This window comes from Arthrobacter sp. SDR-2R, from assembly GCF_057747955.1.
Window position 1 is genome coordinate 1807883 of record NZ_CM173231.1, and the last position, 114911, is coordinate 1922793.

General features: G+C 66.3%; 100 protein-coding genes and 1 tRNA gene (2 of these 101 running past the window's edge). 64 read left to right on the forward strand and 37 right to left on the reverse strand.

What is annotated here, in order from left to right:
* The 3 genes from AC3ANU_RS08490 to coaA form a co-directional block, all read right to left on the reverse strand.
* A protein-coding gene (locus AC3ANU_RS08490; protein WP_488315831.1) for a hypothetical protein crosses the window boundary here: on the reverse strand, nt 1-613 show its 5' portion. 467 nt of this gene lie to the left of the window's left edge; the window shows 613 of its 1080 coding nt (coding positions 1-613); the start codon lies at nt 611-613; its stop codon lies off the left edge, out of view.
* Between the two features lie 173 nt (nt 614-786).
* Nucleotides 787-1650 carry a M15 family metallopeptidase gene (locus tag AC3ANU_RS08495; RefSeq protein WP_488315832.1) on the reverse strand — a complete coding sequence of 288 codons (864 nt, stop codon included), beginning with the start codon at nt 1648-1650 and terminating at the stop codon, nt 787-789.
* Between the two features lie 5 nt (nt 1651-1655).
* Nucleotides 1656-2651, reverse strand: a complete 996-nt coding sequence (gene coaA / locus AC3ANU_RS08500) for a type I pantothenate kinase (protein ID WP_186447803.1) — start codon at nt 2649-2651, stop codon at nt 1656-1658.
* 117 nt (nt 2652-2768) lie between these two features.
* Between coaA and glmS the strand changes: the two genes are divergently transcribed.
* The 8 genes from glmS (at nt 2769) to AC3ANU_RS08540 (ending at nt 15574) form a co-directional block, all read left to right on the forward strand.
* Entirely contained in the window at nt 2769-4661 is a 1893-nt protein-coding gene (gene glmS / locus AC3ANU_RS08505; RefSeq protein ID WP_134163725.1) for a glutamine--fructose-6-phosphate transaminase (isomerizing), read from the forward strand.
* A 187-nt stretch (nt 4662-4848) separates the two neighbouring features.
* Complete coding sequence (locus AC3ANU_RS08510; protein WP_013601780.1) at nt 4849-5196, forward strand: holo-ACP synthase; 348 nt, start codon at nt 4849-4851, stop codon at nt 5194-5196.
* Nucleotides 5197-5212: 16 nt separating this feature from the next.
* A complete protein-coding gene (locus tag AC3ANU_RS08515) occupies nt 5213-6796 on the forward strand; it encodes an NAD(P)H-hydrate epimerase (RefSeq protein WP_488315833.1) in 1584 nt (527 codons plus the stop codon).
* 68 nt (nt 6797-6864) lie between these two features.
* Nucleotides 6865-9177 (forward strand): glycogen debranching protein GlgX, encoded by a 2313-nt coding sequence (gene glgX, locus AC3ANU_RS08520; RefSeq protein WP_018769184.1) that lies wholly within the window; start codon nt 6865-6867, stop codon nt 9175-9177.
* On the forward strand, nt 9174-11501 hold the full coding sequence (gene treY / locus AC3ANU_RS08525; RefSeq protein WP_488315834.1) for a malto-oligosyltrehalose synthase: 2328 nt from the start codon (nt 9174-9176) through the stop codon (nt 11499-11501). Before glgX ends, treY begins: the two co-directional genes overlap by 4 nt.
* Nucleotides 11498-13267, forward strand: coding sequence for a malto-oligosyltrehalose trehalohydrolase (gene treZ / locus AC3ANU_RS08530; protein ID WP_488315835.1), 1770 nt, complete (start codon nt 11498-11500; stop codon nt 13265-13267). Before treY ends, treZ begins: the two co-directional genes overlap by 4 nt.
* A 21-nt stretch (nt 13268-13288) precedes the next feature.
* Nucleotides 13289-14329 carry an L-glyceraldehyde 3-phosphate reductase gene (mgrA, locus tag AC3ANU_RS08535; protein WP_018769187.1) on the forward strand — a complete coding sequence of 347 codons (1041 nt, stop codon included), beginning with the start codon at nt 13289-13291 and terminating at the stop codon, nt 14327-14329.
* A gap of 159 nt (nt 14330-14488) precedes the next feature.
* Nucleotides 14489-15574 (forward strand): inositol-3-phosphate synthase, encoded by a 1086-nt coding sequence (locus AC3ANU_RS08540; RefSeq protein WP_134163729.1) that lies wholly within the window; start codon nt 14489-14491, stop codon nt 15572-15574.
* Nucleotides 15575-15797: 223 nt separating this feature from the next.
* Here AC3ANU_RS08540 and AC3ANU_RS08545 read toward each other — a convergent pair whose 3' ends face one another.
* From AC3ANU_RS08545 to AC3ANU_RS08560, 4 genes are all read right to left on the reverse strand, one after another.
* On the reverse strand, nt 15798-16400 hold the full coding sequence (locus AC3ANU_RS08545; RefSeq protein WP_223992229.1) for an endonuclease domain-containing protein: 603 nt from the start codon (nt 16398-16400) through the stop codon (nt 15798-15800).
* Between the two features lie 559 nt (nt 16401-16959).
* On the reverse strand, nt 16960-18636 hold the full coding sequence (locus AC3ANU_RS08550) for a formate--tetrahydrofolate ligase (RefSeq protein ID WP_488315836.1): 1677 nt from the start codon (nt 18634-18636) through the stop codon (nt 16960-16962).
* A 156-nt stretch (nt 18637-18792) separates the two neighbouring features.
* Entirely contained in the window at nt 18793-20058 is a 1266-nt protein-coding gene (gene mshA, locus AC3ANU_RS08555; RefSeq protein ID WP_018769191.1) for a D-inositol-3-phosphate glycosyltransferase, read from the reverse strand.
* A gap of 76 nt (nt 20059-20134) precedes the next feature.
* Nucleotides 20135-21562 carry a family 4 glycosyl hydrolase gene (locus tag AC3ANU_RS08560; protein ID WP_018769192.1) on the reverse strand — a complete coding sequence of 476 codons (1428 nt, stop codon included), beginning with the start codon at nt 21560-21562 and terminating at the stop codon, nt 20135-20137.
* Nucleotides 21563-21653: 91 nt separating this feature from the next.
* Here AC3ANU_RS08560 and AC3ANU_RS08565 point away from each other — a divergent pair, with 91 nt between their 5' ends.
* The 6 genes from AC3ANU_RS08565 to tsaD are packed head-to-tail and all read left to right on the forward strand — an operon-like array spanning nt 21654 to nt 26949.
* Nucleotides 21654-22745: a PfkB family carbohydrate kinase gene (locus AC3ANU_RS08565; protein WP_026265754.1), complete on the forward strand. Its 1092-nt coding sequence runs from the start codon at nt 21654-21656 to the stop codon at nt 22743-22745.
* Nucleotides 22746-22801: 56 nt separating this feature from the next.
* Entirely contained in the window at nt 22802-24055 is a 1254-nt protein-coding gene (alr, locus tag AC3ANU_RS08570) for an alanine racemase (protein ID WP_488315837.1), read from the forward strand.
* Complete coding sequence (tsaE, locus tag AC3ANU_RS08575) at nt 24052-24681, forward strand: tRNA (adenosine(37)-N6)-threonylcarbamoyltransferase complex ATPase subunit type 1 TsaE (protein WP_488315838.1); 630 nt, start codon at nt 24052-24054, stop codon at nt 24679-24681. The genes alr and tsaE overlap by 4 nt, the downstream gene beginning before the upstream one ends.
* Nucleotides 24675-25346, forward strand: a complete 672-nt coding sequence (gene tsaB / locus AC3ANU_RS08580; protein ID WP_018769196.1) for a tRNA (adenosine(37)-N6)-threonylcarbamoyltransferase complex dimerization subunit type 1 TsaB — start codon at nt 24675-24677, stop codon at nt 25344-25346. The genes tsaE and tsaB overlap by 7 nt, the downstream gene beginning before the upstream one ends.
* Nucleotides 25347-25366: 20 nt before the next feature.
* A complete protein-coding gene (gene rimI / locus AC3ANU_RS08585) occupies nt 25367-25861 on the forward strand; it encodes a ribosomal protein S18-alanine N-acetyltransferase (protein WP_056394254.1) in 495 nt (164 codons plus the stop codon).
* Nucleotides 25858-26949 (forward strand): tRNA (adenosine(37)-N6)-threonylcarbamoyltransferase complex transferase subunit TsaD, encoded by a 1092-nt coding sequence (tsaD, locus tag AC3ANU_RS08590; protein WP_488315839.1) that lies wholly within the window; start codon nt 25858-25860, stop codon nt 26947-26949. The genes rimI and tsaD overlap by 4 nt, the downstream gene beginning before the upstream one ends.
* A 118-nt stretch (nt 26950-27067) precedes the next feature.
* Here tsaD and AC3ANU_RS08595 read toward each other — a convergent pair whose 3' ends face one another.
* Nucleotides 27068-28219 carry a glutamate--cysteine ligase gene (locus AC3ANU_RS08595; RefSeq protein WP_056394198.1) on the reverse strand — a complete coding sequence of 384 codons (1152 nt, stop codon included), beginning with the start codon at nt 28217-28219 and terminating at the stop codon, nt 27068-27070.
* Nucleotides 28220-28605: 386 nt separating this feature from the next.
* Between AC3ANU_RS08595 and AC3ANU_RS08600 the strand changes: the two genes are divergently transcribed.
* Both AC3ANU_RS08600 and AC3ANU_RS08605 read left to right on the forward strand, forming a co-directional pair.
* Nucleotides 28606-30054 carry a glycoside hydrolase family 3 protein gene (locus AC3ANU_RS08600; RefSeq protein WP_488315957.1) on the forward strand — a complete coding sequence of 483 codons (1449 nt, stop codon included), beginning with the start codon at nt 28606-28608 and terminating at the stop codon, nt 30052-30054.
* 90 nt (nt 30055-30144) lie between these two features.
* Nucleotides 30145-30942 (forward strand): shikimate 5-dehydrogenase, encoded by a 798-nt coding sequence (locus tag AC3ANU_RS08605; RefSeq protein WP_134163895.1) that lies wholly within the window; start codon nt 30145-30147, stop codon nt 30940-30942.
* Nucleotides 30943-30946: 4 nt separating this feature from the next.
* Here AC3ANU_RS08605 and AC3ANU_RS08610 read toward each other — a convergent pair whose 3' ends face one another.
* Nucleotides 30947-32176, reverse strand: coding sequence for a THUMP-like domain-containing protein (locus tag AC3ANU_RS08610; protein WP_488315840.1), 1230 nt, complete (start codon nt 32174-32176; stop codon nt 30947-30949).
* A 52-nt stretch (nt 32177-32228) separates the two neighbouring features.
* Between AC3ANU_RS08610 and AC3ANU_RS08615 the strand changes: the two genes are divergently transcribed.
* From AC3ANU_RS08615 to groL, 3 genes are all read left to right on the forward strand, one after another.
* Nucleotides 32229-32609 (forward strand): DLW-39 family protein, encoded by a 381-nt coding sequence (locus AC3ANU_RS08615; RefSeq protein WP_026265756.1) that lies wholly within the window; start codon nt 32229-32231, stop codon nt 32607-32609.
* A 252-nt stretch (nt 32610-32861) separates the two neighbouring features.
* On the forward strand, nt 32862-33155 hold the full coding sequence (gene groES, locus AC3ANU_RS08620) for a co-chaperone GroES (protein ID WP_018769205.1): 294 nt from the start codon (nt 32862-32864) through the stop codon (nt 33153-33155).
* A 79-nt stretch (nt 33156-33234) separates the two neighbouring features.
* Nucleotides 33235-34845, forward strand: coding sequence for a chaperonin GroEL (groL, locus tag AC3ANU_RS08625; RefSeq protein WP_018769206.1), 1611 nt, complete (start codon nt 33235-33237; stop codon nt 34843-34845).
* 68 nt (nt 34846-34913) lie between these two features.
* Here the strand turns inward: groL and AC3ANU_RS08630 are convergent, their stop codons facing one another.
* A complete protein-coding gene (locus AC3ANU_RS08630; RefSeq protein WP_018769207.1) occupies nt 34914-35516 on the reverse strand; it encodes a dihydrofolate reductase family protein in 603 nt (200 codons plus the stop codon).
* Between the two features lie 56 nt (nt 35517-35572).
* On the opposite strand from AC3ANU_RS08630, the gene AC3ANU_RS08635 reads away from it, so the two are divergent.
* Complete coding sequence (locus tag AC3ANU_RS08635; RefSeq protein WP_488315841.1) at nt 35573-37096, forward strand: ATP-dependent DNA ligase; 1524 nt, start codon at nt 35573-35575, stop codon at nt 37094-37096.
* 23 nt (nt 37097-37119) lie between these two features.
* Here AC3ANU_RS08635 and AC3ANU_RS08640 read toward each other — a convergent pair whose 3' ends face one another.
* Entirely contained in the window at nt 37120-38088 is a 969-nt protein-coding gene (locus AC3ANU_RS08640) for a DUF389 domain-containing protein (protein ID WP_488315842.1), read from the reverse strand.
* A gap of 243 nt (nt 38089-38331) precedes the next feature.
* Between AC3ANU_RS08640 and AC3ANU_RS08645 the strand changes: the two genes are divergently transcribed.
* Together AC3ANU_RS08645 and guaB are read left to right on the forward strand one after the other, a co-directional pair.
* On the forward strand, nt 38332-40308 hold the full coding sequence (locus tag AC3ANU_RS08645; RefSeq protein WP_488315958.1) for an acyltransferase family protein: 1977 nt from the start codon (nt 38332-38334) through the stop codon (nt 40306-40308).
* Nucleotides 40309-40535: 227 nt separating this feature from the next.
* Complete coding sequence (gene guaB / locus AC3ANU_RS08650) at nt 40536-42047, forward strand: IMP dehydrogenase (protein WP_018769211.1); 1512 nt, start codon at nt 40536-40538, stop codon at nt 42045-42047.
* A gap of 64 nt (nt 42048-42111) precedes the next feature.
* Here the strand turns inward: guaB and AC3ANU_RS08655 are convergent, their stop codons facing one another.
* The 4 genes from AC3ANU_RS08655 to AC3ANU_RS08670 form a co-directional block, all read right to left on the reverse strand.
* On the reverse strand, nt 42112-43047 hold the full coding sequence (locus AC3ANU_RS08655; RefSeq protein WP_488315843.1) for a carbohydrate kinase family protein: 936 nt from the start codon (nt 43045-43047) through the stop codon (nt 42112-42114).
* A 101-nt stretch (nt 43048-43148) separates the two neighbouring features.
* Entirely contained in the window at nt 43149-43943 is a 795-nt protein-coding gene (locus AC3ANU_RS08660) for an ATP-binding cassette domain-containing protein (RefSeq protein WP_018769213.1), read from the reverse strand.
* Nucleotides 43940-44986 carry an ABC transporter permease gene (locus AC3ANU_RS08665; protein WP_018769214.1) on the reverse strand — a complete coding sequence of 349 codons (1047 nt, stop codon included), beginning with the start codon at nt 44984-44986 and terminating at the stop codon, nt 43940-43942. The genes AC3ANU_RS08660 and AC3ANU_RS08665 overlap by 4 nt, the downstream gene beginning before the upstream one ends.
* A 24-nt stretch (nt 44987-45010) precedes the next feature.
* The gene (locus AC3ANU_RS08670) at nt 45011-46129 is read right to left on the reverse strand and encodes a substrate-binding domain-containing protein (protein ID WP_488315844.1); all 1119 of its coding nucleotides are present in this window, start codon (nt 46127-46129) and stop codon (nt 45011-45013) included.
* Nucleotides 46130-46293: 164 nt separating this feature from the next.
* Between AC3ANU_RS08670 and AC3ANU_RS08675 the strand changes: the two genes are divergently transcribed.
* Both AC3ANU_RS08675 and AC3ANU_RS08680 read left to right on the forward strand, forming a co-directional pair.
* Nucleotides 46294-47292, forward strand: coding sequence for a LacI family DNA-binding transcriptional regulator (locus AC3ANU_RS08675; RefSeq protein ID WP_056394177.1), 999 nt, complete (start codon nt 46294-46296; stop codon nt 47290-47292).
* Nucleotides 47293-47320: 28 nt separating this feature from the next.
* Nucleotides 47321-47614, forward strand: a complete 294-nt coding sequence (locus AC3ANU_RS08680; protein ID WP_018769217.1) for a putative quinol monooxygenase — start codon at nt 47321-47323, stop codon at nt 47612-47614.
* A gap of 68 nt (nt 47615-47682) precedes the next feature.
* On the opposite strand, the gene AC3ANU_RS08685 is transcribed toward AC3ANU_RS08680, so the two are convergent.
* Nucleotides 47683-50169 (reverse strand): GH32 C-terminal domain-containing protein, encoded by a 2487-nt coding sequence (locus AC3ANU_RS08685; protein ID WP_235509904.1) that lies wholly within the window; start codon nt 50167-50169, stop codon nt 47683-47685.
* A 502-nt stretch (nt 50170-50671) separates the two neighbouring features.
* Here AC3ANU_RS08685 and AC3ANU_RS08690 point away from each other — a divergent pair.
* On the forward strand, nt 50672-52531 hold the full coding sequence (locus AC3ANU_RS08690) for an ABC transporter ATP-binding protein (protein WP_018769219.1): 1860 nt from the start codon (nt 50672-50674) through the stop codon (nt 52529-52531).
* Here the strand turns inward: AC3ANU_RS08690 and AC3ANU_RS08695 are convergent.
* Nucleotides 52528-53133, reverse strand: a complete 606-nt coding sequence (locus AC3ANU_RS08695) for a hypothetical protein (protein WP_478223425.1) — start codon at nt 53131-53133, stop codon at nt 52528-52530. The genes AC3ANU_RS08690 and AC3ANU_RS08695 overlap by 4 nt on opposite strands.
* 56 nt (nt 53134-53189) lie before the next feature.
* Between AC3ANU_RS08695 and AC3ANU_RS08700 the strand changes: the two genes are divergently transcribed.
* The 7 genes from AC3ANU_RS08700 to AC3ANU_RS08730 all read left to right on the forward strand — a co-directional run bounded on the left by AC3ANU_RS08700 (nt 53190) and on the right by AC3ANU_RS08730 (nt 64327).
* The gene (locus AC3ANU_RS08700; RefSeq protein ID WP_018769221.1) at nt 53190-54326 is read left to right on the forward strand and encodes a GuaB3 family IMP dehydrogenase-related protein; all 1137 of its coding nucleotides are present in this window, start codon (nt 53190-53192) and stop codon (nt 54324-54326) included.
* A 103-nt stretch (nt 54327-54429) separates the two neighbouring features.
* Nucleotides 54430-56169, forward strand: coding sequence for a glycerol-3-phosphate dehydrogenase/oxidase (locus AC3ANU_RS08705; protein ID WP_056394166.1), 1740 nt, complete (start codon nt 54430-54432; stop codon nt 56167-56169).
* Nucleotides 56170-56209: 40 nt separating this feature from the next.
* Complete coding sequence (locus AC3ANU_RS08710) at nt 56210-56698, forward strand: PTS sugar transporter subunit IIA (protein ID WP_056394163.1); 489 nt, start codon at nt 56210-56212, stop codon at nt 56696-56698.
* 97 nt (nt 56699-56795) lie between these two features.
* Nucleotides 56796-57686: an SURF1 family protein gene (locus AC3ANU_RS08715; RefSeq protein WP_056394160.1), complete on the forward strand. Its 891-nt coding sequence runs from the start codon at nt 56796-56798 to the stop codon at nt 57684-57686.
* Nucleotides 57683-58192 carry a DUF3817 domain-containing protein gene (locus AC3ANU_RS08720; protein ID WP_056394158.1) on the forward strand — a complete coding sequence of 170 codons (510 nt, stop codon included), beginning with the start codon at nt 57683-57685 and terminating at the stop codon, nt 58190-58192. The genes AC3ANU_RS08715 and AC3ANU_RS08720 overlap by 4 nt, the downstream gene beginning before the upstream one ends.
* Before the next feature lie 127 nt (nt 58193-58319).
* Complete coding sequence (gene guaA / locus AC3ANU_RS08725; RefSeq protein WP_056394155.1) at nt 58320-59909, forward strand: glutamine-hydrolyzing GMP synthase; 1590 nt, start codon at nt 58320-58322, stop codon at nt 59907-59909.
* A 128-nt stretch (nt 59910-60037) separates the two neighbouring features.
* Nucleotides 60038-64327 carry an AAA family ATPase gene (locus tag AC3ANU_RS08730; protein WP_488315845.1) on the forward strand — a complete coding sequence of 1430 codons (4290 nt, stop codon included), beginning with the start codon at nt 60038-60040 and terminating at the stop codon, nt 64325-64327.
* 27 nt (nt 64328-64354) lie between these two features.
* Here the strand turns inward: AC3ANU_RS08730 and cpaB are convergent, their stop codons facing one another.
* The 3 genes from cpaB to AC3ANU_RS08745 all read right to left on the reverse strand — a co-directional run bounded on the left by cpaB (nt 64355) and on the right by AC3ANU_RS08745 (nt 66207).
* Nucleotides 64355-65098 (reverse strand): Flp pilus assembly protein CpaB, encoded by a 744-nt coding sequence (cpaB, locus tag AC3ANU_RS08735; protein ID WP_488315846.1) that lies wholly within the window; start codon nt 65096-65098, stop codon nt 64355-64357.
* A gap of 112 nt (nt 65099-65210) precedes the next feature.
* The gene (locus AC3ANU_RS08740; protein WP_488315847.1) at nt 65211-65477 is read right to left on the reverse strand and encodes an FmdB family zinc ribbon protein; all 267 of its coding nucleotides are present in this window, start codon (nt 65475-65477) and stop codon (nt 65211-65213) included.
* A 109-nt stretch (nt 65478-65586) separates the two neighbouring features.
* The gene (locus tag AC3ANU_RS08745; protein WP_488315848.1) at nt 65587-66207 is read right to left on the reverse strand and encodes a 5-formyltetrahydrofolate cyclo-ligase; all 621 of its coding nucleotides are present in this window, start codon (nt 66205-66207) and stop codon (nt 65587-65589) included.
* 107 nt (nt 66208-66314) lie between these two features.
* On the opposite strand from AC3ANU_RS08745, the gene galU reads away from it, so the two are divergent.
* The 7 genes from galU to AC3ANU_RS08780 all read left to right on the forward strand — a co-directional run bounded on the left by galU (nt 66315) and on the right by AC3ANU_RS08780 (nt 70724).
* Nucleotides 66315-67220: a UTP--glucose-1-phosphate uridylyltransferase GalU gene (gene galU, locus AC3ANU_RS08750; RefSeq protein WP_018769231.1), complete on the forward strand. Its 906-nt coding sequence runs from the start codon at nt 66315-66317 to the stop codon at nt 67218-67220.
* 4 nt (nt 67221-67224) lie between these two features.
* Nucleotides 67225-67845, forward strand: coding sequence for a GNAT family N-acetyltransferase (locus AC3ANU_RS08755; RefSeq protein ID WP_018769232.1), 621 nt, complete (start codon nt 67225-67227; stop codon nt 67843-67845).
* Between the two features lie 105 nt (nt 67846-67950).
* On the forward strand, nt 67951-68874 hold the full coding sequence (locus tag AC3ANU_RS08760; protein WP_488315959.1) for a hypothetical protein: 924 nt from the start codon (nt 67951-67953) through the stop codon (nt 68872-68874).
* Nucleotides 68875-69005: 131 nt separating this feature from the next.
* Nucleotides 69006-69081 (forward strand) — tRNA-Ala (locus tag AC3ANU_RS08765).
* Between the two features lie 643 nt (nt 69082-69724).
* Nucleotides 69725-69877: a hypothetical protein gene (locus AC3ANU_RS08770; RefSeq protein ID WP_018769235.1), complete on the forward strand. Its 153-nt coding sequence runs from the start codon at nt 69725-69727 to the stop codon at nt 69875-69877.
* Nucleotides 69878-69982: 105 nt separating this feature from the next.
* Complete coding sequence (locus AC3ANU_RS08775; protein WP_488315849.1) at nt 69983-70567, forward strand: Pr6Pr family membrane protein; 585 nt, start codon at nt 69983-69985, stop codon at nt 70565-70567.
* Nucleotides 70551-70724 (forward strand): hypothetical protein, encoded by a 174-nt coding sequence (locus AC3ANU_RS08780; protein ID WP_488315850.1) that lies wholly within the window; start codon nt 70551-70553, stop codon nt 70722-70724. The genes AC3ANU_RS08775 and AC3ANU_RS08780 overlap by 17 nt, the downstream gene beginning before the upstream one ends.
* On the opposite strand, the gene corA is transcribed toward AC3ANU_RS08780, so the two are convergent.
* Both corA and AC3ANU_RS08790 read right to left on the reverse strand, forming a co-directional pair.
* Nucleotides 70721-71716, reverse strand: coding sequence for a magnesium/cobalt transporter CorA (corA, locus tag AC3ANU_RS08785; RefSeq protein WP_018769237.1), 996 nt, complete (start codon nt 71714-71716; stop codon nt 70721-70723). The genes AC3ANU_RS08780 and corA overlap by 4 nt on opposite strands.
* Entirely contained in the window at nt 71717-72211 is a 495-nt protein-coding gene (locus AC3ANU_RS08790; protein WP_026265759.1) for an Lrp/AsnC family transcriptional regulator, read from the reverse strand.
* Between the two features lie 170 nt (nt 72212-72381).
* Here AC3ANU_RS08790 and AC3ANU_RS08795 point away from each other — a divergent pair, with 170 nt between their 5' ends.
* Nucleotides 72382-73734: an MFS transporter gene (locus tag AC3ANU_RS08795; RefSeq protein WP_478223144.1), complete on the forward strand. Its 1353-nt coding sequence runs from the start codon at nt 72382-72384 to the stop codon at nt 73732-73734.
* Here the strand turns inward: AC3ANU_RS08795 and AC3ANU_RS08800 are convergent.
* Both AC3ANU_RS08800 and AC3ANU_RS08805 read right to left on the reverse strand, forming a co-directional pair.
* On the reverse strand, nt 73652-74155 hold the full coding sequence (locus AC3ANU_RS08800; protein ID WP_026265760.1) for an Lrp/AsnC family transcriptional regulator: 504 nt from the start codon (nt 74153-74155) through the stop codon (nt 73652-73654). The two genes, AC3ANU_RS08795 and AC3ANU_RS08800, sit on opposite strands and share 83 nt — an antisense overlap.
* A 138-nt stretch (nt 74156-74293) precedes the next feature.
* Nucleotides 74294-75532 carry an MFS transporter gene (locus AC3ANU_RS08805; RefSeq protein WP_488315851.1) on the reverse strand — a complete coding sequence of 413 codons (1239 nt, stop codon included), beginning with the start codon at nt 75530-75532 and terminating at the stop codon, nt 74294-74296.
* 119 nt (nt 75533-75651) lie between these two features.
* On the opposite strand from AC3ANU_RS08805, the gene AC3ANU_RS08810 reads away from it, so the two are divergent.
* Together AC3ANU_RS08810 and AC3ANU_RS08815 are read left to right on the forward strand one after the other, a co-directional pair.
* Entirely contained in the window at nt 75652-76626 is a 975-nt protein-coding gene (locus AC3ANU_RS08810) for a LysR family transcriptional regulator (RefSeq protein ID WP_488315852.1), read from the forward strand.
* Between the two features lie 96 nt (nt 76627-76722).
* Complete coding sequence (locus AC3ANU_RS08815; RefSeq protein ID WP_488315853.1) at nt 76723-77673, forward strand: N-acetylglucosamine kinase; 951 nt, start codon at nt 76723-76725, stop codon at nt 77671-77673.
* A gap of 52 nt (nt 77674-77725) precedes the next feature.
* On the opposite strand, the gene AC3ANU_RS08820 is transcribed toward AC3ANU_RS08815, so the two are convergent.
* Nucleotides 77726-78742 carry a pirin family protein gene (locus AC3ANU_RS08820; RefSeq protein ID WP_488315854.1) on the reverse strand — a complete coding sequence of 339 codons (1017 nt, stop codon included), beginning with the start codon at nt 78740-78742 and terminating at the stop codon, nt 77726-77728.
* Between the two features lie 205 nt (nt 78743-78947).
* Between AC3ANU_RS08820 and AC3ANU_RS08825 the strand changes: the two genes are divergently transcribed.
* The 6 genes from AC3ANU_RS08825 to AC3ANU_RS08850 all read left to right on the forward strand — a co-directional run bounded on the left by AC3ANU_RS08825 (nt 78948) and on the right by AC3ANU_RS08850 (nt 84732).
* A complete protein-coding gene (locus AC3ANU_RS08825) occupies nt 78948-80048 on the forward strand; it encodes an ABC transporter ATP-binding protein (RefSeq protein ID WP_488315855.1) in 1101 nt (366 codons plus the stop codon).
* On the forward strand, nt 80048-80761 hold the full coding sequence (locus AC3ANU_RS08830; RefSeq protein ID WP_488315856.1) for an ABC transporter permease: 714 nt from the start codon (nt 80048-80050) through the stop codon (nt 80759-80761). The genes AC3ANU_RS08825 and AC3ANU_RS08830 overlap by 1 nt, the downstream gene beginning before the upstream one ends.
* Entirely contained in the window at nt 80758-81504 is a 747-nt protein-coding gene (locus AC3ANU_RS08835) for an ABC transporter permease (protein ID WP_488315857.1), read from the forward strand. The genes AC3ANU_RS08830 and AC3ANU_RS08835 overlap by 4 nt, the downstream gene beginning before the upstream one ends.
* Nucleotides 81501-82463: an ABC transporter substrate-binding protein gene (locus AC3ANU_RS08840; protein ID WP_056394123.1), complete on the forward strand. Its 963-nt coding sequence runs from the start codon at nt 81501-81503 to the stop codon at nt 82461-82463. The genes AC3ANU_RS08835 and AC3ANU_RS08840 overlap by 4 nt, the downstream gene beginning before the upstream one ends.
* Nucleotides 82464-82606: 143 nt before the next feature.
* Nucleotides 82607-83827 (forward strand): pyridoxal phosphate-dependent aminotransferase, encoded by a 1221-nt coding sequence (locus AC3ANU_RS08845; RefSeq protein WP_134163751.1) that lies wholly within the window; start codon nt 82607-82609, stop codon nt 83825-83827.
* Nucleotides 83828-83877: 50 nt separating this feature from the next.
* Complete coding sequence (locus AC3ANU_RS08850) at nt 83878-84732, forward strand: polyphosphate kinase 2 family protein (RefSeq protein ID WP_018769250.1); 855 nt, start codon at nt 83878-83880, stop codon at nt 84730-84732.
* A gap of 65 nt (nt 84733-84797) precedes the next feature.
* Here AC3ANU_RS08850 and AC3ANU_RS08855 read toward each other — a convergent pair whose 3' ends face one another.
* Together AC3ANU_RS08855 and xseA are read right to left on the reverse strand one after the other, a co-directional pair.
* Nucleotides 84798-85016, reverse strand: a complete 219-nt coding sequence (locus AC3ANU_RS08855; RefSeq protein WP_018769251.1) for an exodeoxyribonuclease VII small subunit — start codon at nt 85014-85016, stop codon at nt 84798-84800.
* Nucleotides 85013-86383 (reverse strand): exodeoxyribonuclease VII large subunit, encoded by a 1371-nt coding sequence (gene xseA / locus AC3ANU_RS08860; protein WP_134163753.1) that lies wholly within the window; start codon nt 86381-86383, stop codon nt 85013-85015. The genes AC3ANU_RS08855 and xseA overlap by 4 nt, the downstream gene beginning before the upstream one ends.
* 164 nt (nt 86384-86547) lie before the next feature.
* Between xseA and AC3ANU_RS08865 the strand changes: the two genes are divergently transcribed.
* Both AC3ANU_RS08865 and AC3ANU_RS08870 read left to right on the forward strand, forming a co-directional pair.
* Complete coding sequence (locus AC3ANU_RS08865) at nt 86548-87399, forward strand: hypothetical protein (RefSeq protein WP_018769253.1); 852 nt, start codon at nt 86548-86550, stop codon at nt 87397-87399.
* Between the two features lie 9 nt (nt 87400-87408).
* Nucleotides 87409-88488 carry a 4-hydroxy-3-methylbut-2-enyl diphosphate reductase gene (locus AC3ANU_RS08870; RefSeq protein ID WP_026265762.1) on the forward strand — a complete coding sequence of 360 codons (1080 nt, stop codon included), beginning with the start codon at nt 87409-87411 and terminating at the stop codon, nt 88486-88488.
* A gap of 98 nt (nt 88489-88586) precedes the next feature.
* On the opposite strand, the gene AC3ANU_RS08875 is transcribed toward AC3ANU_RS08870, so the two are convergent.
* Nucleotides 88587-89816: a DNA recombination protein RmuC gene (locus AC3ANU_RS08875; protein WP_018769255.1), complete on the reverse strand. Its 1230-nt coding sequence runs from the start codon at nt 89814-89816 to the stop codon at nt 88587-88589.
* 90 nt (nt 89817-89906) lie between these two features.
* On the opposite strand from AC3ANU_RS08875, the gene ychF reads away from it, so the two are divergent.
* From ychF to AC3ANU_RS08905, 6 genes are all read left to right on the forward strand, one after another.
* The gene (ychF, locus tag AC3ANU_RS08880) at nt 89907-90992 is read left to right on the forward strand and encodes a redox-regulated ATPase YchF (protein ID WP_026265763.1); all 1086 of its coding nucleotides are present in this window, start codon (nt 89907-89909) and stop codon (nt 90990-90992) included.
* An 85-nt stretch (nt 90993-91077) separates the two neighbouring features.
* Nucleotides 91078-92838, forward strand: a complete 1761-nt coding sequence (locus tag AC3ANU_RS08885; RefSeq protein WP_268001696.1) for an ABC transporter family substrate-binding protein — start codon at nt 91078-91080, stop codon at nt 92836-92838.
* 286 nt (nt 92839-93124) lie between these two features.
* Entirely contained in the window at nt 93125-94813 is a 1689-nt protein-coding gene (locus AC3ANU_RS08890; RefSeq protein WP_018768615.1) for a peptide ABC transporter substrate-binding protein, read from the forward strand.
* A 126-nt stretch (nt 94814-94939) separates the two neighbouring features.
* Nucleotides 94940-95869, forward strand: a complete 930-nt coding sequence (locus tag AC3ANU_RS08895; RefSeq protein ID WP_018768614.1) for an ABC transporter permease — start codon at nt 94940-94942, stop codon at nt 95867-95869.
* Complete coding sequence (locus AC3ANU_RS08900) at nt 95859-96803, forward strand: ABC transporter permease (protein ID WP_018768613.1); 945 nt, start codon at nt 95859-95861, stop codon at nt 96801-96803. Before AC3ANU_RS08895 ends, AC3ANU_RS08900 begins: the two co-directional genes overlap by 11 nt.
* 11 nt (nt 96804-96814) lie before the next feature.
* Nucleotides 96815-98521, forward strand: coding sequence for a dipeptide ABC transporter ATP-binding protein (locus tag AC3ANU_RS08905; RefSeq protein ID WP_018768612.1), 1707 nt, complete (start codon nt 96815-96817; stop codon nt 98519-98521).
* Nucleotides 98522-98579: 58 nt separating this feature from the next.
* Here the strand turns inward: AC3ANU_RS08905 and AC3ANU_RS08910 are convergent, their stop codons facing one another.
* On the reverse strand, nt 98580-99443 hold the full coding sequence (locus AC3ANU_RS08910) for an SGNH/GDSL hydrolase family protein (protein ID WP_488315858.1): 864 nt from the start codon (nt 99441-99443) through the stop codon (nt 98580-98582).
* Between the two features lie 268 nt (nt 99444-99711).
* Between AC3ANU_RS08910 and typA the strand changes: the two genes are divergently transcribed.
* Both typA and AC3ANU_RS08920 read left to right on the forward strand, forming a co-directional pair.
* Complete coding sequence (gene typA / locus AC3ANU_RS08915) at nt 99712-101640, forward strand: translational GTPase TypA (RefSeq protein WP_018768610.1); 1929 nt, start codon at nt 99712-99714, stop codon at nt 101638-101640.
* A 198-nt stretch (nt 101641-101838) separates the two neighbouring features.
* The gene (locus AC3ANU_RS08920) at nt 101839-102648 is read left to right on the forward strand and encodes a hypothetical protein (protein WP_155845521.1); all 810 of its coding nucleotides are present in this window, start codon (nt 101839-101841) and stop codon (nt 102646-102648) included.
* A 49-nt stretch (nt 102649-102697) separates the two neighbouring features.
* Here AC3ANU_RS08920 and AC3ANU_RS08925 read toward each other — a convergent pair whose 3' ends face one another.
* On the reverse strand, nt 102698-102937 hold the full coding sequence (locus AC3ANU_RS08925; RefSeq protein ID WP_043424755.1) for a putative acetyltransferase: 240 nt from the start codon (nt 102935-102937) through the stop codon (nt 102698-102700).
* Between the two features lie 137 nt (nt 102938-103074).
* On the opposite strand from AC3ANU_RS08925, the gene fdxA reads away from it, so the two are divergent.
* The 3 genes from fdxA to AC3ANU_RS08940 all read left to right on the forward strand — a co-directional run bounded on the left by fdxA (nt 103075) and on the right by AC3ANU_RS08940 (nt 106091).
* Nucleotides 103075-103401: a ferredoxin gene (fdxA, locus tag AC3ANU_RS08930; protein WP_026265673.1), complete on the forward strand. Its 327-nt coding sequence runs from the start codon at nt 103075-103077 to the stop codon at nt 103399-103401.
* 14 nt (nt 103402-103415) lie between these two features.
* Nucleotides 103416-104567 carry a succinyldiaminopimelate transaminase gene (dapC, locus tag AC3ANU_RS08935; RefSeq protein ID WP_134163757.1) on the forward strand — a complete coding sequence of 384 codons (1152 nt, stop codon included), beginning with the start codon at nt 103416-103418 and terminating at the stop codon, nt 104565-104567.
* Nucleotides 104568-104804: 237 nt separating this feature from the next.
* Nucleotides 104805-106091 carry a citrate synthase gene (locus AC3ANU_RS08940; RefSeq protein ID WP_018768605.1) on the forward strand — a complete coding sequence of 429 codons (1287 nt, stop codon included), beginning with the start codon at nt 104805-104807 and terminating at the stop codon, nt 106089-106091.
* 76 nt (nt 106092-106167) lie between these two features.
* On the opposite strand, the gene galE is transcribed toward AC3ANU_RS08940, so the two are convergent.
* Entirely contained in the window at nt 106168-107181 is a 1014-nt protein-coding gene (gene galE, locus AC3ANU_RS08945; RefSeq protein ID WP_134163758.1) for a UDP-glucose 4-epimerase GalE, read from the reverse strand.
* Nucleotides 107182-107290: 109 nt separating this feature from the next.
* Between galE and AC3ANU_RS08950 the strand changes: the two genes are divergently transcribed.
* Both AC3ANU_RS08950 and AC3ANU_RS08955 read left to right on the forward strand, forming a co-directional pair.
* Nucleotides 107291-107899: a TetR/AcrR family transcriptional regulator gene (locus AC3ANU_RS08950; RefSeq protein WP_134163900.1), complete on the forward strand. Its 609-nt coding sequence runs from the start codon at nt 107291-107293 to the stop codon at nt 107897-107899.
* Between the two features lie 114 nt (nt 107900-108013).
* A complete protein-coding gene (locus AC3ANU_RS08955; RefSeq protein WP_018768602.1) occupies nt 108014-108625 on the forward strand; it encodes a hypothetical protein in 612 nt (203 codons plus the stop codon).
* A 30-nt stretch (nt 108626-108655) separates the two neighbouring features.
* Here AC3ANU_RS08955 and AC3ANU_RS08960 read toward each other — a convergent pair whose 3' ends face one another.
* Complete coding sequence (locus AC3ANU_RS08960) at nt 108656-109513, reverse strand: hypothetical protein (RefSeq protein ID WP_018768601.1); 858 nt, start codon at nt 109511-109513, stop codon at nt 108656-108658.
* Nucleotides 109514-109520: 7 nt separating this feature from the next.
* A complete protein-coding gene (gene dapD, locus AC3ANU_RS08965; protein WP_018768600.1) occupies nt 109521-110543 on the reverse strand; it encodes a 2,3,4,5-tetrahydropyridine-2,6-dicarboxylate N-succinyltransferase in 1023 nt (340 codons plus the stop codon).
* A 51-nt stretch (nt 110544-110594) separates the two neighbouring features.
* Between dapD and dapE the strand changes: the two genes are divergently transcribed.
* Nucleotides 110595-111731, forward strand: a complete 1137-nt coding sequence (gene dapE / locus AC3ANU_RS08970; protein WP_018768599.1) for a succinyl-diaminopimelate desuccinylase — start codon at nt 110595-110597, stop codon at nt 111729-111731.
* 73 nt (nt 111732-111804) lie between these two features.
* Here the strand turns inward: dapE and AC3ANU_RS08975 are convergent, their stop codons facing one another.
* The 4 genes from AC3ANU_RS08975 to AC3ANU_RS08990 all read right to left on the reverse strand — a co-directional run.
* Entirely contained in the window at nt 111805-112644 is an 840-nt protein-coding gene (locus AC3ANU_RS08975) for an amino acid ABC transporter permease (protein ID WP_018768598.1), read from the reverse strand.
* Nucleotides 112641-113291: an amino acid ABC transporter permease gene (locus AC3ANU_RS08980; RefSeq protein ID WP_018768597.1), complete on the reverse strand. Its 651-nt coding sequence runs from the start codon at nt 113289-113291 to the stop codon at nt 112641-112643. Before AC3ANU_RS08980 ends, AC3ANU_RS08975 begins: the two co-directional genes overlap by 4 nt.
* Before the next feature lie 85 nt (nt 113292-113376).
* Nucleotides 113377-114264 carry a glutamate ABC transporter substrate-binding protein gene (locus AC3ANU_RS08985; protein WP_018768596.1) on the reverse strand — a complete coding sequence of 296 codons (888 nt, stop codon included), beginning with the start codon at nt 114262-114264 and terminating at the stop codon, nt 113377-113379.
* A gap of 70 nt (nt 114265-114334) precedes the next feature.
* Nucleotides 114335-114911, reverse strand: partial view of an amino acid ABC transporter ATP-binding protein gene (locus AC3ANU_RS08990; protein WP_026265670.1) — the 3' portion only. The gene runs 179 nt beyond the window's last position; 577 of the gene's 756 nt are visible here — the last part of the coding sequence; its start codon lies off the right edge, out of view; its stop codon occupies nt 114335-114337.

Sequence of the window (114911 nt, forward strand, 5' to 3'; positions counted from 1 at the left end):
CGGCCGCTTCTTCCTTTGAGAACCGCAACCAGTGCATAATCTCGGCGTAGACGGCATCATTTCGCAAATCCGAAAACAGAGTCTTTTGATTGATTTGCACGAGTAAAGAAACAAGGCCGGCATCAACCGTCGATCGGAATTCGAATCCTTGGGCGGCCGCGATTGTGGAAGCAGAGACCAGCAACTCATCGCCCACAATCCTGCTGTCATAGGGTCGGCGGGAGGTTCGTCTGGCGCGGAACGCGGCTAGCCGACGTAAAGACTCAGATTGCAGCGCGTCGTCACCGGCAGCGGGTTCCAATCGCACTGTGCCAATAACATGAAGCCGGTCTTCGGCGGCGAAATCCATTTCCGAGTGTTCAAGGAATTCCGTTGTCCGGTAGCCGCGGGCCGCAGCGACTACGGACAACGACTCCAAAAATACACCCGCACAGACATGGCCGAAGGGGATACCAAACGACTCGGCAGGCAATCCGAGGTCAAGGTCATAATAAATAACTGCCGCCGTCTCACTGATGGCTCTCAACTTAATCGGCTGGGAGTTATGAGGTGAGGGATACCAGCGAACGTCATTAACGAGATCGAGCCAAAGGGCTCCGGCATCCATAACCATGCCGTCAATCTATGAGACGCAGCTAGCAATGACTATCTTGGTGCTCAAATCCTGCGCAATACTTGAGGCACCGATGGCCTCTCGCCAGCCTGGACTTAGGGGTTGTCAGGAATGGCAGCCTGACTTGGCCCCTTTACACTCCGGCCCGCTCAGGTGAAGCGGTATCACCGGCATTACAGGTACGCCGGTGCCGCCTCCAGGCCGAAGTATTCCTCCAGAGTGCCGATGCCCCGGTTCAGCATGTCCGTGGCCGCCTCCACGCCCACGTACCGCAGGTGCCACGGCTCGTAGTAGTACCCCGTGATGGGGTGCAGCATCCAGGGATACCGCACCACGAATCCGAAGCGGTGGCCGTTGGCTTTCGCCCAGGACGCCGCTGGCTGGTCGGCAAAGCACGGCTGGAAGCTGCAGGCGCCCCCGCCGTCCGCGATGTCGAACGCCCACCCCGTCTGGTGCTCCGAGTGGCCGGGCCGGGCACTGGCCGTGTCGGCATCGGCTTGCCCGCGCGCCGCGACGTACCCGTTGTAGGTGGTCACCTGCGTGCTGTACGAGCGGTAGCCGCTGGCCAGGACCAAAGCCACGCCATCCTGCGCGGCGGCCGCGAACATCGCTTCGGCCGCCGCAGCCGTCGTGCTGTTCAACAGCGCCGCCTCGCCCGCGGCGGAAATGGCGACGGCGGGACGCACCAGGTCAGCCGGCACAAAGTCCGCCGGCTTCAGGGGCCGGTGCTTGTTGACGATGACCCACTGGCTGGCCGGGTCATCAAGCGAAAACTGACGCGCCAGGGCCGCCGACGGCGACGGTGACGGTGCGGGGGACGGCACCTCCGGTGACTGGCCCACCGTGGCGGCTTCCGCCGTCGGGCCCGCTGAAGCGGTGACGGCAACAGGGGAGGGGGACGCCGAAGCGGCAGCGGACGACGGCGGCACGGACTTGGGTGCCTCAGGCGTGCACGCTGCCAGGACAGTCAGCCCGGCCCCCGCTGCGAGGAACCGGGTGAAGCTGCGCCGGTTGGGGGACCCGCATTGGTAGCACACCTGTGCTACACCTTCCGGAGGAGCATGCGGCGAATGGAGTGGTCCGCTTCTTTGGTCAGCACCAGCTGCGCCCGCCCCCGCGTGGGAAGGACATTCTCCTCCAGGTTGGGTTCGTTGATCCGCTTCCAGATGTCGCGGGCCGTGGTTTCGGCTTCCTCGTCGGACAGCGTGGCGTAGCGGTGGAAGTAGGACTCCGGCTGTGCGAACGCGGTGCTGCGCAGCTTCCGGAACCGGTCCACGTACCACTCCTCGATGTAGGAGGTCTTGGCATCGACATAGATGGAGAAGTCAAAGAAGTCGCTCAGTGCCAGCCCCTGGCGGCCGTCATGCCGGGGCCGTGCCGGAGCCAGGACGTTCAGGCCCTCCACGATGAGCACGTCCGGGCGGCGGACCACAACTTCCTTGCCGGGCACGATGTCGTACGTGACGTGGGAGTACCAGGGCGCGCGCACTTCCTCGGCGCCGCCCTTGATCTCGCTCACGAAGCGCAGCAGCGCCCGCCGGTCGTAGGACTCCGGGAAGCCCTTCCGGTCCAGCAGTTGCCGGCGCTTGAGTTCGGCCAGGGGGTAGAGGAAGCCATCGGTGGTGATGAGTTCCACGTTGGGGGTGCCCGGCCAGCGGCGGAGCATCTCACGCAGCACGCGGGCGATGGTGGACTTGCCCACGGCAACCGAACCGGCCACGCCGATCACGAACGGGGTGCGCTGGGTCTGCTCGCCCAGGAACGTGGTAGTGGCCGCGTGCAGCTGCCCCGCCGCCTCAACGTACAGGTGCAGCAGCCGTGACAGCGGCAGGTAGACATCCCTGACTTCATTGATGTCCAGGGGGTCACCGAGCCCGCGAAGGCGCAGCACATCCTCTTCATTAAGGGGCTGTTCCATCTGGGCTGCGAGCCGGGACCAGGTTTGCCGGTCCAGCTCCACGAACGGCGAGGCACCCTCCCCGTTCGCTTCATTGCGTTGCGAAGTCACGCTAAAGATTCTGCCCCGCGCCCGGCCCATCACGAAATGAGCGCCCTGCTCAGCGCGGCGGAGCCCGTCACGCAGGCCCCCGTAAAAGCCCCGCCGGGTGGGCCGCCGGTTTAGAGCAACAGGCACGCTGCCGATAGTCTTGTGCCTATGTGTGGAATCGTGGGATACGTAGGCCGTCCGGTTGACGGTGCAATTAACGGTCATAGTGCCCTGGATGTTGTCCTTGAAGGACTGCGCCGCCTGGAGTACCGCGGTTATGACTCTGCCGGCGTGGCAGTGGTGTCCAAGGGCGCCATTGAGTCGCGGAAGAAGTCCGGAAAGCTGAGCAACCTGATTGCCGAGCTGGAGGCCCGCCCGTTGCCTGAGACGGTGACCGGGATCGGACACACCCGCTGGGCCACGCACGGCGGCCCGACGGACCGCAACGCGCACCCGCACCTGGCTGACGGCGGCAAGCTGGCCGTGATCCACAACGGCATCATCGAAAACTTCGCCGAGCTCAAGCTCGAGCTGCTTGAAAAGGGCGTCACGTTCCTGTCCGAGACGGACACCGAGGTCGCCGCCGCGCTGCTGGCCGACATCCTCCGGAACAAGCTGGGCGGGGACACCGCGAACGGTGGCCTGACCCGCGCCATGGAGCTGGCCTGCCAGCGCCTGGAGGGCGCCTTCACCCTGCTGGCCGTGCACGCTGACCAGCCCGACGTCGTCGTGGCCGCCCGCCGCAACTCACCGCTGGTGGTGGGCCTGGGCGAGGGGGAGAACTTCCTGGGCTCGGACGTGTCCGGGTTCATCGACTACACCCGCCGCGCGGTGGAGCTGGGCCAGGACCAGATCGTGACCATCACCGCGGACACGGTGGAGATCACCGATTTCTACGGCAACCCGGCCCAGGGCAAGGAATACCACGTGGACTGGGACCCGGCCTCCGCGGAAAAGGGCGGCTTCTCCTCCTTCATGGAGAAGGAAATCCACGACCAGCCCGACGCCGTGGCGCAGACCCTGCTGGGACGTTCGGACATCAAGGGCAAGCTGACCCTGGACGAGCTGCGGATTGATCCGGAACTGCTGAAGCAGGTCAACAAGATCATCGTGCTGGCCTGCGGCACCGCCGCCTACGCGGGTATGGTGGCCAAGTACGCCATCGAGAACTGGTGCCGGATCCCCACGGAAGTGGAGCTGGCACACGAGTTCCGCTACCGGGACCCGATCCTGGACCAGAACACCCTGGTGGTCTCCATCAGCCAGTCCGGCGAGACCATGGACACGCTGATGGCAGTCCGGTACGCCCGCGAACAGGGCGCCAAGACCATCTCCATCTGCAACACCAACGGCTCCACCATCCCGCGCGAATCCGACGCCGTGCTGTACACGCACGCCGGCCCGGAAATCGCGGTGGCGTCCACCAAGGCGTTCCTGGCGCAGATCACCGCCGCCTACCTGCTGGGCCTGTACCTCGCCCAGCTGCGCGGCAACATCTTCTCCGGCCAGATCAAGGACGTCCTCGCGGACCTGAACAAGATCCCCGCGAAGATCCAGACCATCCTGGACAACGCCGGGCCGCTGCGCGAACTGGCCCGCAGCATGGCGAACGAGAAGTCCGTGCTGTTCCTGGGCCGCCACGTCGGCTACCCGGTGGCCCTCGAGGGCGCGCTGAAGCTCAAGGAAATCGCGTACATCCACGCGGAGGGCTTCGCGGCCGGTGAGCTCAAGCACGGCCCCATCGCCCTGATCGATGAAGGCCAGCCGGTGTTCGTGGTGGTCCCGTCCCCGCGCGGCCGCGACTCGCTGCACGCCAAGGTGGTCTCCAACATCCAGGAAGTCCGCGCCCGCGGCGCCCGCACCCTGGTCATCGCCGAGGAAGGCGACGAAGCCGTCAAGGCCTACGCCGAGTACGTCTTCTACGTCCCCGAAACCCCCACCCTGCTCATGCCCCTGCTGACCACCGTCCCGCTGCAGATCTTCGCCGCGGAACTCGCGGCAGCCAAGGGCTACGACGTGGACCAGCCCCGCAACCTCGCCAAGAGCGTCACCGTCGAGTAACAGCCAGCCAATGAACAGCTGAAAGCCCCGGGCCCACTGAACCAGTCAGTGGGCCCGGGGCTTTCACCGTTAACCCTGCCGTGCCAAAACCAGGTGTTTGCGCTGATGGCGGACAACCGCAATTTCCGGGGTCAAACCGCACCCTGCACCCGCTTCCGGCCAGGCGCGCCCCCGTAGAATGAAGCGCATGATCGTTGGCATCGGGGTAGACGTAGTAGACATCGAGCGGTTCGGCCGCCAGCTGGAACGGACGCCGGGCCTGAGGGACCGCCTGTTCGTGCCGGCGGAACGGGAACTGAACACCCGCTCCCTGGCAGCCAGGTTCGCCGCGAAGGAAGCCGTGGCCAAGGTCCTCGGTGCGCCCGCCGGCATGAACTGGCAGGACTGCTGGATCGGCCTCGACCACAACGGACCCACCGTCCAGGTCAAGGGGACCGTCCTTGCGGTTGCCGAGGCCAAAGGCGTCAAGCGCTGGCACCTGTCCATCAGCCACGACGGCGGCATCGCCACCGCCACGGTCCTGGCCGAAGGCTGACCCGGCAGCCGCCCGCATGATCAACGCCTACACCGGAACGCAGGTCCGGGCCGCCGAGCAACCCCTCCTGGCCACCGGCCTGGGGGACGTGCTCATGCAGCGCGCCGCACACGGCCTGGCCGGCGCCGTCGTCCAGGAACTCAAGTCCCGGGGCCGCCGCCTGAGCGGTGCCCGCGTGGTGGTGCTGGTTGGCAAGGGCAACAACGGTGGCGATGGCCTGTTCGCAGCCGCCTTCCTTGCCGCCCGCGGAATGCGCACGACGGCGGTACTCACCGGCGATTCCGCCCATCCGGCTGGCCTTGCGGCATTCGAGCGCGCCGGCGGCCGGGTGCACCGGCTCACTGAATCTGCAATCCCGGGACTGGCGGCGGAAGCTGCCGCGGCCGACGTCGTCATTGACGCCGTGCTGGGGACCGGAGCGAAAGGCGGGCTGCGGGGCAGCGCTGCAGACCTGGTCCAGGCTGTCAGTGACGGCATCAGGAGCGGTTTGGTGGTGGCCTGCGACCTCCCGAGCGGCGTGGACGCCGATACCGGCGAGGCAGCCGGGCCGGTCCTTTCCGCTGACCTGACCGTAACGTTCGGGGGAGCGAAGGCCGGCCTGCTGGCGGACCCGGGCGCGGACCATGCGGGACGCGTCCTGGTGGTGCCGATCGGGATCGAGGAGCACCTGCCGCAGCCGCCCCTTCGCCGGCTGGAGGATGCCGAACTGGCACACCTCCTGCCCCGTCCTGCACGGCGGGCCCAAAAGTACTCCCGCGGAGTGCTGGGAGTGGTGGCCGGATCCGAGGACTATCCCGGCGCCGCAGTCCTGGCGTGCCGGGGCGCCCTGGCCGCAGGAGTCGGCATGGTGCGGTACCTCGGTCCGCCGGCCGTGGCCGACCTCGTCCGGCAGTCCTGCCCTGAGGTGGTGTGCAGCACCGGGAGCGTGGCCGACAACCGGGTGCAGGCGTGGCTGGTGGGCTCGGGCATGGGCCCGCAGGACCATGACCAGTTGACGCGTGCCCGCGATGCCATCGCGACCGGACTTCCCGTCGTTGCCGACGCCGGCGCGCTGCCCGCGTTGCCGGCCATGCTCGCCCCGCACATGGTGCTGACCCCGCACGCCGGCGAGCTGGCGTCGCTGTTCCAACGCCTGGGCGGTGGGGAGGACCGGGAAGCCGTGGAAGTCGGAACCCTCGCCGCCGTACGCCAGGCCGCCAACCGTACGGGAGCCACCGTCCTGCTCAAAGGCGCCACCACACTCGTGGCGGCACCCTGGGGAGAGACCTTCAGCCAGGCGGACGGCACGCCCTGGCTCGCCACTGCAGGCAGTGGGGACGTCCTGGCCGGGGTCATTGGTGCGCTGCTCGCCCAGGCGGGGCCCGACGTCGGCCGCTTCAGTGAGGTGGGCATAGCGGCGGAGGGGCGGTGGGCCGCCATTGCCGCACTGGGCGCCGCGCTGCACGGGCGGGCAGGGCTGGCGGCGTCGGAGGCGGTGACAGGTGGTCCGATCACGGCCGGCGGCGTCGCGAATGCCATACCCGAAATTTGGGGTAAAGTCAGCATGCTTAGTAAATATGGAGCCTGGAAACGTAATAGTCACAGCCAACCACTACGGTAGGCATTAGTTCGCACCAGCAGCGGGGCGTTCCGATGCCCTCTGCTGCTGACCACAAAATGAGGAGCACGATGGAAGTCTGGCCTGGAACTGCCTATCCGCTGGGAGCGACCTTTGATGGCACCGGCACCAATTTCGCCCTGTTCAGCGAACGGGCCGAGCGGGTCGAACTCTGCCTCCTGGCTGATGACCTGACCGAAACGCGCATCGAACTGACCGAGGTGGACGGCTACGTGTGGCACTGCTACCTGCCGCACATCCAGCCCGGCCAGAAGTACGGCTACCGCGTGCACGGTCCCTACGACCCCGCCAGCGGCAACCGCTTCAACCCGAACAAGCTGCTGATGGATCCCTACGCCAAGGCCATCCAGGGCCAGATCGACTGGGACCCGGCCCTCTTCTCCTACGAATTCGGCGACCCCGACTCCCGCAACGACGCCGATTCTGCCCCGCACACCATGCACGGCGTGGTCATCAACCCCTTCTTCGAATGGGACGGCGACCGCCAGCTGCGGATCCCGTACCACGAGTCGGTGATCTACGAAGCCCACGTCAAGGGCCTCACCGAGCTCCACCCGGAAATCCCGGACGAACAGCGCGGCACCTACGCCGGTGTGGCCCACCCTGCCGTCATTGAGCACATGAAGAAGCTCGGGGTCACGGCCATCGAACTCATGCCCGTCCACCAGTTCGTCAACGACGGCACCCTGGTGGAGAAGGGGCTCAGCAACTACTGGGGCTACAACACCATCGGCTTCTTCGCCCCGCAGAACACCTACAGCGCCACCGGCGACGTGGGGCACCAGGTCCAGGAATTCAAGGCCATGGTCCGCGACCTGCACCGCGCCGGCATCGAAGTGATCCTCGACGTCGTTTACAACCACACTGCCGAAGGCAACCACCTGGGCCCCACGCTGTCCTTCAAGGGCATCGACAACCAGGCCTACTACCGCCTGGTGGACAACGACCTCAAGCACTACATGGACTACACCGGCACCGGCAACTCCCTGAACGTCCGACACCCGCACTCGCTGCAGCTGCTCATGGACTCCCTGCGCTACTGGGTCACGGAGATGCACGTGGACGGCTTCCGCTTCGACCTTGCCTCCACCCTGGCCCGTGAGTTCTACGACGTGGACAAGCTCTCCACCTTCTTCGAACTCATCCAGCAGGACCCGGTAGTTTCCCAGGTGAAGCTGATCGCCGAGCCGTGGGACGTGGGCCCGGGCGGCTACCAGGTGGGCAACTTCCCGCCGCAGTGGACCGAATGGAACGGCAAGTACCGCGACACCGTCCGCGACTTCTGGCGCGGCGAGCCCTCCACGCTTGGCGAGTTCGCCTCCCGGCTAACCGGCTCCGCCGACCTCTATGAAAGCTCCGCCCGCCGTCCGGTGGCCTCAATCAACTTCGTCACCGCCCACGACGGTTTCACCATGCGGGACCTGGTCTCCTACAACGAGAAGCACAACGAGGCCAACGGCGAGGGCAACAACGACGGCGAATCGCACAACCGCTCCTGGAACTGCGGCGTTGAAGGCGACACCGACGACGACAAGGTCCTTACCCTGCGCGCCCGCCAGCAGCGGAACTTCATCGCCACGCTGCTGCTCTCCCAGGGTGTGCCCATGCTGCTGCACGGCGACGAGCTGGGCCGCACCCAGCAGGGCAACAACAACACCTACTGCCAGGACTCCGAGCTCAGCTGGATCCACTGGGAAGCCATGGACCAGCCGCTGGTGGAGTTCACCGCCTTCGTGAACAAGCTCCGCCACGACCACCCGACGTTCCGCCGCAGCCGCTTCTTCGACGGCCGGCCGGTGCGCCGCGGCGAAGGCGAAAAGCTGCCGGACATCGTCTGGCTCAAGACGGACGGCACCGAAATGCTGCCGGAGGACTGGGGGAGCGGCTTCGGCCGCACCATCGGCGTGTTCTACAACGGCGACGGCATCCAGGAACAGGATTCACGCGGCCGGCGCATCACGGACGACAGCTTCATCATGGCCTTCAACGCCCACGACGATGCCGTGGACTTCTGCCTTCCCAACGAGGAGTACTCACAGTACTGGGAGGTCCTGATTGACACCGCGGCCCAGGCTGACGCGTATGAACCGCTCAAGGCGAAGGCAACGCTGACCCTGGACGCGAAGTCCATGGTGGTGCTGCGCGCCTACTCCGGCCCGGAAGCTGAAGTGGACACGTCCGCTGCCGCTTCACTGGCGTCCAGGGTAGAGCACGAGGAAGCCCAGGAGGAGATGGTGGAGGCCCAGACCAAGGCCGCGGAAGCGAGCGAGGCAAAGGCCGAGGAAACCAAGGCAGCCAAAGCCGAGGACGCCAAGGCTGCGAAGGCGGAGGAGACCAAGGCTGCGAAGGCAACCGAGGCATGAGGACACCCGTCTCCACCTACCGTTTGCAGATCCGCAGCAGCTTCACCCTGTTCGACGCCGCCAACCAGGTCCCGTACCTGAAGGACCTCGGCGTGGACTGGGTGTACCTGTCGCCCATCCTCACTGCGGAAAAAGGTTCGGACCACGGCTATGACGTGACCGACCCCTCCGCCGTGGACCCGGACCGCGGCGGCCCTGAAGGGCTGCTGGCCCTGTCCAGGGCAGCGCGCGAGCACGGCATGGGCGTCCTGGTGGACATCGTGCCCAACCACGTGGGCGTGGCATCCCCTCCGCAGAACCCGTGGTGGTGGTCCCTGCTCAAGGAGGGCCGCGAATCACCCTACGCGGAAGCTTTCGACGTCGACTGGGACCTGGGCGGCGGAAAGGTCCGGCTCCCCATGCTGGGCTCCGACGCCGACCTGGACAAGCTGGAGGTCAAGGAGGGCGAACTCCGCTACTACGATCACCGGTTCCCCCTGGCCGAAGGCACATACAGCGACGGTGATTCCCCGCAGGACGTGCACAGCCGCCAGCACTACCAGCTGATGGACTGGCGCCGCGCCGACGCCGAGCTGAACTACCGGCGCTTCTTCGCGGTCACCACGCTCGCCGGAATCCGCGTCGAAGAACCCTCGGTCTTCCAGGAAGCGCATGCCGAGGTGGGGCGCTGGTTCACCGAGGGCCTGGTGGACGGGCTCCGCGTGGACCACCCGGACGGCCTCGCCGATCCCACCGGCTATCTCCGCTGGCTGAAGGACCTCAGCGGCGGCGCCTACGTCCTGGTGGAGAAGATCCTGGAACCGGGCGAGGTGCTGCCGCAGGAGTTCGCGTGCGAAGGCACCACCGGATACGACGCGCTGGCGGACGTGGACCGGGTCTTTGTGGACCCCGCGGGGCAGCAGGCACTGGACGCACTGGACGCCAGGCTGCGGGGCTCCTCAGAGCCCGCGGACTATGCCGCAATGATCCGCGGCACCAAGCGCATGATTGCCGACGGCATCCTGCGCTCGGAAGTGCTGCGGCTGGCCCGGCTGGTCCCGGAGTCCTACGGCCTCGCCCTGGACCAGGCAGCCGACGCCATCGCGGAGATTATCGCCTCCTTCCCGGTGTACCGTTCGTACCTGCCCGTGGGCTCCGATGTCCTCAAGGAAGCATGCGAATCCGCGGCAGTCCACCGGCCGGACCTGGAAGTGGCGGTGGGAACCCTCCTTCCAATGCTGCTGGATCCTGCCAACGCCATCGCCATCCGGTTCCAGCAGACCTCCGGCATGGTCATGGCCAAGGGCGTGGAGGATACGGCGTTCTACCGCTACACCCGCCTTGGAACCCTGACCGAGGTGGGCGCTGAACCCACCGAGTTCGCCGTGGACCCGGAGGAATTCCACCAGCGGATGCAGCGGCGCCAGCAGGACCTCCCGCTGTCCATGACCACCCTGTCCACGCACGACACCAAACGCAGCGAGGATGCCCGGGCACGGATCTCGGTCATCGCCGAGCTGCCGCAGGAGTGGGCGGAAACGCTGGAGAGCCTTCGCGGCCTGGCGCCGATCCCGGACGGCCCGTACGAAAACCTGCTGTGGCAGGCAATCATCGGTGCCTGGCCGGCAAGCCGGGAACGGCTTCAGGGATACGCCGAGAAGGCGGCCCGGGAGGCCGGGAACTCCACCACCTGGACCAATCCCAATGGGGACTTCGAGGCCGCGGTGAAGGCCGCCGTGGACGCAGTCTTCGACGACGCCAAGGTCGCCAACGTGGTGACGGACTTCGTGGCCCGCATCGACTCCTTCTCCGCCGCCAACTCGGTTTCCGCCAAGCTGGTCCAGCTGACCATGCCCGGCGTGCCGGACGTGTACCAGGGCAGCGAGTTCTGGGAACGTTCGTTGACGGACCCGGACAACCGCCGGCCGGTGGACTTTGGTGCCCGGCAGGCTGAGTTGGCAAAGCTCGACGCCGGCACCTTGCCGGACGAGGGCACAGAGGCCAGCAAGCTCCTGGTCACCTCACGGGCACTCCGCCTGCGCCGGGACCGGCCGGAGCTGTTCCAGGGCTACACGCCAGTCCCAGCCACCGGCGCGGCTGCCGGGCACCTGCTCGCATTCACCCGCGGAACCGATGCCTCCTCCGGCGCCCTCACGCTTGCCACCCGGCTCCCCGCCGGACTGGAAGCCGGCGGCGGGTGGCGGGACACCGCCGTCGACCTTTCCACTGCCATGCGCGACGAACTTACGGGAGCCAGCTACGGGCCGGGCCCGGTTTTGGTGGCAGATGTGCTGGGTACCTACCCGGTGGCCCTGCTGGTACCCGAAGATGGAGAGAAGGCATGACCCTGGTCAACGTTGGACCTGAGCGCTTCGATGTCTGGGCGCCGGACGTTTCATCGGTGGTTTTGTTGGCCGATGGCCGGCAATATCCCATGCAGAAGAAGGACACGGCGCCGGGATCGGAAGGGTGGTGGACGGCCCCCGACGCGCCCGCGGACGGCGACGTGGACTACGGCTACCTGCTGGACGGGGACACCACCCCCGTCCCGGATCCCAGGTCCCGCCGGCTTCCCGCCGGCGTGCACGAGCAATCCCGGACCTACGATCCCGCCGCCTATGCATGGCAGGATTCCGGCTGGCGCGGCAAGGACCTGCAGGGTTCCGTCATCTACGAACTCCATGTGGGCACCTTCACCCCCGAAGGAACCCTGGACGCCGCCGCGGAGAAGCTGGGCTACCTGGTGGACCTGGGCATCGACTTCGTGGAGCTGCTGCCGGTCAACGGATTCAACGGCACGCATAACTGGGGCTACGACGGCGTCCAGTGGTACACCGTGCACGAAGGCTACGGCGGGCCGGCCGCGTACCAGCGTTTCGTTGACGCCGCCCATGCCGCCGGACTGGGCGTCATCCAGGACGTGGTCTACAACCACCTTGGCCCCAGCGGAAACTATCTGCCCAGGTTTGGCCCCTATCTGAAGCAGGGGGACGCCAACACCTGGGGCGACTCGGTGAACCTGGACGGGCCCGGCTCGGACGTGGTCCGCGAATACATCCTGGACAACGCCGCTCTCTGGCTGCGCGACTACCACGTGGACGGGCTCCGCCTCGATGCCGTGCACGCGCTGCGGGACGAGCGCGCGGTGCACATCCTGGAGGACCTGGGGGCTTTGGGCGACGCGATTTCAGCCGGGACCGGGCTGCCCAAGACGCTCATCGCGGAATCGGACCTCAACAATCCGCGCCTGCTCTACCCCCGTGACGTCAACGGGTACGGACTGGCCGGGCAGTGGAGCGACGACTTCCACCATGCCGTGCATGTCAGCGTCAGCGGCGAGACCACCGGCTACTACTCCGACTTCAAATCCCTGGCCGTGCTGGCCAAGGTGCTGAAGGACGGGTTCCTGCACGACGGCAGCTACTCCAGCTTCCGCGGACGCCACCACGGCCGGCCCATCAACGCCGCCCTGGTGGACCCCGCGGCACTGGTGGTCTGCAACCAGAACCACGACCAGATCGGCAACCGTGCCACGGGGGACAGGCTCTCGCAGTCCCTGTCCTACGGGCAGCTCGCCGTGGCCGCGGTCCTCACGCTGACCTCCCCGTTCACCCCCATGCTGTTCATGGGCGAGGAATACGGCGCCACCACACCATGGCAGTTCTTCACCTCCCATCCCGAACCGGAGCTCGGGAAGGCCACCGCGGAAGGGCGCATCAAGGAATTCGAGCGCATGGGGTGGGATCCCGCCGTCGTGCCTGACCCGCAGGACCCGGAAACCTTCCGCCGGTCCAAGCTGGACTGGGCCGAGGCCATCTCTGGCGACCACGCGCGGCTCCTGGAGCTGTACCGGGCGTTGACGGCGCTGCGGCGCGGGCATCCGGAACTGGCGGGGCTTGGCTTCGGCGGGACGGAAGTTAAGTTCGACGACGACGCCGGCTGGCTGCGGTTCCGGCGCGGATCCGTTGAGGTCCTGGTGAACTTCGCGGACTCGAAGGTCCGGCTGGACGAGGCCGCCGGCAGCGTCCTGCTGGCCACGGACAACGGAACCGCGCTGGACGGCGGGTCCCTGGAACTGGCGCCCTGGAGCGCTGCGATCCTCAAAGCCTGAATCGACGGAAGAGAGAAACTGATGACGTACATTGCAGCAGGCGACCGCTACGAATCCATGCCCTACCGCCGGGTGGGCCGCAGCGGCCTGAAGCTCCCGGCCATCTCGCTGGGACTGTGGCACAACTTCGGCGACGACAAGCGCTTCGAGGAACAGCGGGACATCCTCCGCCGCGCCTTCGACCTGGGCGTCAACCACTTCGACCTCGCCAACAACTACGGGCCGCCGGACGGGTCCGCCGAGACCAACTTTGGCCGGCACCTGCGGGACGACTTCAAGCCCTACCGCGACGAACTGGTCATCTCCACCAAGGCCGGCTACTACATGTGGCCCGGTCCCTACGGCGAATGGGGCTCGCGCAAGTACCTGATCTCCAGCCTGGACCAGTCGCTGCAGCGCATGGGACTGGACTACGTGGACATCTTCTACAGCCACCGGCCCGACCCGGAAACACCGATGGAGGAGACCATGGGTGCCCTGGACTACGCCGTCCGTTCCGGCAAGGCACTGTACGCGGGCATTTCCTCCTATACGCCGGAGCAGACCCTCGAGGCCGCCCGTATCCTCAAGGAACTGGGCACGCCGCTGCTGATCCACCAGCCCAGCTACTCCATGCTGAACCGCTGGACCGAGGACGGTTCACCCAACCTGTACGAGGTCCTGGACCAGGTGGGCGCCGGATCCATCGCCTTCTCGCCGCTGGCGCAGGGTATGCTCACCGACCGATACCTCCACGGCATTCCTGACGACTCGCGGGCAGCCAAGGCGCGCTTCCTCTCGGAGGACTCCATCACCGAGGAAAAACTGGACCGGGTCCGCGGACTGCGGAAGATCGCCCAAGGCCGGGGGCAGACCCTGGCCCAGATGGCCATCGCCTGGATCCTGCGCGACCAGCCCAAGGGCTCGCCCGTCACCTCGGCACTGGTTGGCGCCTCCAGCGTCCAGCAGTTGGAGGACACGCTGTCCTCCATCAACAACCTCGGCTTCTCGGATGAAGAGCTGACCGCGATTGACGAGTTTGCGGTTGAGTCGGACATCAACCTCTGGAAGCAAAACGCCTGACGGTGATTCTCTTTACGCAGCGGGACCGGGTGCACTGCGCCCGGTCCCGCTGCGTTGGGTAGTATGAAAAGGCGCCGCGCGGCGCCGAGCCAGCCGGCCGCCGTCGTACTGTCTGCGAAGCAAACCCGGCCGGCTGACGTTTGTCCCCAAAGGAGTTCTGTGTCTTCACATCCCATCCGTGTTGCAATCGTTGGCGTGGGCAACTGCGCCGCCTCGCTGGTGCAGGGCGTCCAGTACTACAAGGATGCCGATCCCGCAGAGACTGTTCCGGGCTTGATGCATGTTGAGTTCGGCCAGTACCACGTGGGTGACGTTGAGTTCGTCGCCGCGTTTGATGTTGACGGCAAGAAGGTCGGCGTTGACCTTGCCGACGCCATCACGGCCGGCGAAAACAACACCATCAAGATCGCCGACGTCCCGCCCACCGGTGTCACCGTCCAGCGCGGCCACACCCTGGACGGGCTGGGCAAGTACTACCTCGAGACCATCGAGGAATCCACTGAAGAGCCCGTGGACGTGGTCCAGGCCCTCAAGGACGCTGCCGTTGACGTTATGGTCTGTTACCTGCCCGTCGGCTCCCAGGAAGCGGCCGAGTTCTACGCGCAGGCCGCGATCGACGCCGGCGTGGCGTTCGTGAACGCGCTGCCGGTCTTCATTGCCGGAACCAAGGAGTGGGCGGACAAGTTCACTGCCGCGGGTGTTCCGATCGTGGGCGATGACATCAAGAGCCAGATCGGCGCCACCATCACCCACCGGGTCATGGCGAAGCTGTTCGAGGACCGCGGCGTGACCCTGGACCGGACGTACCAGCTGAACGTTGGCGGCAACATGGACTTCAAGAACATGCTGGAGCGCGACCGGCTGGAGTCCAAGAAGATCTCCAAGACCCAGGCCGTGACCTCCAACGTTGAGGCCGAGCTGGCTGCCAAGGACGTGCACATCGGTCCGTCCGACTACGTCCAGTGGCTCGATGACCGCAAGTGGGCGTTCGTCCGCCTGGAGGGCCGCAACTTTGGCGACGCCCCCGTGTCGCTGGAGTACAAGCTGGAGGTCTGGGATTCCCCGAACTCCGCAGGTGTGATCATCGACGCGATCCGCGCCGCGAAGATCGGCCTGGACCGTGGCATCGGCGGCCCGCTGCTGTCCGCGTCGAGCTACTTCATGAAGTCCCCGCCGGAGCAGTTCAACGACGACCTCGCCCGCGAAAAGGTGGAAGCCTTCATCCGCGGCGACGTGGAGCGCTAGAACTCCACTCCTCGTTGCCGGCGCTCCCTCACCCTCCGGGGTGGGGGAGCGCCGCCATTTAAGACGCCCCATCATTTCCTGCAGTTTTTCTGGCGACGCCCGCTCACTTTTGGCGGATTTTTCTACGACGCCCGCTCACTTTTGACGATTATTCTGGGGACGCCCGCTCGCATCTCACCGGCGAACGTTCAGTCGATCCCAGCTGAAAGTGAGCCCCGTTCAACTAGTCCCCGTTTGCGAACCCCGACGCCACCGTCGCATCCGCCACAGAGTTCTTCACGGCTCGCCTGATCTTTCTGATAGCGGCAGCGAAGCTGTCCTTCTGATCGGCCTTGTCGACGATGATGACAGTCCACCCGGCCGCTTCGAAGGCCTTGTCCCTGCGCCGATCGCTTAGTCGCTGGGCTTCCATAAGGTGATGGCCGCCGTCGTACTGGATAGCAATTCTTCGCTGCCGAAATCCGAGGTCGGCAGACGACGATCGAGGGTCTCCAGGATAAAGTGCCAGCTGCAGCTCTGGCTCCGGGAGACCAGCGTCAAACATGGCCAACCGGAGGAAGGTCTCGGGCGCGGAGTCCGATCCAACCCGCGCCAAGTCCAGTGCCTGCCGGGCACGCACAACCCCTTGAAGGTTTGGATGACGGGCAACCATGTCCCGTAGTTCCTCAATTGTTGAGTAGGCGCCCTCCCTGCCCTCCAGTTCAGGCCGGGGCAGCCGTACCAGTTGGTCCGCCATAGCCACCAAGTCTGCCAACGGCAGTAGCCGTGACATGTCCAGCCATGTCCGTGCCCGTGTGCTGATCCATATCCCCTCGACGAACTCCACCTCGCCAGGCTTCACAATGAGCCGGTGGCCGTGAATTCCTTTCCTGCGGGCTCCCGGAAGCAGCGTGGGCTTGCTTAGGTGAAGTTCGCTGGAGTCGGACAACCAAGCGGGCAGGAGCGAACTCTGGAGGCGCGCCGCTGTCACATGGGAAATCCATGCGCCGGGCGTCGCCTCCGACAATGCGCGGGCAGCATGCTCGAGGCAGAAGTCCCATGCAGCAGGGCGGTAGAGGCCCCGGCTGATGTGTTCGACGTCGTTGTGACGCAGGCGGTTGTGGTCCAGTCCGGCGCTTCTTGAGCTTTCAAGCGTGAAGGGTCTGCCAGCCAGATGCGCAGGCAAGGGAAGGCGGGATCGCATACTGCATTGTCATGCATATGGCGGATACCCGTGTTGAGTTATCCACAGGCCGTGCCGGTTCGCCGTTTTGCCCGACGCTCGCCGCGGAAGGGAGTGAGCGGGGGTTTGGTGTTGTGCTGCCAAAGGTGAGCGGGGGTTTGGGGATGTGTTGTCAGAGGTGAGCGGGGGTTTGGTTTTGTGCTGCCAAAGGTGAGCGGGCGTGTCAGGTGAGGCCTACCGGGTTGCCGTCCGCGTCCACGTCCATGCGCAGGGCTGCCGGGACGGCGGGGAGGCCGGGCATGGTCATCACCGCGCCGGTCAACGCCACGATGAAGCCCGCACCTGTCTTGGGCAGGAGGTCCCGGACATGGATGGTGAAGCCCTTCGGGGCACCGAGCCGGGAGGCATCGTCCGTGAACGAGTACTGTGTCTTGGCCATGCAGACCGGCAGCCCGCTCCAGCCGTTCCGCTCGATATCGGCCAGCCGCTTCAACGCCGGAACCGAGAAATCCACGCCGTCGGCGCCGTAGATCTCCTGGGCAATGGTCCGGATCTTGTCCTCCACCGGCAGCCCCAGGGCGTAGAGGTGCCGGAAGCTGTTGGGCCCCTCCGCAGCCTGGAGGACCAACGCTGCCAGTTCGTCGCCGCCCTCACCGCCGCCGCCGCGACCCCACACGTCCGCCACGGCCGCCGCCACGCCTTCGGCAGCACACCAGGCCAGCAGCCAGTCCAGCTCCTCCTGGGAATCGGAGGAGAACCTGTTGATCGCCACCACAGGGGTGACCCCGAACTTCTCCACGTTGCGCACGTGCCGGCGCAGGTTGGCCACCCCTGTTTCGAGGGCAGCCAGGTCCGGCTGGGCCAGCCGGTCCTTGGCCACCCCGCCCTGCATCTTCAGCGCCCGCACCGTGGCCACCACCACCACGGCCGACGGCGCCAGGCCCCCGTACCGGGCCTTGATGTCCATGAACTTCTCGGCCCCCAAATCCGCGCCGAAACCGGCCTCCGTGACCACGATGTCCGCCAGCCGCCGGGCGGTCTGGGTGGCAATCAACGAATTACAGCCGTGCGCGATGTTGGCGAACGGGCCGCCATGGACCAGGGCCGGGGTGCCGGCGATGGTCTGGACCAGGTTGGGTTTGACCGCCTCCTTCAGGAGCAGCGTCAAGGCGCCCTGCACCCCCAGGTCCGCCACCGTTACGGGTACCCGGTCGTAGGTGTAGCCGAAGGTGATCCGGCCCAGCCGGGAGCGCAGGTCCGCCAGATCCTTGGCCAGGCAGAAGACGGCCATGACCTCGGAGGCCACGGTGATGTCGAACCCGTCCTGCCGCGGCACCCCCTGCGAAGGCCCGCCCAGGCCAATGACCACTTCACGCAAGGCGCGGTCGTTCATGTCCAGCACCCGCTTGAACGTCATGCGGCGGGGATCGATATTGAGCGCGTTGCCCTGGTAGATGTGGTTGTCCACCAGCGCCATCAGGGCGTTGTTGGCCGAGGTGATCGCATGGAAGTCGCCGGTGAAGTGCAGGTTGATCTCATCCATGGGCAGCACCTGCGAATAGCCGCCGCCGGTGGCGCCGCCCTTCATCCCCAGGACCGGACCCAGCGAGGGTTCCCGCAGCGCGATCATCACCTTCCGGCCGGCCCTGGCCAGGGAATCCGCCAATCCCACGGTGGTGGTGGATTTGCCCTCGCCGGCGGGCGTGGGGGACATGGCCGAGACCAGCACCACTTTGCCGTAGGGAGCCGGCGCATCGAGCTTGGCCGGATCGATCTTGGCCTTGAACCGCCCGTACTGTTCCAGGGCTTCCGGATTAACCCCCGCGGCAGCCGCGATGTCCGCAATGGGACGGATCCGGGCAGCCCGGGCTATCTCGAGATCAGAAGGGAGAGCAGACATCGTTGTCCTTTCCTGCGCAGCTTCATCCTGCCCAGTCCATTCCGGCGCCGGCAGGCGCCGGAGGCCTGCCCCTAAGCTAACAGCACCCGGGGCGCCCGCGAAGGAAAAGGAAAAGCCCATGACAGAAAAGCCGGGCAGGAAACCAGGACAGGAACGTCAGGATGCGGGAACCACCGGGGCCAGGCGCCGGCCCACAAAATTCTCGACGGCGGCATGGTAGCTTTCCAGCGTGATGGCGGCTGTGCGCTGCCAGCCGGAGTTCTGGGCGCGGATGGCGGCGGCGCGGCCCAGGTCTTCCCGGGTGGCGGGGTCGTCGTACAGGGCTTCGAGGGCATCGGCCCAATCGGCGGCATGGTGGCCATCCACCAGGAGCCCCGTCCGGCCGTGGAAGATGGCGCGGGACAGCCCGCCGACGCGGGTGGCCACGACGGGCGTACCGCAGGCCTGGGCCTCGAGTGCCACCAGCCCGAAGGATTCGCTGAAGGAAGGCATCACCACCACGTCCGCCGCACGGAACCAGGACGCCAGCTCAGGTGCCTTAACCGGCGGAAGCTGCGTGACGACGTCGTCCATTCCTGCCTCCGCAACCAGGCAGCGCAGGTTGAATTCCTTGTTGCCGCTCAGGGCGCCCAGGATGGTGACGCGCAGGTCGATGTCCGGCCGGCGTTTGCGCAGCAGTGCCGCCGCCTTGACCAGGACCTGCGGGCCCTTCAGCCGTTGGATGCGGCCGGCGAACACCAGGTGGAAGGTGTCCGGGCTGATGCCGTGCCGGGCCCGGGACCGCGCCCGGAATGCCGGCGTGAAGGTGGCCAGGTCCACTCCGGGCGGGGCGATGTCGATGCGGTCGTAGGTGGCGCCGTAGTGGGAAACGAGCTCGGCTGCCTCGGAGCTGGTGTTGGCGATCAACCGTGCCGCGCCGTCCACGATGCGGTGCTCGCCCACCTCGCGCCGGCGCGGCTCCGGCTGTTCGCCGGATTCAAGGAGCAGGTTCTTGACCTTGGCCATGGTGTGCATGGTGTGCACCAGCGGCACGCCCCACAGTTCGGACAGTTCCAGCCCGGCGATCCCGGACACCCAGTAATGCGAATGGATGACGTCATAGCGGCCGTGGGGCTGCCGGCGGCGGATCTGTTCGATCTCGGCCACCATGGCGTGCAGCAACCCCGGCAGCTCCTCTTTGGGGATCTTCTTGGGCGGCCCGGCCAGGACATTGTGCACGCAGACGCCGGGATCGGGATGTTCGACGGCGGGCTGGTCGGCTGAGGTGGCGCGTGTGAAGATCTCCACTTCCACGCCCGCCTCGGCCAGGGCGGAGGCCAGCTCGCGGATATAGACGTTCATTCCGCCGGCATCACCGGAGCCCGGCTGTTCCATGGGGGAGGTGTGGAGGGAGAGCAGCGCGACCCTGCGGATCAGTGCCACGGGACCTCCTTCCGGCCGCCGGCGGGTATCAGGGGAGCCGGCTCAGTGCGCATTCGATAAAACATTACTCCTTCCCCTAACGCCCGCCGCCTTCCCAGATCTTCCCCAAAGCCGGGAAAGCCTGCTCATAACCAGCCAGAAGCTTCGCGGCGAGGTCCGGCGAATCCACGAGCGGGTGCCGGGCGAAGGCTTCAAGGGCCGCATCGCGGGCTCCGGTGCCGGCGGCCCGGACCACGAGCCGTTCCACCTCTTTGACCCGCTGGAGCAGCCGCAGCTGCGGGCCGTCCGGCGCCTGCTGGGGCAGGGGCACGGCGCCCCTGGCCGTCACCATGCAGGGAACCTCGACGACGGCGTCGGCGGGAAGGCCTGGAATGGCAGGCTGGGGAGCGGGCGGGGCAGCCGTGGCGGAGGCGGGCGGGTGGCCTTCAGGTGTCCCGGCGGGTGCCGCCGTGTTCCGGGTGTTCAGGACCAGTTGGGTCTCCCCGCGGCCGGCCAGGGCCCGCATGGCCGCCAGCGCCACCCGCTCATAGCCGCCCCCGGCCAGGTCCTCCTCGGCGCGGCGCTCGCCATCGTGCCGGGCCTCGGCCAGGTAGCCCTCTTCGCGGGAGCGCCGCGCCTCCTCCCACAGCCGGTAGGCGTCCGGCCCGGCAGCAGCCAGCCGCGGGTAGAGCTCCCGCTGCTGGCTGTGGATGGTCTCGCCCCGGGTCTGCGCCATGGCCTGCATCGCCTGCCGGGCTGCGTCGCGCTGGTAGTAGTAATACAGGTACTCGTTGGGAAGCATGCCCAGTTGGGCCAGGAACGGCTGCGGGAAAAGGCGGCCTTCCTCGAACGACTGCAGTGCGCCGGCATCCGCCAAAAGGCCACGCAGCACGTCCCGGCCGCCGGACTCCAGGCGGTACAGCCAGCCCAGGTGGTTCAGCCCGTAGTAGCCCACGCCGTCGAGCCTTCCCTCCGGCAACTGCACCCCGGCAGCGGCCGCCGCCCGCTGCACCAGACCGCCGGCAGAATCGCAGATCCCGATGACCCGGTGGCCCAGGACGGGAAGCAGCGCCTCAGTGACCATCCCGGCAGGGTTGGTGAAGTTGACCAGCCACGCGTCAGGGCAGTGCTCCCGCATCAGCCGGGCAAGGCCAAGCATCTGCGGAATGGTCCGCAAAGCGTACGAAATTCCCCCGGCCCCCGTGGTCTCCTGGCCCAGCAGCCCTAGGTCCTGCGCCACCTTCTCGTCCGCAACGCGCCCCGCTGTACCGCCCGGCCGGATCGCGGCGAACACCACGGTGGTGCCGGGCAGTGCTTCGGCAGGATCGGTGGTGGCGTGGACCGGAAGACGGGCACCATCACCCACCGGCATGCTCTCCAGCACGGCGGTGACGGCATCAAGGCGCGCGGGATCGACGTCGTACAGCACCAGCTCGGTGACCAGCCCGGCAAAGCGGCCGGACACCAGGGCCCGGTATATCAGCGGCACCCGGAAACCCCCGCCGCCGGCAATCAGAAGCCGCATACCATGCAGTGTAGGCGGGGTGTCCCGCGGCCTGTCCACGCCCGACCAAGGCCCCTACCGCAGCGGTGCGGCACGGCGTATCCTGCGCACTATGGACGCCATCCCAGCACGCCCCTACGACCCCCTGGCTGCCGTCCGTTCACCCGCCGAACCCGGATTCGACCTCTTGCTGGCCGGGACCGTGTTCCAGGACATCATCTTCACCGGCCTGCCCCACGGGCCCGAACCCGGCACGGAAATCTGGAGCGACGGCATGGGCAGCTGCCCCGGCGGGGTGGCCAACCAGGCCATTGCCGCTGCCAGGCTTGGGCTGCGCACCGGGCTGGCAGCTGCTTTCGGCGACGACGGGTACGGGGACTTCAACTGGAAGATCCTTTCCGGCCAGGAACACGTGGACCTCAGCCTTTCCCGACGCGTCCCGGGCTGGCACTCCCCGGTGACCGTGTCCCTCTGCGTGGACCAGGACCGCTCCCTGGTGACCCACGGGCACTCCGCACCGGTGACAAATTCCGAGCTGATCGGAGACCCGCCCAAGGCCCTCGCCGGAATCGCTGAGGTGGGCCTGGAAGTGGAGCCGTGGGCCCACGCAGCCCACGCCGCCGGGGTAAAGCTGTTCGGCGATGTTGGATGGGACCCCAGCGGGGAATGGGCGCCCGTCAGGCTCGACAACCTGCAGTACTTCTACGCCTTCCTGCCCAACCAGCGCGAGGCCATGGCGTTCACGGGCAAGGACAATCCGTGGAGCGCCTTGTACGCGCTGGCGGACCACGTTCCGGTGGCCGTCGTAACCCTGGGCCCGCAGGGCGCCATGGCCGTGGACTCGGAAACCGGCGAGGAAGAATGGGTCCCGTCGCTTCCGGTCAAGGCGCACGACCCCACCGGAGCCGGCGACTGCTTCGACGCAGCCTTCATCGTGGGCACCCTGGCCGGGTGGCCGCTGGGGGACCGGCTGCGCTTTGCCAACCTGTGCGCGTCCATGGCGGTGCAGGAGGTGGGCGGCTCGCTGGCGGCGCCGGGTTGGGGCGACATTGCCGACTGGTGGAGACGCGCCAACGCCCGCCCCGAACGGCAGACGAGCCAGTGGCTGCGGCGCTTCGGGTTCCTCGCTGACATCATCGACGACGTGCCGCTGTCAGCCCAGCGCAGGGCGGCCGCCACCATCGCGCACTTGTCGGATGCTTAGGCGGCGTTGGAGGCCCTGATTATTCGGCGCGAAGTGCCCGCACTAGAATCACTTAGGTGACCTATCCCGCAACAACCGGTGAATTCAGCGCTGCCTCCGGGCCGGACCCCCGCCACGAGCGGTCGGCCGTGATCGACCTGGACGCCATCCGGCACAACGTCCGCCGGCTTGCCGCCGCTGCCTCCCCCGCGAAAGTCATGGCCGTCGTCAAGGCGGATGCATACGGGCACGGCGCCGTCCCCGTTGCCCGCGCAGCCCTGCAGGCCGGCGCGGCCTGGCTCGGCGTGGCCCACATTTCCGAGGCCTTGGCGCTGCGCGCCGCCGGCATCGACGCGCCGCTTCTCGCCTGGCTGCACACCACGGACAGCAACTTCGGTGCCGCGGTGGCCGCCGGCGTCGATATTGGCTGCTCAGGGTGGGAGCTGGAACGCATCGTGGCCGCGGCCCGTGAGCAGGAGCGGCCGGCACGGGTGCATCTCAAGGTGGACACCGGGCTGGGACGGAACGGAGCCACCCCCGAGTCCTGGGACCGCCTGGTGGGGGAGGCCGTGGAATACCAGGACCAGGGCCTGCTGCGCGTAGTTGGCATCTTCTCCCACCTGGCCGTGGCCGACGAACCGGAGCGGCCCGAAACGGACCAGCAGGTGGCCGCGTTCCGGGAGGCGCTGGCCATTGCCGAGGACGCGGGCGTGGATCCCGAGGTCCGGCACCTTGCCAACACCCCCGCCACCCTGTCCCGCCCGGACACGCACTTCGACCTGGTCAGGGTTGGCCTGGGCATCTATGGGCTGTCGCCGTTTGACGGGCAGACTTCAGCAGAACTGGGACTCCGGCCCGCCATGACGCTGCGCACCCTCGTGTCGCAGTGCAAGGACGTGCCCGAGGGGCAGGGCGTCTCCTACGGGCTGCATTACCGCACCAGGACGGCGAGCACGCTGGCCCTGATTCCGGTGGGCTATGCCGACGGCGTCCCCCGGGTCGCCACCGGTGGACCCGTCCGCGTCGCAGGGAAGACCTATCCCGTGGTGGGCCGGATCGCGATGGACCAGATGGTGATCGACCTTGGGCCGGAGGCATCCGGAACTGACCTGCAGGGTGCGGAAGCGGAACTGTTCGGGGACGGCGCCGACGGCGGGCCCACCGCGGAGGACTGGGCACGCGCCGCGGGGACCATCAACTATGAAATCGTGACCCGCATCAGCCCCCGTGTTCCGCGCCGCTTCATCAACGAGGACCAGCCGGCGGGCACCGGCCACGCGGGTAACGGCCACGGCCTGGTGGGCGCGCCCGGCTCGGCGGGGGCCGCATGAGCGCGGCCGGACAGTTGGCTTCCAACTGGGAAAAGACGTTCACGGCGACGACGGCGGAACAGACGCACGCGTTCGGCGCACGTTTGGCGGAGGTGCTGCGGGCCGGGGACCTGCTGGTGCTTTCCGGTGAGCTGGGTGCCGGGAAAACCACCTTCACCCAGGGACTGGGCGAGGGGCTGGGTGTCCGCGCAGGCATCATCTCACCCACCTTTGTGCTGGTCCGGATCCACCCGAACCTGCCGGATGGTCCGCGTCCCGGCGGCCCCGACCTTGTGCACGTGGACGCCTACCGGCTGGGTTCCGCAGCGGAGATCGACGACATCGACCTCGAAAACACCATGGACTCGTCCGTGACCGTGGTGGAGTGGGGACAGGACCGGGTGGAGCACCTCAGCGAGAGCCGGCTGGAGATCGACCTTCTCCGTGCCATCGGGCTGGATGCCGCCGGCAGTGGAGGTGGAAGCCTGGACTTCGACGGCGAAGACACCGACGAGCCCCGCACCATCGTGATGCGCGGCTACGGGCCGCGCTGGGCAACTGCCCCCGAACTGGGTGCCCCCGAACTGGGCGGGCCCGAGCTGGGCGGGCCGGAGCTGGGTGGGCCGGAAGGAAACGCCCCATGCTGATCCTTGCGATTGACACTTCCGCGGTGGCCAGCGCCGCGCTGGTGTCCGATGCAGCCCCCGAAGGCGTGGTGGCAAGCTTCTCCACGGAGGACACCCGCAGCCACGCTGAGGTGCTCGCTCCCGGCATCCACACCCTGCTGTCCGAAGCCGGCGTCACCGGGCAGGACATCGATGCGCTGGTGGTGGGCGTAGGCCCCGGCCCCTTCACCGGGCTGCGCTCGGGCATTGCCACCGCCCGGACGCTGGCGTTCGTCTGGGGCAAGCCGCTGCACGGCCTGATGAGCCTGGACGCGGTGGCCCTGGAGGTAGCCGAATCCACCGCCGCCGTCCCGGAGTTCCTGGTGGCCACCGACGCCCGCCGGAAAGAGGTCTACTGGGCGCGCTACAGCCTGGGTGACGGGCAGCTGCCGCTGCTGGAGGACGGCCCCCATGTTGGTTTCGCCGCCGACCTGCCGGACCTGCCCGCCTTCGGCGCGGGCGCAGGTCTCTACGCCGACGTCCTCCAAGCCGATCCCGAGTTCGCGGGGGAGCAACCCGACGCCCTGTATCTTGGCCAGTTTGCCCTGGCGCGGCTGGCTGCCGGGGAGGCCCTGCTGGACACCACACCCCTGTACCTGCGCGAATCAGATGCCCAGGTACCCGGACCACGGAAGCGTGCACTGTGAGTACCACCCCGGAACCCCACATGGCAGGCGTCACCGTCCGCGACATGACCCTGGGCGATGTACCCGCCGTCGGCGCCCTGGAACACAAGCTCTTCCCCATCGACGCCTGGCCCGTGCAGATGTTCCTGGATGAACTCTCCCAGCCGGAAACCCGCCGCTACCTTGTGGCGGAGACCACCGACGGCATCGTGGGCTACGCCGGGCTGATGTGCATCGAGCCCATCGCCGACATCCAGACCATCGCCGTCGTTCCTGATTACGAGGGGCGGGGAATCGGCAGCAGGCTGCTCACCCAACTCATCGCCGAGGCCAGGCACCGCGGTGCCGCCGATGTCCTGCTTGAGGTCCGCGCCGACAACCCGCGGGCGCAGCAGCTGTACGTGCGGTTCGGCTTCGAACAGATCCACATCCGCCCCCGCTACTACCGCGACGGCGTGGATGCGCTCATCATGCGGCTCCAGCTGGCCGCACCGGAAACTGATGGCCACCAAGCAACGGAAGCAGGCCGGCAATGAACCGCTCACAGCCCCTGGTGCTGGGGATCGAATCATCCTGCGACGAAACCGGCGTGGGCATCGTCCGCGGCACCACCCTCCTGACCAACACCGTCTCCTCCTCCATGGACGAGCACGTCCGCTTTGGCGGCGTCATCCCCGAGATCGCCTCGCGCGCCCACTTGGACGCGTTCGTCCCCACGCTCGATCAGGCGCTGGCAGACGCAGGCGTGAGCCTTGACGAGGTGGACGCCATCGCCGTCACATCCGGGCCCGGGCTGGCCGGCGCACTCATGGTGGGTGTCTGCGCTGCCAAGGCGCTGGCCGTCGCCACCGGGAAGCCGCTGTACGCGATCAACCACCTGGTGGCGCACGTGGGCGTGGGGCTGCTGGATGACCGCGCCAACGGCCGGAAGCAGGAGCTGCCGGAGAACCTGGGCGCCCTGCTGGTGTCCGGCGGCCACACCGAAATCCTGCGGATCAGGACCATCACCAGCGACGTGGAGCTCCTGGGCTCCACCATCGACGACGCCGCCGGCGAGGCCTACGACAAAGTGGCACGCATCCTGGGTCTTGGCTACCCGGGCGGCCCTGCGATCGACAAGGTGGCCCGCGGCGGCAATCCCAAGGCCATCCGCTTCCCCCGCGGCCTCACCCAGCCCAAGTACATGGGCACGGCGGATGAGCCGGGGCCGCACCGGTATGACTGGTCCTTCAGCGGCCTCAAGACGGCAGTGGCCCGGTGCGTGGAGCAGTTCGAGGCCCGCGGCGAAGAGATCCCCGTGGCTGACATCGCGGCCGCCTTCCAGGAAGCCGTGGTGGACGTGATTTCGTCCAAGGCGGTGCGGGCCTGCCGCGAGTACGGCATCAAGGATGTCCTGCTGGGTGGGGGAGTGGCGGCCAACTCGCGGCTGCGGGAACTGACCGGGCAGCGGTGCGCGTCCGCCGGCATCCGGCTGCACGTGCCGCCCCTGGACCTCTGCACGGACAACGGCGCCATGGTGGCCGCCCTCGGCGCACAGCTGGTGATGGCCGGCGTCGAACCCAGTGGAATCGCCTTCGCCCCGGACTCGTCAATGCCGGTTACATCGGTGTCGCTGCCGGCCTGACGGCAGAGCGCCGGGCGAAAGCGAACCGTCGCGGGGCACTTTGGCGGGCTCCGCCGTCGTACATCACGATGGCGGCCGGCGTGTCCGTGCCGAAGTGCCCCACTTCGGCAGGAGCACGTTACGCGGTGGGGCCGTTCCGCATCTGCTTGACCAGGTCCAGCACCACGGCCTGGAGGTTCCCGCCATTTTCCGCGGCCACGCGGCGCTGGCGCTGGTACCCGGCGCCGCGGCGGATGATCTTCTCGACGTCGGCAAGCTCGTCGGCGCAGCGCAGCTTGGCCGCCACCGGCTCCAGCCGGTTCAGCGTCTCCAGCAGGTGCTCGGTGACCAGCTGTTCCCGCCCTGCGGCGTCCAGGATGATGATGGCGTCCATGCCGTACCGGGCGGCGCGCCACTTGTTCTCCTGCACGTGCCAGGGCGGCATGGTGGGAATGGTGCCGCCGTTGTCCAGGGTGGTGGAGAACTCGTCCACCAGGCATTGGGTGAGGGCCGCAATGGCACCCACTTCCTCCAACGTGGCCAGGCCGTCGCAGATGCGCATCTCGATGGTGCCAAGCGCGGGCACCGGCCGGATGTCCCAGCGGATCTCAGAGATGGTGTCGATCACGCCGGTGGTGAACATGTCCTGCACGTAGGACTCGTATTCCTCCCAGGATTTGAACTGGAAGGGCAGGCCGGCGGTGGGAAGCTGCTGGAACATCAGGGCCCGCTGGGAGGCGTAGCCGGTATCCTCGCCGCCCCAGAAGGGGCTGGATGCGGAGAGCGCCTGGAAGTGCGGGAAGTAGTTGACCAGGCCATCCAGGACGGGGAGTGCCTTGTCCCGGCGGTCAAGTCCTACGTGCACGTGAACGCCGTAAATGACCATCTGCCTGCCCCACCACTGGGTGCGGTCGATGAGTTTGGCGTAGCGGGCCTTGTCCGTCACGGGCTGCAGCTGCGGCGGGCTGAACGGGTGGCTGCCGGCGCAGAAGAGTTCCACGCCCATGGGATCGGTGATTTCGCGTACGGCGGCAACGGACCGGCTGAGGTCTTCCTTGGCCTCGGCAGCTGTTTCGCAGATGCCGGTGACCAGTTCCACGGTGTTCAGCAGCAGTTCCTGCTTGATGTGCGGATGTTCGTCGTCTTCGTTGAGTTCCGGGTGTCGGGAAGCAACTCCGCGGAGCACCTGGTTGGCCACGGATGCGAGCTCGCCCGTCTTTCCGTCCACCAGGGCAAGCTCCCACTCAACACCGAGGGTTGACTGCCTCGATGGGGCGAAGTCGATCTTCACACGTTTCCTCACTGTCCGGTTTGCCGCTGGCTGATGCCGCTCACAGGCTGCTGCCGGCAGGCGAAGGGGTGGTTCAAGTCTAGTGCAGGGGTAGCATCGTATTGATGGCCCCGTTCCCCACGCGTCACAGACCTGCCAAAACCACTCCCGCCAAATCCTTCCCGCTCCTCCTGGCCCTGTCGGCCCTGGCGCTGGCCTCCTGCACAGCCTCCCCAACAGCAGCCCCGCCGTCGTCGTCCTCCGGGCCCACCGGGGCCCCTTCGGCGTCGGCAAGTACGACGACGGCGCCTCCCACCGCTTCTGCCTCACCTGACGCAGGCTCCCGCCCCTTGGGGTGGGGCCCGGAGCAGCGCGACCAGGACGCCGCCGTCGCGGCCGTGGCAGCCATGACTCCGGAGGAGAAGGCCGGGCAGGTTCTGCTCCCGTTCTTCAAGGGCAACCAGGTGGAGGCGCACGCCGCGCTCATCCAGCGGCTGCACTTGGCCGGATCCATCGTCATGGGCGACAACGTGCCACGCGATCCGCAGGGGAACGTGGATGTTGCCGCCATGGGCGCGGTGAACCAGCGGCTGCAGCAGGCTGTCGCCGCCGGCGGCCGGCGGTGGCCCGGGATCATCGGCGTGGACCAGGAAGGGGGCGCCGTGGCACGCCTGGGGCAGCCCCTGACTGAATGGCCCACGCCCATGAGCTACGGAGCGGCCGGCAACCCGGCCCTGACCCGGGAAGCAGGAAAGGGCCTGGCCGGCGAGCTGGTGCCGCTGGGATTCGACCTCGACTTCGCGCCGGATACCGACGTGACCATCGGGCCCAGCGACCCCACCATCGGCGCGCGCTCCATGTCCGCGGATCCTGCCGCCGCCGCAGCCCACGGGGTCGCCTTCGCCCAGGGCATGCTGGACGCCGGCGTGCTTCCCACCGTCAAGCACTTTCCCGGCCACGGCTCGGTGACCGCGGACTCCCACCTCAGCCTCCCGGTCCAGCCGGCCGGCATCGACCAGCTCCGGGCCCGGGACTGGAAACCCTTCCAGGCGGCGGTGGCCGCGGGCCTGCCGGTCGTGATGACGGGCCACATCGCTGTGCCTGCGCTGGAGCCCGGTGTGCCGGCGTCGCTCTCCGCACCGAGCTACGCCGCGATGAGGGAGCTCGGATTCAAAGGTGTAGCCGTGACGGACGCCCTCAACATGGGAGCCGTGGACAAGCAGTACCCCGCCGGCGCAGCAGCCGTAAAAGCTTTGGGAGCCGGCGCCGACCTGTTGCTGATGCCCGCGGACGTGGAACAGGCGCACGCCGCCATCCTCCAGGCCCTGGCCGCCGGCACGCTTCCCGCCTCCCGGCTGGATGAGGCCGCGCAGCGGGTGGCCACCATGATGATCTGGCATGCCCGGACCACGCCGCCTGCCGGAACAGCCGGCACAGGTGCCCCGGCCGGAAGCGGTGCGGCGTTGTCGGCGCGGGTTTCGGCGTCGGCCGTGACGGTTGTCTCCGGTCCCTGCAGCGGACCCCTGGTGCCCGGTGCGGTGCGCGTTGCCGGCGGGGGACCGGGGGACCGGGAGCGCTTCGAAGCCGCGGCCGCACGTGCCGGCCTCGCGGTTGGATCAGGATCGCTGGTGAACCTCACCGGCTTCGGCGGGAATCCAGCGGCCGGGGACATTGCCGTGGCCCTGGATGCCCCCTGGCCGCTCCAAAACTCCACGGCTCCGGTGAAGCTGGCGCTGTACGGCCGCACCGACGCTGCCTTTGATGCGCTGGTGGCCGTGCTGGCAGGAAAGGCGCCTGCTCCCGGGAAGCTGCCCGCCGCCGTCGGGCCTTTCCCCGCGGGAACCGGCTGCCCCTGACCTCTGACTCCTGACCCGGACCCCGGACCGGGGACCCCGCACGATGGCTGGAACGCGTTTAATGGTCTGGTGCCCATTCTGAATAAAGACATGACCCTCTGCATCTCGCTGTCGGCCCGCCCCAGCAACAACGGGACCCGCTTCCACAACCATCTGTACGGGCAGCTGGGCCTGAACTGGATCTACAAGGCGTTCGCGCCCACCAACCTGGAACAGGCCATCGCCGGAGTGCGGGGCCTGGGCATCCGCGGCTGTGCCATCTCCATGCCGTACAAGGAAGACGTCATCGCGCTGGTGGACGAGATGGACCCGTCCGCCAAGGCCATCGACTCCGTGAACACCATCGTGAACACCGACGGCCACCTCAAGGCGTACAACACCGACTACACGGCCATTGAGCAGCTGCTGGCATCCAACGGGGTCCCCACCGACTATTCCGTGCTGGTCCAGGGGGCGGGCGGGATGGCCAAGGCCACCGTCGCCGCGCTCCGGGACGCCGGTTTCAAGGACGTCACCGTCATCGCCCGGAACGAGGCCGCCGGGCGTGCGCTCGCAGGCCAGTACGGTTTCCAGTGGCGTGCAGCGCTCGACGGCGGGACGGCGGACATGATCATCAACGTCACCCCCATCGGCATGGCGGGCGGCGCCGAAGCTGACAGCCTGTCCTTCCCCGCGGAGGCCATCGAGGCCGCACGCGTGGTCTTCGACGTGGTGGCACTGCCCGCCGAGACGCCGCTGATCCGGGCCGCCCGCGCGGCAGGCAAGCACGTCATCACCGGTGCGGAGGTTGCCACCATCCAGGCCCTGGAACAGTTTGTGCTGTACACGGGAGTGCGCCCCACCGCGGAACAGGTCCGGGCAGCCGAGGAGTTCATGCGCGCCCAGTAGGCGTTTACACCGGTTCCACCACGATGGCCACGCGGTCCTCGCCGATGCGAGTCAGGACCAGCGTGGCCGTCCTGGCGGAACCCTTTTTGGCGGCACCCTTGCCCTGCGGGAGGAGCTGCTTCCGCAGCTCTTCCGGGGTCACCGCTGTGCCGCGCTTCTTGATGTCCAGCACGGTGATCCCCTCCTCCTTCACCCAGGCCTTGAGTGCCTTGACGTTGTAGGGCATGACTTCCAGGACCCTGTAAGCCTTGGCGAACGGGGTGTCCAGAAGTTCCGCGGCACAGATGTAGGCAATGTGTTCATCCACCAGGTGCCCGCCGAGCTGCAGCGCCACGTCGGCAACCAGCCCGGCACGGATCACGGCGCCGTCGGGTTCGTACAGGTAACCCTCCACGGGTCCCATCGGAGCGGCCGGGCCGGCGCCGAAGTCCTCTGCGCTGGTCAGCTCGGCGGGCCCCTGGGACCCCAGGACCAGGGCAGCCCGGCGGACCCCGGGCCTGCGCACGGCGTTGAACCAGAGGGTCACCTCGGTCACGTCCCCGGCCACCGACACCCACTGGGCTTCGCATCCCGTGGGCACGGACTCGTGGGGCATGCCCGGGCCCATCTTCACGCCCACCGCCTTCCCCCCGGCCGCCAGCGACTCCACGAAGGACAACGGCGGTGAGAACGCCTCCGGGTCCCAGATCCGCTTGGTCCCCGACGTGGAAGTGACGCGGCGTGCCGGATCCAGCCAGACGCCGTCGATCCCCTCCAGCGGGACCGATGCCGCGTCCGCGTGGACCACCGTGGCATTGGGGAAGGGGATGAGGTTCATGGTGGCGCAGGCGGCGGTGGTTTCATCCATCTCCACGGCGGTGACGGTGATGTCCAGGGAAGCCAGGGCCATGGCGTCGGCACCAAGACCGCAGCCCAGGTCCGCCACGTGCCGGATCCTGGCTGCGGCGAACCGCTGCGCGTGGTGTGCGGCGACGTTCAGCCGGGTGGCCTGCTCAAGGCCTGCCTGGGTGAAAAGCATCTGGCGGGCGAACTCACCAAACTTCGCCTCGGCCCTGGTCCGCAGCCTGGACTGCGTCAGGACGGCGGATACAAGTTCGCCCGGGTGGCCGGCTTTCCGGAGCGCCGAATTGAGCTCAAACGCGTCCTCTTCGCGGTAGGGGCCCAGCGATGCCAGCAACTCCCAGCCTTCGGGGGTCAACAGGGGTGCGATCTGGTCCTGGGGAGCGTGGGGCATGGTTTCCAGCCTAGTGGAGGACGGCTGCCGGGATGCGGATACTGTTGAAACCATGGATGACAGCGCAGCCCCAGGGGAGACCGGCGAACATCGACCCAGGGACCGCGGTGTGGCTAGGTTTGCCCGTCCAGCCCTGATCGCCGCGGCCGTGGTGGCCGTGGTGTGCATCGCCCTGTTGGTGATCATTTTCCTGCTGGACACGTTCAACGCCACCGTTTATTCGGTGGGCGGCAACGACATCCACGACAACACGCAGGAGGCGCGGGACATCCGCGGGTTGTACGACGGCGCACGGGCCGGGAGCATTTTCTTCCTCGTTGTTGCCGTACTCACCGCAGCCGGGGCCGGTTGGGTGCTCTACCGGAAACGTCAGCAGGGAGGCGGCGAGGCCGACGGGGGCGAGGACGTGGACTTCGACGACCTGGGCCGTTAGGGAAGCATGTTTGCCGCCCTGGACCGCCGTCGGCCGGAGCCCGAAAGGCTTACGCCGATGACGAAACGTTGGCACTCACCTTGACCGAGTGCTAACCCTTACATAGAGTCTTCATTAGCACTCTCCCTAGGAGGGTGCTAACACATGAAGAGCTGCCAGCCAGGCTGCTGCCGGCACCGCGACGACGGTTTGCCAGCCACGGCGGAAAGCTTTCCAGTCCACGAATTTTGCTGACGAAAAGGAGAGGTCCGAGTGTCGGTCTCTATTAAGCCTCTTGAGGATCGTATTGTTGTCCGCCCGCTCGAAGCCGAGCAGACCACGGCTTCAGGCCTGGTCATCCCGGACTCCGCCCAGGAGAAGCCGCAGGAAGGCGAAGTTGTTGCAGTAGGCCCCGGCCGCTTCGAAGACGGCCAGCGGGTTCCGGTTGACGTTGCCGTTGGCGACGTCGTCATCTACTCCAAGTACGGCGGAACCGAAGTCAAGACCGGCGGCACCGAGTACCTGGTGCTGTCCGCCCGCGACGTCCTGGCTGTCGTCGTCAAGTAACTCTTCCGGATCCCCGTGCCGCCGGCCATGCTCATGCTGGCCGGCAGTGCGGGGTTTCTGTCTTTGAAAGGACAAAACCATGGCAAAGCAGCTTGCGTTTAACGACGCTGCCCGCCGGTCCCTTGAGGCCGGCATCGATAAGCTCGCGAACACCGTCAAGGTGACGCTCGGCCCCCGCGGCCGCAACGTCGTCCTGGACAAGAAGTGGGGCGCCCCCACCATCACGAATGACGGCGTCACCATCGCCCGTGAAGTGGAACTTGACGATCCCTACGAGAACCTTGGCGCGCAGCTGGCCAAGGAAGTAGCCACCAAGACCAACGACGTTGCCGGCGACGGCACCACCACCGCCACGGTCCTGGCCCAGGCCCTGGTCAAGGAAGGCCTGCGCAACGTTGCTGCCGGCGCCGCTCCCGGCCAGATCAAGCGCGGCATCGAAGTTGCGGTTGAAGCCGTGGCTGCCCGCCTGCTCGAAAACGCCCGCCCGGTCGAAGGCACCCAGGTGGCTAACGTTGCCGCCATCTCGGCCCAGAGCGACGAAATCGGCGAACTGCTCGCCGAGGCCTTTGGGAAGGTGGGCAAGGATGGCGTCATCACCATCGAAGAGTCCTCCACCACCCAGACCGAACTGGTCCTCACCGAGGGCATGCAGTTCGACAAGGGCTACCTGTCCCCGTACTTCGTCACCGACGCGGAACGCCAGGAAGCAGTCCTCGAGGACGCGCTTATCCTGATCAACCAGGGCAAGATCTCCTCGATCCAGGAATTCCTGCCGCTGCTGGAAAAGGCACTGCAGGCTTCCAAGCCGCTGTTCATCATCGCCGAGGACGTCGAGGGCGAGGCCCTGTCCACGCTCATCGTCAACCGCATCCGCGGCACCCTGAACGTTGTTGCCGTCAAGGCTCCCGGCTTCGGCGACCGCCGCAAGGCCATGCTGCAGGACATCGCCACCCTCACCGGTGCGCAGGTTGTCTCCCCGGAGCTGGGCCTGAGCCTGGACACCGTTGGCCTGGAGGTGCTGGGTACCGCCCGCCGCATCACCGTCACCAAGGACAACACCACCATCGTCGACGGCGCAGGCTCGGCCGAGGACGTGGCCGCACGCGTTGCCCAGCTGCGCGCCGAGGTTACCCGCACCGATTCCGACTGGGACCGCGAAAAGCTCCAGGAGCGGCTGGCCAAGCTGGCCGGCGGCATCGGCGTCATCAAGGTGGGTGCCGCAACCGAGGTTGAGCTGAAGGAAAAGAAGCACCGCATCGAGGACGCAGTGTCCTCCACCCGCGCTGCCCTCGAAGAAGGCATCGTGGCCGGCGGTGGCTCGGCCCTGATCCACGCCCTCAAGGCACTGGATGAGGATGCCGCCGTCAACGCCCTCGAAGGCGACGCTGCCGCGGCCGTCGGCATTGTCCGCCGCGCACTGGTCCAGCCCCTGCGCTGGATCGCCCAGAACGCCGGCTTCGACGGTTACGTGGTCACCTCCAAGGTTGCCGACCTGGAAATCAACAACGGGTTCAACGCCAAGTCCGGCGAGTACGAGGACCTGATCGCTGCGGGCGTCATCGACCCCGTCAAGGTCACCCGTGCAGCCCTCCGCAACGCGGCCTCCATCGCCGCGCTGGTTCTCACCACCGAGACCCTTGTCGTGGAGAAGCCGGCCGAAGAAGACGAGCACGCAGGCCACAGCCACTGATCCTGCCCGTCTTCACATACAGAAAACCGGTCCAGCACCAGCTGGGCCGGTTTTCTGTGTTCCGGGTGCTACGTAGCCGCCATCTCGGCGGTTTCGACTCCGCCCGCAGGCTCGTAGACCAACGACACGGCTCCCTTGGGGTAGCTGCGTACCGGCTCGGCGAGGCGGAATGTTGAGGGGACCGTCCCGGCGTCGAAGAGCCGCTTGCCCTGCCCCAGGGTGACCGGATACAGCCAGAGATGAAGGCGGTCCAGCACTTGCGCCTCCAGCAGGGACCGGATGAGGACGCCACTGCCGAACATGTGCACCTGCTGGTACTCGTCCCGGAGCCCGCCCGCCGCCGCGGCATCCGGCAGCACGGTGGTGCCGGCCCATGCCGGATCGGACAAGGAGCTTGACACCACAAACTTGGGTATCCGGTTGAGCGTGTCCGCGATGTCCCCGGACTGCTGGGGCCAGTAGGCGGCAAAGATGTCGTAGGTCTTCCTGCCAAGGAGCAGGGCATCCATCCGCGCTATTCCAGCCGCAATGGCGGCGCCGGATTCGTCGTCGGAGACCGGTGCCTGCCAGCCGCCAAGGTTGAACCCGCCTTCGCTGTCTTCCTCGCGGCCGCCGGGCGCCTGGTAGACGCCGTCCAGGGTGATGAACAGGTTCGCGACGATGTTGCCCATCCACCAAGTCTGGAACGGGGCTCCGGCCCTGTCCAGTGCCGTGGCAGGATGGTGCCATGCTGCTCCTTGAGCTCGTCAACACCGCGGAGGCCGTCACCTCCACCCGCTCCCGGCTGGCCAAGGTGGATGCGCTGGCCCAGCTGCTGGGCCGGCTTGAGCCGGCGGAAATCCCGACGGCGGTGGGCTGGCTGGTTGCCAAGCCCCGCCAGGGACGCGTGGGCGTCGGATGGAGTGCCGTGGCGGCGGCCAAGGAGGAACCCGCCGTCGAACCAACCCTCACCCTGGCCGACCTCGACGCTGCCCTGGACCGGCTGCTTGCCACGGCGGGTACCGGATCGGGCGCGGGGCGCGCGGCCACCCTCCGGACGCTGATGGCGGCAGCCACTGCTTCTGAGCAGGCCTTCATTGCAGGTGTCCTGGTTGGCGAGCTGCGTATAGGAGCCCTGGAGGGAGTGCTGACGGATGCCGTTGCCCGCGCTGCCGGGAAGCCCGTTGCCGCCGTACGGCGCGCTGCGATGCTTTCGGGCGACCTGGGCGGAACAGCCCTGCTGGCCATCACGGGCACCGAAGCCGAGCTGGACGCCGTCGGCCTGGTGGTTGGCCGCCCCGTGCAGCCCATGCTGGCGGCCACCGCGGCCAGTCCCAGCGCAGCCCTGGAGGCGACCGGGGAAGCCTCGGTGGAATACAAGCTCGACGGCGCCCGCATCCAGGTGCACCGGTCCGGCGACGACGTCAGCATCTACACGCGCAACCTCGCCGACGTCACCCACCGGCTCCCCGAGGTGGTGGACCTGGTTCGCGGGCTGCCGCTGCGGAACGTGATCCTTGACGGTGAAACCCTGGCCCTGGACGAGGAAGGCGGCCCGCGGCCGTTCCAGGAAACCATGGCGCGCTTCGGTGCGGATGCCGTGCGTGAGACGGTGCTGCATCCCTGGTTCTTCGACGTGCTGCATATCGATGGGCGGGACCTGCTTGATGAGCCGCTGTCCGCCCGGATCAGTGAGCTCGAGCGGATCGCGCCGGAGCACCGGATACCGGGGGAGGTCACGGCCGATCCCGCCGTTGCGGAACGGGTATCGCAGGAGGCGCTTGGCGCAGGCCATGAAGGCGTTGTGGTGAAGGCGATCGGTTCCACCTACGCGGCCGGCCGGCGCGGAGCCAACTGGGTGAAGGTCAAGCCGGTGCTGACGTACGACCTGGTGGTGCTCGCCTGCGAATGGGGGTCCGGGCGCCGCACCGGGATGCTGTCCAACCTGCACCTGGGCGCCCTTGACCCCGCTGGGGAGTTCGGAGAACCCGGCGGCTACGTGATGGTGGGCAAGACCTTCAAGGGCCTCACCGACGAACTGCTGCGATGGCAGACGGAGAGGTTCCAGGAGCTTGAGGTGCGGCGCACGGCCGGCACGGTGTGGGTTGAGCCGGTCACGGTGGTGGAAATCGCCATCGACGGCGTGCAGCAGTCACCGCGCTATCCCGGCGGCATCGCCCTGAGGTTTGCCCGGGTCAAGCGCTACCGGGATGACAAGGCTGCGGCCGAAGCAGACACGATCCAGACCCTGCGCGCCCTGCTGCGGCCGTAGCGCACCGTGAATGCGGAGGCTCCTTAGTTGCGGGCCCCGCTCCGCTGGCGCCTCAGGTTCCGTGCCACCCCGTGCGGCACGCGCCTGGAAACCATGCGGTAGAAAAGCAGTACCGCGAGGGCGGCCACCACGATGCCCACGAGGTTGAGCAGCAACTGGAGCGCCGAGCCCGCAGCCTTCTGGTATTCCCCCAGGACCAGGGCCACCGCAACGTACCCTGCCGCCGGAACGGTGGTCACCGAGATGAAGACCCCGATCAGGGCCGCGGAGCGCCGGCCGATGATGGAGAGCATTCCCGCGATGCCGGCCAGGACGGCAACAATCAGCGAATACGGGCCCGGATGGTAGATGAATTCCACCGCGGAACCCTTGTCCAGGGCATCCCGCGGGAAGAGACCGAGGGGCACCGACAGCCACGCCGTCAGTGCCGCCAGCAGCATGGCCACGGGGAACCCGATACCCAGGGCAATGGCAGCACGGCGGCCAAGCTTCCACTGCCGGGTGGCAAGCGAGACGGCGAGGGCGGCCAGCGGTCCGAACTCGGGACCTACCGCCATGGCTCCCACAATCGCGATGGGGGAGTCCGTCACGATGCCGATCCCGGCAAGCTGGGTTGCGAGCACCAGGAAGGCGAGGAAGTTCCATGTCAGGCGGGAGTCCTCTCCGGTTTGCCGCGTCACGTCGTCCCAGATCACTGCGTCCGCACCGTCCCCGGGGGCGGCCCGTTCCGCCCGGTCGGCTTTCTTTGACAGGACTAATTCCGGCGTGGACATGGCAATGGATCCAACGTCCTGGACCTTCAGGATCTCCAGCTTCTCGAGGAGTTCCTCCACTGACTCCCGGGCGATCAGGACCTCGATAACGTCGCCTTCCGGGACCACCGACGCACCCGCAACCAGCGCAACCTCTGCCGCGCCCCGCTGGTCCCGGCACGTCTTCAGCGTCACGGCGGACAGCTCGCCGGGCACGCAAATCCGCAGTTGGACAACCACGCCGTCTCCCTTCGATGATTGGGCCCAGCATAGTCCGAACAGGTGCGTTGATTGGCCGTTGCTGACCGGCTTGGCTAGGCTTGATGCTTTGGCTGGCGGGCGTCCTGAGAGGTTCTAGTGTCGATTACGGAAACGTCGAAGGCACCTGAACCCCCGTGCAGTGCCGCGAACAGGAAACAGTCCAGTGCCGCGAACAGGAAACGGAAGCCCACTTTCCGCCCCGAGGTCCAGGGGCTCCGGGCCCTGGCTGTCCTGATGGTGGTGGCGTACCACGTGTGGCTGGGCCGCGTGTCCGGCGGCGTGGACATCTTCCTGCTGATCTCGGCGTTCCTGCTCACGCTTTCCTTCGTCCGCAAAGCCGAATCCGGCCACCCTTTCAAGCTGATGGCGCACTGGCTGCACCTTTTCAAGCGACTGCTGCCGGCCGCCGTCGTGGTGATCCTTGGAGTGCTGGCAGGCACCTGGCTGATCCTGCCGCAGGGCCGCTGGCCACAGGTGCTGGACCAGGCCTGGGCGTCCCTCCTTTACCGGCAGAACTGGCTCCTGGCAGACAATGCAGTGGACTACTACGCGCAGGACCACGCCGGAGCCAGTCCGCTGCAGCACTTCTGGTCCCTGTCCATCCAGGGACAGGTCTTCATCCTGTGGCCACTGATCTTTGCCGCGACCGCTGCGTTGCTGAACCGGCTGCGCCGGGTTCCCCGCCTGCAGGGGCTGACCTACCGAGGGTTGCTCGGCGCAGTCTTTGGAACGGTTTTGGCGGTGTCGCTTGCCTACTCCATTGACCAGACCGCCGGCAACCAGGCCTACGCCTACTTCGATACGCGCGCCCGGCTTTGGGAGTTTGCGTTGGGATCGTTGCTGGCACTGGTGCTGCCCTACGTCAAGCCCGGCCGCGTGGTGCGAGTGGCCCTGGGCTGGGCCGGACTGGCAGCCATGGTGTCCTGCGGGCTGGTCCTGACCGTCGACCGGTCCTTTCCCGGGTACGTGGCGCTCTGGCCCACACTGGCCGCGGCGGCCATCATCATCGCAGGGCAAACCGGCAGCCGGTTCGGCGTGGACCGGCTCCTCAGCAGCCGCCCCGCCGTCGCCCTGGGTGACAACTCCTACGCCCTCTACCTCTGGCACTGGCCGGTCCTGGTGCTGGCGCTCGCGGCCACCGGCGTGGAGGCACCCAACCTCAAGCAGGGACTGGGCATCGTCGCTGCCTCCATCGTGCTTGCTGTCCTGACCACCCGCTTTGTTGAAAAGCCGCTGCGCGACTGGCATTGGCCCAAGCTTCGCGCCTGGCGGACCGCCGTCGTCATTGTTGCCTGCGGTGCCTTGCTGGCTGGTCCCGTGGCGGTTTGGCAGACATCGCTCACCGCAGAGGAAAGCGCGACGGCGGCACAGCCCCGTGAGCTGACGCCGGGGGCCCTGGCGCTCACGCCGGAGAACGAAAGCACGCCCGCGCCCAGGGCCAGGACCATCCCCGGGCCCACCGCCCTGGACAACGACTGGGCCGGGATCGACTCGCCCTGCACAGGTGCCAACGCCACGGGCGATCCCATCCTGGAGGGGTGCCGGCAGGAGCTTCCGGAGGAACCGTCCACCCGGCGCATCGTGGTGCTGGGCGACTCCCATGCCCAGCAGTACCTGGCAGCGCTGGCTCCCGTGGCGGCCGCGCGTGGGTGGGAATTGGTCACCCTCCTGATGCCCGCATGCCGGTTCGGCGCCGAATCGGAGACCAGGAATGCCGAATGCAACGCCTACAACAAGGCCAGCTCCGCCTACGTCCTGGAACACCGCCCGGATGCGGTGTTCACCGTGGCAACGCTGACCCATGAGGATGCCCCGTTCGAAACGGAGGTGCCGGGGTACCTTGACGGCGTCAAGCCGTTCGCCGACGCGGGGATCGAGATCGTGGGAATCCGCGACAACCCGAGATTCACCTTCAACATGCCCCAGTGCGCCCAACGGAACGGCGCCGGCGCGGCTGCCTGCAATCCATCGCTCGCCGAGTCCCTGGTGGAGCCATCGCCACTGGAGAACTACCGCGGCAAGCTGCCCGGGCTGCACCTGATGGACATGAGTGACTTCATCTGTGCCCGGGGCGTTTGCCCTGCGGTGGTGGGGAACGTGTACGTCTACAAGGACGACAACCACCTGACCAGAACCTATGTGGAGACCATGATCCCCATGTTCGAGCAGCGGCTGCTGGCTGCAACCGGCTGGAGCTGAGCCGGCCCTAAGGGTGGGTGGGGGCGTGCGGTTGCTCACATTACCGGTGTGGAATAGGGGGATCGGCGCCGAGGTTCTAATATTTACTCAACACTTTCTGCCCCCGGAACGCCGTCCTGCACGGTGGTCCCGCAGGATCGTCTGCACAGGCCAGTTCCGTAATAACGGGCTGGTCATCGGCTGCAACCCCTACCCGTGACCCAGCAACCAAGGTAAGAGGCGCACTCATGACCGAGCCCGAACACAACCCCTTTGGCTTCATCGGCCTGACCTACGATGACGTCCTGCTCCTGCCGGGCCACACCGACGTGATCCCGTCCGAAGCAGACACCTCCTCGCGGATCTCCAAGCGGATCACGGTGCAGACCCCGCTGCTTTCCGCCGCAATGGACACCGTGACGGAATCCCGCATGGCCATCGCGATGGCCCGCCAGGGTGGCCTGGGCGTGGTGCACCGCAACCTGTCCATCGCCGACCAGGCTGACCAGGTGGACCGGGTCAAGCGGAGCGAGTCAGGGATGATCACCAACCCGCTCACCATCCGTCCCGAGGCCACGCTGCGGGAACTTGATGACCTTTGCGCCCACTACCGCGTCTCCGGCCTGCCCGTGGTGGACGAGGACAACCGCCTGCTGGGCATCGTCACCAACCGCGACACCCGCTTTGTCCCCGAGTCCGATTTCCCGCTGCGGCTGGTCAGCGACGTCATGACCAAGATGCCCCTGGTCACCGGACACGTGGGAATCAGCCGCGAGGAAGCCTCGCACAAGCTCGCAACCAACAAGATCGAAAAGCTCCCGCTGGTGGACGAGCAGGGCCGGCTCAAGGGCCTCATCACCACCAAGGACTTCACCAAAGCCGAGCAGTACCCGCTGGCCACCAAGGACGACGAGGGCCGGCTCCGCGTGGGTGCTGCCATCGGCTTCTTTGGTGACGGCTGGGAGCGGGCCATGGCCCTGGTGGACGCCGGCGTCGATGCCCTGTTCGTGGACACCGCCAACGGCCACTCCCAGGGTGTGCTGGACATGATCCGCCGGCTCAAGTCCGACCCCGTGGCCGCCCACGTGGACATCATCGGCGGCCAGGCTGCCACCCGCGAAGGCGCCCAGGCACTGATCGACGCCGGCGCGGACGGCATCAAGGTGGGTGTTGGTCCGGGCTCCATCTGCACCACCCGCGTGGTGGCCGGCGTGGGCGTCCCGCAGATTACCGCCATCTACGAATCCGCCAAGGCTGCCATGCCGGCCGGCGTGCCGCTGATCGCCGACGGCGGCCTGCAGTACTCGGGCGACATCGGCAAGGCACTGGTGGCCGGAGCCGACACCGTCATGCTGGGATCGCTGCTGGCGGGCTGTGACGAGTCCCCGGGCGAGCTGATCTTCGTCAACGGCAAGCAGTTCAAGTCCTACCGCGGCATGGGCTCCCTGGGCGCCATGCAGTCCCGCGGCAAGAACACGTCCTACTCCAAGGACCGCTACTTCCAGGCGGACGTGTCCGGCGACGACAAGCTGATCCCCGAAGGCATCGAAGGCCGCGTTGCCTACCGCGGGCCGCTGTCCTCGGTGGCGTACCAGTTGGTGGGGGGCCTGCGCCAGACCATGTTCTACACCGGCGCGCCGACCATCCCGGAGCTGAAGGCCCGCGGCAAGTTTGTCCGGATCACGTCTGCCGGACTCAAGGAATCGCACCCGCATGACATCCAGATGACCGTGGAGGCGCCGAACTACGGTTCGCGCTGATCCCGGTGGCTTAATGCTGCGGAAGGAGGTGGGGAATTCCCCGCCTCCTTCCGCATTCAAGCCCCTATACCGCCGGCTGCAGTTCCGACGTCAGCTCCTCAAGGGTGGGCGGATTGGCGCCCGGGCGGCTGACCGTAATCGCGGCAGCCTTCGATGCCATCCTGCCCAGGGTTTCCAGGACGGACGGCGCCAAGCCATCGGTGCTCCGGCAGAGCAGGCCGTAGATCAGGGCCGCCATATAGGAATCACCGGCTCCGATGGTGTCTGCCACTACCGTTTGGACGGACGGAATCTGCACCCGTGTGGCGGGTGTTGCCAGCAGCGAGCCGGCTGAACCCATGGTGACCACAGCCATGCCCGCACCAAGTTCCAGGATCCGCGCCGCGGCGTCCTCGAACGTCACCCCCGGGTAGAGCCACCGGGCATCCTCGTCGCTAAGCTTCAGCACGTCCGCTAAGGGGGCCAGGTCTTCGAAAACAGCGAGGGCTTCCGCGTGGCTGCCCAAGAGTGCGGGGCGGATATTGGGATCGTAGGAAACCAGGCATTCACGGTGCGCCCGTTCCAGGAGGCTCTTGACGGAACCGGCTCCGGGCGCCAGGAAGCTGGCGATCGAGCCGGTGTGGAGCACCTTGGGAAAGGTGGCGGGGTGCACCGGCGGCAGCTCCCAGGAAACGTCGAATTCGTAGCTGGCGGACCCGTCAGCGCCCAGCGTGGCGGTGGCGGAAGCCGTGCGGCCCGGTGATTTCGACCCTGGCAGCAGCGCAACTCCGGCGCTGCCCAGGTGACGCTCGATCAGGGCGCCGCGTTCGTCGTCGCCTATTGAGGTCAGGAGGCTGGTTCGCACGCCCAACCTTGCCAGCCCGTAGGCGACGTTGGCCGGGGAACCGCCGGGGTGCTCCGCCGTGCCTTCGGAGGTGCGGACGACGTCGACGAGTGCTTCGCCAACCACGATGACATCGGGAGTGGAGGCGCTGGTGCCGGAGCCACTGGTGTAGGGCATGGGAGCAAACTTTCGTGAAGACGGGCGCGGACCTGCCGCCCGGGGCAGGCGAGCAGGTCCGCGAACAGGAAGGGGGGTGAAGGAAAGCGGTCGTACGCGGATCAGGCCGTGGCGGCGCCGGTCATGATGGCCACCGCGTCGGTCATGCTGTGCGACTTCGGGGTGATCGTGGCGGCGCATTTGCCGAGACGCTGGATGTGGATCCTGTCGGCAACGTCAAACACGTGCGGCATGTTGTGGCTGATCAGGATGACTGGAAGGCCGCGGTCCCGCAGATCCCGGACCAGCTGTAGGACCTGGTTCGACTCCCGCACGCCCAGTGCCGCGGTGGGCTCGTCGAGCACCACCACCTTGGAACCGAACGCTGCTGCCCTTGCCACAGCCACGGCCTGGCGCTGTCCGCCGGAGAGGTTCTCCACTGGGACGGTGACATCCTGAAGGGTTGAAATTCCGAGGCGGGTGAGCTCCTCCTTCGCCTTACGGCGCATCCCCTTGGTGTCCAGGACCCTGAAGATGGACCCGAGCGGTCCGGCCACCCGTTCCTCCCGGCCCAGGAACAGGTTCGACGCCACGTCCAGGGCCGGCGAGACCGCCAGGTTCTGGTAGACCGTTTCGATTCCATGCGCGCGGGCATCCTGCGGACGCTTGAAGTGCACCGGCTGGCCGGAAACCAGGAGCTCGCCCGAGTCCGGAACCTCGGCCCCGGTGAGGCACTTGATGAGGGTGGACTTGCCGGCGCCGTTGTCGCCGATGATGGCCAGCACTTCGCCCGGATACAGCTCAAGGCTGACACCGTCAAGGCCAACCACCTTGCCGAAGGTCTTGACGAGGTTCCGCGCCTGGAGGATCGGCTGCCGGGTTTCGGTCTTGGGGGATTCAATCCCGGTGGAGGTCATGACTTCACCTTTCGGATCCACTGGTCGATCGACACAGCGATGATGATGAGGACGCCGACGGCGAGGGTTTGGAACAGCACGTCCAGCCCGGCCAGGGAAAGCCCGTTGCGGAAAACGCCCACGATCAGCGCACCGAGGAGGGATCCCCAGACGGAGCCGCGGCCGCCGAAGAGGCTGGTCCCGCCAATCACGACGGCGGTAATGGAGTCCAGGTTCAGGTCCACCCCGGCGTTGGGGCTTGCTGCGTTGGTACGCCCGATCTGGATCCACGCTCCGATCGCCAGCACCGCGCCGGCCGCGAGGTAGACGCTCATCAGGACGCGGTTGACGGGGATACCGGCCAGGCGGGCGGCTTCCTTGTCATCGCCGACTGCGTACACGTGCCGCCCCCACGCCGTCTTGCCCAGGATGAAGGCGACCGCCACATAGAGCAGGAGCATCATGACCACGCCGGTGGAGATGCGAACGGGCCCAACGGGGAACGTGCTGCCCATCCAGGTCAGGAGCCCCGGCATGCTCGAGCCACGGACCGTGGAGCCGCCCGAGTAGAGCAGGGTCAGGGCGATGAAGATGTTCAGGGTTCCCAGCGTCACGATGAACGGAGGGAGCCGGAACCTGGTCACCAGGAAGCCGTTGACAGCCCCGGCGGCAAGTCCGACGACGAGCCCCGCCACCAGTGCGATGGGTCCTGGCATGCCGTTGTTCACAGCCAACTGCGCCACCACCATGGAGGCCAGGATCATCACGGCGCCCACGGAAAGGTCGATTCCGGCGGTGAGGATGATGAGGGTCTGGGCGATGGCCAGGGTTCCGACGACGGACACCTGCTGGGTGATCAGGGACAGGTTCTCGAACCGCAGGAAGCGGTCATTGAGCAGGCCGAACACCACCACCGCCACAATCAGGACGATGGCCGGGCTCAGTGCCGGGTAGCGGTGCAGCACATTGCGGATGCGGCTAAGGGGAGTTTGGCGGTCGAGGAATTCCTCGGCCAGGTCGGTGGGCCCGGTAACCGGCGGGCCTGCGGTTTGTTGCTGGGTCATCGTTGCTCCTGTCACAGTTCCGGCTTACTTGCCCCAGCAGATCTGGGTGGCGTCCGTGGTCGTGATGCTCTTGACGCCGTCAGCCGCCTTGTCGGTGACCAGTTCGACGCCGGTGTTGAAGAAGTCCAGGCCGGCAGAGTTTTCGGGCTTCTTGCCGGTCTTGGCGAGGTCGACGATTGCCTTGACGCCCAGTTCGGCCATCTTGACCGGGTACTGCTGCGCGGTGGCACCGATGATGCCGGACTTGACGTTGTTCACGCCCGCGCAACCGCCATCAACGGAGACCACCAGCACGTCCTTTTCCTTACCTGCAGACTTCAGGGCTTCAAACGCGCCCGCGGCGGCCGGTTCGTTGATGGTGTAGACGACGTTGATGTTCGGATTCTTGGAGAGCAGCGTTTCCATGGCGGTTCGGCCACCGTCCTCGGCGCCCTGCGAAGCCTGGTTGCCCACGATCTCGTACTCGCCGCCCTTGCCGCCGGTGTACTTTCCGGTCTTGGCTTCGTCGCCGTTCTTCTTCTTGTCGGCGGTGTCAACGCCCAGGCCGGTCAGGAAGCCCTGGTCGCGGTTGTAGTCAACCGAGACAACCTTGTCGTCGAAGAGGTCGATCAGCGCGATGGCGGCCTTCTTGCCGCCCAGCTGCGCCGCGGTCCACTTGCCGATCAGCTCGCCGGCGGCGAAGTTGTCGGTTGCGAAGGTGATGTCGGCGGCATCGGCCGGGTCCGGCGGGGTGTCCAGTGCGATGACGAACAGCCCGGCGTCCTTCGCCTTCTTCAGGGCGTCGACGACGGACGGGCCGTTGGGCGTGATGAGGATGCCTTTGTCGCCCTTGGAGATGGCGTTTTCGATTGCCTGGATCTGGGTGTCTTCGTCGCCGTCGGCCTTTCCTGCCGCGAGCTTGAGGTCGACGCCGTCCGTAGCAGCCGCCTTCTTCGCACCCTCCTGCATGGAGACGAAGAACGGGTTCGACGTGGTCTTCACGATCAGTGAGACACCGATTTTCTCCGAGGAAGTACCGTCGGTGGAGCCTGTTGCGGAAGAGTTGCCCCCGCAGGCCGAGAGGCTGAGGGCGCCCAGGGTCAGGACTGCGCCGATGGCGAGGGAACGAGTAACAGTGTGCCGCGGGGTTTTGGAACTCAACATTGAATCTCCTGGTCTCAGGGCACTTAGCGTGCCTGACAACGATGTCATCGCTCATGTAATCAATGTCACAGGGTAGAGTCAAGTGTGAATCGATGATGAAGAGCGAGGTATTGACAACGATGTCTAATCGTTACCAGTCCGAGGTCAGCACGAACCGACCTACCATGCGCCATGTGGCCGCCTTGGCTGGCGTTGGGATCAAGACTGTTTCCCGGGTGATGAATGACGAGCCCGGCGTTTCGGAGGCCACGCGCCAGCGTGTCCTGGGAGCTTCCCAGCAGTTGCACTACCAATTGGACATGGCGGCGGGGAGCCTGCGTCGCGCCGGCCGAAAGACCTTGTCCATTGGGTTGCTGCTGCCCAGCGTTGCCAACCCTTTCAGCAGCGAAATCCACCGCGCACTGGAAGACGCCCTCGGCGAGCGCGGAATCGCCGTGTTCGCTGCAAGCCTCGACGACGACCCCGAGCGGGAGAAGGCCCTGGTGGGAGCGTTCCTCGGGCGCAGGGTGGATGGCATGGTCCTGACACCCATTGCCAGGAGCCAGGCCTACGTCATCCCCGAGCACTCCCGGGACCTGCCCCTCGTCTTCATCGACCGCGAGCCGGTGGGGATCGAGGCCGACGCTGTGGTAACCGACAACGCTGCCGGCTCTGCGCGGGCTGCAGCCCATCTCCTCAAGCACGGCCATACCAAACTTGCCTACCTGGGTGACCGCCCTGATATCCAGACTGCCCGCGATCGCCGCAGGGGCTTCATGGAGGAACTCGGCCGGGCGGGCGTTGCCACCGGTTCTGTTCCGGTTCGCGATGGCCTGCACGACGAAGAATCAGCGCGGCTCGCTGCCCACGAACTCCTTGCGTCCGACAACCCGCCTACTGCCATCTTCTCCAGCCAGAACCTCGTGACGTTCGGCGTCATGAGGGCACTGCGTGAACGGGGAGCCAGCCACCGGGTGGCGTTGGTGGGCTTCGACGACTTCACGCTCGCCGACATGATGGACCCGGGCATCACCGTCATCGCACAGCATCCTGACCGGATCGGGAAGCTCGCCGCTGAGCGGTTGCTCGCCCGCATGGACGGCGACGACAGCGCTCCCCAGGCTTATGTTGTCCCCTCGGAACTGATCGTGCGCGGCTCGGGCGAGCTGCCGCCGTCGAACTGACCCACCCACAACAGAAAGAAGCAAGCCCATGACCAAAACACTGTATGCAGAATTCACCGTCAAGCCCGGAAGCGAAGGACGCGTCGCGGAGATGATGCGGGAACTGACGGAGCGCGTGCGCCGCGAGCCGGGCAACGAACATTTCCTTCCGTATACCCGGGAGTCCAACCCGCGTGAGTACTTCGTATTCGAGGTGTACCGGGACGACGACGCTTTCCAGGAGCACATCACCGCCGAATACGGAGCCACATTCAATGCCGAGCTGGCGCGGCACATCGAAGAGGACGGGTCGGTCCTGACCTGGCTGCAGCCGGTGGAATAGTTTCGCCGGGGGCTTCAGCATGCCCGGCCACCGGATGCCGCCGGCTGGGCATGCTGAAGCCTGCTTTCTCAGCCCCGGGCCTTCCCTCCGGCGTTGACCGCCTTGAGGGACGCCAGGAACATGGCCTGTTTCATCGGTGTGACGGTGAGCGACTTCAACTGCGCAACGCCGCCCTCGGCGAACAGCGCTACCTCCTTGGCTCCGTCCGCAGGGAAGACCTGATCGGTGATTGTCCGCAGTCCGCCTTGGGCGAAGACTTCCACCGAGGACCTGTCCACGTAGATCCGGAGGGTCACATTTCCCTGGGCATCCACGCTGACCGGTGCCGAATCGACCGAGGCAAACAGCGGATGGAAGCCGACATTGCCCGAATTCGCGCGATCGACATAGACCTCTTTTGTGGCGGCGTCGTAACCGACGGCTGTGGACGATGATCCGTTTCCGAATAGGGTGATCCCGGACTTGGCCGCAGTGCCGGGAGCGAAGGTCACATCGATCCGCTGCACATCCCCCGACGCCGCGGAAGGCAGGGCATGCGTTCCGGGAGTGATGGTCCCGCCTGCGGTATTCCGGTAACTGGGTGCAGAGGCCAGCCCGTCCACCTGCTTCACTGCCTGCTGCGTCAGCCGCGGGCCGTCCGGCGTTTGCGTCAGGCCGATCTCGCGGGGCAGCGACATCGCGCTGCGCCATGGGAAAGTGGGAATGCTGTTGGCGTAGTCCCAGTTGTTCATCCAGCCGAGCATGACCCGCTTATCTTCGGGCATGTTGCCGAAGGAAACCGAGGCATAGTAGTCGCGGCCATAGTCCAGCCAGTCATAACTGTTGAGGCGCGGCCGGGCCGGCTGCGGGGAAGCGGTGAACTCGTCGGCCAGGATGTGTCCCCAGCCGAACCGGTTGTTGTCCACGACCCTGATCTGCGCTTGGCGGCCGCGGAATTCCGCCACGTTCCACGACGCCCAGTCCAGCACCTCACTGTTCGCACCGGTAGCTGTGCGCACCACTTTGCCATCCACCACCAGGTTCACGGTGGTTTCGTCCGAGCGCGGCACCGCAGCCTGGTCGGTCAGCATGACATGGTCAGCGGTGAGGTGCCCCCAGCCGCCGGTCGCCTGGTCAACGACTCGAAGCCGGGCCTGCTTGCCCGCGAATTCGGAGACATCCCAGCCCTTCCAGTTGAGCGCGCCGGCGTCGTCCCCGGCCAGGGTGCGCACCACGTTCCCGTCCACCAGCAACTGGGCCTCCAGTACTTGCCCGGACTCCGGGGAACGGTGCCCGCCGCCCACCAGCATGCTCACAAAGTTCCGGGAGAGCGTGAACTCGGGGGAGGTCAGGCTGCCTTGCCGGTCGTCACCCGGGGCCGCGCCTGTTTCGAAGGTGTTGATGCGTTTAGCGCCGATGTAGTAGTCGCCTCCCGCCGTGGCGGGCTGATACGACGGCGCGAGGTCGCCCGTGCCGGTCCAGCCGGCTTCGGCGAGGGTAGTGCCGTCCGGGACCTCGAAGCCATTGAACAGCAGGTCTCCCGGCGGCGGCGTATTGTCCAGCTTGTCGGAGGCCCGCGGATGCTGGCCTCCACCCACCAGGAAGTTGATGTAGTCGCTGTCTACGGTAAAGCCAGGCGAGGACATGGACCCCAGGGGCCAGTCGCCGTCGTTGAAGGAATTTACCAAGCCCGCGCCTACGAACCCGCCAACGAGGTTTTGGCCCGGCAGGGTTCCGGCTGCCGGAGCGTCAGTGAAGGGTCCGTTCTTCCAGTTGCCGGGTTCATTGCTCACGGCCCACCCGTTGTATGTGCCGTCGTTGAATCCCGCCACGGGGGTTCCGGAGGGTAGCGCATCGCTGGGTTTCGTGGTCTCCGAGGTAAACGTGACGCCATCGAAGCTGCCCACGAAGTACTGACCCGCCGAGCCGCCAGCCACCCCGCCGGGATTGATATTGACCACCATGACCCATTTGACGTTGTTCGGGTCTCCGTCAACGGCCAGCGGGAAGAGGTCGGGGCATTCCCACAGTCCGCCCGTGGCATTGGCGGGCCCGAATTCGCTCAGGGCCGTCCAGTCCTTGAGGTTGGTTGACTTGTAAAGCAGTACTTTGTGGTCCAGGGCCTCAACGGCCGCCATCACCCAGTAGCCGCCTTCGGCAGTGCTGTACCAAAACACCTTTGGGTCCCGGAAGTTGGCGGAGTTCCGGTTCAGGACCGGGTCCGCACTGTATTTGGTCCAGGTTTGTCCGTCATCAAGGCTGTAGGCCAGCGACTGGGCCTGGAGCCCGCGGTGCGGCGAGGCGTCTTTGTAGGCACTGGTGTAAATCGCAATCAGCGGCGGGTTCTCCGTAGTCCCCAGACCGGATGTATTGTTCTTGTCCACCACAACGCTGCCCGAGAACACGTCCTCCTGGGTATCCGTGGAAATGGCGAGCGGCTGCTCCTGCCAATGAACGAGGTCAGTGGAGGTGGCATGTCCCCAGGACATGTTGCCCCAGGTGTTTCCGGACGGGTTGTGCTGGAAGAAAAGATGGTAGATCCCCTTGTGGTAGACCATTCCGTTGGGATCGTTCATCCAGTTCTTGGCCGGCGAGAAATGGTACGCCGGCCTGTAGGTTTCCTGGCCCAAAGTGCTGCCCGTGGTGGGCCCGGGGGGAGGATTCCCGTCCGACTTCCCTGCAATCGCAGGTCCAGCGCCGGCCAACGCTCCGGTCAATATCAAACCCGTCAGCGTCAGGGCCGAAAGGAGCCGCGTGCTTCCCTTTTGTTTTCTGTGCATTTTGAGGTCGCCCTTCATCGCGCGTTCAGTTAGACAACGATGTCAATACGTGACGGAGCGTAGGTTAAGTCCACGAGACAAGTCAACGAACTCCGGCGGCCGGGCATCGGCAAGGACCTGGCTGCTTTCGAGCCCGTCTGACCGGCACGGCGCTAGACACCGTTGTCATGACAGCGGGCAAGAGGTGGGAACGGACCTGCAGAACCAGCCCCAGCCGGCCTGCGGCAACGGTTGTTGGCTGCGCCGAACGCCCTTCCGGGCTACCGCAAACTTTCGGTGCGCGCCCTAGGCTTGAGGTATGCCCCCATCACGCCATCCGGCGGAACTGAGCCCGAAGAGCGAACCCCACCGGCGGCTTGCCATACGGCCTTACGCCCGCGCCGTGGCCCAGGTCTTGCGGGTCAGTTTCCGTGCATCCCCGGGCGCGGTGATCATGAAGGTGCTCGGCTCGCTGATCTCGGCCGTTCTTCCCCTGGTCACCACCTACTTTGCGTCCCTCACCACCACCGCGCTGGCCGCAGCCTACGCGGGCGACGCCGGAGCCGGACGCGTTGCGATCGTCTACGTCATTGTCACCGCGGCGCTGGGACTCTTCTGGGGCGCCTTCAACAGCGTTGACCGGTACATCCAGCAGTTGATGAGCTTCAAGGTGGGCGCCATTGTGGGCGACCAGATGTATCAGCGTTTCCTCGCCCTCGAATTCTGGCGCTATGACGACAAAGAAACCGTGGACCTCTACGACCGCGCCAAACGGTTCTCCGACTCCTATGCAAGGGTCCTGGACCGCATTGCCGCTATCTTTACGCAGCTCATCTCGGTCATCCTGGCCATCGGCGCCCTGCTGTTGGTCAGCTGGTGGATCGCCGTGATCGTCCTGGTGGCGATCGTGCCCAGCGTGTACCTGCAGTTCAAGCTGTCCAGGGAACAGATTGCGCACTGGAACACGCAGGTGGACTCACGCCGCCAACGCCGGATGATTGAAACCAACCTCCTCCGGCCGCAGCACATTGCCGAGATGCGGCTGTATGGCATTGTCGGTTTCCTCATGGACCTACGCTCCCGGCTCCGGGACGCAGACGAGCGGCGGCGCCTTGACTACCAGCGGCGCTACATCCCCAAGCAGCTGGCCGCCGATGCACTCCAGTACGGTGCGGAGGTGGTGTCGCTGATCTGGGTGGTGGGTCAGATCATTGCCCGTGCCCAGCCCGTGGGCCAGTTCCTCTATGTGCAGCAGATCGTCAGCCGCGCCCTGTCCACCGCGAACAACCTGGTGTCCTCCTTGAGCTCCATTGATGAAGACCTCGCCAACCTGAAGGACTACGAGTTGTTCATGGCAATGCCGGTTCACTCGGAGCACGCGCCGCCGTTGCTGGCAGCGCCGAAGGAAGTCGAGCTGAAGGACATCCGCTTCACGTACACCGGCAGTGACATCGAAGTGATCAGGGGCATCAGCCTGACCATCCGCCAAGGCCAGCACATTGCCATCGTGGGGGAGAACGGTGCCGGCAAGTCCACGCTGATCCGCATCCTGGCCGGCCTTTACCGTCCGGACTCCGGCCAGGTGCTGCTCGACGGCGTGGACCTCGCCGCCGTCGACGTCACCACCTGGCACCGCCACCTGGCGGTGCTGAGCCAGGAGTTCCTGAAATACGAGTTTGCCACCGCGGCGGAGAACATCTACTTCGGCGACGTTGACTCGCCGCGGGACGATGACCGCATCCGCAAGGCGGCCGCGGATGCCGAGGCGCTCGACTTCATCAATAAGCTGCCCAACGGCCTGGACAACCACGTCAGCAACTGGATGGAGGACCCGCGCGGCCGGAAGGGCAGCGGCCTTTCCGGCGGCCAGTGGCAGCGCCTTGCCATGGCCAGGAACTTCTACCGGGACGCGTCCTTCATGGTGATGGACGAGCCCACCTCTGCCATTGATGCCCTGGCCGAACACCGCATCTTCACCCGGCTCTTCGCGGACCGCAGCAGCACCATCATCGCCATCAGCCACCGGCTTGCCACCATCGAGAAAGCCGACATCGTGTACATGCTGGAGGACGGCGAAATCGTGGAGCAGGGCACGCACAAGGAACTGGTGGCCCTGCACGGCAGGTACTTCAGGATGTTCGAATCCCAGCTGACGGTAGAGGAACCTACAGCAAACTAAGCCTCCACTATGGTGGTGCGCACCCTCGCGACACTGGGCCTGGGCGGGACGCTGCTGAAACCGAAGGTCACGGCGGGCCGGATGGGGGCCAGCGCTCCGGCGTCGGCGCCTTCCCATGAAACGACGGCGGAGGTCACGTGGTGCAAGTCCGTCACCCCGTAAAACTCTGCCCTGCCGCTGCCCGCCGTGCCGTAGGTGCGGGCACCGCGGGCTGCCAGGGCGGCCAGCGGACTGACTGCGGAGAGCCAGCGTGGATGGACTGCAAGTCGCCTGGGAACTGCCTTCAGCGCGGAACCGAGGTAGGTCCTCGCCCCGGTGACTGCCTGGATTGCCAGCGGCCCGGCGTCGACCGCCAACGCGCCGCCGGACAGTCCGGCAGCAACGTCCACCATGCGCACCTCATCAAAGCTGTAGGTCGACGCTATGAAGCCGGCAACGTCGGCGGACGGCGCAAGCAGCAGGCGGTGACCTGAGGGTTCCTGCACCATGACGTCCGAGAAGGTCCCGAAAGGGGACTCCTGCCACATGCCAACCACCGCGCGCAGTCCGGATGTGGTGCCAATGCCGGCGATGTGCCCGTCGAAGATCCAGCGTCTGCCCATCATGCCACTGTAGCCACCGGCCGGGACCAACGGGGCTGCTGGGATAACCTAGAGCAGTGACTTATGAGATCGAGATCGGCCGTGGCAAGCGTGGGCGTCGTGCCTACTCCCTGGATGACATTGCAATCGTCCCCAACCGTCGCACCCGCGACCCCAAGGACGTTTCCGTCTCCTGGCAGATCGACGCCTACCAGTTCGACATGCCGGTGATCGCGGCCCCGATGGACTCCGCCATGTCACCGGCAACGGCCATCGCACTGGGCAAGCTGGGCGGACTGGGCGTCCTTGACCTCGAGGGACTCTGGACCCGGTACGAGGATCCGCAGTCTGTTCTGGATGAAATCGCTGCGCTCCAGGACGAAACCAACAGCCCAGCCGTCACTGGCAGGATGCAGGAGCTGTACCGGGCGCCCATCCAGCCGGAACTCATCACGTCCCGCCTGGCCGAGATCCGCGAGGCCGGCGTCACCGTGGCCGGATCGCTCACCCCGCAGCGCACCCAGGAGCACTACAAGACGGTCGTGGCCGCTGGCGTCGACATCTTCGTCATCCGGGGCACTACCGTCTCCGCCGAGCATGTCTCCAAGAACCACGAACCGCTGAACCTGAAGCAGTTCATCTACGAACTCGACGTCCCCGTCATCGTGGGCGGGGCGGCCGGCTACACCCCGGCGCTGCACCTCATGCGGACCGGCGCGGCTGGTGTGCTGGTGGGCTTCGGGGGCGGCGCAACCACCACCACGCGGCGCGCCCTGGGCATCCACTCGCCCATGGCGTCAGCCATTTCCGACGTCGCGGCCGCCCGCCGGGACTACATGGACGAGTCCGGCGGCCGCTACGTGCACGTCATTGCCGACGGCGGCATGGGCACCTCGGGTGACATCGTCAAGGCCATCGCCATGGGCGCCGACGCCGTCATGCTGGGCAGCGCGCTGGCGCGCGCCGAAGAGGCACCCGGCAAGGGCTGGCACTGGGGCCAGGAGGCGCACCACCTGGAACTGCCGCGCGGTGACCGCGCCAACGTCGGCACCGTGGGTCCGCTGGAGGAAGTCCTCTTCGGGCCCGGCCACCACACCAACGGCACGTCCAACCTCATTGGTGCGCTGCGCCGCTCCATGGCGACCACCGGTTATTCGGACCTCAAGGAATTCCAGCGGGTCGACGTCGTCGTATCGCCCTACGCAGGGAACTGACGCGTTGGACGGGGCAGGGTGGGCGCCGCCCACCCTGCCCAAAGCACGCCGCCAGCAAGTAGTGTGGGTTTACAACCGGCACTAGAGGCACTGGAGGCGTTCAATGAAGAGTGTTCCTGCAAACGGCGGAGCCCTTGGCCCCGAAGCCAGGGAAGCATCCATCCAGCGGTTGCGCGCCACGTCCGAACCCGGCCGGGAACTGGACATCCTGATCGTCGGTGGCGGCATCGTCGGAGCGGGAGCCGCTTTGGACGCCGTGACCCGGGGGCTGAGCGTTGGCATCGTCGAGGCAAGCGACTGGGCTGCCGGCACGTCGTCACGGTCTTCGAAACTCATCCACGGCGGCCTGCGGTACCTGGAGATGCTCGACTTCGCCCTGGTCAAGGAGGCCCTGCAGGAACGCGGGCTGCTGCTCTCCGAAATCGCCCCGCACCTTGCCCGCCCGGTGCCCTTCCTGTATCCGCTCACCAAGCCGTTTGTCGAGCGGCCTTACGTGGGCGCCGGCATCGCGCTCTATGACCTCATGTCCATCTCCAGCGGACACAGCCGCGGCGTGCCGTTCCACAAGCACCTGAGCAAGCGCGGCACCCTGCGCGCCGCCCCCAGCCTGAAGAATGATGCCTTCGTGGGATCCATCCGGTACTACGACGGACAGGTGGACGACGCCAAATACGTGGCAAACCTGGTGCGTACCGCTGCGTACTACGGCGCCCACGCCGTGAACCAGATGGCGGTGGTGGACTTCCTGCGCGAGGGCGAGCGGGTGGTCGGAGCCAAGGTGGAGAACCATGAGGACGGGACGCAATTCAGCATCCGGGCCAAGCAGGTCATCAACGCCACCGGAGTCTGGACGGACGAAACCCAGGCCATGGTGACCGACCGGGGCCAGTTGAAGGTCCGTGCCTCCAAGGGCATCCACCTGGTGGTTCCCCGCGACCGCTTCCAATCCACCGTGGGCCTGATCCTGCGCACGGAAAAGTCGGTGCTCTTTGTCATCCCGTGGGGACGGCACTGGATCATCGGCACCACGGACACCGACTGGCACCTGGACAAGGCCCACCCCGCGGCCTCAAGCAAGGACATCGACTACGTCCTGGAGCACGTCAACCAGGTGCTCAAGCGCCCGCTGACCAGGGAGGACGTTGAAGGGGTCTATGCCGGACTCCGGCCGCTGCTTGCCGGTGAAAACGATTCAACCGCCAAGCTGTCCCGCGAGCACGTTGTGGCACACCCTGTCCCCGGCCTGGTGGTGGTGGCCGGCGGCAAGTGGACCACCTACCGGGTCATGGCCAAGGATGCGGTGGACGAGGCCACCCGCACCATGGACGAACGGGTCCCGCCGAGCTGCACGGAAACCATCCCGCTGCTGGGCGCCAGCGGCTTCCGTGCGGCCTGGAACCGGCGGAACCGCACCGCGGAGGAATCCGGGGTCCATGTGGCACGGATCGAGCACCTGCTCAACCGGTACGGCTCCATGACGCCCGAGGTGCTGGCCATCATCGAGCAGAACAAGGAACTTGCCGAGCCCATCCCGGGAGCGGATGACTACCTGCAGGCGGAGGCGGTCTATGCCGCAACCCATGAAGGGGCCCGCCACGTGCAGGACGTCCTGACCCGGCGGACGCGCATTTCCATCGAGGCCTGGGACCGCGGCGTGTCCGCTGCCCCTGTTGTCGCTAAACTGATGGGTGACGTCCTTGGCTGGAGTGACGCGCAGCGTGAAAACGAGGTCCGCCACTACATTGCCCGCGTGGAAGCCGAACGCCTCAGCCAGCAACAGCCGGACGACGAATCCGCAGACGCCGCCCGCCTGGGCGCGGAAAACATCGTGCCCTTGCGCTGAGGGGCCGTTCGCCCTGCACTGCTGACAGAAGGGATACGCCTTGGCGGAACCACTGGACCCGTATGACGCCCACCTCACCACTGCCGACATGGTGATCCTGGAAATGGAAGCGAAGGACAAGACCGACGCCACCACCCAGTTGGCGGAACGGCTGCACGCAGCCGGGCGGATCTCGGATCTTGACGGGTTCCTGAAGAACGTCAATGCCCGCGAGCACCAGCTTGCCACGGGGCTCCCGGGCGGCATCGGGCTGCCGCATGCGCGCAGCGAGTTCGTCTCCCAGACCTCGATCGCGGTGGGGATCGCCAAGTACGGCCATGCCCTGGACTTCGGCGCCGCCGACGGTCCGGCCACGGTGATCCTGCTGATTGCCACCCCCGCCAGTTCCTTTTCGGACCACCTGGAAGTGCTGGCCACCCTGGCACGGTCGCTTTCCAAGGAATCCTTCCGCGAATCGCTGCGGCGCGCCTACGACGCCGAAGTGATCGCCGAACTCATCAACTCCAGCCTGGTGTTCTTCGACCACTAGGTCCGCCCGGACCACCAGGCCCGCGTGTCCGCCCTTTCCAGGTCCGGGCGTCCCCGGCGTTTAGTTGTTCTACAAGAGTACGAAGTACGGTTAAGACGTGTGGAAAACAGCCCTCAAGCCCCGATGGATCGCAGGCTTTGTCTTCGCGATCGCGCTCTCCGGGGTCTTCGTGCTGTTGAGCCAATGGCAGTTCGGCCGCTCCACCCAACCCGAAGTGCCCGTTAATCCGGCCACCGAACAGGTCCAGCCGCTGACAAGCACGCTCCAGCCTGGCGAGTTCTTCCACGGCAGCGTCGCGGACCAGATGGTCACTGCGCAGGGAACGTACAGTGCGGACAAACAGGTCCTGGTTCCCGGCCGGCTCCATGACGGAAAGAGCGGCTACTGGGTGGTCTCGGCCTTCGCCGTGAACGGCGCCCCCACCCTGACCGGAGCCGCCGCAACACCGCAGACCTGGATCCCCGTGGCACGCGGGTGGGTGGCGGAACCGCAGGACGCGGCAGCACCGCCGTCGGGCCTTGTTGAACTGACCGGACGCCTGCTGCCGTCCGAGGCGCCGGTGGCCGGGAAAGCGCCGAAGCCGGGGGAGGCCTCGGCTGTGTCCGTGGCGGAGCTCATCAACTACTGGGACGTGAGCAGCTACCCGGGCTTCGTGTCGGCCACCGCAGAGGTGGTGGGCGGCCAGGACGTGAGTGCCGCGGCCGTACCCGGCAACCTCTTGCCGCTGGACATCGGCCCCCAGCCGCCGGCACAGCACATCAACTGGCTCAACCTCTTCTACTCCATCGAGTGGGTCGTCTTCGCCGGCTTTGCCCTCTTCATCTGGTGGCGGCTGGTCAAGGACGACTACCACCGGGACCTCGAGGAGGCCCTCGATGACGCCGAAGGTTCCGAGCAGGACGAACCGCACGAACCGCACCAGCTTCCCCCGCACCAGCCTGACCAGCACCAGCAGCCTGACCAGTCCCAGCAGAAGGTACAGCCATGATTGATCCGAAACCGGCCACCCCGTCCCCGCAGGCTCCCGGCGGCAAGACGTCCGGCAGGAAGCGCCGCTTCGGCGGCACCGAGGCCCAGATCCGGTCGGCCCTGAAGTTCTATAGGGTCATGGCCTACCTCACCGGCACCATGCTGCTCCTGCTGTGCGCTGAACTCGTGGCCCGGTACGGCTTCGGGCAGTACCTGTTCGCCGGCGGCACCAACGCCGTGACCGGCCAGCCGTTCGGTTTCGGGTTCGCGGACGCCGAGCCGCCGGGAGTACTGAACGGCGTGAACGTCTCTGTTACGGTCCTGATCGTGCACGGCTGGATGTACGTCGTCTACCTGATCTCCAACTTCCGCTTGTGGTCCCTGATGCGCTGGCCCTTCCTGAAGCTGGTCCTGCTGGCCCTTGGCGGCGTGGTGCCGTTCCTGTCCTTCATCGTCGAGAAGAAGTTCCACGCCGAGGCGGAGGCCGAACTCGCTGCCAACCCGCAGGCTCCGCAGCGGTACTAGCCCTCCGGGCTGCCGGCCGCTGAGGTGCCTGGCCCCTCGCGGCGGCCGCCCGCCGTCGTACGTCTGCTCCGTCACAGCACGGCGTCTCAAGGTGCGCCGGTGCAACGGCGCCAAGTAGGCTATTACTGTGACTACTCCCACTGCATCCCAAACTTCCCAGAAGCCGGTGCTGGTTGTTGATTACGGTGCCCAGTACGCGCAGCTGATTGCCCGCCGCGTCCGGGAAGCGAATGTGTATTCGGAAGTGGTTCCGCATACCTACACCACCGAGCAGCTCCTGGCCAAGAATCCCGCCGCCATCATCCTGTCCGGCGGACCTTCCAGCGTCTATGCCGACGGCGCCCCGAGCGTGGGTGCCGACCTCTTCGAAGCCGGCGTCCCCGTCTTTGGCATCTGCTACGGCTTCCAGGCCATGGCCAACGCCCTGGGCGGCAAGGTGGACAAGACCGGCCTGCGGGAGTACGGATCCACCGAAACCACCATCCTCGGTGACAGCCGCTCGGTGCTTGAGGGCATGCCCCAGCACCAGAAGACCTGGATGAGCCACGGCGACTCCGTCCACCAGGCGCCGGAAGGCTTCGAAGTCCTGGCGACGACGGCGGGCGCGGAGGTAGCTGCCTTCGCCAACGAGGAAAAGGGTCTCTTCGGCGTGCAGTGGCACCCGGAGGTCAAGCACTCCGCCTACGGCCAGCAGGTGCTGGAGAACTTCCTGTTCAACTGCGCCAAGCTCGAGCCCAACTGGACCACCGGCAACATCCTCGAAGAGCAGGTGGAACGCATCCGCCAGCAGGTGGGGGATGCACGGGTCATCTGCGGCCTCTCCGGCGGCGTGGACTCCGCAGTGGCGGCAGCCCTGGTCCAGCGTGCCGTAGGCGACCAGCTCACCTGCGTGTTCGTGGACCACGGACTCCTGCGTGAAGGCGAAGCGGAGCAGGTGGAGCGCGACTTCGTGGCCGCCACCGGCGTGAAGCTGTACGTCGCCAACGAACAGGAACGCTTCCTCTCGGCCCTGGCAGGCGTCAGCGATCCGGAAACCAAGCGCAAGATCATCGGCCGCGAGTTCATCCGCGCCTTTGAGGAAGCCGAACTGGCCATCATCGCCGAGGCCGCTGCCCACGGCGAGAAGATCAAGTTCCTGGTCCAGGGCACCCTGTACCCGGACGTCGTCGAATCCGGCGGCGGCGAAGGTGCCGCGAACATCAAGAGCCACCACAACGTGGGCGGCCTCCCCGAGGACCTGCAGTTCGAGCTCGTTGAGCCGCTGCGCGCCCTGTTCAAGGACGAGGTCCGCGCAGTGGGTGCCCAGCTGGGGCTGCCGCAGGAAATCGTTGGCCGCCAACCGTTCCCCGGCCCCGGCCTGGGCATCCGGATTGTCGGCGAAGTGACCAAGGAGCGGCTGGACCTGCTGCGCAAGGCAGACGCCATTGCACGCGCCGAACTCACGGCAGCCGGCCTGGACAACGAGGTCTGGCAGATGCCCGTCGTCCTGCTGGCGGACGTCCGCAGCGTGGGCGTCATGGGCGACGGCCGTACCTACGGCCACCCCATCGTGCTTCGCCCCGTCTCCTCCGAGGACGCCATGACGGCCGACTGGTCGCGGCTGCCCTACGATCTCCTGGCCCGGATCTCCGGCCGGATCACCAACGAGGTGGACGGCGTCAACCGGGTGGTCCTGGACGTCACCAGCAAGCCGCCGGGAACCATCGAATGGGAATAGCATCCTAAGTGGCCGGCCTCCGCCAGCGGGGGCCGGCCGCTGCTTTTCCCGGATGAATCCCGGCAATTTCCCGTGCTCCAGTGTTGCGGTCGCTCAAGTCCGGCGCCGAAGCGGCTACTCTCGAATCTATGCCGGTATGGTCCAGGATGTCACGTGCAAGCGCAGAAAAGAAGGCAGAAGTGTCAGTTGGTCAAGGCCACCCGGAAGGCTCGGAAGAGCTTCGCAAATGGCTGTCCGGGCTTAAACCCGTTACCGGCGCGGACACGATGCTGCGCTTCACCAAGACACCCGAAGGCTCCATCGACCTTACGTCGGCACACCCCTCCGGGCTCGCCCAGCTCATGGCCGGGCGCCGCACACGCCTGTCCACCCTGATCCGTGACCGGCAGCAGTATGTGGTGGCGGCCCGCGCTTCGCGCAACATCCGGTCCAAGATCTTCGAGCTCGCCAACGACCGCGGCATCGATGCCGGCTACCTGTCCGCCGGCACTGTGGTGTGGACGTCAGCCGTCGGCGGCAAACCCCAGCGGGTGTCCGCTCCGGTCATGCTGACCGCCATCTCCCTCACGGTACGGCCGGGGGAGGACGACTTCGAACTGCAGCTCACCGAGCAGGCGCACATCAACCCGGCCCTGGTGCGGCACCTGAAGAACATCCACGGGATCGTCTTTGACGTCAACGCCGTGACCCGCCTCGCCTACAGCACCGCCCGGTTCGACCCCCAGCCTGTCCTGGACCGGCTGGCCACCCTGATCCGGCCCATCCACGGCGCGGAAACCCAGCACAACCTGCTCGTTTCCACGTTCGCCGACCTCTCCGGCAACCTCGACGATCCCTGGATCAACGACTCCCATCCCCTTGTGTCCGCGCTGGCAACTGCTGCCGGCGGCGAAGTGGTGGACGTGGAGGAACCCGACCCCTACCGCTTCCCCCACCTGGACAACAGGCACCCCAAGGACGAGCTGCTGCTGCTGGATGCGGACACTGACCAGCAGTACGTCGTGGACGCGGCCCGCGCCGGAGACTCCCTGGTGGTCAGCAGTCCGCCCGGCACCGGGCAGACCCAGACGGCCATCAACACCATCGGTGCCCTGGTGGACGCCGGCAAGACTGTCCTGGTGGTGGGCGACCGCCGCGCCAGCCTCAACGAGGTCTCCGGGCATCTGGAGTCGCTGGGGCTGGAGTCCATCCTGTTCCAGCTCTCCGGAAACGTCACGGCGCAGCAGCTGAAGGGCCAGCTGCTCCGGGCGATCGTGCGCAACGAAAAGTCACTGGAACCCCAGCTCGGGAACCTCCACAACACCCTGGTGGAACACCGGCACGCCCTCATGGACCACGTGGCGTCGCTCCACAACGTCCGCGAGCGTTGGGGCTGCTCGCCCTACCAGGCCATGCAGTCACTCGCGGAGCTCACCTCCATCCACCCCGCGCCCGCCACCACCGTCCGGCTCAAGCGCAGCGTCCTGGACAGCATCCGGGACCGCGAGGAGCTGGCCGGCAGGCTCAGGCGCGCCGCGGAACTGGGCAGCTTCAGTAAGGCGGCCACCACCAGCCCCTGGCACGGGGCCCGGCTGCTGACCCGCAAGGAAACGGAGGAAGCGCAGGACCTGGTCCGCTCCGTCGCCAAGAGCCTTCCCCTCCTCCGCGACCGCATGGACGCCGTTGCGGAGCACGCCGAAATCCGCCTGGGCGAATCATTCGCCGAGTGGGGCGAGCAGCTGGAACTGCTGGTCGCCGTCCGCGGAAGCCTGGACAAGTTCACCCCGGACATCTTTGACCGGCCCGTGACGGACCTAATTTCCGCCACCGCGCCGTCCGCCTGGCGGCGTGAGCGCGGCATCGAGCTGACTGCCATGCAGCGCTCAAGGCTGCGCCGGGTCGCCAAGGAATACGTGCGCCCGGGCGTCCACATCGCAGACCTGCACTCATCCCTGGTGCTGGTGCAGGCGCAGCGCGCCCTGTGGGCGGGCTACGCCACCACGCAGCGGCACCCCGCCGTACCTTCCGGCCTGGCCGAAATGATTGCCTTGTACCGGTCCCTGGACGGCGAACTGGCACAGCTGGGTGAGGCGCTGCGGCACACGGAAGGCGGCGGCTCGCTGTCCACCGTTCCCTACGCGCGGCTGATGGAACGCCTGGAGCGCCTGGTGGCGGACACCGACACGCTTAAGACCCTGCCCGAGCGCACCCTCCTGGTCGAGAACATGCGCGAACACGGCCTGGGCGAGCTTCTGGCCGACCTCGCCGAGCGGGAAGTCCCGGAGGGATCCGTTGCCGCCGAGCTGGAGCTGGCCTGGTGGCAGTCCGCGCTTGAGGCAATGATCAGCGGTGACGACTACTTGGCCATGTCCGACGGCGACGCGCTGCGCCAGCTTGAGGCAGAGTACCGGCTGGCGGACAACGCCCACGTTGCCAGCGGCGCCGCCCGACTGCGGTGGGACCTGGCGGAACGGTGGCGCACAGCCATCGCTGCCCAGCCCCGCCAGGCCGACCTGCTGCGGAGCCTGCTCAAGGACGGCCGGGTCTCCCTGCCGGCCCTTACCGCACAGGCTCCGGACCTGATCGGCACCCTGGTTCCCGTCTGGTCTGTCAGCCCGTACCTGATGACGGGCCTGCTTCCGGCGGAACAGCACTTCGACGCCGTCGTGATCCTCGATGCGGAAGCCACCTCGCTTCAGGCTGTCCTGCCGGCAATCGCCCGTGCACGGCAGGTGATTGCCTTTGGCGACTCGCGCATTGCCACGCCGCGGACCTTCACCGTCGGGGTGGAACGGCTGGCGCCCGGCGAGTCGGCCCACCACCGGGTGGAAAGTGCCTTCACGGCATTGTCTGCCGTGCTTCCGGTGTGGCGGCTCAACGTGGTGTACCGGGCGGTGGACGAGGACCTGGTCCTTCAGCTGAGCAAGAACTTTTACGACGGCGGCCTGCGCCGGCTGCCGGAAGGCCAGTCGGCCACGGGGCTGGACCGGTCGCTGCTGGTGGAATACCTGCCGGACGGCACGGGCCTGCCCAGTGCCGGCGACGAAGGCGTGGAGTCTGTGGTGGCCGAGGTCAACCGCGTGGTGGAGCTCGTCTTCGAACACGCCCGCCTGCGCCCGCGAACGTCGCTGGCAGTGGTTACCGCAAGCCTGCGGCACGCCGCCAGGATTGGTGAATCCATCAGGCTTCAGCTGTCCAACCAGCCGGGCCTGGCCGGCTTCTTCGGCGCCGGGCCGGAATCTTTCCGGGTAGTTGACCTTGAACGCGCCCAGGGCCTGGTCCGCGACCACGTCATTTTCTCGCCCGGATTCGGGCGGACCCCGCACGGCCGCGCCCTGCACAACTTCGGGCCGCTCTCCGCGGAGGGCGGCCGGGAGAAGTTTGCCCTGGCCATGACCCGGGCGCGCCGTTCCATGCACGTGCTCACCTGCTTCCGGCCGGAGGACCTGGACCACACCAGGCTCACCCACGGGGCGGTGGATCTTTATACGCTGCTGGACCGGGAAATTTCCGGCAACACCGATCTCGGGACTCCCGCGTCCCGTGCCGCGGCCAGCGAGCAGGCGCTGGGAGCGGACCCGCTGGTAGCGGACCTGGGGGACCGGTTGCGGGCCCGGGGCGCCAGGGTCTGGCACCAGTACGACGGCGCCATCGACGTGGTTGCCGCGGCGGATCCCCTGAACACCATGGGCCAGGACGACCCCGACCTCCCGCGGCCCGTGGCCATCGAATCCGACGGCACGGCCCAGTACCGCACCATGAGCGTGCGTGAGCGCAGCAGGCTGCGGCCGCAACTGCTGGAACGCCTGGGATGGCGGTACATGCCCCTGTGGACCATCGAGGTCTTCACGGACCCCTCGTCCTGCGCGGACCGCATCGCCGGTTACCTGGGACTTGAGAAGATGGTGCTTCCGGGCCGGACCACGTCCAGCACAGGATTCCTGGACGATGACTTCAACCACGCACTTCACGGAATTGATGGGGCGCCTGCTGCCGGTGGTTCCTACCTGCCTTCCGAGGCTGTCAGCCAAGGCCGGCGCGCCCAGGGGACAAGGGAAGCGGGTGCCACGACGAGAGAAGACCGGCCTGGGAAAGACAGGCCCGAGGAAGACATGCGCCAGAACGAGAACAACACCCGGAACACGAACGACCTGAACAGGAACGACGACCTGGATAAGAACGGCGGCTCGAACAGGAACGACGACCTGGACAAGAACGGCGGCGCGAACAGGAGCGGGGCCGCAGCCGGAACTGACCGCGGTGCCGCTCCCGCGGATTCCGCAGCGCCGGTGCCTTCTCCGGGGGCGCGGCCGGCAGCGGGGGGCACCGACGAGATCCTCCCGAGCAAGGCGGCGGAAGACGACGCCCGCAGCTGGGGTGACCGGGAGGACGATCACGATACCTGGTTGAAGGAACAGAAACCGCCGCACTGGGGCTGACCCACATCATCCGGGCCACGCTTGAGGTCAGGGCGGCCCGACCAGGACGAAGAACAGCCTGCCCTGGGTGGAGGCGCCGGCCAGGCGCAGTGATTGTTCGGCGGTGGCTGCCACCACGATCAGTCCATCGGTCTCGGTGGTGCCGAGCCATTGACCCCCTTGGCCGCCGTTGTTCGAGGTCCACAGCACCGGGACGGCAGACGCCAGGACCTCAGAGGGACCCTTCTGGTCGAACCCGTTGCCTGATGTCAGCACAATGTTGACCAGCTGGCCGGGGGAGACCAGCTGGATGGATGAGGCATCCGCCATCCGCAGGGGAACCGCGGCCGAACCGGGGGGCGTCCCTGCCAGGAGCCCGGGGCCCAGCAGCTGGGCGTCGGTGAGGAGCTGGCCCTTCCGCAGCGGCGCTGCGAGCTGCTTGCCTGCGGTTGCGGATCCATCCCGGAGGAAGCCGTCGGCCACCATCCCGGGCGGCACCTGGACCTGGGCCAGGTCTGCTGCCGTTACCGGTGTTCCCGCGGGCAGATCCCGGGCAGCGGCCAGCGCCGTGACGGTGGTGAGCGGGGCGGGAGTGAGTTGCTGGACAGCGATTGCTGCAGCTGCGCACAAGAGCAGGGCCGCTACGAGGCGTCGGTTGCGGCTTAGCCAGCCGGCAAGCCGCGAGTGCAGGGGACGCCGTCCGGGGCGGCGGGGGATGTTACGGGCACCTGCAGCATGGACATGGCCGGGGAACCGGAGACCGTCGCGGCGACGTCGGAAGAGTACTGGCATGCGCCCACGCTAGGTGACGCCAAAGCGGCACGGGAGCCTGGACGGCGGCTATGTGGACAAAGGCGGCCGGACGCAGGGAGCGTCCGGCCGCCGTCGTAAAGTCCTGGGCTGCTTAGCTGGCGGCAGCTGCTGCCGGCGTCGACGCGGCGGGGGTGGCAGCGGGCGTCGCTGCGGGTGCGGGGGAGACGGAGCTGCCCTTGGAATCGCGGGAATCCGTGCGGTAGAAACCCGAGCCCTTGAAGACGACACCGACGCTGTTGAACTTCTTGCGCAACGTGCCCTCGCATTCCGGGCAGGACGTCAGGCTGCTGTCCGAGAACGACTGGACAATGTCGAAGGCGTGGCCGCAATCCTTGCAGGCGTAAGCATATGTTGGCACTAGTGCTCCTCCTCTTGGCAAACGAGAGGTCCCGTGCTGCCGCCGGGTAAACCGTTAGCAGTCGCAGGGCCTGAGTGCTAATTCTATCACTGTGCCCGAATGGACGGGCTCAGGCGCTGCCCGCCAGTGGCCGGTATCCGGACGGGGCCAGGACGGCCGGGACCGGTCGGTCGAACTTCTCGGCCGGTATCCGGCCGGCGGGCAGCAATTCGTCATCGTAGATAACAGCGGCCAGGGGAATTTCCTTCCCTGCCGTAGCCAGGTGCCCCAGGAATTTGTCGTAGTAGCCTCCGCCCTGCCCGATCCTGTTGCCGGCGAGGTCCACTGCGGTGGCCGGAATAAAGAGCACCGCTGCGCCACCGGCCGTTTCCGGCCCGTGACGGTGCCCCGTGGGCTCCAGGATTGGTGCATATTTGCTGCGCTCGAAGCTGGTCTCCGGCGTCCAGAACACCCAGCTCAATTCCCGGCCTTCCTCGCACACCGGAAGCAGTACCTGATGGCCGCTGCGATGCAGGGCGTTGATCAGGGGCAGGGTGGGCGGTTCGTGTCCCACGCCAAGGTACACGCAGGCTATCGAGGCGTGCTTCCCTGTGACCGTCCCCGCCCATGCTTCCCCATGGACGGCCAGGGCCGCGCCGGCAGCTTCGAGCTGCGCCGGCGTCAGAGCTGCCCGCCGCCGGCGGTGGGCGGCCCTGATTCCGTCCTTGACTGCGTTGGTCTCCTGCAGCATGGTGTCCTTCCTGCAATGCCCCGTATTGGGAGGTTCTTCCCGCACCGGCACGGGCTTGCCGCTCCGGTGGTTACTGAAATGCTTGACGCTGACGTTAGATTAGACCGGTGAACACCAGTAACCCCAGAGTCCGCAAAGCCGTCATTCCCGCCGCGGGCCTGGGCACCAGGTTCCTGCCAGCCACCAAGGCGATGCCCAAGGAAATGCTCCCCGTCGTGGACAAGCCTGCCATCCAGTACGTGGTGGAGGAAGCCGTCCACGTGGGCCTCCACGACATCCTGATGATTACCGGCCGCAACAAGCGGGCCCTGGAAGACCACTTCGACCGCGTGCCGTCCCTTGAGTCAACGCTCGAGGACAAAGGGGACACGGAGAAGCTGGCGTCCATCCAGGCGGCCAGCCAGTTGGGTGACATCCACTACGTCCGGCAGGGCGACCCCCACGGCCTGGGCCATGCGGTGCTCCGCGCAAAACAGCACGTGGGTGACGAAGCCTTCGCTGTCCTGCTGGGAGATGACCTGATTGACGCCCGCGACGAACTGCTCAGCACGATGATTGACGTCCAGGCCAAAACCGGCGGGTCCGTCGTCGCCCTGATTGAAGTGGAGCCGTCGGAGATCAGCGCCTACGGCTGTGCGGACATCCAGGACATCGACGGCGAAGACTACGTCCGCGTCAACCGGCTGGTGGAAAAGCCGTCACCCGAGGAAGCGCCCTCCAACCTGGCCCTGATCGGGCGTTATGTCCTGCACCCCGCCGTCTTCGGAGTCCTTGAACACACCGAACCGGGCCGGGGCGGGGAAATCCAGTTGACGGATGCCCTCCAGGAACTTGCCTCCGGTGATGGTGAAGGGCACGGGGTGTACGGGGTCGTGTTCCGGGGCCGGCGCTACGACACCGGCGACAAACTCAGCTACCTCAAGGCCTGCATCCAGCTCGCCATCGACAGCGACGACCTGGGCCCGGGCCTGCGGGAATGGCTGCCAGGTTTCACCTCGGACCTTTCCCGCTAGCGCCATGCGCAGTGGTCCCATCTGGCCGGTCACCCTGGAGTGCGGCGACTTGGTCCTGCGGCCCATCCGGTACCGCGACAAGAATGAATGGATGGAGGTGCGCTCTCGTAACAGTGAGTGGCTGCAGCCGTGGGAGGCCTCCAATCCGGATCCGGGCGGTGGGCTGCCCGATTACCGGCACATGGTCCGGTCGCTCAAAGTGCAGGCCGCGCAGGCCACAGCTTTGCCCTTCCTTATTACCGAGTGGAGGCCGGGCCTCAGCAGCCCCGCCATCGTGGGCCAGTTGACCGTGTCGTCAATCGTGTGGGGTTCGGCCATGATGGCAACCCTTGGCTACTGGGTTGACCAGGCACGGGCTGGACGGGGGATCGCCCCCACCTCCGTGGCGTTGGTGACGGACCACTGCTTCAGGACCCTCGGCCTGCACCGGATGGAAATCAATATCCGGCCCGAGAACGGACCCAGCCTGCGGGTGGTGGAAAAGCTGGGATTCCGGGACGAGGGGTACCGGCCCCGTTTCCTGCACATCAACGGCAAATGGGCCGACCACCGTTCCTTCGCCCTCACCGCGGAAGAAGTCCCGGAGGGCCTGCTGGGCCCCTGGCTGGCCTCGCGCCGGTCATAAATCCAACGGTTTGCCAGAGGGGGCACGACACACCGGGGCTAATGCGGCCTGAGCAGGCATGATGCTCATACGGTTTTGAGTGTGGACTTCCCCCTTAGCAGCTCAGTGATCCTCGTGGTTGCCGTCGCGCTCTGGATTGTATGGGTTGCCCCTTACGTCCTCCGGAACCGCCGGCACCAGTTCCAGCCTGCCGTCGACTTCCTGGCAGACGCCCCCGCCGATGAGGGGCCGGATCCGCACGCCGGCCTGGTCTTGAACGTCGCCGCCCAGCAGGAGAAAGCCATGGAACCCAGGAAGAGTCCGTCACCCGGTGCCGGCGCTGCCAGCACCCCCCCTCCGGCCCGGCTCCGCATCCGCTACGGCCGGACCGCGCTGGCCCTGGTGGGGCTGCTCTCCCTTGTCACTGCATTCATTTCCGGGATCCTGGCTGCCTTTGGCATCGGTTCGCCTGCCCTTCCGATCCTGTGCACGGTGCTGACTGTCGGGTCGGTGGCGCTGCTGCGTATGCTCGCCGTGCGCGACCGCAAGGCAAAGGTCAATGCTGCGTTCCGCTCGGCCATGAGTGCGCCTGCACGCCGCCCGGAGACGGCCGACGCGATTCCCCCAAAACCTGAGGCCGCCCCCGCGCGGCCGGACAGCCCGCTTTTCGATGCCGAGGCAGGCCAGTCCGGGATCAAGCGGCTCACGGCAGTTGAGCTTCGTGAAGCAGCCCTCGCCGTCGCGGTGGCTGCCGGCGATACCAGTGCTGCAGAGGCGGCCCCGGCCACTCCGGCGGGAACCCCTTGGGAGCCGGTGGAAGTCCCCAAGCCCATTTACGTGGACGCAGCCAAGGCAAAGCGCCCGGAGCCGCAGCCTCTTGAACTTCCTGAGGCGCCCAAGGCAGTTGGCAAGCCGTCCCTGAAGCAGGGCGCTGCCGGGGTGCAGGCAGCGGAGTCCGCGGAAGCACAGCAGGTGGCCGATCAGCAGTTGACCAAGGCGCAGAGCGCGCTGAGCAACCTCGACGACGTTCTTCAGCGCCGGCGCGCGTAAAGTTTGGGCGGGGCGCCTTGGGGTCCCGCGGGCGGCCGGAGCGTCAATTGGCGTTGGGCCGGGAAAATTTGTAGCCTAGGGACACCGGTTCCGCACCATCCTGGAACGCCTTGCAGGTTGCGGCCGATTCCGGGGCTATAGCTCAGTTGGTAGAGCGCTTCGTTCGCATCGAAGAGGTCAGGAGTTCGAATCTCCTTAGCTCCACCATTTGCAGGCGTGTTGCCAGAGCCAGAACACCTGGTTTGCCTTCCTTTTCAAACGCAGGTGCCCACCGCCGGGGCGATTCCTGTCCGCGGGCGGACTCCGCGGATCCTTCCCTCGCTCGTCCCTTCCCGTGGCCCTGATGCAACGAGCCGCTTCCGCAGACCGGGCAAAGGGCGCCTGGGGCCCCTGGTTGTGCACCACGGTTCCTGGGCCTGGCTTGTAGGGAGCAGAGGGCGGGACATCGTCAGGGGGCCCTGGATGTGGCCTTGGCTGGCGGCAAGGGCGCCAACCTGGGCGAACTGTTGCGCGGAGGCTTTCCGGTGCCGCCGCATACGCTGGGAGGGCGCCTCACGGAAGCCGGTGTCCTGGCCGGGCCCACGGATGTCACTCACCTGCGCTTCGAGGAACTTTGCGGCAATGCCCGACGGCGGGGCGTTGCCGCCGGCGGAGAAGGAGCGGCACCGCCGGCGTGTGCTGGCCCGCGCCGCCAAACGCAGTGAGCTGGAAGGTAGGTCCGCAACCCGCACCCTCGTGAACGGGCAAACAGTGGTGGTGGACGGAACCGCGGGACGCGTTACCGTTCCCATAGGCAAAACGCCCCCGGATGCAGGCCCGATCGGATGGGTGGGGGCCTAGAGTGGGCCTCATGGGAATCATCATCGGACTTCTTGTCCTCTGGCTCATCCTGTCCATCGTCGGCTTCGTCGTGAAGGGCCTTCTCTGGCTCGCCATCATCGGCCTGGTCCTCTTCGTCGCCACCGGCGTCTGGGGCTGGCTGAAGCGCAGAACCAACGCCTGACCGTCACCGCCTGCCCGGACCGGCTGTCACCGGCCCGGGTGGGCGGTGGGCGTTAGCGGTCGAAGGACCCTGTCTTTTTCCACCTGCCGGCGTGATCCTTGCTCCATGAGCCTCACGAAGAAGGAAGGGCACCCCCCACAGCTGGCTCCGCCGGTCGTGCGCAACTTTGCCATCAACCGTGCCCTGCACCCCGACCGCCCGTGGATCCGGGCCACCCGGATCAGCGTCGGTCTTGTCGTGCTGGCCGCAATCGTGCAAAAGACCTTCGACGCCACCCTGCCCGGCAACGACGTGGATGTCCCGCAGCTGTATTCGGAATTCACTGTGCAGGGAAATCTTGTCTTCGGGCTTGTCCTGATCATTTCAGGGGTGCTGCGACGACGCCGGCCGCCGCTGTGGTGGGACCAGATGTTCGGCGCGCTGGTCCTGTACATGGTCATGACGGGCATCATCTACATCGTGCTCGTGGCTCCGCCGGAAGAGCCGTGGTGGACATGGGATTTGTATTGGCCGCAGGTTGCCCACCACCGCCTGGCCCCGCTGGTGGCGGCGCTTGACTGGATTCTCGTCACCCGGACGGTCCGAGGTCCCTGGTGGCGGCCCCTTGCCTGGCTGGGCTACCCGGTGGCCTTCCTTGCGTTTTCGTGGATCCGGGGCGGCCTTGAGATGGTACGTGTACGACTTCCTTGACCCAACCCTCGATGGCGGATGGGTGAGGGTGCTGGGTTCCACCGGCCAGGTTCTGGTGGCATTCCTGGTTGTTTCCCTCATGGTGCACGCGGTGGGCAATATGCGGGTGGCGCTGGCCACCGGACGGCTGCCCGCGACGGTGATCCCGCCCCGCTAGATCCAGCCCTTCCTCTTGAAGATGCCGTACATGAGGCCGCCGGCAGCCACCATGAGGAGCAGCGCCAGGGGGTAGCCGAAGGACCAATGGAGTTCGGGCATGTTGTCAAAGTTCATGCCGTAGATCCCGGCCACGAATGAGGGCGCAAACAGGATGGCCGCCCAGGACGAGATTTTCTTGACCTGTTCGTTCTGCTCGGCGCTGGCCTCGTTCTGCCGGTTGGCTGTCAGTGTCCCGTCCAGGGTCAGGGCGTTCTGCAGCAAGTCCCGGAAGGAGTCCGCCCGGGAAATCACCCGCTCAACGTGGTCTTCCACGTCACGCAGGTTATGCCGCAGCTCGCTTTCCACTTCGTACTTCTCGAAGCCGCGCTTCAACTGGTCCAGCATCTCGGGCAGGGGGTGGATGGCGCGCTGGAACTGGATGACCTCCCGGGCCAGTTCGTAAATGCGGCGGGACACGGAGGAATCGCCGCTGAACAGCTGGTCCTCGATCTCGTCAATGTCGTTTTCCAGCCCCGCCACCACCGGGGCGTAGTCATCCACCACCCGGTCCAGCAGGGCATACAGCACCGCTTCGGGCCCGTGCCGCAGGAGATCAGGCCGCCCCTCCAGCCGCTGCCGCACCCTGGCAACGCCTGCCGTTTCCGCATGCCGCACCGTCACCACAAAGTTCTTCCCGGTGAACACGTGGAGTTCGCCGAATTCCACGGTTTCGTCCTCGTCCACGTACCGGGCGGGCCGCAGGACGGTGAAAAGGTTGTCGTCGTAACGCTCCAGCTTGGGCCGCTGGTGGGCCGAAACAGCATCCTCCACTGCGAGGGCATGGAGTCCGAACTCGCTGGCCACGGCCGCCATTTCCTCCGCCGTGGGCCGGTAGAGGCCGATCCATGCCATGCCGCCATGCAGGGACAGGGTCTCAAAGGTCTGCTCAAGACTGTCGGGCTCTGCATGGCGGACGCCGTTGACGTAGACGGCGTTATCGATGATGGTCATTCAGGAAATCCTAGCCGCCGGGGCTGCGGCACTGCTCAGGCCGCTGATGAGGGGCTCGGTCCGGTAGGGGATATGGGTGTGCAGGGCCAGCACGGTCTCTGTCCGGATGACACCCTTGATCCGCAGGACCTGCCGCAGGGACGACTGGAGGTTGTGGGTGTCCGTGGCCACCACCCGGCACCAGACATCGCCGCGGCCGGAGATCTCGTGGACTTCCAGGACCTGCGGGATGAGCCGCAGTGCTGCCACGACGCCGTCCAGCTCCCGGTGGGAGACCTCAATGGTCACAAAGGCCACCACGTCATAGCCCACCGCCTCCAGGTCAACCTCGCGCCCGCCCGGGCGCAGCACCCCGCTGCGCAGCAGGCGGCGAACCCGTGACTGGGCCGTGTTGCGGGCGATGCCCAGGGACTCGCCCAGCTCACCGATCTGGATGCGGGGATCCCGGATGAGGGCCAGCAGGATCTTCAGGTCCGTGGGGTCCAGTTTGTTCAAGATCGTCACTCTCCATCATTCGTGGATCCATAAGTTGATGATTTTGCTCAATTATCCCTGCAAGGTCGAAAGATATGGCGCAGCGGTACCGCATTCTTGAACCATCACAGTTGTATCCGCGCCGGGCTCCCACAAGGACCACCCGCCGCGGCGACCCCTAAGGCGGCACAATGACGGTCTTCAGCGAACTGCGCATGCGCCCGGCCACGGCCAGCGGATGGAATGCCACCACTACGGCGCGGCTGGTGATTTCCGGCGCGGTCATCTTCATGCTCCTGGTGGGCGCCAACCTTGCCACCCCGCTGTACCCCCTGCTGCAGGCCAACCTCGGGCTGTCCAGCCTCGACGTAACGGCGGCTTTCGCCAGCTACGTCCTGGCCCTGGTGGGGACGCTGCTGCTCGCCGGGCACTGGTCGGACCATATCGGCCGCCGGGCCGCCCTCCTGGTCGCTGTCCTGACCGGACTGGCGGGCGGCTGGATCTTCGCCGAAGCGGGCACGCTGGCTGCCCTGTGCGCCGGACGGGCGCTGCAGGGAATGGCGGTTGCGCTCGCCACGGGGGCCAGCGCGGCAGCCCTTCGCGAGCTGCTCCCGTCCCGGCCGGAGTGGGCATCGCGCTTTACGCTGCTGGCCTCCTCGGGGGGCGTAGCGGCGGGTCCCGTCATCGGCGGACTGCTGTCGCTGCTTCCCGGTGCCACCACGGCTCCGTACGTCGTCCATTCGCTGTTGCTGGCCGCGCTCCTTGTCCCGCTGTACCTGATCCGCGCACGCCCGGCCATCATGGTGCCGGCAGTGTCCCGCCCGCTGCACGTCCTTGCCCCGCGCCGTCCCTCCGTTTCACGGCAGGCGAGGGGCGCTTTCTGGCTGGCGTCCGGCGTCGGCTTCCTGAGCTTTGCCGTGTTTGGCTTCTCCCTGTCACTGGCCCCGGGCTACTTCGCGCAGGTCCTGGGCACGGACTCCCGGCCACTGATCGGCGTGCTGGCCGGCCTGCCGCTGGGGGCGTCAGCCCTGAGCCAGCTGGTGACCCTGCGCGGGCGCCTGGCCGTGCCTGCGGGGCTGGCCGTCCTGGGCGTCTCCGTCATCCTGCTGGGAGCCGCCGGCGCATGGCACAGCCCACTGCTGCTCGTTGGGGCTGCCGTTACCGCCGGCCTGGGGCAGGGCATGGCCTTCCGGATGGTTTTCAACGAGGTGGCGGGCAAGGTGGAGCCGGCACGCCACGCGCAGATCATCAGCACCGTGTACGTCATCACCTACCTGGGCAGCGCCGTGCCGGTCCTCGGCCTGGGCTGGGCCAGCGCCGTGTTCGGAATGGCGGCAGCGGTGCAGGGATTCGTCCTGCTGTGCGGCTCGGCGGCACTCGCCCTGTCAGCCGTCACCCTCACCGCTTCCATCAAAGCAACGAAACAGGGGTCCGTCAGAGCCGGGTGGATCTACAGCGGCGCTAGTCCGGAAGCGGGCCGTGGTTGCCTTGGATGTGTTCAAAGACCAGCGTGGTTTCGGTGTGGCCCACCACGGGATCGGTAGCCAAATTGTCCAGGACCCAGTCCCGCAGGTCTTCGGTGCTTCCGACGGCGATGTGCAGCAGGTAGTCCACCGAACCTGAGGTGTGGAAGGTCGACAGCACGGCGGGCAGGTGCGGCACGCGCGCAGTGAAACGGTCGATCTGGTCCCGGTCGTGGGCGCGGAGCCGTACGGCCACCAGGGCCTGCACCGACCGGCCGATGGCCGACAGGCTCAGCTTCGCCTCGTAGCCCTGCACAATCCCGCGCTCCGAGAGGGCGCGGGTGCGCATCAAGGCGGTCGACGGCGCAATACCCACCATTTCGGCGAGCTGCTTGTTGGAAATCCTGGCGTCTGCCACGAGGGCCGCAAGGAGGCGCTCGTCAATGGCATCCAGCGGCTCCAGGTGCGCCCCAGGCCTGGTGTTCCTGGCATTCGTACTCACGGCGGTTCCTTCCACACGGTCCTTAGTTCATCCTAGACCGCAGAATCTCCGCCATCGGCTCCACAGGCACGCGTCCTGCCGAACATCCGCTCTATCCTCGAAGCTGCTGGAGCGTGTTAATTCGAGTGCGGCGCCGAGTCAGGCAGCGGCCGTTTCCGCGCGGGAATGGACGACGGCGACAGTTGCGGCAGTGAGGCACGCCAGGGCGATCACGGCTCCAGCCAGTGCGTTCCAGCCCCAGGCCTGGAAGACCAGGCCACCTGCCCAGCCCAGGAGGCTGGAGCCCAGGTAGTAGGCCAGGTTGTAAAGGGACGCTGCCTGCGCGCGGCCGGTGCTGGCGATGGCGCCCGTCCAGCCGGAGCCGATGCTGTGGGCTGCGAAGAAGCCGCCCGTGAACACCACCAGCCCGCACAGGATCAGCACCAGGGACGGGGTGAGGGTCAGGGCGAGACCGCCAACAGCCAGGCCAAGTCCGCCCAGCAGCACGTTTCGGCGCCCGTATTTCGAGGTCATCCCCGCTGCCCAGCGGGAGGAGAAGGTGCCGGACAGATAGGCCAGGAAGATCAGGCTGATCACGGTGGCCGGCAGCCCGAACGGGGCGCCCGACAACCGGAACCCCAGATAGTTGTAGACGGCCACGAACCCGCCCATCATCAGGAAGGCCTGGGCATACAGGGCCAGCAGCCGGATGTTCCTAAGGTGGCCCCCGAGCGTCCGGACGGCGCTCCGGAGTCCGGCGGCCCGGGCAGGAACAAAACCCCTGGCCCGGGGCACCAGGACAAGGAAGGCGGCGGCGGCAATCGTCGCCAGCACGGAAACTGCCAGGGCTGCCGACCGCCACCCCCAGAGTTCGCCGACAGGGCCGGCCACGAGCCGCCCTGAAAGTCCCCCCAGGGTGGTCCCGGCAACATAGCTTCCGGCGGCAAGCGCGGCGTGCGCTTTGCTGACCTCCTCGTTGAGGTAGGCAATGGCGATGGCGGGGATTCCGCCCAGCGCCATCCCCTCCAACAGCCGGAGGACCAGCAGCATGCCGAAGCTGGCGGACAGGGGCACCAGCAGTCCCAGCACCGTGGCCGCCGTGATGCCCCACATCATCGCCTTCACCCGGCCGATCCGGTCCGCCAGGAAGGACCAGGGGATCACGGTTGCGGCCAAACCCACGGTGGCCAGGGAAATGGTGAGGGCAGCCTCGGCGGCAGTGACGCGCAGATCGGCCGCCAGGAGGGGCAGGACCGCCTGGGTGGAGTAAAGCTGCGCGAACGTTGCAACCCCTGCGCATGACAGACCGGCCAGGATCCGCCCGTAGGCCCTGGACCCCTTGGGATGGCCGTTCCACGGAGGGGAAGCCGCCGTGCCGGAGCTCGCTTTCTGTGGCATCAAGCAAGCGTAGTCCCCGAGCAATGAATGCTTCCAATGCATATTTCATGCCAAACTGATAGCAATATCGGATTGCTTCCCGGTTCCGGGAAAGCTCGGGAGCCGGCAAGGGAGCAGCCATGGAACCGGACCGGAAACAGTTGGCCCAACTGCTGCCCCTCATGCCGGTACTCGCCGAGCTGGGACGGACCGAACACGTCACGGAGACGGCCGAACTCCTCGGATTACCCCAATCGACGGTGAGCAGGGCAGTGGCAAGGGCCAGCGCCGCCGTCGGCACCGAACTCCTGGTCCGGGACGGCCGCGGTGTCCGCCTGACGCCCGCAACCCGCACCCTGCTGCCCTACATCGAGCAGGCGCTCGCGGAGGTCCAGGCCGGCCTGGACCTTGTCCGGAACGAGTCCGAACTGGTCAGGGGCACCGTGTCCCTGTCTTTCCAGCACACCTTCGGCGAGGCCACCCTGCCCCTGCTGATCAGCGCCTTCCGTGCCCGGCATCCCGGGACCGGGTTCCGGCTCAGCCAGGGCGCCCGGAGCGCATGCCTTGAAGAGCTGTCATCCGGGGAAGCGGACCTGGCCCTCACCGCTCCCGTGGCGCCGGCGGGCAAAACCCTCGATTCGGCCCCGCTGTACCGGGAACCGCTCCGGCTGGTGGTGCATCACGCCCATCCCCTGGCCAGGCAGCGGATGGCCCGGCTGGCCGATATCCGGACGGAACCGTTCGTGGCGCTGGGAACCGGATACGGGCTGCGTTCGCTGACGGACGCCCTGTTCCGCGAGGCGGGATACCGGCCGCGGATCGCCTTCGAGAGCCAGGATTCACACACGGTCCGCGGACTGGTCTCGGCAGGCCTGGGCGTCAGCATCCTGCCGCCCGGCGGCGACGCCCCCGGCAGGACGCTGCGCCCGGAAACCGGAGACCTCGGCTGGGTGGAGGTGCCGCTGGACTCGGAGCTGGCCTTCCGGGAAGTCGGAGTGAGCTGGCGGCGCCGGAAACCCGAAACCGAACCCGTTCCCGCCAGGCTCTTCCGCGAGCTGGTGGTGGCCCAGGGGCCACACTTGTTGGCCGGGCTGGTCACCAGGGCGGGCCGCTGACCCGGGGAACCGGATGACGACGGCGGGTGGCGGCCGCGCCTCCGCGGAAGGCAGGCGCGGCGCCCCAAAGCCAGGCCACGCAAGTACCCTTGTGACGTGACGAACACCCAGAACCCCTCCACCAGTCCCGACCAGCACGCCACGGACTCGCCAGGCAACCCACTGCACGGCGTCACGATCGGCCTGGACATCGGCGGCACCAAGACACACGGCATCCGCTTTGAAGACGGAGTGCCCGTCGGGGACGATGCGGCGGGGAGCTCCAACGTCCAGAACGTCAGCCGCGACCAGGCAGCACGGAACCTGGCGGAGCTTTTCGCCAGGATCGGTGGCGGCCGCGTGGACCGGGTGTACGCAGGGTCCGGCGGAATCGATACCGACGAGGACGCCGCCGCCCTGGCGGCCCTGATCCAGCCACTCGTCCCGGAAGCCCGCATCACCGTTGTCCACGACTCCCGCCTGCTGCTGGCCGCGGGCCGTGCCAGTACGGGAGTTGCGGTCATTGCAGGTACCGGCTCGGCTGCCTGGGGACGCAACGCCGACGGCGGCGAGGCCCGGGCGGGCGGATGGGGCTACCTGCTGGGGGATGAGGGCAGCGGTTACTGGCTGGGCAGGGAAGCGGTCCGGCACAGCCTGCGCAGGATGAACCAGGGCCTGCCGATTGACCAGCTCACGGCATCCCTCCTGGCATCCTGCGGCCTGGACCACCCCAACAAGCTGATTGCGCTGTTCCATTCCCCGGACACGGGACGGCGCTTTTGGGCCCAGCAGGCCAGGCATGTCGTGGAAGCGGCCGCTGCCGGGCACCAGGACAGTGCAGCCCTGCTGGAGCAGGCCGGCCGCGACCTTGCCGCCTTGGCCGGGCAGGTGCTGGGCCAGCTGAAAGTTGAAGGTCCGGTGATCCTGGGCGGCGGCCTGGGCATGAACGTGGCACCGCTGCAGGAGTCATTCCGCCGGAACCTCGAAGCAGGCGGCATCACTGACGTGAGGGTCCTGGACCAGGAACCGGTGTTCGGCGTCCTGCAACTCCTGGCCGAACCGGCCTGACGGCCGACAGGAACCAAACCGCGCTTGCCCGTCAGCGGGCCAGGCGGCGCGCTTAGTCGACGGCGCGCTTACGGGGCGTCAACCGCACGCCGGGCAGCGGGGGAGCGGGAATGCGGCCGGCCTCCGCCCCGGCCTCCGGACCGTGGCCTGGCACCAGTCCATACCTGGCCGCAGCCGTTTCGGCATCCGGCAGCCCGGCCTGCGCTTCCCAGTCCTCCCGGGCCTGCTCCACTTCGTCGTGGGTGCGGCCCACAAAGTTCCACCACATCAGCAGTTCTTCACCGAACGGCTCACCGCCAATCAGCAGGAACCGCGTGCTGGGGCGGGCCTCCATCCGGAGCTCGCTTCGGCCGGTGCCCAAGTAGCCCAGCGGCCCCGCCGGCAGGTCCTGCCCGTCCACCGCCAGGCCGCCGTCGAGCACCAGGATGCCGTGCTCAAAGGCGGGGTCCAGTGGCAGTACCGCGTCCCCTTCGCAGGAAACGTCCGCGCCAACGATCGGCGAAAACATCGTCGCGGGGGACACGACGCCCGCAAACCCACCCACCATGACGGTGGCGGTGAAGCCGTGGCCGGCGACGCGCGGCAGTTCCCGGTGCTGTTCGAACGCCGGCTCCCGGTTTCTCTCCCCGACGGGAAGGGCCACCCAGAGCTGCAGGCCCCGCTGCAGCGGCAACTCCCCGCCGTCGGGAAGCACGGCGAATTCAGAGTGCGAGACCCCGTGCCCCGCCGTCATGATATTCAGCTCCCCGGGGCGCACTACCACGTCGCTGCCAACGCTGTCCCGGTGTCGGATGTGCCCAGCCAGCGGCCACGTCACCGTCTGCAGCCCGATATGGGGATGGGGGAGGACAGACATGGGGGTACGGTCCGGCCCGAAGCTGTCCAGGAAGCACCACGCGCCGATGGTGGGCAGTCCGCGCTGGGGCAGGGTGCGCTTGACGTTCATGGCGCGCACCCCGCCCAGGGGCACCTCACGTTCGGGCCACAGCTGCAGGCACGGGCCCGACGTGCCTCCGGCAGGTGCGGGCGGACAAACTTCCTGCTGGGGTGAAACTTCCAAGTTGGTCACGCCTCCACTTTAGGCCCGCCCGGCTTCGGCTACCCATCCACGCCAAGCGGGGTACCGAATGATTACAGTAGGGATTCCTTTGCGGGGATTAGGGCCTCATCTGCTGAAGCCGGCCCCCGTTTGGGTTACCGTAACTATCAGCGTGCTGATGGCAATGTCGCGGTGCTGACAACAGCCCGTCCAAGAGAACAGGTAAGTCCGCACCATGGACCAGGCGATGATCGAGTTCCAGAGCGTTACCAAGCAGTACCCGGGCGGCCAGCCGGCGGTGGACGGGCTGTCCATGTCCATTGCCAAAGGCACTGTGACGGTCTTCGTGGGTCCTTCCGGCTGCGGTAAAACAACATCGCTCAGGATGATCAACCGCATGGTGGAACCCACGTCAGGGACCATCACCGTGGACGGCCGGGATGTCACCACGGTGCCGGCGGCCGAACTGCGCCGCTCCATGGGCTACGTCATGCAGTCGGCAGGTCTGCTGCCGCACCGCTCGGTCCTCGACAACATCGCCACCGTTCCTCGGCTGAACGGCGTCTCCAAAGCTGACGCCCGGAAGCGCGCAGAGGAGCTCCTGGACGTGGTGGGCCTGGCGCACTCCCTCGGCAAGCGGTACCCGTCCCAGCTGTCCGGCGGCCAGCAGCAGCGCGTTGGCGTTGCACGCGCGCTCGCCGCAGATCCGCCTGTTCTCCTCATGGATGAGCCGTTCAGCGCCGTGGACCCCGTTGTCCGGGACGAACTCCAGCAGGAACTGCTGCGCCTCCAGAAGGACCTGGCCAAGACCATCGTGTTCGTAACCCACGACATCGACGAGGCCACCATCCTGGGCGACAGGGTCGCCGTCTTTGCCACCGGCGGCAAGCTGGCCCAGTACGCCACCCCGGAGGAAATCCTGCGGGCACCGGCCAACAACTTCGTCGCATCCTTCGTGGGGCGGGACCGCGGCTTCCGCCACCTGGGCTTCACGCCGTCCGACGGCGTGGCCATCCATCCCGTGCCCACGATCGTCCGCTCTCCGGACGGATATGAGTCTGATGCCAGTGCTGCCGGTGGCTGGCAGTTGGTGGTGGATGCGGACAAACATCCCCTGGGATGGTCGGCACCAGGGACCGAGACCGAGCTCGTTCCGGGTGGGTCGCTGTTCCGTCCGGGAGAGAGCCTGCGGCGGGCCCTTGACGCGGCCCTGTCGTCCCCGTCGGGCCTCGGTGTCGCCGTTGATACCGATGGCACGGTATTGGGCGTGGTCCGCGGCGGTGAGGTCCTGGCGCTGATCGAAGAGGCGCGCCAGTTGCGGCAGGCTGCCCTCTGATGGAATGGTTCCTGGCCAACGCCGGCATGATCCTGGAACGCGGCGGCCAGCACCTGGTGCTGGCACTCGTTCCCATGGCCCTGGGCCTGCTGATTTCCATTCCGCTGGCGCAGTTGGCACGGCAGAACAGTGCACTCCGCTCCGTGGTCCTGACGGCTTCCTCCCTCCTCTACACCATCCCCTCGCTGGCGCTGTTCATCATCCTGCCCACCATCCTGGGCACCCGGATCCTGGATCCCCTCAACGTGGTGGTGGCCCTGACCATCTATGCCGTGGCACTGCTGGTGCGCGCCGCCCTGGATGCCTTCGATTCCGTGGACGCAGACGTCAGCCAGGCCGCGCAGGCCATGGGCTTCAAGCCGCTGGCCCGGTTCCTGCAGGTGGACCTGCCGCTCTCCCTGCCGGTCCTGTTCGCCGGGCTGCGGGTGGTGTCCGTCAGCAACATCTCGCTGGTCAGCGTCGCCGCCCTGCTGGGTGTCGGCAACCTGGGCATGCTCTTCACCGATGGCCTCCAGCGCGACTTCGTCACCGAGGTGGTGGTGGGGATCGTCGCCATCCTGATCCTCGCGCTGCTGATGGATGCCGTCCTCGTCCTGCTGGAACGCATCCTCACTCCGTGGGAACGGGCAGGAACGCGGCGGGGCCGCAGGGATGAAGGCGGCACTGCGCCCGCCGCTGCGGAGCGCGCCACCCTGGCGGGAGAAGCAGCGTGAGCAACGTCTTTTCAGATACCTTCGCCTGGCTTTCCGACCCCCTGCACTGGTCCGGAAGCATGGGCATCCCCGCCCGGCTGTTGGAGCATCTGCAGTACACCGGACTCGTCATGCTGATCGCCACTGCCATCGCCGTTCCCGTCGGGCTGTTTGTCGGCCACACGGGAAGGGGACGGGTGGCAGTCGTCGCCCTGGCCGGAGCCCTGCGCGCGCTGCCCACCCTGGGCCTGCTCATCCTGTTCGTTCTGCTGGCCGGCATCGGGCTGATGCCTCCCATCTGGGCGCTGGTGATCCTCACCGTGCCCCCGCTGCTGGCCGGGACGTATGCCGGCATCTCCAGCGTGGACCGGAATGTGGTGGACGCGGCCCGGGCCATGGGAATGACTGAACTGCAGGTCCTGTTCCGGGCCGAGCTGCCCAACGCACTCACCGTCATGTTCGGCGGTTTCCGGACCGGCGTGCTGCAGGTGATCGCCACCGTCTCCGTCGTTGCCTACATCAACCTAGGTGGCCTGGGCCGCTGTCTCTTCGACGGCCTTGTCCTTAGCGACTTCCCCCAGATGCTGGGAGGTTCCCTCCTCATCGCGGCGCTGGCGATCGCCGTCGACCTTGTCCTGTCCCTGTTCCAGAGGCTGTTCCTGACCCAAGGGGCCTCGAAGCTGTCCTACCGCAGCCATGAGGCTGCGGTTGATCTCACAGACCCCGTTGTTGCGGAGACTGTTGTTCAAGGAGGTAAGTCATGAAAGATAGCCGTCCCCAGCGCCTCGGAAGGCGGGCGTTCAGCGGTCTGGCCGCCGGGCTTGGCCTGGCAGTGGCATTGTCCGCCTGCGGGGGGTCGTCCGATCCGCTGAAGAACCCGCCGGCCACCAGCGGCAGTGCATCGGGCGGGGCGACCTCCCTCGTGGTGGGTTCAGCCGACTTCCCGGAGAGCCAGATCATCGCCGAGCTGTATGCCGGTGCATTGAACGCCAACGGCATCACCGCCACCACCAAGCCGAACATCGGCTCCCGCGAGGTCTACTTCAAGGCCGTCCAGGACGGCTCGGTGGACGTGGTGCCGGACTACAGCGGCAACCTGCTGCTGTACGTGGACAAGGAAGCCAAGGAGGTCTCCGCCGGTGACATCGCCAAGGCACTGCCCGGCAAGCTGCCGGACGGACTCGGCGTGCTGGACGTGTCCAAGGCCGAGGACAAGGACGCCATGGTGGTCACCAAGGCAACGGCGGAGAAGTACCAGTTGAAGTCCATCGAGGACCTGGCCAAGGTCTGCAGCGAGATCGTAGTGGGGGCTCCGGCCACGTTCGCCGAGCGCGCGTACGGCCTGCCCGGACTGAAGAAGAACTACAACTGCGTCCCCAAGAAGCTGGAGCCCTTCAGCGACGGCGGCGGCCCGGTGACGCTCAAGGCGCTGCTGGAGAACCAGGTGCAGGTGGCCGACATCTACACCACCACGCCGTCCATCGCGGACAACGACCTGGTGGTGCTGGAGGACCCGAAGAACAACTTCATCGCCCAGCAGGTCCTGCCGCTGTACAACAAGGCCAAGATGACGGACAAGGCCAAGCAGGCGCTCAACTCCGTGTCCAGCACGCTCACGACGGATGACCTGATCAACCTCAACCGGGCAGTCAGCGGCAGCCAGAAGCAGGACGCCAAGGCGGCAGCAACCGCCTGGCTGAAGGACAAGGGCATCGTCAAGTAAATCGGTTCCCTGTCCGCACGGGCAGGGTACGGACTGGTGATTAACGACGGCGGCTGCCGGACCTGCGGGGGTCCGGCAGCCGCCGCCGGCCGTGTGGTGGACGTCTCAACGGGGATGCATCCTTCCTGTGGCATATTTGAGGGATGGCAGAATTCAGGCAGTCCACGAAGCTCAACAACGTCCTCTATGACATCCGTGGACCGATCCTGCAGGCCGCCCAGCAGATGGAGGCGGAGGGCCATCGAATCCTCAAACTGAACATCGGCAACCCGGCGCCGTTTGGCTTCGAGGCGCCGGACGCCATCCTGGTGGACATGATCCGCCACCTGCCCCATGCCCAGGGCTACAGCGACTCCCGCGGCATTTTTTCGGCACGCACCGCCGTCTCGCAGTACTACCAGACCCGCGGGATCCAGAATATCCACGTGGATGACATCTACCTGGGCAACGGTGTCAGCGAGCTCATCACCATGTCCCTCATGGCCCTTCTTGACGACGGCGATGAAGTGCTCATCCCCACGCCGGACTACCCGTTGTGGACCGCGTCCGTGGCGCTGGCCAGCGGCAGGCCGGTGCATTACCTCTGCGACGAGGAATCCGGCTGGCAGCCCGACCTTGACGACCTGGAAGCGAAGATCACGCCGCGCACCAAGGGCATCGTGGTCATCAACCCGAACAACCCCACGGGCGCCGTCTACCCGGAAGAGACGCTGAAGAAAATCGTCGCCCTCGCCGAGAAGCATGGCCTGGTGATTTTTGCCGACGAGATCTACGAAAAGATCCTGTACGAGGACGCCGTCCATGTGAACCTCGCCAAACTGACCGGTGACGACGTCCTGTGCCTGACGTTCAGCGGGTTGTCCAAGGCGTACCGCGTCTGCGGCTACCGGGCCGGCTGGATGGCCATCTCCGGGCCCAAGAAGGATGCCGCCGACTACCTCGAAGGCATCAACCTCCTGGCCAATATGCGCCTGTGCGCCAACGTCCCGGCCCAGCACGCCATCCAGACGGCGCTGGGCGGCTACCAGAGCATCAACGACCTCATCCTCCCCGGTGGCCGCCTGCTGGAGCAGCGCAACAAGGCATACGACATGCTGAACGCCATCCCGGGCGTCAGCACGCAGCAGGCCCGGGGTGCCCTTTACCTCTTTCCCCGGCTCGACCCGGAGGTCTACCACATCCGGGACGACGAAAAGTTTGTCCTTGACCTCCTGAAGGAACAGAAGATCCTGGTGTCCCACGGCCGTGCCTTCAACTGGGTGCGCCCCGACCATTTCCGGATGGTGACGCTGCCCAACGTCAAGGACATTGAAGAGGCCATCGGCCGGATGGGGGACTTCCTAACCAGGTACCAGGGGAACTAGCCTGTGCTCACGGGCCTACCGGTCCGTGCAACCTTGCGGAAAGGACTCCCATGGCCCGCGTCGTCGGCTTCGACCAGCATCCTGCTGAAACCCTTCGGGCCGGGGAGGGGTTCTCCCTTGCCGCAGTGGACCCGGACTCGACCCCCGGGTACAGCGGCAACAAGGCTGACGGCCGGCTGCTGCTGGCGGAGATGGACGACGAACTTTCCGGGTTGCAGGAAAAGCTCTTTGCCGAATCCCGGTTCGGGGGGACCAAGCGGATCCTATTGATCCTGCAGGCCATGGACACCGCCGGCAAGGGCGGAATCGTCAGCCATGTCATGGCGGCGATGAACCCTCAGGGCGTCCAGTTCAAGGCATTCAAGGCGCCCACCGACGAGGAGAAGTCCTACGACTTCCTGTGGCGGATCGAAAAGGAAGTGCCGGCGGCCGGAATGGTGGGTGTGTTCGACCGCTCCCACTACGAGGACGTTCTCATCCATCGCGTCCACGGATGGGCCACCCCGGACGAGATCAAGCGGCGCTACGTGGCCATTAATGAGTTTGAAACACGGCTGGCCGACTCGGGGACGAAGATCATCAAGGTGATGCTCCACATCAGCAGTGCGGAGCAAAAGGAGAGGCTGCTGGCCCGGCTGGATGATCCTTCCAAGCACTGGAAGTACAGCAGGGGAGACCTGGACGAGCGGGCCCACTGGGAGGACTACATGGCCGCATACCAGGCGGCCATCGACGAAACGAGTACGCCCAACGCGCCATGGCATGTTGTTCCGGCCAACAAGAAGTGGTTCGCCCGGATCGCGGTCCAGCAGCTGCTGCTCGGCGCCTTGTCCGGCCTGAAGCTGGAGTGGCCCAAGGCCGAGTTCGACGTAGCTGCCGAGCGGGAGCTGGTGGCCCGTTCCTGAGGGCCGGCCCTGGCCGTGGTCCTGCTTCAGCTTCCCTGTTTGGTTTTCCCCGCTTCCGGGTTTGCCTAAAGCGGCTGGTCCCGGGCTGCAGCCAGCCGCTTCCGGGCGCCCTCCAGCCACTCCTCGCAGCGTACCGCCAGCGCCTCACCTCGTTCCCACAGGGCCAGGGACTCCTCCAGGCTTGCCCCTCCTGCCTCCAGCCTGCCCACCACTGCTATGAGCTGCTCCCGCGCTTCCTCGTAGCTCAGGGCTGCGACGTCGGACTCAGGTTTCTGTTCGGTCATGACTTCTCTTCCAATTCCTGGTGGTGGTCGGGGTTTCCTGATTGTGACCCGCCGGCCCCGGTGGACATGGCCCCGGTGGACATGGTGCCGGTAGACGTGGCTCCGAAGCGCCCCTCTGCCACGCGGATGGACAGGGCGGCCCCCGCCGGCGCTTCGGCAGGACGGCGGACAACGGCGTGGCCGGCCTGAGCGATCCGGGCGGCCTGGTCTCCTGCCAGTTCGACGACGGCGTACCCCCGGTCAAGCGTCTTTTGGGGCGAGAGGGCCCGGACCTGGGCTTTCAGGTGTTCAAGCTGGTCCGCTGCCCGCACCACGGTGGAGCTCACGGCCGCAGAGGACCGCCGCAGCAGCCGCTCGATTTCCTCGGCCCGGACGGAGACCATTCCTTCGGGTGCCGCCATGACGGGCCGGGAATGCAGGGCCGCCAGCCGGTCCGACTCCCGGTCCACCAGCCGGTCCATGCACCGCCGCAGTTGTTCCCGCGCCTGGCGCACGCCGGCGAGTTCTTCCGAGACTTCGGGAACGATCCGCTTGGCGGCGTCGGTGGGGGTGGAAGCCCGGAGGTCTGCAACATCATCCAGCAGCGGCCGGTCGGCCTCATGCCCGATGGCACTCACCACGGGCGTGGCGGCGGCAGCCACTGCCCGGACCAGTTCCTCGCTGTTGAACGGCAAGAGGTCTTCCAGCGCCCCGCCGCCCCGGGCGATGACAATGACGTCCACCTCAGGCCGGGCGTCCAGTTCCCGCAGGGCGCGGACCACCTGGGCCACGGCGGTATTCCCCTGGACAGCAACCTCGCGGATCTCAAACTCCACCGCCGGCCACCGCAGGGCTGCGTTGCGCAGGATGTCCTTCTTGGCGTCCGAATCCCGCCCGGTGATCAGGCCGATGCGGTGAGGCAGCAGGGGCAGCGGTTTCTTCCGTGAGTCGGCAAACAAGCCCTCAGCCGCCAACGCCTGGCGCAGCCGCTCGATCCTGGCCAGCAAGTCGCCCAATCCCACGGGCCGAATGTCCCGCACCAGCATGTTGAGCCTGCCCGTCTTCAACCAGAACTCCGGTTTCAGCAGGGCCACCACCCGTGAACCGCGCTCCAGCGGCAGATTCTGCCGTTCCAGCACCTTGGTCCACACCGACGCGGGAAGGGACACCTCTGCGTCCACGTCGCGAAGCGTGAGGTAGGCGTTGGTGCCGCGGCGGTTCAGCTCGATGACCTGGCCTTCCACCCATGCCGACGGGGTGCGGTCGATATGCGCCTTAAGCTTCTGCGACAACAGCTGCAGCGGCCAGGGGTTGTCCGGGCTGGTTTCCGCCGCTGTGGCCGGCAGGGTAGTGGGCGCCGCACCCGGAAGGGAGGCCTGGTCAGACATGCGGACGCCGTTGGGAGGCTGCTGGTGCTGCGGGCATGCGGTCCTTCATCTGTTGTGGGCGGTCAATCAACCTTATCCATAAGGTGTAGCACCGGGCACTGACAGGGACGGCCCTTCCACCCTGCCTAGGATGGGGTAAGGCTCCCAACCTCGAAGGACCTGTTGTGCGCACTTTTGTCTCTGCCATCGCCACCGTGCTGGGCATCCTCCTGGCCGCCGTTGCGGTTCCCGCCATGTGGGTGGACCGGAACATTGTCCAGGAAGACGGGTTTGTCCGGCTTGCAGCTCCACTCGGCAAGGACTCAGACTTCCAAAGGAAACTCGCTGCGGCGGCGGTGGGAACGATCGATACCGGATCTGTCCCCGGTTTCCTGTCCGGGCTGGTCCAGCCGATGCTCGAGAAGGCGGCGGAGTCCCTGACCGGGCTTCCCGGCTATCCGGCGGCGTGGGAGGAGACGCTCCGCCGGAGCCACCGCCTAAGTTTCGCCGACCCGGCGGCCAGTCCGCAGGGCGGTGCCTCGGCATCCTCGTTAACCCTCGACGTCGCCCCGTTGGTTGCCCTCGGCTCGGAGGAGATCTCCCGCACCACCCGGCTTCCCCTCGACCCTCCGGAGCAAACGCTGATCAATGTCGGCCAGCCCGTTCAGCGGCAATGGACCGAGCGGCTGGCCACGTACGCACCCATGGGCTACATCCTGGCCATCGGTTCAGCCATAGCGTTCCTGCTGGCTCTCGTCGCGGCACGGCGCCGCTGGACCGTGCTGCTGGCAGCCGGACTTGGCGGACTGGCCCTTGCCGGGGCGTGGGGCTTGGCCTTACAGCTGGGTTCGGCCCGTGCCCAGGCCACGGACACCGGCAACGCGGTGGCCAACATGTTCCGTGACGAGTTCCTGGCCGCCGCAGGCACCGATTTCCAGACGTGGATCGCAGCGGCCACGGTGACAGGTGGCGTTCTTATGGCAGCAGGCGTTGTGACGTTGTTCGCATCCCGGAAACGGGCGCGGGCCAGCCGGTAGCATGGAGGGATGACCACCTCGGCTGTACCCCTCTCGATGCCAACCATTCCACGCAGGCGCCGCTCGCCTGAGGACGTAGCAGCGGCAGCCCCCGTGAACGGCACCAAGAAGGTGCTGTTGGCTGCCCCCCGTGGCTACTGTGCAGGCGTTGACCGGGCCGTGATCGCCGTCGAAAAGGCACTGGAACACTACGGGCCGCCCGTGTATGTCCGCAAGCAGATCGTCCACAACGTCCACGTGGTCAGCTCCCTGGAGGAAAAGGGCGCCATCTTCGTGGAGGAGACGGACGAAGTGCCCGAAGGCGCGCTGGTGATTTTCTCCGCCCACGGCGTTTCCCCCGCAGTGGTCGAATCCGCCGAAGAGCGCGGCCTGCGCACCATTGATGCCACGTGTCCGCTGGTTACCAAAGTGCACAAGGAAGCCGTCCGCTTCGCCAAGGACGATTTCGACATCCTCCTGATCGGCCACGACGGGCATGAGGAAGTGGAAGGCACCTCCGGTGAAGCGCCGGAACACATCCAGATCATCAACGGTCCCCATGAAGTGGACAAGGTAACTGTCCGTGACCCCGAGAAGGTCATCTGGCTCTCGCAGACCACGCTGAGCGTCGACGAGACCATGGAGACCGTCCGGCTGCTCAAGGAGCGGTTCCCCACCCTGCAGGACCCGCCCAGCGATGACATTTGCTACGCCACCACCAACCGCCAGGTCGCCATCAAGAAGATCGCACCCAAGGCGGACCTGGTGATCGTGGTGGGCTCGGCCAACTCGTCGAACTCCGTCCGCCTGGTGGAGGTGGCACTTGAGTACGGCGCCAAAGCCTCCTACCGGGTGGACTTCGCCAACGAGGTTGACGAAGCCTGGTTCGAGGGCGTCGCTACCGTGGGCGTCACATCCGGGGCTTCGGTTCCGGAAGTCCTGGTCCAGGACGTCCTCAGGCTCCTGGCAGACTATGGCTACGGCGCGGTGGAGGAAGTGGTCACGGCAGAGGAAGACCTCCTGTTCTCGCTGCCCAAGGAACTCCGCGCAACCCTGAAGCAGGCCGGCGACGTCAGCCGCGCCCTTGGCGGACGCCGGCCCCGCAGCTGAGTCCCCTGCATTATCAGCAGCCGGACGCCAACCAGACGTAAAAGACGGGCGGGGCAGTCACACGACTGCCCGGCCCGTCCTGCATCCGCGGCCCGTTGTCAGGCGGCCTCGCCGTCGCCCTGGAGTTCGGGTGCCACCAGCGAGCGCGGCGTCACCTCCACAACAGGAGGTGTCACCAGGCCGGACTCCTCGAGCGTGTTGAGCTTCCGGGCAGTGGGCAGCACCCTGGCTTCCAGGGTGCCCACCATGGCGTTGTAACGGTCCACCGAAGACTTGAGGGAAGAGCCCAGTTTGGTGACGTTTTCACCCAGGGTGCCCATCCGGTCGTACAGCTGCCGCGCGAGCTCGAACAACTCACGTGCACTGTCCGTCAGTACGTCCTGGCGCCACGTAAATGCCACCGACTTCAGCACGGCCAGCAGGGTGCTCGGCGACGCAAGGACCACGTTGCGGGACAACGCGTAATCCAGGAGCCCGGCGTCGGCAGTCAGTGCCGCCGCCAGGATGGATTCGGCCGGAATGAAACAGACCACCAGTTCCGGAGAGTTTCCCGGGATGTCCCAGTATTTCTTGGTGCCCAATGCGTCAACGTGCGCCCTCAAGGCCTTGGCATGCGCCGCCAGCAGCGCCTGCCGGTTCCGCCCATCACTTACCGACTGGAGTCCGGAGGGCTGGCCGGCGCGCGGATCCACCGCACCCAGTTCCTGTGCCTCAAGGTAGGACGACAACGGGACTTTGGCATCCACCACCAGCTGCTTGTCGCCCGGCAACTGCACCACCAGGTCCGGGCGGACAGCCGAGTCCTGGCCGGCGCTGTGCACCTGTTCCACAAAGTCCACGTGGCGCAGCATCCCCGCGGCCTCCACTACACGCCGCAGCTGCACCTCGCCCCACTGGCCCCTGGCGCTGTTGGAACGCAGGGCCGATTCCAGGGCATGCGTGGACCGGATGAGCTGTTCATCGGAAAGCCTTGCCTCCTGCAGCTGCTGCGCCAGTTGGCCGTACTGTTCCACCCGGTCCCGCTCCAGCAGCGCCACCTGCTGCTGGACAGCGGACAGCTTCTCCGCCACCGGGGCCAGGGCGCGCAGGACACTGCCGTCCTGCGTCCTGGCCTCGCCCAGCTCACGGTTCTGCACCGCCAAAAGCCGCCGCTCGGCGTCGGCCGCTGCCAGCTGCGCCGTGACCTCCGAAAGGCGGGACGACACCTGGTCAAAGTCCGCTTCCAAGGCATGCGAGTTCCTGCGCAGGGAGAAATAAGTGGCCGCGGCGCCGGCAAGCGCACCAAGCAGCAGCATGAGAAGGGCCAGAATCAAGGCAAAAGCATCCATGGCTTCACTGTTGCACGGGCCTCTGACAATCAAAGGCAATGACATTCCCCGGTAGGGGCTGCCGGGGCCGGACGGGTAGAATCAATGCTCGTGGCTCTAACTATTGGCATCGTCGGACTGCCCAACGTCGGCAAATCAACCCTCTTCAACGCGCTCACCCGCAACCAGGTCCTGGCCGCGAACTACCCGTTCGCCACCATTGAACCGAACGTCGGTGTAGTGAACCTCCCGGACCCCAGGCTCCAGAAGCTCGCCGGGATCTTCGGCTCGCAGCGTGTCCTGCCTGCCGCCGTGTCCTTCGTCGACATCGCAGGCATCGTCAAGGGTGCGTCGGAGGGGGAGGGGCTGGGCAACCAGTTCCTGGCCAACATCCGCGAGGCTGAAGCCATCGCCGAGGTTGTCCGGGTCTTCGATGACCCCGACGTGGTGCACGTCGACGGCAAGGTGGATCCCCGCTCGGACATGGAAACCATCAACACCGAGCTGATCCTCGCCGACCTGCAGACCATCGAAAAGGCCATCCCGCGGATCGAAAAGGAAGTCAAGATCAAGAAGCGGGAGGCCGCCGAGCTTGCGGCCATCAAGGCCGCGCAGGCGGTCCTGGAACGGGGTGACACCATCTACTCCTCCATCAAGAGCGACAAGCTGGAGATGGAGCACCTCAAGGAGCTGGGGCTGCTGACGGCCAAACCCTTCATCTACGTTTTCAATGCGGATGAAGCCATCCTGGGCAGCCCGGAAAAGCAGGAGGAGCTGCGCGCCATGGTGGCCCCCGCGGACTGCATCTTCCTTGACGCAAAGCTCGAAGCAGACCTCGTGGAACTCGACGAGGAAGAGGCCCGCGAGATGCTCGAGATGAACGGCCAGGACGAATCCGGCCTGGACCAGCTGGCGCGCGTCGGCTTCCACACCCTGGGGCTGCAGACGTACCTCACTGCCGGGCCCAAGGAAGCGCGGGCCTGGACCATCCGGCAGGGGGACACGGCACCGCAGGCCGCCGGCGTCATCCACTCCGACTTCCAGCGCGGATTCATCAAAGCCGAGGTGGTCTCCTTCAACGACCTCGTGGAGGCCGGCTCCATGGCTGAAGCAAAGTCCCGCGGGAAGGTCCGCATCGAAGGCAAGGAATACGTCATGGCCGACGGCGACGTGGTGGAGTTCCGCTTCAACGTCTGACCGGCCGGACGGCTTATCCTGAGTCTGTAGGGCGTGATCGTGGCGACCCAGTCCCCTCCGGAGAGGGAAAACACAAGGAGGCGGCATGCCGGTCCGGCGTCTGATGCAGTTGCTCATCGCCGTATTGGCGGCTGCCCTGGTTCTTTCAGGCTGCTCAGGCACCAGTGCCCCCTCGGTGGTGGTGGGGGAGGCGAAGCGCGGCGGCAGCGTGACGGTGGCGGAGGTCAATGCCTTCTCCTCGTTCAACCCCTACAGCGCCAACGGCAATACCGACATCAACTCGAAGATCGGTGCCATTACCCACTCCGGCTTCTACTACCTCGATGACAGCTCCAAAGTTGTCCGCAATGACAAGTTCGGGCACTTCGAAAAGGTCTCCGACCAGCCGCTCAAGGTGAAGTACACAGTCAACGAGGGCGTCAAGTGGTCGGACGGTGCGCCAATTGGCGCGGCCGACCTGCTACTAAGCTGGGCCGCCGGGTCAGGCTACTTCGACGACGTCGATCCAGCGGCCGGGAAGGGAACCAAGTACTTCTCCGTGGCGTCTGACACCACCGGGCTGGCAGGCACCCAGTTTCCTGAAATCGGCTCGGACGGCCGGTCCATCACCATCGAGTACGCAGCACCGTATGCCGACTGGGAAGTGGCGTTCGACGTCGGCCTCCCGGCCCACGTCGTCGCCGCCAAGAGCGGGCTGAACGATGAGGAGGACCTGGTTGATCTCCTCAAGGACACCCCGCGGGGCAATCCGGAAAAGCCGGCATCGAACCCCGCGCTCAAGAAGGTCAGCGACTTCTGGAATACCGGTTTCGATACAAAATCCATTCCCGACGATCCGGCACTCTACCTGTCCAGCGGCCCCTACATTGTCCGCGACATCGTCCCGGAGGTTTCAATGAAGCTGGTCCGGAACCGGGACTACGTCTGGGGTTCCGAACCCTGGCTGGACGAGATCAACGTCAGGTTCACCGGGGCAGTGCCGGCCGCAGTTGATGCCCTGCGCAACGGGCAGGCAGACATCATCTCGCCCCGGCCCTCGGCTGCCACGGACAATCTCCTCACGGGCCTGTCCGGCCAGGGCATCATCGTTGAACGGTACAAGCAGTCCGGCTACGACCACCTGGACCTCAACTTCGCCGGACCGTTCGCCGACAAGGACGTCCGGGAAGCGTTCCTCAAGACGGTTCCACGGCAGGCAATCGTGGACGCAGTGCTGGGAAACCAGGTGCCGGACAGCAAGCCGCTGGACTCGCAGGTCTTCCTGCCTGGACAGCCCAAATACGAAGAGACGGTAAAGAACAACGGCTCCTCAAACTACGCCAAGGTGGACATCGACGCCGCAAAGAGCCTCCTGAAGGGCGCAACCCCCACTGTCCGGATTCTCTACAACCGCGACAATCCCAACCGTGCCAGGGCGTTCACCCTGGTCCGCGACTCGGCCGTCCTGGCAGGATTCCGGGTGGTGGACGGTGGCCAGGGGAGTGCCGACTGGGCAGCTGCCTTGAGCCGTGGCGGCTATGACGCCGCCTTGTCCGGATGGATTGGGACCGAGGCCGGCGTGAGCCGGGTGCCGCAGATCTTCCGCACCGGGGCAGGCAGCAACTTTACGGGCTATTCCGACGGCGACGCGGACAAGGTCATGGAACAACTGTCCCAGACCACGGATCTGGGCAAACAGGACGAACTCCTGGCCGAGATCGACAAGCACGTCTGGGAGGACGCGTACGGGCTGCCCCTCTACCAAACCCTCGGCACAACTGCCTTCAACTCCAAGGTGGCCGGCGTGAAGACCAGTCCCGGCCCCCTCGGTGTGTGGTGGAACGTATGGGACTGGCGTCTGTCCTGACGCAGCCGCGTTTCCTTTAGGTCTTCCGGCCCTTGCGGGGAGCCGCGCCAGCCGATTCGCCGTCTGGCTTACTGGCGAGTAGCATGTGACGTGCCTAACTATCCACTGTGGCCTGGGGCATTTGACTGCGCCGGTCACGGTTTGGCAACGGAGTACCAGTATCTGGACTTTGTGCGGTTAGGCTAACCCGTATATGTAGGTTTCGTCACAGCGGTGTGCTGCGTCCGGCCTGCGGGGAAGCACAAGATTCCCCTATACATCTCTCCCACAACTCATAGGAGGCGGAATGCGTTTTACGCGCACTTCCAAAGCATTGGGCATCGTGGCAATCGCCGCGCTTGCCTTGACCGGATGCGGCACCGGTGGCGGTGGCAGCAATGAGGGTGCCAGCAATGCTGCCGGCGACCCGAACAAGGTCATCACGGCCTACAGCAACGAACCACAAAACCCGTTGCTGCCTGCCAACACCAATGAGGTCTACGGCGGCCGTGTCGTAAACCTGCTGTTCGAAGGCCTTCGCAGCTACGACGCGAACGGCAAGGCAGTCAACGCGCTGGCCGACTCGATCGACTCGTCGGACGCGCAGAACTGGACCATCAAGGTCAAGCAGGGCCAGAAATTCACCAACGGTGAAGCCATCACGGCCAAGACCTTCGTTGACTCCTGGAACTTCGCGGCAAACTCCAAGAACCTGCAGAACAATGGCTTCTTCTTCGAATCCATTGCCGGGTACGAGGATGTCTCCGCCGTCGATTCCGTCAAGGGTGCTGACGGCAAGACCACCACCACGCCCGCTCCCAAGGCCGACACCATGTCCGGCCTGCAGGCGACCGATGATTCCACCATCACGGTCAAGCTCGCCCAGCCCGAGGCCGACTGGTCTCTGCGCCTTGGCTACTCCGCCTTCTACCCGCTGCCCTCCGCGGCTTTGAAGGACCCCAAGACCTACGGCGAAAACCCCGTGGGCAACGGCCCCTACAAGTTCGAGAAGCAGGGTTCCTGGGTCCACGACCAGTCCATCACGCTGGTCAAGAACGCTGATTACAACGGCACCCGCCCCGCCAAGAACGGCGGCGTGACCTTCAAGTTCTACACCGACCCGGGCCCCGCGTACACCGACCTTCAGTCGGACAACCTGGACATCACCGATGTCCTGCCGTCCAACGCCCTGAAGACCTACGTCAACGACTTCCCGGATCGGAACGCCACCAAGCCGGTAGCCACCGATTCCACCCTGAACATCCCGGGCTACAACCCGAACTTCCAGGGTGAAGCCGGCAAGCTGCGCCGCCAGGCTCTGTCCTACGCCATCAACCGCGAGGAAATCGCCAAGGTGGTCTTCAACGGCACCCGCACCCCGGCCAAGGCCTTCGCGCCGCCGGTCATCGATGGCTTCAAGGAAGGCATCAAGGGCAGCGAAGTCCTGAAGTTCGACGCCGCCAAGGCCAAGGACCTGTGGGCACAGGCTGAGAAGATCAAGCCGTACGACAACTCCAAGCCGCTCCAGATCGCCTCCAACACCGATGGTGGCAACAAGGAATGGATCGATGCCGTCGCCAACGGCTTCAAGAACAACCTCGGCATCCAGGCTGAAATCCAGCCCTTTGCCAAGTTCGCCGAAGTCCTGAACCTGCGCAAGTCCCAGCAGCTGCCGGGCCTGACCCGTGCGGGCTGGCAGGGTGACTACCCGTCGCTCTACAACTTCCTGGGACCGGTCTGGGCCACGGGCGCTTCCTCCAACTACGAGAAGTACTCGAACCCTGAGTTCGACAAGCTCCTCAAGGAGGGCCTGGCCGCCAAGAGCACCGACGAGGCCAACGCCAAGTTCAACCAGGCACAGGAGATCCTGTTCCAGGACCTGCCCGGCCTGCCGCTCTGGGACCAGGCACGGCCGATCGTGTGGAGCAACAACATCGTGAAGGCCGAAACCGGCTGGAACGGTGAAATCCTCTACTACGGCATCACCGCCAAGTAGTCCCAGATCTAACTTGCCGTCAAGGCTGATGGGGGTTCCGGTTACGTCCGGGCCCCCATTGGCTTGCAAACGGCAGGAAGGCACTCATGAACGCGTTTTCTCCTTTACCGGAAGGCAGGTAACACTGTGCTCCGGTTCATTCTGCGCCGACTCCTCCAGGTGATCCCTGTTTTCCTCGGCACAACCCTCTTGGTCTACTACATGGTGTTCGCCCTGCCCGGTGATCCCATTGCGGCCTTGTTCGGCGACCGCCAGCCCCCGCAGGCGGTCATCGACACCCTGCGCAGCCAGTACAACCTCGACCAGCCCTTCTGGGTCCAGTACGGCCTGTTCCTCAAGAACCTCTTCACCTTCAACCTGGGCAATGACTTCACCGGCCAGCCGATTGCGGCAAGCCTGGCGCGGGTCTTCCCGGTGACGGCGATGCTCGCCATCGAGGCGCTGGCCATCCAGGCCATCTTCGGGGTCGCGTTCGGCGTTTTCGCGGGCCTGCGCCGCGGCGGCTGGTTCGACTCCACGGTGCTCGTGGCATCGCTGGTGGTCATCGCCGTCCCCACCTTCGTGTTGGGCTTCGTCTTCCAGCTCGTCTTTGGTGTCCAGCTGGGGTGGGCCAAACCCACCGTGGGCGCCAATGCCAACTGGGTCACCCTGCTGCTGCCGGCAGTGGTCCTGGGACTCGTCTCCTTTGCGTACGTCCTCCGCCTGACCCGGGCATCGGTGAGCGAAAACATGAACGCCGACTACGTCCGGACGGCAACCGCCAAGGGTCTGTCCCGGCCCCGGGTGGTCCTGGCGCACATCCTGCGCAACTCGCTGATCCCGGTGGTGACCTACCTGGGTGCCAACCTTGGCGGCCTGATGGGCGGTGCCATCGTGACCGAGGGCATCTTCAATGTCCCCGGCGTGGGCAACAAGCTTTACCAGGCCGTCCTGCGCAGTGAAGGTCCCACCATCGTCTCCATCGTCAGCGTGCTGGTGCTGGTGTTCGTGGTGGCCAACCTGCTTGTCGATCTCCTGTACGCCTGGCTTGACCCGAGGATCCGCTATGACCAGTAATAACAGCCACTTTGTGGCACCCATCGACGAGACACCTCTGCAGGCAACGGACGCCGTCAAGACCGACCAGGCCCCGCTCAGCCTGTGGGCTGACGCCTGGCGCAAGCTCCGCCGTCGTCCGTTGTTCATCATCTCGGCACTGCTGATCCTTGCCCTGATCGTGATTGCGCTGTTCCCGGGCCTCTTCACGTCAACCCCGCCCAACGAGGGCTGTGAGCTTGCCAACTCCGAGGCAGGCCCCACCGCCGGGCACCCGTTCGGCTTCACCTTCCAGGGCTGCGACGTCTATTCCAGGGTCATCCACGGCACGCAGGCCTCACTTTCCGTGGGCCTGCTCTCGGTACTCTGCGTCCTGGTCATCGGTGTGACCCTCGGCGCCCTCGCCGGATACTACGGCGGCTGGATCGATGCCGTGCTGGCCCGCCTGGGCGACATCTTCTTCGCACTGCCGCTGGTGCTGGGCGCACTGGTGATCACGCAGCTCCCGCTGTTCCGCGAGAACAAGAGCGTATGGACCGTGGTATTCGTTATCTCGCTCCTGGCGTGGCCGCAAATGGCCCGCATCACCCGGGGCGCTGTCATCGAGGTGCGCAATGCGGACTTCGTCACCGCTGCACGGGCGCTGGGTGTCTCCAAGTTCGGCGCACTGATCCGCCACGTCCTGCCGAACGCCCTGGCCCCGATCATTGTCCTGGCAACGCTGGAACTTGGCGTGTTCATCGTTGCGGAAGCCACCCTGTCCTTCCTGGGCATCGGCCTCCCGCAAAGCATCATGTCCTGGGGCAATGACATTGCAGGTGCCCAGGCATCAATCAGGACCCGGCCGGAAATCATGCTCTACCCGGCCGCCGCGCTCTCCCTTACGGTGTTGAGCTTCATCATGCTGGGCGACGCCGTGCGTGACGCCCTTGACCCGAAGAGCCGTCAGCGATGAGAGATAAAGAGATGACAACTCCAGACGTCCGCATTGATGAGGCCGGCACTACCGGCGTCAGGCCGCTGCTCGAAATCCGTGACCTGGCCATCACCTTCAAGACCGGCGGCGGTGAAGTCCAGGCTGTCCGGGACGCCCACCTGACCATCATGCCGGGCGAAACCGTGGCAATCGTGGGGGAATCCGGCTCCGGAAAGTCCACCACTGCCTTGGCGGCCATCGGGCTCCTGCCCAACAACGGCAGGGTCTCCGGCGGCCAGATCCTGCTCGACGGCGAGGACATTGCCCACGCCAGCGAGCAGCGCATGATCGAACTGCGCGGCAACACCATCGGCATGGTCCCGCAGGACCCCATGTCCAACCTGAACCCCGTGTGGAAGATCGGTTACCAGGTGAGGGAAACTCTGAAGGCGAACGGCCGTCCCAGCGGGCCGGACGACATCGCCAAGGTGCTCTCCCAGGCAGGCCTGCCGGATGCCAAGCGGCGGGCCAACCAGTACCCGCACGAGTTCTCGGGCGGCATGCGCCAGCGCGCGCTGATCGCGATTGGCCTGTCCTGCCAGCCGCGCCTGCTGATCGCGGACGAACCGACGTCGGCCCTCGACGTCACCGTCCAGCGGCAGATCCTGGACCACCTGGAAACCATGACCAACGAGCTGGGCACCTCGGTCCTGCTGATCACCCACGACCTGGGCCTGGCAGCCGAGCGCGCGGACAAGGTCGTGGTCATGTACCAGGGCCGCGTCGTTGAAGCGGGACCGTCGCTGGAACTTCTCCGCAACCCGCAGCACCCCTACACCAAGCGGCTCGTGGAGTCCGCTCCGTCGCTTGCCAGCCGCCGTATCCAGGTGGCCAAGGAGCAGGGCGTGGAGACGGCGGACCTCCTTGCGCCCGCCGCTGAAACGGTGAAGTCCGATACCTTCCTGCAGATCCAGGACCTGCGGAAGGTGTACAAGCTCCGCCAGGGGCTGGGCAAGACCACGGACTTCGCCGCCGTCGACGGCGTGAGCTTCGACGTCCGGCGTGGCACCACGACGGCGATCGTGGGGGAGTCGGGCTCCGGCAAGTCCACAGTGGCCAAGATGGTGCTCCAGCTTGAGAAGCCGACGGACGGCAGGATCCTGTTCGACGGCGTCGACACCTCCGCCCTGAAGCCTGCCGAACTGTTCAAGTTCCGCAGGCGGGTCCAGCCGATCTTCCAGGACCCGTACGGTTCGCTCGATCCGATGTACAACATCTACCGCACCATCGAGGAACCGCTGCGGGTCCACAAGATCGGCGACCAGGCCAGCCGGGAAAAGAAAGTCCGGACGCTGCTGGACCAGGTGGCGCTGCCCCAGTCCGCCATGCAGCGGTATCCGAACGAGCTGTCAGGCGGGCAGCGGCAACGCGTTGCCATTGCCAGGGCGCTGGCGCTGGACCCCGAAGTCATCATCTGTGACGAGGCTGTCTCTGCGCTGGACGTGCTGGTGCAGGCCCAGGTGCTCAACCTGCTTGCCGACCTGCAGGCCAACCTTGGACTGACCTACCTGTTCATCACGCATGACCTTGCCGTCGTCCGGCAGATCGCAGACCACGTGTGCGTGATGGAGAAGGGCCGCCTGGTGGAAACCGGGTCCACGGACGACGTCTTCGAAGCGCCTAAGCAGGACTACACCAAAGCGCTGCTGAACGCCATCCCCGGTGCGAAGCTGATGCTTCCTCCTGAGGTGGCGTAGCGGAACGTTTTCGCTGAACGGCTTGAGCCGGGATCTTCGGGTCCCGGCTCAAGCTGTTTCACTGCTCCACTGCCGGTTTCCGGTCCAGTCCCAGTTCGCGCAGCCTGTGCTCAAGAATCCCACCGAGCGCCACACGGCCTTCGGCGTTCATGTGGACGGCATCCGCCAGGTCTTTCGCCAGTCCGTACCGGGTGAGCCAGTCGCCCACGGAAACAAAGGGAAGTCCGTTGGCTGCTGCCACGGCACCCAGCAGAGCGTCCACCTCGCTGCGGCGCCCACCGCCGTCGTTTGCTCCCCGCGCCAGGGTGCCTATCATGGCAATCCTCGTGCCGGGATAGCGGGTCCGCAGTTCGGCAAGCAACCGCTGGGCGTTTCCCGCGATCTGCGCGTTGCCGGCGCCCCCGGCGGCGTCGTTCCCGCCACCCTCAATCACGATCAGTGCCGGCGTTCCGGCGGGAAGCAGCCAGTCTCCGCGCTGCAGGGCATCGATGTAATTGCCCGTGGTGCCGTTCGCCGCCACGAAGCCTGTGCCGCCGCGGCCGCAGAAGTAGACGTTGTAGCCGGCAGCGGCGAGGCCCAGGCGCGGCCAGCCATCCGCGGGTTCCGACTGTGAATCGCCAATCAGCAGCACGGTCCTGCTGATGTCCGGAACCACCGCCTCGAGCCGTCCGTTTCCGGGATTGCGGATCCGGGACGTGGCCACCACGGCCGGTTTCGCTCCTGCGCCGCCGGCTTGCCCCGCGGCCGCCTGTCCGTCCGCCGGTTGCCCGGCTGCCGCCCGTGCCAGGCCGCCCTGGGGAGAGTCCCCGGACAGTGCACAGCCGGCGAGTCCGAGCACTGCCGATACTGCGACCAGGCCGGACACAGCGGCGGCGGCAGCCCGGGCGGCACCCCGCGGTGTGCTGGCCTTGGCTGGGGGCATCGTTGGCTCCGGCGGTCTCGGAAGTGGGCTGTGTCACAGTCATCATGCCACGTACGCGGAAGTGGGAGTGAACTTAGTCACATGCCGGATCGGTTGGGCCTGATCGCGGCATTCCCGGTGCCGGCAAATCTGCCGGAATTTAGGCCAACAAATGGCTGGGCGGCTAGAATAGAGGAAGGCGCCCTGTGCCAAGGGCCTTGTCCGTCGTGCGTTCCAGTTGGAAATGTCGCGATACAACAGCTGACTCCACTGAATCGAGCCATTACGCATGTCTGAAACCACCACCAACACCGCGGTAGCCACTGCATCGCGCAGTGACCTGCGCAACGTCGCGATTGTGGCCCACGTTGACCACGGCAAGACCACCCTGGTCGACGCCATGCTCAAGCAGACCAACTCCTTTGCCGAGCACAACCACCTCGAGGACCGGGTGATGGACTCCGGTGACCTGGAGCGCGAAAAGGGCATCACCATCCTGGCCAAGAACACTACGGTGGCCTACAACGGTCCGTCTTCCAATGGCGAGACCATCACCATTAACGTCATCGACACCCCCGGCCACGCCGACTTCGGCGGCGAGGTGGAGCGCGGCCTGTCCATGGTGGACGGCGTCGTCCTCCTCGTTGACGCCTCTGAGGGCCCGCTGCCCCAGACCCGCTTCGTGCTGCGCAAGGCCCTTGCCGCGCACCTTCCCGTGATCCTGCTGGTCAACAAGACCGACCGCCCCGATGCCCGCATCGACGAAGTGGTCCACGAGTCCATGGACCTGCTCCTGGGCCTGGCCTCCGACCTTGCCGACGAGGTGCCGGACCTGGACCTGGACAAGGTCCTGGAAGTTCCCGTTGTCTACGCCGCCGCCAAGGTTGGCCGCGCATCGCTGGAGCAGCCCGCCAACGGTGCCGCCCCGGACAACGAGGACCTTGAGCCGCTGTTCAAGACCATCATCGAACACATCCCGGCTCCCACCTACAACCCCGAAGGTGTCCTGCAGGCGCACGTCACCAACCTGGACGCTTCCCCGTTCCTGGGCCGCCTTGCGCTGCTGCGCATCTACAACGGCACCCTGCGCAAGGGCCAGACAGTTGCCTGGGCCCGCGCCAACGGTGAACTCAAGAACGTCAAGATCACCGAACTCCTGGCCACCAAGGCGCTGGACCGCGTTCCGGCGGAATCCGCCGGACCGGGCGAAATCGTCGCCGTCGCCGGCATCGAGGAAATCACCATCGGTGAGACCCTGACCGACGCCGAGAACCCGCAGCCGCTGCCGCTGATCACCGTGGACGATCCCGCGATCTCCATGACAATCGGTATCAACACCTCGCCGCTGGCCGGCAAGGTCAAGGGCGCCAAGGTCACCGCCCGCCAGGTCAAGGACCGCCTGGACAAGGAACTGATCGGTAACGTCTCCATCAAGGTGCTCCCCACCGAGCGTCCGGATGCCTGGGAAGTCCAGGGCCGTGGCGAGCTGGCGCTGGCCATCCTGGTTGAGCAGATGCGCCGTGAAGGCTTCGAACTGACCGTTGGCAAGCCGCAGGTTGTCACCAAGACCGTTGACGGCAAGATCCACGAGCCGATGGAGCACATGACCATCGACGTGCCCGAGGAATACCTGGGCGCCGTCACGCAGCTGATGGCTGCCCGCAAGGGCCGGATGACCAACATGGCCAACCACGGCACCGGCTGGTGCCGCATGGAGTTCATCGTTCCCGCCCGCGGCCTGATCGGCTTCCGCACCCGGTTCCTCACCGACACCCGCGGCGCCGGCATCGCAGCGTCCATCTCCGAAGGCTACGAGCCCTGGGCCGGCCCCATCGAGTACCGCACCAACGGCTCCATGGTTGCTGACCGTGCCGGTGTTGTGACCCCGTTCGCCATGATCAACCTGCAGGAACGCGGCTCCTTCTTCGTGAAGCCCACCTCCGAGGTGTACGAGGGCATGATCGTGGGCGAGAACTCCCGCGCCGACGACATGGACGTCAACATCACCAAGGAAAAGAAGCTCACCAACATGCGTGCCGCTTCCTCCGACACCTTCGAGAACCTGACCCCGCCGCGCGAGCTCACCCTCGAGGAATCGCTGGAATTCGCCCGCGAGGACGAGTGCGTCGAGGTGACCCCGGAAGCCATCCGCATCCGCAAGGTCATCCTGGACACCAACGAGCGCGCCAAGGCCAACCGCGCCCGCGCCAAGGCATAGCAACGCCTAAACGCAAAGAATGCCACCGGTATTGCACCGGTGGCATTCTGCGTTAAGCCAGGCGGCGCTGCCAACCCCGGCCTCGATGCGCAGGGACGGCGTGGGCGCACTGGGCGCCTACTTCGGCGCCAGGGTCCGTTCTCCACATAGCCGTTTCCACCACCTGCGGACGCTCGCCGCGAGGCGCAGGCTTCATCCATGCGAACTATTTCTGAAGCGCTGGCTGCCTTGGGCGGCGTTGCGGGCACCCGAACACTGTTACTGGCCGGCGTCTCCCGCCGATGCCTGGAAGCCGGACTATCAGACGGCTGCGTCCAAAGGATCGCCCGCGGCGTATTCGCCCTTCCGGATGCTGACCCCGTGCTTGTCCATGCGGCGCGCCATCACGCCGCACCTGGTTGCGTCACGGCCGCAGTGGCTTCCGGGTTATGGGTGATCAAGGTTCCGGATAGGCCGCATCTTGCCGCTCGCCATGGCAGGCCAATAGCCGGCTGTGTGGTGCACCGCAGCGACCTTCCGTTGACTCCTCTGGACGTCGTCTGCCAGTCTCTCCGCTGTCTGCCCCCTCTTGAGGGACTGACTATCGCGGAGTCCGCCGTCAAGAAAGGCCAAATCCAACTCGCGGAGCTGCGGGCGCGGTTTCCGGCCGCCCGTGAAAAGGCCCTGCTGAACCTGGTTGGCAGAATCCGACCCCAGTCCGGCTCCATCATCGAAACCATCGCCCGGTATCTGCTTGAAGAAGCGGGGCTTACAGTCGAGTTGCAGGTGCACATTCCTGGCATGGGCCACCTGGATCTCCTTGTTGATGGGCTGCTGGGCATTGAGGCGGACGGCTATGCCCATCACAGCAGCCGGGAGGCCTATCGGGAAGACAGACGGCGTTGGAATGTCACCGTCATCAGGGGTGTCCCAACTCTCCGGGTGACGTTCGAGATGCTGGTCCGCGACCCCGCGGAGTTCGTTGGAATCGTCCGTAAGGCACTTGCCATGTACGGGACGGCGCGATGAAGCCCGGGATCAGCGCGCAGGAGCAGTCCGGGCGCACCGGGAGCGGCAGTCAGCGCACGGCCGGGCGGCGCGGGGGAGCAGGCGGGACCTCCTTGGCGGCCACCACCTGCCCAAGGGGAATAACGACGTCGGCCTGCCGGGTGCGGACGGTACAGGAACCGGCGTCGCACGCCAGCAGGTGACCCAGGGCGTCCGTGAGGCCTCCTTCGATCCGGTAACGCACCACCACGCGGATGCCGGGCGCAGCCGAGGCAAGGAAGCGGGCGGGTGCGGGTAGTGGCTGACTCACCAGTTCATACTAGGTGCGCCGGCTAGGTTCGCGGGAACGGGCTGGGGGATAATAGGCTCAGATGTCAACAGTCCGGCCGTGCTGCCGGATGCAAGAGCCGGCGGGAAGCCGGAACCCAACGTGGAGAGGCCAGGGACGTGACGTACGTAATCGCGCAGCCGTGTGTGGATGTTAAGGACAAGGCATGTATTGAGGAATGCCCGGTCGACTGCATCTATGAGGGCGAGCGTTCGCTGTACATCCATCCGGACGAATGCGTTGACTGCGGCGCCTGTGAACCGGTGTGCCCGGTGGAGGCCATCTACTACGAGGATGACACCCCCGAGGAATGGGCCGACTACTACAAGGCCAATGTTGAGTTCTTCGATGACCTCGGGTCCCCGGGTGGCGCGGCCAAGGTCGGCAACACGGGCAAGGACCACCCCATGATCGCCGCCCTGCCGCCGCAGAACCAAGACCACTGACGCGGACGCAAGCCGTGACCGCAGCAACGAATTCGTTTGGCCTGGATCTGCCCGACTACCCGTGGGAGGCCATGGCGCCGTACCTGGCGAAGGCTTCGGAGCATCCCGGCGGAGCCGTGAACCTGTCGATCGGGACACCTGTCGATCCCACGCCGCAGCTGATACAGGATGCACTGAAGGCGGCCGCGAATGCTCCGGGATATCCCACGGTGCACGGCACCCCGGCGCTCCGGGAAGCCATTGCGGGCTGGTTCGAGCGCCGGCGCGGCGTGTCCGGCCTTGATCCCCGGAACATCATGCCCACGGTGGGGTCCAAGGAACTCGTTGCGTGGCTTCCGCTGCTGCTGGGCCTCAAGCCGGGGGACGTCGTCGTACGCCCCAAGGTGGCCTACCCGACGTACGATATCGGCGCCACCCTCGCAGGCGTCACCTCCGTGGCAACGGACAACCTGGACGAACTCGATGACGCCACCCGCTCGCGCGTCCGCCTCATCTGGGTCAATTCCCCCGGGAACCCCACGGGAAGCGTCCGGGGCATCGAATCCCTTAAGGCGCTTGTGGAACAGGCGCGTGAGCTGGGTGCCGTGGTGGCCTCGGACGAATGCTATGCCGAACTCGGATGGGGGGACTGGGACGTCCAGCGCGGCGGCCGGCGCGTTCCCAGCATCCTGGACCCGCAGGTGGCGGGCGGCTCCCACCAGGGCCTGCTTGCCGTGTACTCGCTGAGCAAGCAGTCCAACCTCGCCGGCTACCGCGCGGCATTCGTGGCCGGTGATCCGGACCTGATGCCCAACCTGGTCAACAGCCGCAAGCACGCGGGCATGATTGTCCCTTACCCGGTCCAGGAGGCCATGCGCGTGGCCCTGGGGGACGACTCCCACGTCGAGGCCCAAAAGGACCTGTACAGGGGCCGGCGGGAGCGGCTGGTGCCCGCCCTGCTGGACTTCGGCCTGGAGATCAAGGATTCCGACGCCGGCCTGTACCTTTGGTCGACGGCGGGGGAGGACACGTGGGACACGGTGGCCCGCCTGGCTGACCGCGGCATTGTGGTGGGACCCGGCGTCTTCTACGGGGACGCCGGCAACGGCTATGTCCGCGTTGCCCTCACCGGATCCGACGAGCGGATCGATGCGGCCGTGGCACGCCTGGCCGGATCAGGCTCCTAAGGGTACGTAATAATCGTGTGACTCGCCCCACATCCGGCGCGTTTTAGGGTGCATTTGACGGCTGCGGATTAGTGACACCCGCCAAGGGGCGGTACTTTTTAAGTGACTATCAATGGTGGCTTTCTACAAGAAGGCAGCCCGGGTGTTGGAACCTGTCTCCTCAGGCTTCGTGCGCGGCTCACCTGATGTTGGATCAAGCTTTCGACAGAGGCCCAGAAGCCTCATGAAGGGGACTCCATGACTGAGACCAACAATGCTGCGACCCTGCTCCACGCAGGTGGCGAGCTGAAGCTCCCGCGCATCCAGGTTGTTGAAGGGAACGAGGGTTACGACGTCTCCAAGCTGCTGAAGCAGACCGGTGCCGTGACCTTCGACCCCGGCTTCATGAACACCGCAGCAACCACCTCGGCAATCACCTACATCGATGGCGATGCGGGCATCCTGCGCTACCGCGGATACCCCATCGAGCAGCTGGCGCAGCACTCCAGCTTCCTTGAGGTGTCCTACCTGCTGATCTACGGCAACCTGCCCACGCCCACCGAGCTGGACGAGTTCGACCAGAAGATCCGCCGCCACACCCTGCTGCACGAGGAGCTCAAGGGCTTCTTTGGCGGCTTCCCCCGCGACGCGCACCCCATGCCGGTGCTGTCCTCGGCGGTGTCCGCGCTGTCCACGTTCTACCAGGACTCGCTGGACCCGTTCAACGCCGAACAGGTGGAGGTCTCCACCATCCGGCTCATGGCCAAGCTGCCGGTCATCGCCGCCTATGCCCACAAGAAGTCCATCGGCCAGCCCATGCTGTACCCGGACAACTCGATGAACCTGGTGGAGAACTTCCTGCGCCTCAGCTTCGGCCTGCCCGCCGAGCAGTATGAGCTGGACCCGGTCATCGTCAAGGCCCTGGACCTGCTCCTCATCCTCCACGCTGACCACGAGCAGAACTGTTCCACTTCCACCGTGCGCCTGGTGGGCTCCTCCAACGCCAACCTCTTCGCGTCCGTTTCGGCGGGTATCAACGCCCTCTTCGGCCCGGCCCACGGCGGTGCCAACGAGGCCGTGCTCAAGATGCTCCGCCAGATCCAGGCCGAGGGCCTCAAGCCCGAGGACTACATGGAGAAGGTCAAGAACAAGGAAGACGGCGTCCGCCTCATGGGCTTCGGGCACCGCGTGTACAAGAACTACGATCCGCGCGCCAAGATCGTCAAGGCCACGGCGCACGAGATCCTCAGCAAGCTCGGCGGCAACGACGAACTGCTGGACATCGCCATGCGGCTGGAAGAGAAAGCGCTTAGCGACGACTACTTCATCCAGCGCAAGCTCTACCCGAACGTGGACTTCTACACTGGCCTGATCTACAAGGCCATGGGCTTCCCCGAGAAGATGTTCACCGTCCTGTTCGCCATCGGCCGCCTGCCCGGCTGGATTGCCCAGTGGCGTGAAATGATCAGCGATCCCAACACCAAGATCGGCCGTCCGCGCCAGCTGTACATCGGCGAGCCGGAGCGGGACTACCCGGTCCGCTGAAACCGGCCATAACGACGGCGGCCGCCCACCTTTCCAAGGTGGGCGGCCGCTTCGCGTTGTGCCACATTCAAGGGGACTACGAGGCGTAGCCCTGGGGGTTGTTTTTCTGCCAGCGCCAGTGGTCCTCGCACATCTGGTCCACCGTCTTGGTGGTGGACCAGCTCAGGTCCGCCAGGGCGGACGTGGCGTCGGCCCAGAAGGCGGGCAGGTCCCCTGCCCGGCGGCTGGTGATTTCGTAGGGGATGGGCTTGCCCACAGCCTTCTCGAAGGAGCGCAGGACCTCCAGAACGGAGGAGCCCTTGCCGGAGCCGAGGTTCCAGCGGAAGACGCCCGTCCGGCCGGCAATGTGGTCCAGTGCCGCGACGTGCCCTTCCGCCAGGTCCACCACGTGGATGTAGTCGCGCAGGCAGGTGCCGTCCGGGGTGTCGTAGTCGCCGCCGAAGACCATGAGCTTCTCGCGGCGGCCCACCGCCACCTGGGCGATGAAGGGAACCAGGTTGTTGGGGATGCCCTGGGGATCTTCGCCGATGCGTCCTGAGGGGTGCGCGCCCACCGGGTTGAAGTAGCGCAGCAGTGCTATGTGCCAGCGGGAGTCGGCTGCGCCAAGATCGGAGAGGATGTCCTCGATCTGTTCCTTGGTGCGCCCGTAGGGGTTGTTGGCGCCGATTTCCATCTTTTCCACATAGGGGATGGGGTTGTGTTCGCCGTAGACGGTGGCGGACGAGCTGAAGACAATGGAGCGGACGTCGTGCCGGTCCATGACGCGGATGAGGTTGAGCGTGCCCACCAGGTTGTTGTAGTAGTACTTGAGCGGCTGCTGCACTGATTCGCCCACGGCCTTGAGCCCGGCGAAGTGGATGACGGCGTCAATGCCGGCGCCGGCGAAGACCTTGTCGACGGCGGCCTCGTCCACCAGGTCGACGTTGTGGAACTCCGCGGTCTTGCCGCTGAGCTCAGCCACGCGGCGCAGTGACTCCTCGCTGGAGTTGACCAGGTTGTCGATGACGGCCACGTCGTGGCCGGCTTCCTGCAGGGAAAGAACAGTGTGGGAACCGATGTAGCCGGTACCCCCTGTGACCAAGATTTTCATGCCTCAACGCTATCCCACGGGAAGCGGTCCCCGCCCCTGCGTCCCGGATGGCGGGCGTCGACCTGACGGTGGAGGCGGCAGTGGAAGCACAAGTGTGCTAATAAGAATGGTGCCCAAAATAGTAGACGCGGATGCCCGGCGTCAGGATGTTGTCCAAGCGGTTCTGCGTATCATCGCCGTGGATGGGCTGGAACGTGCCTCGCTGCGCGAAGTGGCGGACGAGGCCGGCCTGGCAGTCGGTTCCGTCCGGCACTACTTCGCTGGCAGTGATGAACTGCTGGCCTTCTCGTTCGGCACCGTGGTGGACCGGGTGGTCGGCAGGCTGGAGGCACTGCTGCCGGGCGTGCAGGAGGCTGCCCAGGCCAGCCCTGAACAGCGGCAGGCGGTTCTGACCCTCCTGGGCGGCATGCTTCCGCTGGATGAGGAATCAGCTGTGGAGGCCTGCGCCTGGCTTGCCTTCAAGAACGCGGCGCGGATCAGGCCGTTCCTTGCCGCCGAGGCCGACCGCAGCCACCGCGAGGTGGCCGCCATCGTGGGCGTAGTGGTTGCATCCCTGCTCCCCGAAGATGAACCGCAGGAGAACCTGGTGGTGGAGGCGGAACGCCTTCTGGCCACCCTGGACGGCCTGTGCATGCATGCCCTGCTGCAACCGGGCTGGATGACAGCGCAGATGTGCCGCGACGTGCTTGAGCGGCACCTGGACGGACTGGCACGGTAGGCGCCCGGGTCCAATCCTGCACTACCGGGAACTGGCTGCGGGAATAGACTGATAGCCGGGTACTGCAGAGCGGGTCATGCCGCCCGGCATGGGAAGGCCAGGGAAGGACTTTGGATGCATCACGCAAGCGGTTCAGGGTGGCAGATCACCACCGACACGTCCGGGCCAATGATGATCGCACTGTACGTCCGGGATGCGGCCGGCTTGAACGGAGTGGGACAACCGATGCTGTCCCATGCGTCGCCGAAGGTCCGTTCGGCTGACCACTCCCACCTGACGGCCGACGTTGGTGGCATCAGCGCGCTGAAGACCGAGTGGGAGGCCTGGTGGGAGCAGCTGCTGAAGGCCCATCCGCACACATCGCCGGAACTCTCCCCGCCCAGTTTTGACGCGTTCGGCAACTCTCCGGCCCTGCAGCGGGTCCTGCAGGCCCATTTCGGCTCCGCCCTCACTTGGGCCAGGGAGCGCAGGAGCGAATACGCCGAGCTCGAGGCCGAACGGGTGGCCTCCGGAACGGACCAGCTGCTTGAGGACATGGTGGACGACAGGCTGATGGAAGTGGGGCGGGACTCGCGGGACTTCAAGCTGACCATCATCGAGCTGCCGCTGGACGAGCAGCGGGCCTGGTACCTGGAGCCCGACAAGATCATCATGAGCCAGGATTTGATGGGGCAGCCGGACCTCCTCCGCAGCTACGTCCAGCCGGTGCTGGAAATCCTGGTCTAGCCGCCCTTAAGGCAGGACGACGGCGGCCCTTCAGCTGCCGCCGTCGTCCTGACGTACGGTGATGCGCACCTGTCCCTCCGGGGCCCCTGAAGCCTGCCATCCGTCCCCATCGGGACGGTGCCAGGTCCGGCCTGCCACCTCCACCTGGGTGACGGCCAGGTCCTTGGCGTTGGCAACCGCCCACTGGGCAACCGACCATGCCAGCGCGCCGTCGGCGTCCACCACCAGGGTGGCGCCGTCAACCTGTGAGTCCACGCCGCCGTAGGCCTGGTCCAGGTCGGTGGCCACCGATGCTGTTGTCCCGCCGGCCGCCGGGGAGCGGAGCGTGCACTGCACTCCGGCCGGCGTCTGTCCGGTGAGTCCGGAGGCAAAGGCCCGGCCCATGTCCTCGTGCTGGGCATATGCCTTGGGGTAGGCCGACTTCTGGACCCGCTGAGCTGCATCGGTGATGTCGAGCGCCTCGTAGCCCGGAATTTTCACCAGCGCGTCATAGAAGGCATTAACGGCATAGTAGGGGTCCATGATCTCGGCCTCCGTGCCCCAACCCTGGGACGGACGCTGCTGGAAAAGCCCCCGCGAGTCCGGACCGGCCTGGTCGCCGTGCCCGATGTTGCGCAGCTTCGACTCCTGCATGGCAGTGGCGATGGCAATGGTGGCGGCGCGCGCCGGCAGTCCCCGCCTGACGGCCGCCGCCGTAATCAGCGCGGCGTTGGCCGCCTGGTCCGGCGCAAGTTCACCGGTCCGGTTGCCGGCCGCAGCGGTGCAGCGCTCCGAAACGAGGGTTTCGGAACGCTGCACGAAGAACACTGCTGTGTAAATTCCGCCCGCTGCCAGTGCGAGGGTGAGCAGCAGCACCGCCAGGCGGCGCAGGCCGCGTCTGCGTGCCACGAAGGGATCAGTTGGCGTGCAGGGCGTCGTTCAGTTCAACGGTCTGGCCCTTGCGGGGCAGGGCCTCCACCGCCCCCGTGGTGGAGTTGCGGCGGAACAGCAGGTTGGGCACGCCGGAGAGTTCGGCGGCCTTGACGATCTTGGTGGTGTCATCGCCCACCTCGTCCTTGGGGCCCGGAACGCGGACCCGGGTGCCTGCCGTGACGTAAAGCCCGGCTTCCACCACGGAATCATCCCCGATGCTGATGCCCACGCCGGAGTTCGCACCGAGCAGGACGCGCTCACCGATGGTGATCTTTTCCTTGCCGCCGCCGGACAGGGTGCCCATGATGGAGGCGCCGCCGCCAACATCGCTGCCGTCGCCGGCCACGACACCTGCGGAGATACGGCCTTCCACCATGGAGGTGCCCAGGGTGCCGGCGTTGAAGTTGACGAAGCCCTCGTGCATGACTGTGGTGCCGGCGGCGAGGTGCGCGCCCAGGCGGACCCGGTCGGCGTCGGCAATCCTGACGCCGGAGGGGACCACGTAGTCCACCATGCGCGGGAACTTGTCCACGCCGTAGACGGTGACGGCGCCCCGGCGGCGAAGCCTTGCGCGTGTCAGTTCAAAGCCCTCGACGGCGGCCGGGCCGAAGTTGGTCCACACCACGTTGGGCAGCTTGCCGAAGATGCCGTCCAGGTTGATGGTGTTGGGCTGGACCAGGCGGTGCGAGAGGAGGTGGAGGCGGAGGTAGGCGTCCGCGGTGTCCGCCGGGGCTTCATCGAGGTTGATCTGGACAAAGACCACCTTCTGCTCGGTGCCGCGGTCCTCGTCAGTGCCGTTCTCGGCGATCTGCACCAGGGTTTCATCCGCGTTGTCCACCGTGCGGAGGTTCTCCGCCGCAACTCCCAGTGCCGGCGCGGGGAACCAGACGTCCAGGACGGTGGCGTCGCCGGTGGCAATGGTGGCTACGCCAAAACCGTAGGCGGAACGGTCATCAGCGTTGGAGGTCAGGGTTTCGGGCACGGCAGAGGAAGCGGTCTCAGTCATGTGCCCCAGTCTATCGAGGGCGGGGCATGGGGTTCGAACTAGACTGGCTTCGTGACTGCTGAAACCGCCCCAGACTCTTCCGTGTCCACCCTTGACCTCCGCCAGGACGTGGCGCTGCTGACCGCAGCGCTCATGGACATCAACAGCGTGTCCGGCAATGAAAAGCAGCTCGCGGACGCCGTCGAGTCCGCCTTGCTCGGGATTCCCCAGCTGGCCGTGGTGCGCGACGGCGACGCCATCATCGCCCGGACCGAACTTGGACTCGCTGAGCGTGTGATCCTTGCCGGCCACCTGGACACAGTGCCGCTTCCGCTCACCGAAGGATCCCGGGGCACCGTTCCCTCCAGCTGGGAATCGGGTGTTCCGGGCGAGGGCGTCCTGTATGGCCGCGGGGCCACGGACATGAAGGGCGGGGTGGCGGTCCAGCTCGCACTGGCGGCAGGATTGTTCGACGGCGGCGCGCAGCCCAAGCGGGACGTCACCTTCGTCTTCTATGACCACGAGGAAGTGGAGGCCGTGAAGAGCGGACTGGGACGCCTGGTCCGCAACCACGGCGACCTGCTGAAGGGGGACTTCGCCATCCTGCTGGAACCGACGGACGGCACGGTGGAGGGCGGCTGCAACGGCACCAGCCGGTTCGAGGCAAGCACGGTGGGGGAGGCCGCCCACTCGGCCCGCGCCTGGATGGGCAGCAACGCCATCCACGCCGCGGCACCGATCCTTGCCCGCCTGGCTGCCTACGAACCCCGGATCATCAATGTCGACGGGCTCGATTACCGGGAAAGCCTCAACGCGGTGAAGATCAACGGCGGCACGGCCGGGAACGTCATCCCGGACCGCTGCGTCGTCGAGATCAATTATCGGTTCGCCCCGGACAAGACGCCGGACCAGGCCGAAGCCCACGTCCGGGAGCTGCTGGCGGGCTTCGACGTGGTCCGCACCGATGCCGCCGCCGGCGCGCGGCCCGGACTGCAGCACCCTGCTGCCGCCTCGTTCGTGGCCGCCGTGGGAGCCGAGCCCAAGCCCAAATACGGCTGGACCGACGTCGCCCGCTTCAGTGAGCTGGGCATCCCGGCGGTGAACTTCGGCCCGGGGGACGCGCTGCTGGCGCACAAGGACGACGAGCACGTCCACGCCGACGCCATCCGCAAGTGCCTGGCCGCCCTGGAGAGCTGGCTCGCTGCCTGACGGTCCACGAACAGGAAAGGTCCGGAACTCCCCACGGGAGCTCCGGACCTTTCCTGTTGTGGGCTCTTGGAAGCTACGGAGCCGCAGCTTCCAAAACATCGGGTTCGGCCTTCGCCATGCCCCCGGCTGCCTTCTTGGAGCCGCGGCGCTCGATCCACACGGCAAGCCGCGAGACCGAGATGTTGATGGCGATGTAAATGGCCGCCGCCACGAAGAAGATGGGGAACAGGTACTGCGTGCCAAGGAAGTCCGCCATGACCTGCACCGCGCGCAGCAGCTCGCCGTACGCCACAATGTAGCCCAGCGAGGTGTCCTTCAGCAGCACCACCATCTGCGCCACGAGGGACGGCATCATGCGGCGGATCGCCTGCGGCAGCTCGATCAGCATGCGGGACTTGTAGCTGGTGAGGCCGATGGCCAGGCCGGCTTCCCGTTGTCCCTTGGGCAGGGACTGGATGCCGGCGCGGATGATCTCGGCAAAGACCGCAGCGTTGTACAGCACCAGGCCGGCCACGACGGCAATGAACGCCGAGGTGCCGAACCCGAGCAGGATGAAGAGCATCATGAGGACCACGGGCATGCCGCGGAGGAATTCCAGGATGATCCTCATGGGAATCCGGATGAATGCGGCATCCGAAATGCGGAGCAGGCACAGCAGCAGGCCCAGCGGGAACGCGATGACTGCCGCCAGTGCGGCTGCGGAGAGCGTGGACCCCAGCCCTTTACCGAGCAGCTGCCACACGTCGCCGCGGGTGAAGATTTGCCAGCGGCGCGCCTCGAAGATGCCCTGCTGGGCGAGGATCGTGACCACCCAGGCCAGCAGGCCGAGAATCAGCAGGCCGCCGATGATGGAGGCAATGAGGGAGACCCGGCGCGCTTTGGGGCCGGGGACGTCGTAGAGAACCGAGCTCATCGGGCAATCGCCACCTTTCGTTCCACCGTGTTGGCGAGGATTCCCAGCGGAACGGTGAGGAGCAGATAGAAGAACGCAGTGCCCAGCAGGACGGTGATGACGGCGTCGCCGTTGGCGTTGGCCAGCTGGCGGCCGTAGCCGAACAGCTCCAGGACGAAGAAGGCGCCGGCCACCGAAGAGTTCTTGACGAGCGCGATCAGGATGTTGATCAGCGGCGGGATCACCGTCCGCAGGGCCTGGGGGAGGATGATGAGCGAGAGCACCTGGCCGAACTTCATGCCGATGCTGCGCGCTGCCTCGGCCTGGCCGACAGGCACGCTGTTGACACCTGAGCGGACAGCTTCGGCGATGAACGCGGCGGTGTAGGTGCTGAGGGCGATGATCGCGGCGATCTCGAACTGTTCGAACTTGACTCCGATGCGGGGGAGCACGACTGCTGCAAAGAAGAACGCGATGGTCAGCGGGGTGTTGCGGAGGACTTCCACGTAGACGGTGCTGAAACCGCGGAGTGCCGCAACCGGGGAGACGCGTGCCGCGGCCAGCAAAGTGCCAAGGATCAACGCGAAGATACCGGAGACGACGGAAAGGAAAAGAGTGCGGAGAAAACCCTCCCAGTACAGGGGCAGGTTTTCAAAGATGACGTCCATAAGATCCTTCGGCTGTAAGCGTGGACGGATTGAAGGCTGTGCTGCCGGGGCCGTTGAGGGGCCCCGGCAGCATGGCGGACGCTACTTAGTAACGGTTGATGGCCGGGAGGCTGGGCGCGGTCTTGATAACCGAACCTGCGGTGGCTTCCCACGCCTTCTTGTACGAGCCGTCCTTCCCGAAGGATTCCAGCTGGTCGTTGATCCAGTTGCGGAACTCGGTATCACCCTTCTTCAGGCCGATGCCGTAAGGCTCCTTGGTGAAGGTTTCCTCTGAGGCGAGCTTGAAGGCATCCGGCTCCTTGTCAACGAAACCGGCGAGGATCACGTTGTCCGTGGTGACGGCTTCAACCTGCTTGTTGCGAAGCGGCTCCAGGCAGGCGGAGTAGGTGGCGGCCGGAACCAGTTCCGCGCCGTACTTGTCCACGATGGTGGCGGCCGGGGTGGAGCCCGTCACGGAGCAGACCTTCTTGCCCTTGACGTCCTCGGGCTTCTTGATGGAGTCGTTGTCCTTGTTCACCATGAGGGCCTGGCCGGCTTCGTAGTACGGGCCGGCGAAGTCGACAACCTGCTTGCGCTTGTCGCTGATGGTGTAGGTGGCAATGACCAGATCCACCTTGCCCTGCTCAATGAAGGGCTCGCGGTTGGCCGAAACGGTCTCGGACCATTCGATCTTGTCCGCGGCGATGCCCAGCTTGGCGGCGATCAGCTTGCCGATTTCAACGTCGAAACCGACGGGCTTGCCGTCCAGGCCAACCTGGCCGAACAGTGGCTGGTCGAACTTGGTGCCGATCTTGATGGTGCCGGCGGAGGACAGCTTTGCCATGGTGGTTCCGGCAGCGAACGACGGCTTCTCAACGGGGCTGGGGTTGCTGGAGCCACCCGAGTCTCCGCCGCCACAGGCGCTGAGGGACAGGGCGAGGGCAGCGGTGGCCGCCACGACGAAGGATTTCCGCCTGGACATAAATGCCTTCATGACATTCCTTTCATTGGTGGCCGTGGGTTTCCGGCCTGGATGCGAACTGACGTGTGATGGTTCGAATAACTCAGTGGGTGAGGAGCTTGGACAGGAAGTCCTTGGCGCGGTCGCTCTTCGGGTTGGTGAAGAATTCCTCCGGGGTGGCGTCCTCGACGATCTGGCCGTCCGCCATGAACACCACGCGGTCGGCGGCCTTGCGGGCGAAGCCCATCTCGTGCGTGACCACAATCATGGTCATGCCTTCCTTGGCCAACTGGACCATGACGTCCAGGACCTCGTTGATCATTTCGGGGTCCAGTGCGGATGTGGGCTCATCGAACAGCATGACCTTCGGCTTCATTGCCAGGGCGCGGGCAATCGCCACACGCTGCTGCTGGCCGCCGGAGAGCTGGGCCGGCAGCTTGGGCGCCTGGTGGCCCACGCCCACCCGTTCGAGCAGGGCCATGGCGTCCTTTTCCGCGGCCGCCTTGGACACCCCCTTGACCTTGATGGGCCCCAGGGTCACGTTCTCGAGGATCGTCTTGTGGGCGAAGAGGTTGAAGGACTGGAAAACCATTCCGACGTCGGCACGGAGCTGCGCGAGCTCCTTGCCTTCCTCGGGGAGGACTTTCCCGTCGATGCTGATGGTTCCGCCCTCAATGGTT

Excerpts from the sequence above, each read along its gene's own strand:
- tsaB (WP_018769196.1), top strand. The coding sequence starts at position 24,675 with ATGCTGATCCTTGCGATTGACACTTCCGCGGTGGCCAGCGCCGCGCTG.
- AC3ANU_RS08600 (WP_488315957.1), top strand. The coding sequence starts at position 28,606 with ATGACTCCGGAGGAGAAGGCCGGGCAGGTTCTGCTCCCGTTCTTCAAG.
- AC3ANU_RS08770 (WP_018769235.1), top strand. The coding sequence starts at position 69,725 with ATGGGAATCATCATCGGACTTCTTGTCCTCTGGCTCATCCTGTCCATC.
- tsaE (WP_488315838.1), top strand. The coding sequence starts at position 24,052 with ATGAGCGCGGCCGGACAGTTGGCTTCCAACTGGGAAAAGACGTTCACG.
- AC3ANU_RS08805 (WP_488315851.1), bottom strand. The coding sequence starts at position 75,532 with ATGCCACAGAAAGCGAGCTCCGGCACGGCGGCTTCCCCTCCGTGGAAC.
- corA (WP_018769237.1), bottom strand. The coding sequence starts at position 71,716 with ATGACCATCATCGATAACGCCGTCTACGTCAACGGCGTCCGCCATGCA.
- AC3ANU_RS08890 (WP_018768615.1), top strand. The coding sequence starts at position 93,125 with ATGCGTTTTACGCGCACTTCCAAAGCATTGGGCATCGTGGCAATCGCC.
- AC3ANU_RS08560 (WP_018769192.1), bottom strand. The coding sequence starts at position 21,562 with ATGCGGCTTCTGATTGCCGGCGGCGGGGGTTTCCGGGTGCCGCTGATA.
- AC3ANU_RS08550 (WP_488315836.1), bottom strand. The coding sequence starts at position 18,636 with ATGTCTGCTCTCCCTTCTGATCTCGAGATAGCCCGGGCTGCCCGGATC.
- AC3ANU_RS08635 (WP_488315841.1), top strand. The coding sequence starts at position 35,573 with ATGCTGCTCCTTGAGCTCGTCAACACCGCGGAGGCCGTCACCTCCACC.
- treY (WP_488315834.1), top strand. The coding sequence starts at position 9,174 with ATGAGGACACCCGTCTCCACCTACCGTTTGCAGATCCGCAGCAGCTTC.
- AC3ANU_RS08905 (WP_018768612.1), top strand. The coding sequence starts at position 96,815 with ATGACAACTCCAGACGTCCGCATTGATGAGGCCGGCACTACCGGCGTC.
- AC3ANU_RS08745 (WP_488315848.1), bottom strand. The coding sequence starts at position 66,207 with ATGCTGCAGGAGACCAACGCAGTCAAGGACGGAATCAGGGCCGCCCAC.
- galE (WP_134163758.1), bottom strand. The coding sequence starts at position 107,181 with ATGAAAATCTTGGTCACAGGGGGTACCGGCTACATCGGTTCCCACACT.
- AC3ANU_RS08985 (WP_018768596.1), bottom strand. The coding sequence starts at position 114,264 with ATGAAGGCATTTATGTCCAGGCGGAAATCCTTCGTCGTGGCGGCCACC.
- AC3ANU_RS08955 (WP_018768602.1), top strand. The coding sequence starts at position 108,014 with ATGCATCACGCAAGCGGTTCAGGGTGGCAGATCACCACCGACACGTCC.
- tsaD (WP_488315839.1), top strand. The coding sequence starts at position 25,858 with ATGAACCGCTCACAGCCCCTGGTGCTGGGGATCGAATCATCCTGCGAC.
- AC3ANU_RS08685 (WP_235509904.1), bottom strand. The coding sequence starts at position 50,169 with ATGAACGATCCCAACGGAATGGTCTACCACAAGGGGATCTACCATCTT.
- guaB (WP_018769211.1), top strand. The coding sequence starts at position 40,536 with ATGACCGAGCCCGAACACAACCCCTTTGGCTTCATCGGCCTGACCTAC.
- AC3ANU_RS08810 (WP_488315852.1), top strand. The coding sequence starts at position 75,652 with ATGGAACCGGACCGGAAACAGTTGGCCCAACTGCTGCCCCTCATGCCG.
- AC3ANU_RS08825 (WP_488315855.1), top strand. The coding sequence starts at position 78,948 with ATGGACCAGGCGATGATCGAGTTCCAGAGCGTTACCAAGCAGTACCCG.
- AC3ANU_RS08565 (WP_026265754.1), top strand. The coding sequence starts at position 21,654 with ATGGACGCCATCCCAGCACGCCCCTACGACCCCCTGGCTGCCGTCCGT.
- AC3ANU_RS08690 (WP_018769219.1), top strand. The coding sequence starts at position 50,672 with ATGCCCCCATCACGCCATCCGGCGGAACTGAGCCCGAAGAGCGAACCC.
- AC3ANU_RS08675 (WP_056394177.1), top strand. The coding sequence starts at position 46,294 with ATGCGCCATGTGGCCGCCTTGGCTGGCGTTGGGATCAAGACTGTTTCC.
- AC3ANU_RS08665 (WP_018769214.1), bottom strand. The coding sequence starts at position 44,986 with ATGACCCAGCAACAAACCGCAGGCCCGCCGGTTACCGGGCCCACCGAC.
- AC3ANU_RS08855 (WP_018769251.1), bottom strand. The coding sequence starts at position 85,016 with ATGACCGAACAGAAACCTGAGTCCGACGTCGCAGCCCTGAGCTACGAG.
- AC3ANU_RS08850 (WP_018769250.1), top strand. The coding sequence starts at position 83,878 with ATGGCCCGCGTCGTCGGCTTCGACCAGCATCCTGCTGAAACCCTTCGG.
- AC3ANU_RS08630 (WP_018769207.1), bottom strand. The coding sequence starts at position 35,516 with ATGGGCAACATCGTCGCGAACCTGTTCATCACCCTGGACGGCGTCTAC.
- AC3ANU_RS08885 (WP_268001696.1), top strand. The coding sequence starts at position 91,078 with ATGCCGGTCCGGCGTCTGATGCAGTTGCTCATCGCCGTATTGGCGGCT.
- AC3ANU_RS08705 (WP_056394166.1), top strand. The coding sequence starts at position 54,430 with ATGAAGAGTGTTCCTGCAAACGGCGGAGCCCTTGGCCCCGAAGCCAGG.
- AC3ANU_RS08920 (WP_155845521.1), top strand. The coding sequence starts at position 101,839 with ATGCGAACTATTTCTGAAGCGCTGGCTGCCTTGGGCGGCGTTGCGGGC.
- AC3ANU_RS08875 (WP_018769255.1), bottom strand. The coding sequence starts at position 89,816 with ATGGATGCTTTTGCCTTGATTCTGGCCCTTCTCATGCTGCTGCTTGGT.
- rimI (WP_056394254.1), top strand. The coding sequence starts at position 25,367 with ATGGCAGGCGTCACCGTCCGCGACATGACCCTGGGCGATGTACCCGCC.
- AC3ANU_RS08940 (WP_018768605.1), top strand. The coding sequence starts at position 104,805 with ATGACTGAGACCAACAATGCTGCGACCCTGCTCCACGCAGGTGGCGAG.
- AC3ANU_RS08870 (WP_026265762.1), top strand. The coding sequence starts at position 87,409 with ATGACCACCTCGGCTGTACCCCTCTCGATGCCAACCATTCCACGCAGG.
- glmS (WP_134163725.1), top strand. The coding sequence starts at position 2,769 with ATGTGTGGAATCGTGGGATACGTAGGCCGTCCGGTTGACGGTGCAATT.
- AC3ANU_RS08830 (WP_488315856.1), top strand. The coding sequence starts at position 80,048 with ATGGAATGGTTCCTGGCCAACGCCGGCATGATCCTGGAACGCGGCGGC.
- AC3ANU_RS08660 (WP_018769213.1), bottom strand. The coding sequence starts at position 43,943 with ATGACCTCCACCGGGATTGAATCCCCCAAGACCGAAACCCGGCAGCCG.
- AC3ANU_RS08720 (WP_056394158.1), top strand. The coding sequence starts at position 57,683 with ATGATTGATCCGAAACCGGCCACCCCGTCCCCGCAGGCTCCCGGCGGC.
- AC3ANU_RS08605 (WP_134163895.1), top strand. The coding sequence starts at position 30,145 with ATGACCCTCTGCATCTCGCTGTCGGCCCGCCCCAGCAACAACGGGACC.
- AC3ANU_RS08610 (WP_488315840.1), bottom strand. The coding sequence starts at position 32,176 with ATGCCCCACGCTCCCCAGGACCAGATCGCACCCCTGTTGACCCCCGAA.
- AC3ANU_RS08840 (WP_056394123.1), top strand. The coding sequence starts at position 81,501 with ATGAAAGATAGCCGTCCCCAGCGCCTCGGAAGGCGGGCGTTCAGCGGT.
- AC3ANU_RS08680 (WP_018769217.1), top strand. The coding sequence starts at position 47,321 with ATGACCAAAACACTGTATGCAGAATTCACCGTCAAGCCCGGAAGCGAA.
- AC3ANU_RS08775 (WP_488315849.1), top strand. The coding sequence starts at position 69,983 with ATGAGCCTCACGAAGAAGGAAGGGCACCCCCCACAGCTGGCTCCGCCG.
- AC3ANU_RS08980 (WP_018768597.1), bottom strand. The coding sequence starts at position 113,291 with ATGGACGTCATCTTTGAAAACCTGCCCCTGTACTGGGAGGGTTTTCTC.
- AC3ANU_RS08730 (WP_488315845.1), top strand. The coding sequence starts at position 60,038 with ATGCCGGTATGGTCCAGGATGTCACGTGCAAGCGCAGAAAAGAAGGCA.
- AC3ANU_RS08755 (WP_018769232.1), top strand. The coding sequence starts at position 67,225 with ATGCGCAGTGGTCCCATCTGGCCGGTCACCCTGGAGTGCGGCGACTTG.
- dapD (WP_018768600.1), bottom strand. The coding sequence starts at position 110,543 with ATGACTGAGACCGCTTCCTCTGCCGTGCCCGAAACCCTGACCTCCAAC.
- groL (WP_018769206.1), top strand. The coding sequence starts at position 33,235 with ATGGCAAAGCAGCTTGCGTTTAACGACGCTGCCCGCCGGTCCCTTGAG.
- AC3ANU_RS08670 (WP_488315844.1), bottom strand. The coding sequence starts at position 46,129 with ATGTTGAGTTCCAAAACCCCGCGGCACACTGTTACTCGTTCCCTCGCC.
- AC3ANU_RS08795 (WP_478223144.1), top strand. The coding sequence starts at position 72,382 with ATGACGGTCTTCAGCGAACTGCGCATGCGCCCGGCCACGGCCAGCGGA.
- AC3ANU_RS08515 (WP_488315833.1), top strand. The coding sequence starts at position 5,213 with ATGATCAACGCCTACACCGGAACGCAGGTCCGGGCCGCCGAGCAACCC.
- glgX (WP_018769184.1), top strand. The coding sequence starts at position 6,865 with ATGGAAGTCTGGCCTGGAACTGCCTATCCGCTGGGAGCGACCTTTGAT.
- AC3ANU_RS08655 (WP_488315843.1), bottom strand. The coding sequence starts at position 43,047 with ATGCCCTACACCAGTGGCTCCGGCACCAGCGCCTCCACTCCCGATGTC.
- coaA (WP_186447803.1), bottom strand. The coding sequence starts at position 2,651 with ATGGGCCGGGCGCGGGGCAGAATCTTTAGCGTGACTTCGCAACGCAAT.
- xseA (WP_134163753.1), bottom strand. The coding sequence starts at position 86,383 with ATGTCTGACCAGGCCTCCCTTCCGGGTGCGGCGCCCACTACCCTGCCG.
- AC3ANU_RS08510 (WP_013601780.1), top strand. The coding sequence starts at position 4,849 with ATGATCGTTGGCATCGGGGTAGACGTAGTAGACATCGAGCGGTTCGGC.
- typA (WP_018768610.1), top strand. The coding sequence starts at position 99,712 with ATGTCTGAAACCACCACCAACACCGCGGTAGCCACTGCATCGCGCAGT.
- AC3ANU_RS08845 (WP_134163751.1), top strand. The coding sequence starts at position 82,607 with ATGGCAGAATTCAGGCAGTCCACGAAGCTCAACAACGTCCTCTATGAC.
- AC3ANU_RS08910 (WP_488315858.1), bottom strand. The coding sequence starts at position 99,443 with ATGCCCCCAGCCAAGGCCAGCACACCGCGGGGTGCCGCCCGGGCTGCC.
- AC3ANU_RS08900 (WP_018768613.1), top strand. The coding sequence starts at position 95,859 with ATGACCAGTAATAACAGCCACTTTGTGGCACCCATCGACGAGACACCT.
- treZ (WP_488315835.1), top strand. The coding sequence starts at position 11,498 with ATGACCCTGGTCAACGTTGGACCTGAGCGCTTCGATGTCTGGGCGCCG.
- cpaB (WP_488315846.1), bottom strand. The coding sequence starts at position 65,098 with ATGCCAGTACTCTTCCGACGTCGCCGCGACGGTCTCCGGTTCCCCGGC.
- AC3ANU_RS08695 (WP_478223425.1), bottom strand. The coding sequence starts at position 53,133 with ATGGGCAGACGCTGGATCTTCGACGGGCACATCGCCGGCATTGGCACC.
- mgrA (WP_018769187.1), top strand. The coding sequence starts at position 13,289 with ATGACGTACATTGCAGCAGGCGACCGCTACGAATCCATGCCCTACCGC.
- AC3ANU_RS08975 (WP_018768598.1), bottom strand. The coding sequence starts at position 112,644 with ATGAGCTCGGTTCTCTACGACGTCCCCGGCCCCAAAGCGCGCCGGGTC.
- AC3ANU_RS08615 (WP_026265756.1), top strand. The coding sequence starts at position 32,229 with ATGGATGACAGCGCAGCCCCAGGGGAGACCGGCGAACATCGACCCAGG.